Source organism: Paenibacillus sp. FSL R5-0490 (genome assembly GCF_001956215.1).
In the GTDB taxonomy this organism is placed as follows: domain Bacteria; phylum Bacillota; class Bacilli; order Bacillales; family Cytobacillaceae; genus Cytobacillus.
Genome location: NZ_MRTQ01000004.1, coordinates 115343 through 210280, shown reverse-complemented (window position 1 = coordinate 210280; position 94938 = coordinate 115343). Strand labels below are relative to the sequence as shown.

79 protein-coding genes, 1 pseudogene and 1 riboswitch (1 of these 81 running past the window's edge) are annotated in these 94938 nt (G+C 43.1%); of the genes and pseudogenes, 14 read left to right on the top strand and 66 right to left on the bottom strand.

What is annotated here, in order from left to right:
- Nucleotides 1-420: 420 nt before the first annotated feature.
- The 6 genes from BK139_RS05030 to BK139_RS05005 form a co-directional block, all read right to left on the bottom strand.
- Nucleotides 421-1488, bottom strand: a complete 1068-nt coding sequence (locus BK139_RS05030) for a M42 family metallopeptidase (protein ID WP_076257275.1) — start codon at nt 1486-1488, stop codon at nt 421-423.
- A gap of 58 nt (nt 1489-1546) precedes the next feature.
- On the bottom strand, nt 1547-3172 hold the full coding sequence (locus tag BK139_RS05025) for an ABC transporter substrate-binding protein (RefSeq protein ID WP_076257274.1): 1626 nt from the start codon (nt 3170-3172) through the stop codon (nt 1547-1549).
- A 271-nt stretch (nt 3173-3443) separates the two neighbouring features.
- Nucleotides 3444-4709, bottom strand: a complete 1266-nt coding sequence (locus BK139_RS05020) for a cytosine deaminase (protein WP_076257273.1) — start codon at nt 4707-4709, stop codon at nt 3444-3446.
- The gene (gene codB, locus BK139_RS05015; RefSeq protein WP_076257272.1) at nt 4699-5967 is read right to left on the bottom strand and encodes a cytosine permease; all 1269 of its coding nucleotides are present in this window, start codon (nt 5965-5967) and stop codon (nt 4699-4701) included. The genes BK139_RS05020 and codB overlap by 11 nt, the downstream gene beginning before the upstream one ends.
- A gap of 336 nt (nt 5968-6303) precedes the next feature.
- Nucleotides 6304-6660, bottom strand: coding sequence for a SpoIIAA family protein (locus BK139_RS05010; RefSeq protein WP_076257271.1), 357 nt, complete (start codon nt 6658-6660; stop codon nt 6304-6306).
- A gap of 290 nt (nt 6661-6950) precedes the next feature.
- Nucleotides 6951-7841 (bottom strand): acyl-ACP desaturase, encoded by an 891-nt coding sequence (locus BK139_RS05005; RefSeq protein ID WP_076257270.1) that lies wholly within the window; start codon nt 7839-7841, stop codon nt 6951-6953.
- Nucleotides 7842-8145: 304 nt separating this feature from the next.
- Between BK139_RS05005 and BK139_RS05000 the strand changes: the two genes are divergently transcribed.
- Nucleotides 8146-9180 (top strand): C40 family peptidase, encoded by a 1035-nt coding sequence (locus tag BK139_RS05000; protein WP_076257269.1) that lies wholly within the window; start codon nt 8146-8148, stop codon nt 9178-9180.
- A 49-nt stretch (nt 9181-9229) separates the two neighbouring features.
- Here the strand turns inward: BK139_RS05000 and BK139_RS04995 are convergent, their stop codons facing one another.
- The 17 genes from BK139_RS04995 to BK139_RS04915 form a co-directional block, all read right to left on the bottom strand.
- Nucleotides 9230-10933 carry a methyl-accepting chemotaxis protein gene (locus tag BK139_RS04995; protein WP_076257268.1) on the bottom strand — a complete coding sequence of 568 codons (1704 nt, stop codon included), beginning with the start codon at nt 10931-10933 and terminating at the stop codon, nt 9230-9232.
- 288 nt (nt 10934-11221) lie between these two features.
- Nucleotides 11222-12271, bottom strand: coding sequence for a LacI family DNA-binding transcriptional regulator (locus tag BK139_RS04990; protein WP_076257267.1), 1050 nt, complete (start codon nt 12269-12271; stop codon nt 11222-11224).
- Between the two features lie 36 nt (nt 12272-12307).
- Entirely contained in the window at nt 12308-14431 is a 2124-nt protein-coding gene (locus BK139_RS04985) for an ADP-ribosylglycohydrolase family protein (RefSeq protein ID WP_076257266.1), read from the bottom strand.
- 31 nt (nt 14432-14462) lie between these two features.
- Nucleotides 14463-15611, bottom strand: coding sequence for an ADP-ribosylglycohydrolase family protein (locus tag BK139_RS04980; RefSeq protein WP_076257265.1), 1149 nt, complete (start codon nt 15609-15611; stop codon nt 14463-14465).
- Nucleotides 15612-15650: 39 nt separating this feature from the next.
- The gene (locus tag BK139_RS04975; RefSeq protein WP_083675297.1) at nt 15651-16541 is read right to left on the bottom strand and encodes a carbohydrate ABC transporter permease; all 891 of its coding nucleotides are present in this window, start codon (nt 16539-16541) and stop codon (nt 15651-15653) included.
- A gap of 11 nt (nt 16542-16552) precedes the next feature.
- On the bottom strand, nt 16553-17452 hold the full coding sequence (locus BK139_RS04970) for an ABC transporter permease (protein WP_076257264.1): 900 nt from the start codon (nt 17450-17452) through the stop codon (nt 16553-16555).
- On the bottom strand, nt 17424-18350 hold the full coding sequence (gene rbsK / locus BK139_RS04965; RefSeq protein ID WP_076257263.1) for a ribokinase: 927 nt from the start codon (nt 18348-18350) through the stop codon (nt 17424-17426). The genes BK139_RS04970 and rbsK overlap by 29 nt, the downstream gene beginning before the upstream one ends.
- Nucleotides 18351-18360: 10 nt before the next feature.
- A complete protein-coding gene (locus tag BK139_RS04960) occupies nt 18361-18672 on the bottom strand; it encodes a DUF4387 domain-containing protein (protein WP_076257262.1) in 312 nt (103 codons plus the stop codon).
- Between the two features lie 12 nt (nt 18673-18684).
- Nucleotides 18685-20043, bottom strand: coding sequence for an acyclic terpene utilization AtuA family protein (locus BK139_RS04955; RefSeq protein ID WP_076257261.1), 1359 nt, complete (start codon nt 20041-20043; stop codon nt 18685-18687).
- A 276-nt stretch (nt 20044-20319) separates the two neighbouring features.
- Nucleotides 20320-21360, bottom strand: a complete 1041-nt coding sequence (locus BK139_RS04950; protein WP_076257260.1) for an ADP-ribosylglycohydrolase family protein — start codon at nt 21358-21360, stop codon at nt 20320-20322.
- Nucleotides 21360-22352: an ADP-ribosylglycohydrolase family protein gene (locus BK139_RS04945; RefSeq protein ID WP_076257259.1), complete on the bottom strand. Its 993-nt coding sequence runs from the start codon at nt 22350-22352 to the stop codon at nt 21360-21362. Before BK139_RS04945 ends, BK139_RS04950 begins: the two co-directional genes overlap by 1 nt.
- Before the next feature lie 64 nt (nt 22353-22416).
- On the bottom strand, nt 22417-23895 hold the full coding sequence (locus BK139_RS04940) for an extracellular solute-binding protein (RefSeq protein ID WP_076257258.1): 1479 nt from the start codon (nt 23893-23895) through the stop codon (nt 22417-22419).
- A 731-nt stretch (nt 23896-24626) separates the two neighbouring features.
- Complete coding sequence (locus tag BK139_RS04935; RefSeq protein ID WP_076257257.1) at nt 24627-25457, bottom strand: carbohydrate ABC transporter permease; 831 nt, start codon at nt 25455-25457, stop codon at nt 24627-24629.
- 12 nt (nt 25458-25469) lie between these two features.
- A complete protein-coding gene (locus tag BK139_RS04930; RefSeq protein ID WP_076257256.1) occupies nt 25470-26369 on the bottom strand; it encodes a carbohydrate ABC transporter permease in 900 nt (299 codons plus the stop codon).
- A 148-nt stretch (nt 26370-26517) separates the two neighbouring features.
- On the bottom strand, nt 26518-27771 hold the full coding sequence (locus tag BK139_RS04925; RefSeq protein ID WP_076257255.1) for an ABC transporter substrate-binding protein: 1254 nt from the start codon (nt 27769-27771) through the stop codon (nt 26518-26520).
- 47 nt (nt 27772-27818) lie between these two features.
- The gene (locus BK139_RS04920) at nt 27819-29936 is read right to left on the bottom strand and encodes an amylo-alpha-1,6-glucosidase (RefSeq protein WP_076257254.1); all 2118 of its coding nucleotides are present in this window, start codon (nt 29934-29936) and stop codon (nt 27819-27821) included.
- 147 nt (nt 29937-30083) lie between these two features.
- Nucleotides 30084-31100, bottom strand: a complete 1017-nt coding sequence (locus BK139_RS04915) for a LacI family DNA-binding transcriptional regulator (protein ID WP_076257252.1) — start codon at nt 31098-31100, stop codon at nt 30084-30086.
- A 231-nt stretch (nt 31101-31331) separates the two neighbouring features.
- Here BK139_RS04915 and BK139_RS04910 point away from each other — a divergent pair, with 231 nt between their 5' ends.
- The 4 genes and pseudogenes from BK139_RS04910 to BK139_RS04895 all read left to right on the top strand — a co-directional run bounded on the left by BK139_RS04910 (nt 31332) and on the right by BK139_RS04895 (nt 36268).
- Nucleotides 31332-32249 (top strand): DUF1672 family protein, encoded by a 918-nt coding sequence (locus BK139_RS04910; RefSeq protein WP_076257250.1) that lies wholly within the window; start codon nt 31332-31334, stop codon nt 32247-32249.
- Nucleotides 32250-32263: 14 nt separating this feature from the next.
- A pseudogene (locus tag BK139_RS04905) lies at nt 32264-32623 on the top strand (SA1320 family protein); the annotation flags it as partial.
- Nucleotides 32624-33263: 640 nt separating this feature from the next.
- On the top strand, nt 33264-34136 hold the full coding sequence (locus BK139_RS04900) for a DUF1672 family protein (protein ID WP_286147923.1): 873 nt from the start codon (nt 33264-33266) through the stop codon (nt 34134-34136).
- A gap of 14 nt (nt 34137-34150) precedes the next feature.
- On the top strand, nt 34151-36268 hold the full coding sequence (locus tag BK139_RS04895) for an SA1320 family protein (RefSeq protein WP_076257245.1): 2118 nt from the start codon (nt 34151-34153) through the stop codon (nt 36266-36268).
- Nucleotides 36269-36551: 283 nt separating this feature from the next.
- On the opposite strand, the gene BK139_RS04890 is transcribed toward BK139_RS04895, so the two are convergent.
- From BK139_RS04890 to BK139_RS04860, 7 genes are all read right to left on the bottom strand, one after another.
- Nucleotides 36552-37049, bottom strand: coding sequence for a hypothetical protein (locus tag BK139_RS04890; RefSeq protein ID WP_076257243.1), 498 nt, complete (start codon nt 37047-37049; stop codon nt 36552-36554).
- Between the two features lie 458 nt (nt 37050-37507).
- Nucleotides 37508-37849, bottom strand: a complete 342-nt coding sequence (locus BK139_RS04885) for a hypothetical protein (RefSeq protein WP_076257241.1) — start codon at nt 37847-37849, stop codon at nt 37508-37510.
- A gap of 376 nt (nt 37850-38225) precedes the next feature.
- Nucleotides 38226-40241 carry an ABC transporter ATP-binding protein gene (locus BK139_RS04880; protein ID WP_076257239.1) on the bottom strand — a complete coding sequence of 672 codons (2016 nt, stop codon included), beginning with the start codon at nt 40239-40241 and terminating at the stop codon, nt 38226-38228.
- A gap of 19 nt (nt 40242-40260) precedes the next feature.
- Nucleotides 40261-41289, bottom strand: a complete 1029-nt coding sequence (locus tag BK139_RS04875) for an asparaginase (RefSeq protein WP_076257237.1) — start codon at nt 41287-41289, stop codon at nt 40261-40263.
- Between the two features lie 32 nt (nt 41290-41321).
- Complete coding sequence (locus BK139_RS04870) at nt 41322-42266, bottom strand: ABC transporter permease (RefSeq protein ID WP_076257236.1); 945 nt, start codon at nt 42264-42266, stop codon at nt 41322-41324.
- A 5-nt stretch (nt 42267-42271) separates the two neighbouring features.
- A complete protein-coding gene (locus tag BK139_RS04865) occupies nt 42272-43207 on the bottom strand; it encodes an ABC transporter permease (protein WP_076257234.1) in 936 nt (311 codons plus the stop codon).
- A 158-nt stretch (nt 43208-43365) separates the two neighbouring features.
- A complete protein-coding gene (locus tag BK139_RS04860; RefSeq protein WP_076257233.1) occupies nt 43366-45027 on the bottom strand; it encodes a peptide ABC transporter substrate-binding protein in 1662 nt (553 codons plus the stop codon).
- Between the two features lie 256 nt (nt 45028-45283).
- Between BK139_RS04860 and pepV the strand changes: the two genes are divergently transcribed.
- Nucleotides 45284-46681 carry a dipeptidase PepV gene (pepV, locus tag BK139_RS04855; protein WP_076257231.1) on the top strand — a complete coding sequence of 466 codons (1398 nt, stop codon included), beginning with the start codon at nt 45284-45286 and terminating at the stop codon, nt 46679-46681.
- 21 nt (nt 46682-46702) lie between these two features.
- Here pepV and BK139_RS04850 read toward each other — a convergent pair whose 3' ends face one another.
- The 3 genes from BK139_RS04850 to BK139_RS04840 form a co-directional block, all read right to left on the bottom strand.
- Nucleotides 46703-48754: a sigma-54 interaction domain-containing protein gene (locus BK139_RS04850; protein WP_076257229.1), complete on the bottom strand. Its 2052-nt coding sequence runs from the start codon at nt 48752-48754 to the stop codon at nt 46703-46705.
- A 216-nt stretch (nt 48755-48970) separates the two neighbouring features.
- Entirely contained in the window at nt 48971-50950 is a 1980-nt protein-coding gene (locus tag BK139_RS04845; protein WP_076257227.1) for a bifunctional metallophosphatase/5'-nucleotidase, read from the bottom strand.
- 70 nt (nt 50951-51020) lie between these two features.
- Complete coding sequence (locus BK139_RS04840) at nt 51021-53801, bottom strand: DUF6359 domain-containing protein (protein ID WP_076257225.1); 2781 nt, start codon at nt 53799-53801, stop codon at nt 51021-51023.
- A 316-nt stretch (nt 53802-54117) separates the two neighbouring features.
- Here BK139_RS04840 and BK139_RS04835 point away from each other — a divergent pair, with 316 nt between their 5' ends.
- Nucleotides 54118-56238, top strand: coding sequence for an EAL domain-containing protein (locus tag BK139_RS04835; protein ID WP_076257223.1), 2121 nt, complete (start codon nt 54118-54120; stop codon nt 56236-56238).
- A 399-nt stretch (nt 56239-56637) separates the two neighbouring features.
- Here the strand turns inward: BK139_RS04835 and BK139_RS04830 are convergent, their stop codons facing one another.
- A complete protein-coding gene (locus tag BK139_RS04830; protein WP_175609061.1) occupies nt 56638-57942 on the bottom strand; it encodes a PD-(D/E)XK nuclease family protein in 1305 nt (434 codons plus the stop codon).
- Nucleotides 57943-58097: 155 nt separating this feature from the next.
- Between BK139_RS04830 and BK139_RS04825 the strand changes: the two genes are divergently transcribed.
- Nucleotides 58098-59021, top strand: coding sequence for a hypothetical protein (locus tag BK139_RS04825; RefSeq protein ID WP_076257221.1), 924 nt, complete (start codon nt 58098-58100; stop codon nt 59019-59021).
- A 126-nt stretch (nt 59022-59147) separates the two neighbouring features.
- On the opposite strand, the gene BK139_RS04820 is transcribed toward BK139_RS04825, so the two are convergent.
- From BK139_RS04820 to BK139_RS04730, 19 genes are all read right to left on the bottom strand, one after another.
- Nucleotides 59148-59849, bottom strand: coding sequence for a hypothetical protein (locus BK139_RS04820; protein WP_076257219.1), 702 nt, complete (start codon nt 59847-59849; stop codon nt 59148-59150).
- A gap of 204 nt (nt 59850-60053) precedes the next feature.
- Entirely contained in the window at nt 60054-60623 is a 570-nt protein-coding gene (locus tag BK139_RS04815) for a LysM peptidoglycan-binding domain-containing protein (RefSeq protein ID WP_076257218.1), read from the bottom strand.
- A gap of 200 nt (nt 60624-60823) precedes the next feature.
- On the bottom strand, nt 60824-61441 hold the full coding sequence (locus BK139_RS04810) for a cell wall hydrolase (protein WP_083675300.1): 618 nt from the start codon (nt 61439-61441) through the stop codon (nt 60824-60826).
- Nucleotides 61442-61627: 186 nt separating this feature from the next.
- Nucleotides 61628-63364 (bottom strand): methyl-accepting chemotaxis protein, encoded by a 1737-nt coding sequence (locus BK139_RS04805; protein ID WP_076257216.1) that lies wholly within the window; start codon nt 63362-63364, stop codon nt 61628-61630.
- A 121-nt stretch (nt 63365-63485) separates the two neighbouring features.
- Entirely contained in the window at nt 63486-64679 is a 1194-nt protein-coding gene (locus BK139_RS04800) for a phosphopentomutase (protein WP_076257214.1), read from the bottom strand.
- Between the two features lie 2 nt (nt 64680-64681).
- Nucleotides 64682-65842: a YhfX family PLP-dependent enzyme gene (locus BK139_RS04795; protein WP_076257212.1), complete on the bottom strand. Its 1161-nt coding sequence runs from the start codon at nt 65840-65842 to the stop codon at nt 64682-64684.
- A 27-nt stretch (nt 65843-65869) separates the two neighbouring features.
- A complete protein-coding gene (locus tag BK139_RS04790; protein ID WP_076257211.1) occupies nt 65870-67012 on the bottom strand; it encodes an aminotransferase class V-fold PLP-dependent enzyme in 1143 nt (380 codons plus the stop codon).
- Entirely contained in the window at nt 67012-67929 is a 918-nt protein-coding gene (locus BK139_RS04785) for a phosphotriesterase family protein (protein ID WP_076257209.1), read from the bottom strand. The genes BK139_RS04790 and BK139_RS04785 overlap by 1 nt, the downstream gene beginning before the upstream one ends.
- Before the next feature lie 28 nt (nt 67930-67957).
- Nucleotides 67958-69250, bottom strand: a complete 1293-nt coding sequence (locus BK139_RS04780) for a YhfT family protein (protein WP_071156322.1) — start codon at nt 69248-69250, stop codon at nt 67958-67960.
- Between the two features lie 27 nt (nt 69251-69277).
- Nucleotides 69278-69637 carry a DUF2620 domain-containing protein gene (locus BK139_RS04775; protein ID WP_061792828.1) on the bottom strand — a complete coding sequence of 120 codons (360 nt, stop codon included), beginning with the start codon at nt 69635-69637 and terminating at the stop codon, nt 69278-69280.
- Between the two features lies 1 nt (nt 69638).
- The gene (locus tag BK139_RS04770; protein ID WP_076257207.1) at nt 69639-70013 is read right to left on the bottom strand and encodes a PRD domain-containing protein; all 375 of its coding nucleotides are present in this window, start codon (nt 70011-70013) and stop codon (nt 69639-69641) included.
- Nucleotides 70014-70081: 68 nt separating this feature from the next.
- Nucleotides 70082-71014: a GntR family transcriptional regulator YhfZ gene (yhfZ, locus tag BK139_RS04765; RefSeq protein ID WP_076257205.1), complete on the bottom strand. Its 933-nt coding sequence runs from the start codon at nt 71012-71014 to the stop codon at nt 70082-70084.
- Between the two features lie 149 nt (nt 71015-71163).
- The gene (locus BK139_RS04760) at nt 71164-71625 is read right to left on the bottom strand and encodes a hypothetical protein (protein WP_083675295.1); all 462 of its coding nucleotides are present in this window, start codon (nt 71623-71625) and stop codon (nt 71164-71166) included.
- A gap of 38 nt (nt 71626-71663) precedes the next feature.
- Nucleotides 71664-72320 (bottom strand): hypothetical protein, encoded by a 657-nt coding sequence (locus BK139_RS04755; RefSeq protein ID WP_076257203.1) that lies wholly within the window; start codon nt 72318-72320, stop codon nt 71664-71666.
- Nucleotides 72321-72363: 43 nt separating this feature from the next.
- Nucleotides 72364-73170 carry a YwqG family protein gene (locus BK139_RS04750; protein WP_076257202.1) on the bottom strand — a complete coding sequence of 269 codons (807 nt, stop codon included), beginning with the start codon at nt 73168-73170 and terminating at the stop codon, nt 72364-72366.
- A 32-nt stretch (nt 73171-73202) separates the two neighbouring features.
- A complete protein-coding gene (locus BK139_RS04745) occupies nt 73203-73607 on the bottom strand; it encodes a hypothetical protein (RefSeq protein ID WP_076257200.1) in 405 nt (134 codons plus the stop codon).
- Nucleotides 73608-73649: 42 nt separating this feature from the next.
- The gene (locus BK139_RS04740; protein ID WP_083675293.1) at nt 73650-74012 is read right to left on the bottom strand and encodes a hypothetical protein; all 363 of its coding nucleotides are present in this window, start codon (nt 74010-74012) and stop codon (nt 73650-73652) included.
- Nucleotides 74013-74040: 28 nt separating this feature from the next.
- Entirely contained in the window at nt 74041-74367 is a 327-nt protein-coding gene (locus BK139_RS24535) for a hypothetical protein (protein WP_083675299.1), read from the bottom strand.
- Nucleotides 74368-75342: 975 nt separating this feature from the next.
- Nucleotides 75343-76272: a methyl-accepting chemotaxis protein gene (locus BK139_RS04730; RefSeq protein WP_076257194.1), complete on the bottom strand. Its 930-nt coding sequence runs from the start codon at nt 76270-76272 to the stop codon at nt 75343-75345.
- Between the two features lie 59 nt (nt 76273-76331).
- Nucleotides 76332-76416: riboswitch (cyclic di-GMP riboswitch) on the bottom strand.
- A gap of 165 nt (nt 76417-76581) precedes the next feature.
- Between BK139_RS04730 and BK139_RS04725 the strand changes: the two genes are divergently transcribed.
- Nucleotides 76582-78108 (top strand): alpha/beta hydrolase, encoded by a 1527-nt coding sequence (locus BK139_RS04725; protein WP_076257285.1) that lies wholly within the window; start codon nt 76582-76584, stop codon nt 78106-78108.
- 623 nt (nt 78109-78731) lie between these two features.
- Here BK139_RS04725 and BK139_RS04720 read toward each other — a convergent pair.
- The gene (locus BK139_RS04720) at nt 78732-79943 is read right to left on the bottom strand and encodes an MFS transporter (protein WP_076257284.1); all 1212 of its coding nucleotides are present in this window, start codon (nt 79941-79943) and stop codon (nt 78732-78734) included.
- A gap of 262 nt (nt 79944-80205) precedes the next feature.
- Between BK139_RS04720 and BK139_RS04715 the strand changes: the two genes are divergently transcribed.
- The gene (locus BK139_RS04715; protein ID WP_076257192.1) at nt 80206-81822 is read left to right on the top strand and encodes an SWIM zinc finger family protein; all 1617 of its coding nucleotides are present in this window, start codon (nt 80206-80208) and stop codon (nt 81820-81822) included.
- Complete coding sequence (locus tag BK139_RS04710) at nt 81815-84634, top strand: DEAD/DEAH box helicase (RefSeq protein WP_076257191.1); 2820 nt, start codon at nt 81815-81817, stop codon at nt 84632-84634. The genes BK139_RS04715 and BK139_RS04710 overlap by 8 nt, the downstream gene beginning before the upstream one ends.
- Nucleotides 84635-84641: 7 nt before the next feature.
- Here the strand turns inward: BK139_RS04710 and BK139_RS04705 are convergent, their stop codons facing one another.
- Nucleotides 84642-85028, bottom strand: a complete 387-nt coding sequence (locus BK139_RS04705) for a hypothetical protein (RefSeq protein WP_076257189.1) — start codon at nt 85026-85028, stop codon at nt 84642-84644.
- A 264-nt stretch (nt 85029-85292) separates the two neighbouring features.
- Here BK139_RS04705 and BK139_RS04700 point away from each other — a divergent pair, with 264 nt between their 5' ends.
- Nucleotides 85293-85634, top strand: coding sequence for a helix-turn-helix domain-containing protein (locus BK139_RS04700; RefSeq protein ID WP_076257187.1), 342 nt, complete (start codon nt 85293-85295; stop codon nt 85632-85634).
- A 146-nt stretch (nt 85635-85780) separates the two neighbouring features.
- Here the strand turns inward: BK139_RS04700 and BK139_RS04695 are convergent, their stop codons facing one another.
- Both BK139_RS04695 and ssb read right to left on the bottom strand, forming a co-directional pair.
- Nucleotides 85781-85972 (bottom strand): hypothetical protein, encoded by a 192-nt coding sequence (locus BK139_RS04695; protein ID WP_286147943.1) that lies wholly within the window; start codon nt 85970-85972, stop codon nt 85781-85783.
- A 5-nt stretch (nt 85973-85977) separates the two neighbouring features.
- Nucleotides 85978-86346 (bottom strand): single-stranded DNA-binding protein, encoded by a 369-nt coding sequence (gene ssb, locus BK139_RS04690; RefSeq protein ID WP_076257182.1) that lies wholly within the window; start codon nt 86344-86346, stop codon nt 85978-85980.
- A 266-nt stretch (nt 86347-86612) separates the two neighbouring features.
- Here ssb and BK139_RS04685 point away from each other — a divergent pair, with 266 nt between their 5' ends.
- Nucleotides 86613-87071: a YwpF-like family protein gene (locus BK139_RS04685; protein ID WP_076257180.1), complete on the top strand. Its 459-nt coding sequence runs from the start codon at nt 86613-86615 to the stop codon at nt 87069-87071.
- Between the two features lie 19 nt (nt 87072-87090).
- Here BK139_RS04685 and BK139_RS04680 read toward each other — a convergent pair whose 3' ends face one another.
- The 7 genes from BK139_RS04680 to spoIIID form a co-directional block, all read right to left on the bottom strand.
- A complete protein-coding gene (locus BK139_RS04680; protein ID WP_286147901.1) occupies nt 87091-87468 on the bottom strand; it encodes a hypothetical protein in 378 nt (125 codons plus the stop codon).
- Nucleotides 87469-87537: 69 nt separating this feature from the next.
- Nucleotides 87538-87966, bottom strand: a complete 429-nt coding sequence (gene fabZ / locus BK139_RS04675) for a 3-hydroxyacyl-ACP dehydratase FabZ (RefSeq protein WP_035327807.1) — start codon at nt 87964-87966, stop codon at nt 87538-87540.
- A 123-nt stretch (nt 87967-88089) separates the two neighbouring features.
- Nucleotides 88090-88359 (bottom strand): DNA-directed RNA polymerase subunit beta, encoded by a 270-nt coding sequence (locus tag BK139_RS04670; RefSeq protein WP_076257175.1) that lies wholly within the window; start codon nt 88357-88359, stop codon nt 88090-88092.
- 18 nt (nt 88360-88377) lie between these two features.
- A complete protein-coding gene (locus BK139_RS04665) occupies nt 88378-89205 on the bottom strand; it encodes a flagellar hook-basal body protein (protein WP_076257173.1) in 828 nt (275 codons plus the stop codon).
- 34 nt (nt 89206-89239) lie between these two features.
- Complete coding sequence (locus BK139_RS04660) at nt 89240-90079, bottom strand: flagellar hook-basal body protein (protein WP_076257170.1); 840 nt, start codon at nt 90077-90079, stop codon at nt 89240-89242.
- A gap of 198 nt (nt 90080-90277) precedes the next feature.
- On the bottom strand, nt 90278-91279 hold the full coding sequence (gene mreB / locus BK139_RS04655; RefSeq protein WP_061793486.1) for a rod shape-determining protein: 1002 nt from the start codon (nt 91277-91279) through the stop codon (nt 90278-90280).
- A gap of 538 nt (nt 91280-91817) precedes the next feature.
- Nucleotides 91818-92090: a sporulation transcriptional regulator SpoIIID gene (spoIIID, locus tag BK139_RS04650; protein WP_009332173.1), complete on the bottom strand. Its 273-nt coding sequence runs from the start codon at nt 92088-92090 to the stop codon at nt 91818-91820.
- A gap of 689 nt (nt 92091-92779) precedes the next feature.
- Between spoIIID and BK139_RS04645 the strand changes: the two genes are divergently transcribed.
- Entirely contained in the window at nt 92780-93412 is a 633-nt protein-coding gene (locus BK139_RS04645) for a LysM peptidoglycan-binding domain-containing protein (RefSeq protein WP_076257168.1), read from the top strand.
- Nucleotides 93413-93501: 89 nt separating this feature from the next.
- On the opposite strand, the gene BK139_RS04640 is transcribed toward BK139_RS04645, so the two are convergent.
- Both BK139_RS04640 and BK139_RS04635 read right to left on the bottom strand, forming a co-directional pair.
- The gene (locus BK139_RS04640; RefSeq protein WP_076257165.1) at nt 93502-94167 is read right to left on the bottom strand and encodes a 3'-5' exonuclease; all 666 of its coding nucleotides are present in this window, start codon (nt 94165-94167) and stop codon (nt 93502-93504) included.
- An 18-nt stretch (nt 94168-94185) separates the two neighbouring features.
- On the bottom strand, nt 94186-94938 hold the 3' portion of the coding sequence (locus tag BK139_RS04635; RefSeq protein ID WP_076257163.1) for a DUF294 nucleotidyltransferase-like domain-containing protein. The gene runs 1155 nt beyond the window's last position; 753 of the gene's 1908 nt are visible here — the last part of the coding sequence; its start codon lies beyond the right edge, outside the window — the gene reads right to left on this strand; its stop codon occupies nt 94186-94188.

Genomic DNA, 94938 nt, shown 5'->3' with positions numbered 1-94938 from the left:
CGCATACGCTGCCTGCTTTAATAGAAAAGGAAGATAGACTGATTCCAGTTACGGAGTTTGGCAGATGTGATGTGTGAGTGTGAACATTACTAATAGAAATGGGAATCCTGCAAATAGAGATGGAATTTTTGCAAATAGAGCAATCCAGCACGCATACACTGCCTGCTTTAATAGAAAAGGAAGATAGACTGATTCCAGTTACGGAGTTTGGCAGATGTGATGTGTGAGTGTGAACATTACTAATAGAAACGGGAATTCTGCAAATAGAGAAGTTCATTTTGCAAATAGACCGGTTGAATCTGCAAATAGAATAGCCAAATCTGCAAATAGAGAGTGGAATCTTGCAAATAGCCCATTTCGCACGGCTGCTGTCTACAAAAAAAAGACAGAGAGCATGCCCCCCTGTCTTCTTTGAAAAGATTATGTATCCAAAAACGTCTTCCCCTTCAGCTGATTCAATGTCACCACAAAGTCGTGCAGCAGCTTGTAGGAGTTTTCCATATCATCCAAGTCGACTACTTCAATCGGCGTATGTGTATAGCGGGACGGGATGGAGATAACCCCTGCTGTGACGCCTTTGTTTGTCATATGGATGGCACCTGCATCTGTTCCGATTCCCATGAAGACTTCATGCTGATATGGGATATCTCCTTCTGCCGCCACTTTTTCGAGGTGCTGAGTGACAAGCGGATGGGCAATCAGTGATTTATCAGCGATTTTGATGCAAGGGCCATTGCCAAGGATTCTTGTGCCTGTCATGAGCACGTCAAATGTGTCGCTGGTTGGTGTTGTATCCAGTGCCAGCGCAAAGTCAGGTTCTACCGCTGCAGATACAACGGACGCTCCTCTTAACCCAACTTCCTCCTGTACCGTAAAGGCACCGTAAATGTCACCATGCTGTGCCCCGCTTCCTCCAATGTTTTGGAGCAGACGAATCAATAGGGCGCAGCCTGCCCGGTCGTCCAAAGCTTTGCCGGTAACGCGGTTACTTCCTATTTTCTTGAATTCAGTGCCATAGCTGATGGGCTGTCCAATCTTGATTCCCATTTCCGCGGCTTCTTCTGCTGTACGGGCGCCGATATCAATATAAAGATCGCGGTGGCTGGAAATGCGCTTTGGATCATCCCATTTCACATAGTGGGCAGAAATGGTTCCAATCACTCCATCTACAGCGCCTTTTTCAGAACGGATCTTAACCGGCAGTGATAAAAGAATGCGGTCATCAAATCCGCCTAATTTCTCAAATCGAATTAAACCGTTATCCTCGATTTTTTTTACGATAAATCCAATTTCATCGGTGTGGGCTGCAATGACTAATGAAGGAAAATCCGGGTTATTTCCTTTCTTTTTCACAATCAGGTTCCCGACCGAATCGACGTGGTATTCATCCACATAATCCTTCACTTCATTTAAAATAAATCGCTGGACATCCTGTTCAAAACCGCTTGGACCTACGATATCGCATAACCCTTTTAATAATTCATACACAGTGAAACCCTCCCTTAAATATGCAAAGAGTCCCCCGCAAACGCAGGGGCTCTGGCTGTTAATTCGTCAAGTAAACCTTCGTAAAGTCATCATCTTCCATTGGGTGTGCAGTGAATCCCTGGACATAGGCCGCCATTGCGATTGGCGGTGTTGTATGTGCAAGAGTCACCCATGGGGCATCTTTGTGGAAGATTTCCTGAGCCTGCTGGTAAAGCTTTGCCCGTTCTTCCTGATCAAATGTTACACGGGCGTCCTGCAAAAGCTTCGTGAATTCTTCATTTTCATAGAACGCACGGTTGCTGGCAGGTTTCTCCGTATTCGTTGCACTCAGGTTCGGGAACAGGAAGTTATCGGGATCGGCCATAACGCCTGTCCAGCCGTATAAGCCCATTGGATGTTCCCCGTTTCCAGACTTTTGAAGGTACGTTGCCCATTCATAGGTTACAATTTCGGCTTCGATGCCAACTTTCTTCAGATCAGACTGGATGGCTTCTGCCACCTTCATCGGCTGCGGCATATACGGTCTTGGGTTGCTCATCGCCCAAAGCTGGGTCTTGAATCCATCTGGATAACCGGCTTCTGCCAATAGTTTTTTCGCCTCTTCCACATTGAATTTGTAGTCTTCAATGCTGTCATTATAGCCCCAAAGCACAGATGGGAATGGGTTTTTCGCCACTTCGGCATAGCCATTATAGAAAGCATCCACAATCGCCTGTTTATCAATGGCCATATTGACTGCCTGGCGGACTTTAACATCATCGAAAGGCGCCATTTGTGTATTCAAAACCATGTAGCCGATGTTAAAGCTTGGGCGCTTGACAAGACTTAAGTTTGAATCCGCTTCAATGGTCGTGGCATCATCGGGATTCAGCCCATCAATGATATCAACTTCACCCGCTTGAAGAGCAGTAAGACGTGAGGAATTCTCCGGAATGACGCGGAAAATCAGTTCATCCAGATATGGACCTTCTCCTGCATAATTTTCATTTTTCTTTAGGACGATTTTGTCATTGGTTTTCCAGCTGACAAATTCGAACGGGCCTGTTCCCACTGGATGCTGATAGAATTTGTCACCATGCTTTTCAATGGCCGCCGGACTTGCAATTCCAAACATAGGTATAGCCAAATAGCTGATAAAAGGAGCTGTCTTTTCCGTTAATTTAAACTCTACTGTTGATTCATCAACTGCTTTTACATACTCGATCTTGTGGTTCGGGTCTCCTTTAAAGCCCCCGTACAAGAAAGGGTAGTAAGGAAAATCCCCTTTATGGTAGGGATTTTCAGGATCCATCCACCGATCGAAGTTGAACACGACTGCATCTGCATTAAAATCCGTTCCATCCTGGAACTTGATGCCCTTTTTCAGGGTAATGGTCCATGTCAGTCCATCGTCAGAGACTTTGTGAGATTCCGCTAATCCCGGCTGGACTTCAAGATTTTCATCATATACAAACAGTGTTTCAAATATATTGCTTGTTACACGGATGGATTCGCCATCCGTTACATTGATGGGATCCAGCCCAATCGCATCAGCACCGCGGGCATAAATTAGGGAACCGCCCTCTTTTGGATCGCCGCTGCTGCCTCCGGATGCTTTTTCACCGCTGCCGGAACATGCTGAAAGCAGTAATGATAATGAAAGAATCAGTAAAATGCTTAAAACCAGTGAAGACTTGCCTTTCATTGTTTTTCCCCCTTGTGATTTTTATGTAGATGAAAGTAAGATAAAGTCTTATTTTTAGACTTTTCATACTTTTTAATAAAAATTAGTATATATTAGATTATCGAAATATTCTACTATATTTTTAGAGTCGAAATACTTATTTTTGAAAGCTTGTTTTACCAGCTTCTTTACCATTAGGGTTGTAAGCGATTACATTAAATTCTGGATTTTCTAATAATTTTCTGGATAACAAAAAAACTGACCCAGTCAGTCTGAGCCAGTCATCCTTCTATCATTTATGAAAATCTACATTCATTTTTTCTTCACCAAACACCACTGATGTCTGGCTAGGTTTTGTTTCAGCAATTATTTTTCCATTTCTAACTGAATACTTCACAGCCACCTGCCTCCTGATTGCTTCATACTCATTTTCCGCATCAAGAATAATCAGGTTGGCCGGCTTCCCTTCTTCAATTCCATATTTCTCTTCGATATTTAAAGTTTTGGCACTGTTATCTGTAATAAGATCAAACGAGTTAACAATTTGCTCATACCCCATCAGCTGTGACACATGGATGCCCATATGGAGCACCTGCAGCATATTGCCGGTGCCAAGCGGATACCATGGATCAAAGATGTCGTCATGGCCGAAGCTTACATTTAGCCCTGCTTCGAGCAGTTCTTTTACTCTTGTAATTCCCCTGCGCTTCGGATACGTATCAAAGCGCCCCTGCAGATGGATGTTTACGAGCGGGTTTGCGACGAAGTTAATGTTTGATAACTTTAACAGTCTGAATAGTTTGTAGGTATAAGCATCATTGTACGAGCCCATTGCCGTTGTATGGCTTGCCGTTACCCGGCTGCCCAATCCGCGTTCATAGGCTTCCGCAGCCACCACTTCCACAAAGCGTGACTGTTCATCATCGATTTCATCGCAGTGGATATCGACAAGGCGGTCATATTTTTCTGCAAGATCAAAGGCCGTTTTCATTGAAGCCACGCCGTACTCCCTTGTGAACTCGAAGTGAGGAATGCCTCCCACCACATCAGCCCCCATTTTCAGCGCTTCCTCCATGAGCTCGGCGCCGCTTGGATACGAATTGATCCCTTCCTGCGGGAAAGCTACCAGCTGTAGGTCCACATAGTCGGACATTTCTTCTTTTACTTCCAGCAGGGCTTTTAAGGCAGTCAGACTGGGGTCTGTTACATCCACATGGGTGCGGACATGCTGGATTCCCTGTGCAATTTGCCATTTCAATGCCGTTTTGGCCCTTGTTTTCACATCTTCATGTGTCAGGGTTTCTTTTCTTTGTGCCCATCTCTGGATGCCTTCGAATAAGGTGCCGCTCTGGTTCCACTCCGGCTCGCCTGCTGTCAATGTTGTGTCCAGGTGAATATGGGGTTCGATGAAGGGTGCCGAAACCAGGGATCCGGCAGCATCAAGGATTTCCTGGCCGGCAACCGCTTCCCCTTGTGATAAGCTATGAATCTTTCCATCTCGTATCGCTATATTCCATAAGCCTTCCCGGCCTCTTAGTTTCGCGTTTTTAATAATCACTTCTTAGTTCCCCTTCCCGAACTGTATTTCTGCCTTGTAATGAAGCAGCCAATTTTGATGCCAGGACAAATGTGATTGCTGATCCTAACAGCGAGTTGACTGGCGGGATTCCCGGCACGAAGTTTGCAGCGGCTACACCGGCTGCCCAGGCAAGGATGGCAATCCAGTTAACGGCCTTAAACTTCATATCTGCAAACTTTTTATACTCGCCGCGATTTACGATAAAGTAATCTGCTAAAATGATAGCTCCGATGGATGGCAGCGTTGATCCCAGAATCGTCAGGAATCCAACGAAGTTGTTGTACAGCCACATGGCCGCAATCGTTCCGACAATCCCGTTGAAGATGACAACCTTTCCTTTTCGGATTTTCAAAATGCTCGCAAATCCTAAACCTGATGCATATAGAGCGTTATCGTTCGTTGTCCAAATGTTTAAACCAAGAACCAGAATCGCCGGGAAAATCAGCTTCTGGATGAACATGACTTCTGAGATATCCGATTGCCCTGTTGCGATCGCACCGATTGCACCGAACAGGAACATGATCGAGTTTCCGATGAAGAAAGCGATGACAGTTGATACTACTGCTGAACGCTTTGTATTTGAGAAACGTGCGAAGTCAGGAGTCAGCGTGCCTGCACTGATAAATGAGCCGACGCAAATCGTTAAAGCCGCTGCCAGGCTAATGGCCTCTGTTGGCTGATATTGCATTAGCCCTTCCAGGCCGCCTGCTGTTTCAGTTGCTTTAAAAACGGAGAAGCTTCCAAGAATAGTGATTAAAGGTACTGCTATGAAGCTTAAGATTGCCAGTGCCTTCATACCGAAGAAGGCTGTGCCAGTCATCAGGAGACCTGCCACCGCAATCAGAAAATACGCATCAATTCCTGTTACTTTCTGAACCGGTAGCGCGAACATCGCTACCCCCACTCCGAACCAGCCAACCTGAGTGGCAGCAAGCAGGAAGGATGATAGGTAGGATCCTTTTTCACCAAAAGCATAGCGGGTGAGAAGGTGCGTTGATAGGCCGGTTTTCGCAGCGATATAGGCAAGTGCTCCTGTGTAAGCACCTAAAATCAAGTTGCCTGCCAGAACGATTCCGATAAATTGAATGAAGGTTAATCCTGTTCCAAGCGTTCCGCCTGACCACATGCTGGCCGAGAAGAAGGTCAGGCCGAGCATCACCACAAGCATTTTCCAAAATCCATTGCGGTGTCCCTGAGGTACCGCTTCTAACGAAAAATCCAAATCTACTTTTTTCATACCAATTCCTCCAATCGTTTTGTGAACTGGTACCGAAGGATCTTCGATAGTAAGTGGATGGAAAAAGAAAAAGGCTTCTCGCCGTTTTCCGACAAGAAGCCTTTTTCCTGCATGAAGAACCTTGGGCAGGATACACCTCACCCATTGGTCATCATACTTCCGCTGTCCTTGTCAGCCTCACGGGACTGATTTAAAGGTACCAGTATTTAATTGTCTACTATTATTTCAGAAAAGATTAGCAGTGTCAAGGTGGAATTTTCTAGGGGACTAGTGTAGCAGGTTGCGAACCTGTTGTCACTGCCCGATATCCTGCGATCGAAAATAGCTCTTATGAGGCTATTTCAATATCCACGACCAGGCTTCCTCAAGCTGATGGCCTTCAAAGTATTCAACCGTGATCCCCGGCAGGTAGTTCGTGACCTTTGAAACAGTGCCAATCCAGTCTTTGTCACTGACAACAGCGAATTTATTAAACTGCTTCCACCTTTTTATATCAAATTCCATTCCTTCCGTGGCACCCTGGAAAGTTGTTCCGTCTACATCCGTCATGATGGCGAGGATATTGAATTTCTGATCATCTTTAAAATTTTCTCTCACGTATTGATCCAATTTTTCAGCATCTTCCTTTGTTGCATTGCCATTGAATGCGAGGGCGATGGTAGATGGAGAGCGGGATTCTATGAATTGAAGCATAATGGTTACCTCCAAATGGTTTTATTGAGGTAAATTCCCGCTTAAGCGGGCTGCGAAACTAGCAGTGATGAGTTTTTTATTGGTAATGGAGTGTGCTATTTGCAGTTTTTGTGATTCTATTTGCAGAATGAAAAACCCTATTTGCATGTTTGCGATTCTATTTGCAGAATGAAGAACCCTATTTGCAAGTTCACAATTCTATTTGCAGATATCCAAATTCTATTTGCAGCGTTCACAATTAGCTTTTTTCCCAACAAAAATAGAACCAGCCAACGCGCCGGTTCTATAAATTATTTCTTGCTGTAAAATCGATCCCGGACCTTTTTGAGGCGGGCATGATAGTTTAAGATATCAAGTCTTGCTTTCTCTGCTTCAGGTGCTATCGGCCGCAGCTTTTCAACTTCCCAATAGTCGATAATGACATCTAGAACCTGATCAAAGTATTCAAGCGGACCGTAGTTGGCTTCTTTTGCGATGATAGCCATACGGTTTTCAAAATCAGGCATGACAGCACCCGGCATTTTAAAGTTCATGATGACGTTCGCGAGGTAGTAGCAATAGTTAGGTTCCAATTGCAGGTGATGCTTTATAACGTCTCTGTAAAAGGTATAATGCAGGGTCTCATCCTTGGCCAAACGCCTCAGCAAGGTGGACAAATCCTTATCATGCGGACCCGCTACCTTCGCTACATTATAGTAGAACACCATGGTGGCCAGCTCCTGCATGGAGGTATAGACCATTGTTTCAAATGGGGTATGGAAATCGGGATTCCAGCCGTTTTCCACTGTTTGCTTGTGAAGCTGGTGAAGCCTTCCCGGATGGACATTACGCGTGATTAAAAGATAGGTTTCAAGCAGGTTGGAGTGCTGATCCTCTTCCGCTGTCCAGGTATGCACAAATTCCTTAATAACACTCAATGACCCTTTAAAAGTCTGGTCCAGATAAGAGGTGAACCATGGGAGATTCACTTCTGTCAGGAGAGCTGTCTCTACAGCGGTAATGACAGACTCCGGAAGCGTCACCTGGCTTTCATCCCAAGGTACACGCCTGAAATCCTGTGCTTTATCCCATGGGAGAAATTCGTGATAGCCCCAATCTATTTTTTCAGCCCGCTTTTTGTGCTCCTCATACAATTCCCTTACCTTCGGCTCCAGACGAAAATCAAGATGATTTGTTAACAAGTGTAGACCTCCATCGCTATTTTATTGCTAACTATTATGACCTGTTACTAATTTAACTATATCACATTTGCACGTTAACTAACTAATAGGAAAATCGAATTTTCAGGAAATTAGTTCTTTAAACATGCAAATTTCCGCGTCCTTTCGACGCTAATCTCCAGCGGTTGACAGCATTCGTTTCGACATAGGTCGACAGTCATTGTTTTCTGAAAATTTATTGTATAAGAATGTAAAAATATAATTCTTTCGGACAATGATTGTGGTAAAATTATCTAAAATATGTCGACGGGAGAGGATCGGAAAAGTGAAAAAACAGATTGTCACACTAGCAGCCGCTGCTATGCTATCTTCAGGTTTTGCCGCTAAGGCTTCGGCTGATACACATGTGGTGAAAAAGGGGGACACTCTATATCAGTTGGCCGTAAAATACAAAACCACTGTGACAGAGCTTAAAACTATTAACAAATTAAGCTCAGATTCTCTTTATATTAATCAATCACTCCAAGTGCCCGGCACTGCAAAAAGCGTTCAATCTGTTAAACCGCCAGCTCCGGCTCCTGCCAGTCCAAGTGCAGCCAATACATATACAGTCAAATCAGGCGATTCTTTGTCTAAAATTGCTCTGAATCATAAAATCAATTTAAAAGATTTAATGAGCTGGAACCAGCTTACTCATCATATTATTCATCCTGGACAAGTATTAAAGGTGTCAAAAACGGCTTCAGGCAATAATGATAAAAAGCCTTCTGCTGCTCCGGCACCTCCCCCAGCCGCTGCTCCTTCTGGAAGTTCCGGAAATTACACAGTGGTTAAAGGTGATACACTAAGCCTGATTGCCAGCAGAAATAACATAACTGTTCAGCAGATAAAAGAATGGAACAAGCTTAGCTCGGACATGATTTTTATTGGACAAAAACTCACATTAGGCCAAAAGCCGGCAACAGAAAAACCGGCTGAAGAAGTGATAGAAGAAAGCAGTTCTGCATCTGCTGTTTTGGCTGAAGCCCAGAAATATATCGGTGTTCCGTACAAGTGGGCAGGGACTGCGCCAGATGGGTTTGACTGCAGCGGTTTTATTTATTATGTATTGAATAAAAGCGGCTCAAAGCTTGGAAGGTATTCAACAGACGGCTACTATAGCCGCTCGTATTATATTAGCCAGCCACAGCCAGGTGACTTAGTCTTTTTTGAAAATACATATAGACAGGGAATTTCACATATGGGCTTTTACATAGGAAATAACCAGTTCATCCATGCAAGCTCCAATGGCGTGGAGATTACTAGCCTCGAAAACTCTTATTATAAGAAACACTTCGATGGATTTAAGAGATTCTATTAGGCACCTGAAATGAAAAAACCGCCGGTGCAAACACACCGGCGGTTCCCTCTTATAGTTTGAATCGGGCAACAAGCTTATTAAGCTCTTCTGCCATTTGAGAAAGCTCCTCGGAACTCCGCGATACTTCCTCCATACTGCTGCTTGTCTGCTGGGATGAAGCGGATGTTTGTTCAATTCCTGCAGCTGCTTCTTCAGAAACAGACGCAATTTCCTCAATGGATGCACCCATTTGCTGACTTTTACCCGCCATGGTTTCCATTTTTTCTGTGATGGATTGAATGCTGTCCGCCATTTCTTTAATAGCAGTGCTGATTTCTGTAAAGGTCTCTCCAGTTGTTTTAATTTGGCTTGTGCCTTTCTCAACTTCCTGATAACCGCCCTGCAAGGATTCTGCGACATTGGCTGATTCAGTCTGGATACTGGAAACGATGCCCGTAATGTCTGTTACCGAAACAGTAACCTCTTCCGCCAGTTTCCTCACTTCATCTGCCACAACAGCAAACCCGCGACCCTGTTCACCCGCACGTGCTGCTTCTATCGCAGCATTCAATGCTAAGAGGTTGGTCTGATCGGCAATATCCTTAATGACGGATACGAGCTTCGAAATTTCCTGTGATTGGGCATCCAGGCTTTTCATCTTTCCCACACCATCCTGGACAATCTGATCAATAATGCCCATCTGCTGAATCGAGGCGTCCATTAACCTGCTGCCTTTTGCGGTCATATCTATGACCTTCCTGGAAGATTCAAACACAACTTCTCCACTTGAACTGGCTTCCTGCATGTTTTCGGTGAATGTCTCCATAAAAGCAGAGAGATTAGAAGTATGCGTCGCTTGTGCTTCAGATCCCGATGCGAGCTCCTGCATAGTAGAAGCAACCTGCTGGGACCCTGCCTTTACTTCCTCTGCTGACTGTGACAGCTCTTCACTCTGGCTGCTGACCGTCTGTGATACTTCGTAGACTTGCTGAATCGTTGTTCTCAGATTATGGCTCATAGTATTTACAGCCTCTGCCAGACGGCCAATCTCATCTTTTCCCCTGTATTGGATTTCCGGAACATCCAGTTCTCCTTTAGCGATGCGATTGGTTATACCCACAACTTCATTCAGATTACGCGATACCATCCGGCTGATGAAGAATGTGATTAGCGCCCCGAGGATAACGGCCGCCAGCATAGAAATAATAAGCGTATTAAAGGTTTTCATTTGGCTTTCCTTTGCAGCTTTAACTGCCTGCGCCCGCTCTTCATTCACCATTACCTGCAGTTCATCTAATAATTTAACGGTTTTAAGCTGGACTTCACTGGCCTCACCGGCGAATTGCTCACTTGCTTCCATGTCGCCCTTATCCATTGCAGGTACGAGTTTTCTATAGAAAAGATCGTTTAACTGTTTATCGTAAGCGACAATCTGATCAAAAATGGCCAGCTTCTCTTCCGTATCCATTTTCTTTCTGACTGTTGCTTCCAGCTCATTAAACTCTTCCCGCCGATCCTGGAATTCATCCATAAACTTTGTTTCAGGCTTGTATAAATACTCAAACACTCTCATTGCTTTCGCACGGGTAAGCGAGCCCATTTCAGCAATATGCACCGCCCGTTCTCCACGCCGCTCCAGGGCATTTACATTATCGCCAATATTCTTTACCAATCCTAATACAACAGCTGTTGCAATGCCGAAAAGGATAAATACGACCAGCAGGGTGCCCCCGTATTTCCATCCGATCTTAATGTTTCTATGTTTGTTCATCATGCTGGCTCCCCTTTTTAATTCTTTACACTATGCACAATTTAATTATCGGCAATAAGTCGAATTAATCTAGGTATTTTTTCTTATTAAATTAATTTCTTCAAACTCATGACTCAAATTAAAACCTGACTGGTTAGTCAGCAAGGTAAAGGTAAATAAGTTTAAATTATTTTCGGAATGATAAACAAAAAATCGCTATGGACTTGCCAAGGCTGGCTCAGTTCATAGCGATCTTTCATTTTTATAAAAAGAACCGTTTTTACTCTAAAAACATTACATTCCCTATCGGATTTACCTATATTTCCCAAACCCAAGTGTGGAGGGTCTTGTAACTAGACGAATGTCCAGAGAAGGCTCATCAGGGAATGATTTATCATCCTCTAACCCCTCAATTTTACGAATAAGTTTGTTAGTGGATACTACCCCGATATCATAGATGGGCTGTTCAATTGTACTAATTTCCGGTTCTACCATTTCGGTTAGCTTGATTCCGTCAAAGCCGATTATGGCGACTTCCTTTGGAACCTGGTAGCCCATTAGTTTAAGTGCTTTGAGACAGCCAATCGCCATTAAATCATTGCCCAGGAATATTCCATCGACATCCTTATGCTCGTTCATAAGGATTTGAGTCAGCAGCTTGCCGCTTTCCAATGTAAAGTCCCCTTCGTATACGATGACCGAATCCTCTGGAGAAGCTATTCCATTCCTCATTGCTCTGTCCGTGACAGTCTCCACATATCCCCGCTTCCGTTCAGACGATGGAGGGAACGACCCCGGCCCGCTGATATGGGCAATCTTTTTGCAGCCGACTTCAATCAAATGGTCAACAGCCAGCTTGGCACCTTTATAGTTATCTAATCCTATCGAGTCAAAGGTGTTATTTTCCGCTGCCCGGTCAATTCTTACAAACGGTATTTTTAATTTTTCAATAGCCTTTACGACTTTTTCGCTCATTTCAAACGATGCCAAGATAAAACCATCAACATATCGGTTTTGAAGCTGCTTCCAAAAATGATTATCGTCCATATCCCCGGCTTGGGTATTTACTAAGATGATGCTGTAGCCTTTCGATTTTGCCACTTCTTCAATTGCCACCACAAGCTCCGGAAAAAATGGGTTTGTGATATCAGGGATAATCAGAGCAATCGTCCGAGTTTTCTTTTTCGCTAACCCTCTCGCGATTTCATTTGGATGATAGTTTAGGCGCTCCATCACTTCACGAATTTTCATCTCCGCTTTTTGACTGATATATCCATTATTATTCAAATACCTGGACACGGTCGCTACGGAAACGCCTGCCTCTCTTGCAACATCTCGAATCGTTGTTTGTTTCTCTCTCACGAAAATTCTCCTTTGAAAGGATTTTTCTGTCTTAAACTATTCGTTCGTTTCTTTAACGTGGAAACGATGGAATTTTGCTTCCCCTTTTTCAAGCAGGCCAAATCCAATCATTCCATATGCATTTTCCAAGCCTTCATAAGCCAGGACTTGCTCGCCATTGATTTCGACCTGTACGGCATTTCCCTTGCTGACAGCTTTAATATCATAAATAGTTTCATGATTCCATTCATATGGAACTGTTCTTATACGCTTGAAACCAAAGTTATTTTCTATTAATGAGACTTGATTGCTGCCGTCAAAACCTGCCCAATAATAACGTTCGGATCCAATTGCTCTAAATATAATCCCATGGCTTGTGCCAGAAACAGGCTGAAAGCTTATTTCCAGTTCAAGGTCACGGCCGTAATAGTTCCCTGTAAAGGAAGAAGCATCTTCCTCACCTGCAGCAGCCATCATAAAACCATTTTCCAGTGTCCATTCACCACGGTGGTGAGCAAAAGGTGTTACACATTTGAATTCCACGGCTTGTTTGGCAAAATCGATGGAGTAGTCTGCATTTCCAAGGATTCGAAACTCACCGATGTAAAACTTTCCAAATGAACGATTATCTGAAGGGGAAGGACTTTCAACAATAAAGCCAACCTCGTCAATCAATGCACCATCAGTCTCCGGAATCACAAATTCAATATCAAGCCATTCCTGATGGCATAATGTGATGCGGTCCAACTTCATGTCTTCCTTTGAAAAACTATTGCGGACGTAAGGAGTCAAATAAACATCTGCCCCGCCTTGCCATTTATCCATAAAAACTTTTGCAGAAACCTTTTGTCCGCTGTATGCAGTAGGCGCAAAAGTCGGCTTATATTTTTCATCATTAAATTCTTCACGGCGATAGAATGGCTTATAAAATATTTTACTGAAATCGCCTTCTATAAATCTGTCAAAAAGAACAGACAATGAACCTCGGTGTTCCTCAGTTCCTATTTCACTGCATGGGCCCAATAACGTCTTAAAAGCATTATTCGTCTTAAAGCCATGTGTTGATCCCGGCAAGGTAAAATCAAAGTAAACTTCACCGTTTCGAACACTCTCCAATAATCGCTGAGGTGCTTCCTGCCCATTCACTTGATAGCCAAGAACGGCAAGTTCCTTACAGAAGGTCGGGATATCCAGCACATTCAAGTAGCCAGACACGCTGGATGTCGCGATCATATCGTTGATTGGCTTACGATAATGACCTGGAATTCCATCAAGACCGGCGAAAACTCCTGCGATGGTTCCAACATTTCCTGCATTGCAATCCGTATCCCAGCTGCACATAGTAGCGATTTCAACTGTCCGGGCCAAATCCCCTTTTCCATACATGAGAGCCAGGGCACATACTCCGGCATTCGGGATGATATGGCATACTCCAGTGTACTTATCATAACCCCACTCTTTTTCTAAATACTGACGGCACTTCCGGAAATCCTCTTCCTCAGGGTGCTTTTGATAAAAATCGATCACAGCTTTAACGACAGCATAGTACGTGGAATCTTTTGGAATTACGGACAGTCCTGCTTTGATAATATCATCCATACTTTTAGCTGAAAAGGCTTTCGAAATACACGCCGCCATAAAACGCGCGCCGTATAATCCATTCTTATCATGAGATACACTTGCCGCTAACTCTGCATAATCTGCTGCCTTTTGAATATTATTCGGGAACAGCAATCCCCATGTATCAATAAAAATCTGCCCGCCAATTTGTTCAGCCATAATGATGCCGTTGACTTCTGCCGAACCAGACTGTGGTGCAGGGATGCCTTTTTTCAGATTCAGATAAGCCGTATGTTCCGTGCTGATCTGATCTCCACCCCACCAAAACATACCGATTCCTTCACGCGAATAGTTTAACCATGCTCTTGCAACATCCTGGGGTGTCAGATCCCTTCCGCGAGCATCGTCAATTAATGCCCGGATAAAATAAACCGGACCATTTGCGTCATCGTCAGCAGAGAAGGTTTTATAATCCTTCACATATCCCCTGATATCACCATGGAGTTCCTGTATTTTCTCATATGACCATTCATTTGGCTCCAGTGGTGCACCAAGCCGAATTCCTACGTTCATTCCTAAGAAACCGGCATACACCTTTTCTAAATAGTTTTCAGGTAACATATTCTCAACTCCTGGTCCCCAAAAGTTCTTTTTAAAGAATGTTCTTTCTTTTTTCATTAAGCTGCAGGTCTTGCTCAATAATCAGCTTGGCAGTCTCTGAAAAATGGTCAGCTGTCTGGATTAAATTTATTTTGTTCGTTTCTTGCAAAAGCTCAACATCCTCAGAACGAATAACACTGTCTCCATACATCGCACCTAAAATAACACCGGCCATTACCCCGATGGAATCTGTATCACGGCCAGAATTGATGCCATCTAAAATGGATCCGTAATAATCTCCATCGTTTAACATAATAAACGCCAGCGCCATCGGCAGCTCTTCAATGGAGAAAAGCCTGCTTGGTGTATAGTGATTGGAGGGAACACCAACTTTCTCCATTTTACGGTGTACATCGTCTTTCATTGGCGAGTATTTTCCAATCACATTTTGGAATGTAGAAATAACCGTATCCATATCTGCCTTTTCCGAACGTAATTTCCTGGCAGCTTCAGTTAAATCACGTATTGCATTCTTTGTTCCATCCTTAGCAAAATAAAGGGCTGTCTCGACAATTTCTTCCACTGTCACATTTTCTTCAAACGCCTTTGCCACACAGGCTGCCAGTACACCTGCCGCTTCCAGACCGTAGCTGCTCTGATGCCCCATGGCGAACAAAATTGCTTCATCATAAGCAGCCTTCGGATTTCCGGCATTTACAATCCCAACAGGTGCAATATACATCGCAGCCCCACAGTTGATCATATTGCCAATACCGCCTTCACGCGGCTCACAATTTGCTAATACATGACGCATAAAAATATATTTTTCCGGGTAGAATAGGCGATCAATAATAAGCGCCTCTCTGCCAAACTCAGGGATATATGTTTTTCTAAAAGCAATTTCCTTCACATATTCGTTTCCCATGTCATAAGCATCTAAATGCCTTTTTTCTTTGTTATAGACGTTGATGAGAGCAACAGTCATAAGAGTATCGTCTGTAACTGTACCGTTGCCTCTTCTCCTGCCTAAATTCAAGTCTGCGGGGTAATCTTCCTTGTACCATTTGGTACGGAGTGACTCAACCCTCTTATACATTTTTTTAATATTTTCATAGCTTAATTTTTCAACAGGTGCTCCCATTGCATCACCCAGTGCCGTGGATATAACAACACCTCTGACTCGTTCTTTAAAAGTAACCATACGAAGAACCCCTTTTTTTGTATTCTTTAAATTTCATATTCAATCTTTGACTCCACCTTCAAAAGCACCCTTCGCATAATACTTTAGAATCAGCGGATAAATCAGCAGTAAAGGTACAACCGAGATAATAATCGTTCCTGCCTGCAGGGAGGCAAAATCAAGGGTTGCTATTTGATCATAGGATAGGAAGTTTTGCGCTCCCAGCAGGGAGGTGTTATCACGTTCTACTACAAATTGCCGGAGTACAAGCTGCAGCGGCCATTTACCAGTGTCCGTTAAGTAGATCGTAGCCCGGAAGTATTCATTCCAGTGATAAACTCCATAAAACAGACCCATTGTTGCCAAAGCCGGCTTGGATAACGGCAGCATAATTTTTGTAAAAATACGGAAGTGTCCGGCTCCATCCATACGGGCTGCTTCCAGGATGCTTTCAGGAACATCCTCAAAAAACCTCATCATGATAAACAAGTAAAAGATATTAATAGTTTTATAAAGGATGAGGGACGCATACGTATCCAGCAATCCCAGATTTTTCACCAGTAAATATTCAGGAATTAATCCTGGTTCGAAAACCATAATTACAATTAAGAAAATCATTACAAAATTCCGGCCAGGAAATTTCGTTCTTGCCAGCACATATGCAGTCATAGCTGTAAGCAATAGATTCACGGCCGTACCCACAATAGTTATGAATAATGTATTAAAAATACTCTTTATAATCAGAGGGTTTGATAACAGAATTTTATAGTTAATGAGTGAAAACCCTTCAGGTATTATTCCCAGACCGCTTAGCTTATGGACCTTGAGAGGATCTGATAACGACATTGCCAGTAAGTGAAGAAGCGGAACTAGCACTGTCAGTGAAATTAAAATCAAAATGCTGTAAATTATAATGGTTGAAATACTCAGTTTTTTAAATTTATTCATCATCGTCCCACCTCCTACCAAACACCTTTACCGGTAAAGCGTTTTGAGATAAAGTGTGTACTTAAAATTAAGATAACCCCAATTACACCTTTGAAAAGGCTTGCTGCCGTGGCATATGCATATTGACCGTTTAAGAGACCGATTCGATATACATAAGTGTCTAAAATGTCGATTACGCTGATGACAGAAGTGTTCATCATATTAAAGACCTGGTCAAAACCGGCATTCATGAAAAATCCCAGATTTAAAATAAAGACTGTCATGATTGTTGAAGTTAAAGACGGCAGCGTGATGTACCTCATTTGCTGTAATTTGGATGCTCCGTCAATTGTAGCCGCTTCATAAAGTGAAGGGCTTATCTTTAGAATGGCTGCCAAGTAAATAATAGAATCCCATCCCGCACTGCGCCATATTTCCTGGAACACCAGTACCCAGCGTATATGGTCCTTGCTTGTCATGAAATCAAGTGAAGGCATATTGAAAAAGCTGCGAATCACGTTGACTCCGCCATCTTCGGGATTCAGCAATGCAATCCAGATTCCCGCAATAACGACCCATGATAAAAAGTGAGGAAGATAAACAATGGACTGTACATATTTCCTAAACTTCCCAACTCTTACTTCATTGATCAATAATGATAAAATTATCGGTATTGGAAAGAAGAATACAATTTTCATCACGCTAATAATGATGGTATTTCTTAATACATCCATAAAGGCTGGGGAGCTAAATAGCACCTTAAAGTGCTTCCATCCGACCCAAACATTATCACCGATAATCCGGTAATCCTGAAATGCCAGCTTCATTCCGATTAATGGAACGACGTGGAAGATCGAAAAATAAAGGAGGGCTGGAAAAAGCATAAGATAGAGGACCCAGCTTGATTTAATTTGCTTCAGTATGCCCTTTTTCATCTTTATACTCCTTTTCCTCTACAAATTGGGTCACTTCGTTTCGCTTGGGCATTCCCGTTTGAGCACCCTTTTTAGTGACCGATAAACCAGCGGCTATGTTTCCAAAACGTATACTGTCTTCAAGGCAGTTCCCCTCTGCAATGGCAACAGCGAAAGCTCCAGAAAAGGTATCTCCAGCTCCAGTTGTATCAACCGGGATCACCTCAATGGAAGGAACTAATTTAATCTCTGTTCCATCAAAGAAACGAACTCCCTCCGAACCGCACGTAATGATTAATTTATTTGGATGCTTTTTAAGCAGCTCTTCCATTGAATCATTTGTGTTAAACACCAATTGGTATTCGTGTTCATTTGGTGTGACATAGGTCACCTTGTTAATCAGCTCTTGACTGAGTGTTTGTGCCGGCGCCGGGTTGATAATAATCGTTTTTCCGTGTTCATAAAGGAGAGGAACCAGATACTCAATCATGTCTAAAGGTGTCTCGAGCTGGAATACAATGACATCGTATTTCAGCAGCTCTGATGCAGCATTTTTTACATAGTCAACATTAGTACGCGAATTTGCACCAGGTACTACAATGATGCGATTCTCACTTTGACAAAGCTCAATAAATGCTGCTCCTGTAGGCAATCCTTTTATGGATTGGAGATTTACAAGATTGATATTTTCCTTTTCCAGCTTCTTGATAATAAGATCACTATTCTCATCATCACCTACCGATCCGAATAAGGACACGTCACCTCCAAGTCGGGCAGCTGCCACAGCTTGATTGGCTCCTTTACCGCCAATGGAAAGAAAGAAATTCTCACCCAGGACGGTTTCTCCTAATTTAGGCAGTACCTCGCTTTCAATAAAATAATCCATATTGATACTTCCAACAACGGCTATTCTCTGCATGTTCATCATCCTAATCAATCAGTATATTCATTAACGGTGCATGCTGTTGTGCCCCATATACATCCCGGTCCCCAATTGTCCCTGAGGAGATATCTCTTAAAATCGTAATCTTTATTCCAAGTGCCTGATCATAGAAAACGAGATGGTCAATCTGGTCTTTTGAGAGGTTATATAACTCACAAATGGTTTGTTCATTGATTTCCCCTGAATTCTTGACTCGCTCATAGACTTCCTTGGAATCAAATAAAATATCGAATGTCAGCTCAAATGGTCCTGCATTTTTACTTCGTAATACCTTAGCCAGTTCATATAAAGCAGCCATGTTTTCATCTCCTTACAAATACTCAATGACAAATGGACTTTCAGTGATTTCCATTAGGTGATAGAGAGAAAACTCATACACAGGTCCAAACTCCACATCACTTGGTGCAAATGGAAAGGCTAAATTTCCAGCTGTTGATTTCCGATTTTCATATCCATAATGAAGAAATGTCGATCTTACACTCGAGCAAATACTGTTTGCAAGTTCCTGTGTTATGGCCACCACTTCAAACATGACACCAATCTCATGCCCCTGGAATGGTGCGGATTCTTTTGAACCGAGCACTCCATTTTTTCCATAATTATAGAAGTTGATAGAATAATCTTCTTCTGGGATGTCCTCGTAATAATCCCTTACCTGCTCTCTGACAAGCTCCTCAATCTCTTCGATATTCCCTACTAAGATCGGGTCACGGACACCTGCGATGACAAAGGTTCTATAGGCAACCTTTCGCGCACCTTCCAGCTTGATGTAATAATGATCATTTTTTTGCAGCTTACTATTCTTAACCTCAACAACTCCGTCACTCACTTGTGTAAACTCACATTGACTAAGGTCAAGGATGATGCCTGGTCCATGCAAAATGTATGGATGTTCTTTTTCGTAGAAAGTATGTGCACTCACACTAATCGGCGAACATTTGCGAATTGGATTCAAGGATTGGACGGTGAAGGAATCTTCCTTTAATGTTCCAACGATACAATCCTTTGTTGTGCCTGGTTCAGCACACAGCGCCCCGCATTCCAGTATTTTGCCAAGATGGTAGGAGAGGCCAGGATCTTTGCCTCGGTAAATTCCAACTGCCGCAAATGGCGATGGATCATATGCCCTTCCACAGACAACAATATTTGCTCCGTTTTCGAGAGCCTCCAAAATAGGCTCGTGCCCCATCTGCGCAACAATGTTGTTTGTTTCTCGAATGACTTCAGCTGTTAGAGATGGAATATTTGGCGTTAGTGGGTTAATTCGCCCCTCCTGGTTTGCTTTTATAATTTCTTCCTGTGTAAAATCTGCCCAAATCACGGCAATTTTAGCTGTTAAGCTGCGTTCTGCCAGGATTTCATTAATAATATCCAGCGTCCATTCAATATGCGGCCTGGCACCGGCTCCGCCAGCAGATCCTATAACAATGGGAATGTCCCGCGGCACACCATTTTTAATGATGATATCCAAATCCTTTTTGGTTGCCCGGCGGCTTACAATCGCTACACCTGCTCCAAGCTTATGCGGACCTGCATCTGTCGACCCTGCATCCACTACAATTCCATGAATTTCTTGATTGTTCTCAAAGGCCCTGTTAAAAGACTCTTCCGGAAATCCATATCCTAATATCCCGCACGGAGAAACAATACGTATATCACTGCTAGTCATGTTTTAACCTCTTTTAACTGGATTTTGTCTGTTTTCTATTTAATAATCATTTTTGTGTAACCGGTTACACATTTTGTCAAAAAAATAAGACATGTAACCGGTTACATACTATATATTCATATGTTACCGTCTTTCCTTGTTCCCTGTCAACCAATTATTCTACCAATGTGGTTTATCTCTCAATGGCAGCTCTTATTAAAGATAAGGGAGCACGATCACTCTTTTCTCTCATCTTAGAGTTAATCGTGCATCTATCTATATACTCATTTTTAAACGTTAAACATTTTCAAGGCTGGCCAATTTGGCAGCAATATCTTTAAGTCTGGTCCCCTGTAAACTGGGAATACAAATTCCTTTTATTTCATCTAATGCTTCCTTCCACGTTTCGGGGACTGCATTTGCTCCCTGTAAAGCTCCTGATAGAGCACCTGCCATTGCAGGCATGCTATCGGACTGTTTCGGCAGTAATGAGGCCAGCTGAATACCTTTTTGCAGATCTCCTTCTGTACTTAGGAAAATGGCATAGGCCACTGCAAGTGTTTCAGGTGCAATATTTGCATAGTTATAGACTGCATTGACTACTCGCTTTTGCCATATCGGTATCGCTGCAAATCCGTCCCCATTGGTTTCCTCCAGCACATTTAAGGCAATCTCGATTTTTCTGCGAATCCAGGTATTTTCCGGCACATATTTTAATCCTTCTTCCACTATTTCCTGCGGTGAAGCACCTGATAGGGCTACAGCTATACTGGCAGCCATTGCCTGAGCTGCATAGACACCATCTTCAGCATTTGTGATAGAAGCCATTTTTTGTGCTGTGCTTGCAGCTTTTTCAGGCTGGTTTTTATATATAAGACCGATTGGAACCGCACGTGAAACTGAGCCATCATCATAGTGATGTGGATTGTCATTGCCGGATGCCGGTGGAAGGATTCCTTTTTTGATGTTTTCAATAGAAGCTCTCTCACTTACACCGCTCCAAATTTCCTGCTCCGGTTCTACTATATATTGCATCCAGCCATGAAGTAATTTTTCTTCCGTAATTTCATTCCCGCAATCCAAAATCATTTGGGCCGCGATGATCGCAAATTCTGTATCATCTGTTCCGCAGAAATCTAAAATTCCCTCGCTCATGGCATGTGTGAAAGGCAATGAGATTTTATTAATCCGATGCCGGTCCGTAATTTGGCTAAAGCTCCATAAACGATTTCTCCTCTTAGGCGGAAGTACGAGCGCTCTATGATACATCGCAGCAAAGCCTGCCGAATCACCCATTGCCATCCCGAGAAGAGAACCGTAAATCTTATCATAAGACATTACTCTTTTCCTCCTATTAATACGTTTGTTAAATCTCTGGCAATATCACGGACATCTATCCCTTTCATAGCCAAAACACAACGTCCCCGAATAATATTAATCCGGTCCTGCCAATCCTTTGGCACAGCGTCAGCACCATGCAATGCTCCTGCCATTGCACCATTCATAGCCGCAATCGTATCAGAATCTCTTCCAATATTGACTCCGCCAAGTACAGCAGGAATGTACTCACCCTTTGCTGCAGCAAACACACCATAAGCGAGCGGAATAGCTTCCGGTCCCATATCGGCCCATGGATAGTAGAAAATGGAGATCTTGTTGTAGAGCTCTTCCATAGCATCTTGAACATTCGTATACTTCGTGCCAATTTCTACAGCCTCGTCAATTTTCCGATATGTCCAGGAATCCCTTGGTATGTGGTTCATCCCTGTTTCAATTACTTTTTGCCAATCGTCTCCCGTCATAGCATAAGCAACACTTGCGGCTACAGCTTGACCACAATATACCCCATCACGATCGTGGCTGACTCTTGCTTCAATTTCAGCCAGCCTGGCCGCTTCCTTCGGATTGCCTGCACAATAGATCCCAATCGGAGAAATTCTCATGGCTACTCCGTCGCTCCACATTTGGTGATTATCGACACCTGTGACAGGAGCAGCAAGCCCTTTTCGAAGATTGAAGATGGCCTCAACTTCACTAAAGCCGCCGCCTTTAAAGCCGCCTTCCTGAGAAACAAGATAGTTAGTCCATTCTCTTGTCATATCCTCATAGTTTAATTTGTTTCCATATTTCAAGATAATTTTTGCTGTCAGCATTGTATATTCGGTATCATCTGTTCCCACCGGATCGTCATTGACAAAGTCATTGATCCAGCCATATCTTTCTCGTATCTCTTCCAAAGCCAGGCCTTCTGTTGGAGCTCCCAATGCATCACCCACTGATAATCCTATTAAACAGCCATATACCCGCTTATACCATTGTTCGAAATCCAAATGAGATCCCCCTATGCAAAAGTTTGCTAAAAAAGTGGAGAACAGAGTCTCCACTTTTTTAGTATTATCTTAAATTTTTATTTGCAAGTTCTGTAATCTGTTCTCCGCCAGCTTCGTTCCACTCTTTAACGAATTTTTCGAAGTCAGAGATTGGACGCTTGCCCGTAATGATGTCCGTTGTAAATTCCATATACAGGTTTTGCATAGCATCCCAGTTAGCAACATATTCTTCCGGGATTATGAAGCTATTGTCTTCTTCATAAAACTCTTCTGCTGATTGAAGTGACTTTTCTGCAGATTCACTTAATAATGGTGTCGATTCATCCACTGGAGTAGCTGGTGTATAATCAACCGGCTCCCAGAATCTAGCAAACCATTCACTGTAATATTTATCAGTAAGCTGCAGCTTTCCATCCACTTCGTTATAATGCTCGCCTTCGAACCCGAATCGGTCGATCATTTGTCCTTCAGGACTCGCCATATAATCCAGTATCTTAAACACAAGATCCTTATTCTCAGAATTAGCAGAGATTGCAATACCTCTTGATTCTTTTGTAACATCCGTAGCACCAAAACCTTGATATTCACCCTTTGCTGGCGGCAGCATGACCAGTGAAGCTTCTTCTCCGCTCACTTGAACCATTTTGCCTTCATAAATATCGATTACTTTACCAGCTGTACCAGGGATGATCGCAGCATCCCCATCAAAGAATGCTTTTTCTTTCGTATCCCATTGCTTTGTTAAGTATTGAGGATCCAAAAGACCTTCTTTATATAACTTATTATAGAATTCAAGCTTTTCTTTTTGCTGCTTTGAAACTCTTGCGTATTCGTAAGAGCCGTCCTCTTTTTGCAGCCAAGTCTTATTGATTCCGAAAGCCATATCAAACATATAATCGATTTCTGCAATGTCGCCGGCAACTGTAATGGCATATTTAGGTTTATCGCCGCCAGGCTGTTTTTCAACTAATTCTTTGAAAAATGAATAGTAAGTATCCACAGTTGGATTTTCCATTAGTGCTTTAGACGTTTCCATTTGGTTAAACCAGTCTCCTCTGATGACAGGAACTTTAGGAGCAAGAGGTTTAATCCAGAGTAAGTAAGGATAATTTGCAAGTCTTTTTTCGTTAAAAGGCTGAATGATATCCTTTAGATATTTTGAATCCTTGATGTAAGGTCTTAAATCCTCTAATAATCCTTGTTCAGCAATGGCTTGATCTCCGCCTTGGAAATAAATCATATCAGGAATCTCGCCGCTATTGAGAAGCAGGTTTAACTTCTCTGCATAATTGCCTTGCGGGAGGTCGACTAATTCAAAATTCACTTTAATATTTTCATCTTCAAGGAGCCCTTTTTCTATCGCATCATAATATTTTTCTGATACAGGGTTAGAACTGTTATCATCTTTCATTACAATACGGATTGTTGTGGCTCCCCCTTTATCTTTCTTATCTCCCTGACCTGCTTCTTCTTTGTTCGTACAAGCTGCCAGTAAACCCAGAACCAAAATAAGGCTTAGTATGGCAATTAAAGATTTTCTCATCACTTTTCCCCCTAGAAAGTTTTTTTCATATTCTAATTGAATCGATGAATGATTGCTCCCCCCCTTGCCATTCATCATATTAGGAGTTTAATAGGATAATATTAACCAGAATTACAATTGTATGTAACCGGTTACACAATTAACTAAAAAAAGTTATTCCTAACAATCTGCAATCAGAAGATGTTGCTAGGATGCGATAACCAGCTTTATATCCTCTTATGTAACCGGTTACATATTTTATTCCCTTTTAGGATAATTGAAAGTGGTTCTAAAGTCAACTACTAAAAATTCAAATTACTTTGTAAATTCTTTTGTATGGAATCAGCGTTAAATTTCTGCACAGCAGCTTAACTTTTAATTGAAATGAAGTTTTTTTCATATTTAAGAACTTCCCTTTTCCCGAAAATTAAAGTCCCCCATAACCCAGAAGATACTCTGGTGTTTTGGGGGAACCTTACTGAAAGTCAATTATTTTCGATTCGCTCGAGCTCAGCCAAATCATCAAGTTACGTTCGGTATTTTCAACCATCTCGACACTTCTTAGGCGGTGACAATCTCTTGAGAGGAGAGTTTATTTTAGATAAGATTGCAGGACTGATTTTCGCGTTCATTGAGCACTCTTGCATATGTGCTTCAATGGGACGTTTGATTGAAATCATCTTTAACTTTCATCTCTTCATTGAAACTACTTTCATGTAAAAGAGAGCCCCTGCCTGAAGCTCTCTCCAATATCACTTCCCGCCCGTAAACGAAATTCCCTTAATAAAGTAGCGATTAAAGAAGGCATACAATAGCAGGACTGGCAGCGTAAAGACCATGGAAGCTGCCATAATGTAGTTCCAGTAGCTGACAAATTGGCCTTTAAACGTATTCAGCCCTAATGGGAGAGTGTACATTTCTGTATCTGTCATGACGATCAGAGGTCTCATGAAGTCATTCCAGAAGCCCATAAAGACAAAGATTGCCTGGGCAGCCAGAGCCGGTTTGGCCAGAGGCATCACTACCTTGAAAAAGATCCCAAAGCGGCTGAGCCCATCAAGCTGTGCAGCTTCCTCCAATTCTTTTGGAAAATTGATAAAGAATTGTCTCATCATGAAGATAAAGGTGGCGTTAATCATCGCCGGCACGATCATTCCCTGATAAGAGTTCAGCCAGCCTAATTCCTTTAGGATTAAATAGTTTGGAATCATGGTCACCTGTGAAGGTATCATTAAGACGGCCAGTATAATGATAAACAGGGCCTTTTTACCGGGAAATGCAAGTCTAGCAAGGGCATAGCCTGCCATTGAGTTAAAAATGATATTTAGTAATGTCCCTATTACCGCGATGATAAGGGAGTTTAAAAGCCATCTGGGAAACAGATCCTGTTCAACAAATATTTGCTGATAGTTCGCTAGTGTGAAGTTTTTCGGAATGAAGTTCATGGTCCCGCTAATAATTTCTTCTAATGTCTTAAATGAGGATGACAGGGCCCATAAGAACGGAACAAGTGTGGTGACAGCATATAGAACAAGAATGACGTAAAGAAGACGCTTGCTGAATGATTTTTTCCTGGAATTCATGTCCGTTCCCCCTTAATAAAGTGATTCTTCCTTCGAAAATTTACGCTGGATCAGCGTTGCAACTAGAATAATAATAGCCAGAGCAAATGCAAGTGCAGCCGCATATCCCATCGTTCCGAGTGACTTAAATGCATATTGATAGATCAGTAGAACGACTGTCAGAGTTGAATTGTTTGGTCCCCCAGATCCGCCGGAGAAGATATATGACTGATCAAACAGCTGGAATGTTCCAATTAGCCCCATGATGACAACAAACGAGGTAACCGGCCGCAGGAAAGGAACCGTCACATAGAAGAATTTCTGAAAGGCATTGGCCCCATCAAGCTCAGCTGCTTCATATAAGGAATCCGGAATATCCTGAAGAGCTGCTAGATAAATAACCATAAAGAATGGCGCCGTCGCCCAGATATTCATCAGCATGATTGCGTTCAATGCAATATCAGGGTCGCCTAAAAAGTTATACCCAGGAAGTCCGATCATTTCCAGAAGGTTATTGATCAGCCCTTCTTTGTTATACATCCACATGAAAATTAACGTTAAAACGGCAGAGGAGGTTAACGTCGGCAAAAAGTAAACAATGCGAAAGAACTTCTCTCCTTTTAAACCGGCATTTAATGTTGCTGCTAATATCAGTGCTAAAGCCGTCTGACATGGAACCACAATCAGCACATATTTCGCGGTATTTTTTAAGGCGATAAGGGCCCTATTGTCTTCCATAATCCTGGCGAAATTTTCAAACGCCACAAATTCAAAACTCGTTTGGCCAAGAAGCTGAACCTTATTAAATGAAAGGAAAATAGCATAAAGAATAGGCCCAATGATAAATAGGGCTAACACAAGCAGTGTCGGAAACATAAACAAATATCCTTGACCGGCATCTCTTAATTTTTTCTTAGAAGATCGTTTGTTCATGAGTATTCCTACCTTCTATCTGTTTGGATAATACTTTCCCTGAAGGGCGGTACGGCACCGCCCTGAAAAGAAAGACTGAAGGGCATCATATTATGAATGTACCTGACACCTTAAAGCGGGCCAGGTACTGTTCATGTTTTTATCCGCCTTATTGAATTTCACTATTTGCTTGTTCCTGTGCTTCCTTCAATGCGTCAGATAGCGGACGATCCCCAAGGAATGCAGCAATGAATTGGTTGTTAAAGTTATTCATGATAATCGGAAGGTTGGCACCCTCTTGCCATACAGTGGCATAAGAAGCTCCAGCTACAAGCGCACCTCTTAACGGATCTTCATCATAGCCTAATTTTTCTGCAACCGATTTGCGTGTAGGAAGAGCGAAGCCTTTAGAAGTCCATGTTTCCATTCCTTCTTTGCCAGTCAGGTAGGAAATTAGCTTCCATGAAGCTTCCTTCTTCTCAGATGCTGCATTCATGACATAACCAACCGTATAAGCCATGGTCCCCTTTTCGCCATTAACGGCAGGAAGTTCAGCTGTACCGTACTCCACATCAGGGAAAGTATCCTCTAAGAATGGAATCGCCCAGTTACCCTCAATGACCATTGCCGCTTTCTGCTGGCCGAACATTTCTCCGCCCCAGTTTGCGCCTACTTCTGATGCCTGGGCAGAGGTTTTGTCTTCAAGATGCTGATCAACGATTGGCTTTAGTGCCTCTACTATCTCCGGAGAAGCGAAATTCGCTTTATCTTCCTTCACCACATCACCGCCGGAAGCCTGGGCAATATGATAAAGCCGGGCAAGCTCAGGCGCAACACCAAATCCGTATACACCTTCCTTTGTAAGGGCTTTGGACACTTCGCGCAGCTCATCCCATGTTTTTGGGACTTCTACACCTGCTTCTTCAAACATTTTTTTATTATAGAAAAGAGCTAGAGTAGAGTAATCCTTTGGAAAACCGTACGTCTTCCCATCCACCTGGAAAGCTTCAAGCATAGGCTTCTCAAAATCTTCAGTATCAAAGTCCTCTGTGACATACTCGTCTAGAGGCTCGACGACACCCGTTTCAATCAATGCCGGCGCTTCAAGTGCATCCAAATAGAACACGTCCGGACCTTCTCCGCCAATCAGGCGAGTTTTTAGGACATCCATATACTGCTCTGAAATCACTTCATGCTTAACATCAATGTTTGGAAATTTCTCTTCGAAGTCGGCAATTGTCTGTTTCAGCAGTTTTTGCTCAGATGGGTTGCCGCCCCATCCCGCAAGCGTTACTTCAACCTTTTCTCCTTCAGATCCGCCAGAGCCTTCCGAGTTCGTTTCATCTGACCCGCTGCACCCGGCAAGAAGGGACCCCACTAACATTGTCGTCATACCTAATCCAGCCAACCATTTTTTCTTCATCCTTCATAACCCCTCTCATTTTCCATTGATTTTTTTATGTTAAAAAATTATTGAGTTACCTTCATAGGTTTGACGATTTCAAAGCCGGTTGTATTTTCTAAGATGGCTGTCTGTATTTCTTCTCCCTGTCTGCTGACAGAAACGGAAAGGGTCCCTTCACCAATTTTGATGTTAGTGACTGTCAATGTATTCATTTCATCAAGCAGCATTGGGCTCAGCTGAATTTCCTTTTTCAGGCTGTCCGGGAAGAGGCCCAGAAGTGATTGAACAAATACAAGCGGCGTACCTGCTGCCCAAGCCTGCGGTGAACACGCAACCGGATATTTAACTGCTTTGCCGATTTCCGCACCATATCCGCAGAACAGTTCAGGAAGACGATCGTACTCAAAATACTGGGAAGCCTGTATAAGGCCTGTCATTACTTTTTTAGCATCTGCTGAAAAACCCAGCTTGCTCATTCCCAATAAAATCATGCTGTTATCATGAGGCCAGATACTGCCATCATGGTAGCTCATCGGATTATATCCTGCTTCTCCTTCACCCATTGTGCGAATGCCAAATCCTGAAAACATTTTCTCACCCGTCAGCATGCTGCTTACTTTTTCTGCACGCTTCTCTGCGAGCATTTCAGAATACAGAACATGCCCCGGGTTGGATGTAATAGTTCCAACCTGTTTTTTTCTGCCATCAAGAGCGATCGCATAAAACTCCTGATCCTCCATCCAGAACTCGTTTTCAAATGCTTCTTGCAGCTTTTCAGCCTGAGCCTTCAGCTCTGAAGCTGCCTCTTTGTTTCCAAGCTTGTTATAAATGGAGGCAATCCCCTGTTTTGCCTGATAAACATATCCCTGCACCTCGGAAAGTGCTATTGGTGTTTCAGCATAATCACCATTTCGATGAACAATGGAATCCCCGGAATCTTTCCAGCCTTGATTCGCAATTCCCTTGGATGATTCCTGATGGTATTCCACAAACAAATCGCCATCCCGATCTCCATATTGATCAATCCACTCCAGCGCACGCTTCACGTTTTCCTCGAGCTGGCGGAATGTCTCCAAATCTCCTGTCCATTTCACATACTCTGTTAATAGAACTAGGAATAGCGGGGTGGCATCAATCGTTCCATAGTAAGGGGTGAATGGAATCTGGTTTGTATTCGCAAGCTCCCCATAACGGATTTCATGCATAATTTTCCCCGGCTGTTCATCTCTCCAGGGGTCGACTTTGGTTCCTTGCTGACTTGCCATTGTAAACAAAGTTCCTTTTGCCACATCCGGCTGGAAGGCAATCATCTGAAGTGCGGCAATCAGACTGTCCCTTCCAAACGGAACGCCGAACCATGGCAGTCCTGCTACCGGAAAATTGCCGTATCCCGTGTCGGTTAAAAGCACCCGCAAGTCTGATAAACCTCGATCAACAAGCCTTTGCAGCGGCTGATAATCTGTTTCAACTGAAGCAAGCTCTGAAGACCAGCTCTGATAGGACGATTTGAGTTTTTGAAGAGCTACATTTACAGGTAAAAGATCTGTTCTCGTTTCTGCATTTTCCAGCGGAATAACCATAAAGGTAACCGATTTGGATTCCTGGTGCCGAAGGGAAAGAGTAAATGTAATCTCGCCTCCTTCTTTTACTTCTTTAGGTAGAAGAGGAGTATCCCATTGAATACGGGTCTCTCTCTTAATATCATCTGCACCATCATAATGGAATGTTAGAGAATTTTTATCAGCTGTCTGGCCTGTTCTTTTTCCTACATCACCTGTCTGAAAACCGCGGACGATAAACATATCATGAAAATCCGCATCGGCTTCTATATTTAAATCAAATGTCACCGGTTTTGGAAAATAGTTCTTCGCCGTAACTGTTTCATATAACACGTCATCATAGATAAATCGCTTTCTCTCAATCTCAATGGATTCTCTCCAAAGAATTAATTCTCCATCTTTTTCCTGGTGTGGATTTGTTGATAGGATTGCGGACATATAGTTTTCAGATCCATCCGAGTGGAGAAGAATCGGTTTTTCATTGTTGATCCGTACATTAAACTTACTGAGAAATCGAGTATCATTCTTGTACAAACCTAAGCCGTAGCTGTGATTGGCAGTGATATCTCCCTGTTCATCTGTTAATAGAAATAGATTGTTCTCTTTTATCACTCTGTAATTCATTTTGCTCCTCCTGCACGTTCAGTTATCATAGTTGTTCAACTTCCGAAACGTTTCGGATTTCATTTAAAAAAATATTACCAAAACGTTTCGGATTTACTCTAAAGTAAAAGCTGGCTATCCTTGCTATTCAGCTCGGGCGACCAACATTTATTTTTTCGCTTCTGCTGTACTCTCTCGTTCCATAAGCTCTGTTTTCATAACAAGACGGTGTGTTTCTGTCTCATGTTGAAGCAGTCCAAGCAGCAATCTCGCTGCTTCATATCCCAGACCGAACTTATTCTGTGCAATCGTTGTCAGCTTCGGACTAACATATGAGGCTAACAAAATATCATCGTACCCTATAATAGAAAGATCCTCCGGAACATGACGATTAAGCTCTTTCGCTGCTGCCATTGCTCCAATTGCCATTAAGTCACTTGCACAAAATAATGCCGTGATTTCAGGATGATTGCGCAGCAGTTGCAATGCTGCTTCCTTCCCTTTCTCTTCTGTAAATTTACCATCGGCAACGTATTCCGGATGGAAGGCAAGGCCTGCTTTATCGAGAGCTTTTTGATATCCCTGCAATCTTTCACGGCTGACAAAGGCAAATTCATGGCCATTAATCATGCCAATCTTCTCATGGCCGAGATGAATAAGATGCTTCACCGCTTTTTCTGCCCCCAGCACATTATCTGTCGTTACATGGCTGACATGATCAGATTCAAGCGGGATATCGATCAATACACAAGGAATATCGCTCTCTGCCACTTCCTTTAAATAAGGATCATCTGTGCGAATGCCCTGAATTATAACACCATCCACTCTTCGCTCACGGCATAGCTGAGTATACGTCTTTTCCCGCTGTTTGGAAGAATTGGTATTAAACAAGATAAGATCATAATTGGATCCCGAAACATACTCATTAACACCGGCAAGAACCTCAACCATAAAATTATCCTTCACACTTTCCTTCGTAAAACCTGACACCAGCAGTCCAATAGTTTGTGATCTTTTCATTACTAAGCTTCTGGCAAGCGAATTAGGGCTGTAATTCAATTCCTTCGCTACCTGGGCAATCTTCTTTCGGGTAATTTCACTCACATCCGAGTATCCATTTAACGCCCTTGAAACAGTCGTAACAGATACTCCTGCCTTTTTTGCAATATCTTTAATTGTAGTCACTCAGACAACTCCCAAAACGTTTCGGTTTTTCTTTAACTTGACTATACAACATGCAGAAAACGATTACAACAATTTTTATAAAATTCTAAACTGTCTTTCTAGAACCCCCCGACCTTTTTCTTATTTTTTACCTAAAAGTGTAATTTTTCACGTTTGAGCTGTAAAAATATAACTCTATCCGCTAGAATAAGGGATATATTTTTAACGGTCTTTTAGGAGGACATGTAAATAATGAAAAGAAAAACAAAAATCTTACTCTGCAGTGTTGGAATTTCATTGCTGCTTGGAGGGTGTTCTGACGAAAGTGAAAACACAAAAGAAATACAGGCTGCCCCTTCTGAAGAAACTAAAATTAGCGTTCAGGATTATACTGGTGAAGGCTATGCATTACCATACGGAAAAGTGACAGATGAAATTGCGGATAAAAACCTTGCTCGGATAGAGAAAGCTGCCATCAGCTTTTTCAACGAGAAATATAAGACCGATGTAACTGTGCATAATGTGGTCGGTGCTAAGGATGGGGCTACTGTGTTTGTTGAATCAAAAGGTGAGCCGCATTTCTACACTTATGCTGTAGTGCCAATAGATGAAATATCAGAAAAAGTGGATATTAGCAATATTCAGGCTGATGAATATCAGGTTCAAAACGCCATCCAAGGCGGGTTATATCATATGATTTTTAAAGAAGAGTTTGGTCAGCTTGACCATTACCTCCATTCACTTTCTGAAAAGGGGCAAATCGCCGGGAAAACTGAAGAGGCCCTGCAAAATGTGGGCGGACATGGCTTTATGACACCTTATTACTTTATTTCAACAGCTTCTGAGGATGCAGCCATTAAGCCTGTGTATGACCTATATTTACAAAATCCTGAGGAAAGCATTAATAACTTAAAAGATGCCTACGATGAAAGCTTATTCGATAAAGAAAACTTTCAGATTAATATCCAGTTATTCATGAAGGATAAACAAGCAGAACCTAGTAAAGAGGTATTTAATCAAGTTACAAAAGATCTCGAAGAAATGAATAACATTCCTAAAGGGACATATAGCTTCTATTTAAACGATAACTTAATTCATGCAGAAACATCTGAAGGTGCTAAAGACAATTCCTTGAAGCGAGCTTTTCCAGATTATATTATTAAAGAGTAGAAGCAGGTGAATACATGACTACAATTAAGGGTTCACCCAATATTAATAAAGACGTATCAATTAATAATGACAAAGATTTGGTTGAATTGGCAGGGTACCATGCATACACTTACCCTTTAGTGGAATCTAGAATCGAAGTAAATGGCAAGGCTTATAAAGTTATTAATACACATTATCAAGACCCGACCGGTTTAGATGCAATGACGGTTGTTAATGTGGAAACAAAAGAAATATCCATCATTTATGTCGGTACAGATGCTAAAGCAAAATATGGAAATGAGGACATCATTACAGATGCGCAGCTATTAAGTGACCTGACCCCAGAACAAATTACAGCTGCACGAGAATATTACAATCAGATGAATGAAAGGTATTAGGATATTGGCGGCGTCAAGAATGTTGCAGGAAATTCCCACGGAGGCGGCATTGATAGTCTATTTGCAACCTCTTTGTTCTATTTGCAGGTTTTCAGCGGCTATTTGCAAATCAATTATTCTATTTGTAAATCCCCGCAACTATTTGCAGATTCCATAATTCTATTTGCATGTCCCCTTCTCTTTACTATACAAAAGTTCAATCAAACGTTTGATTAGATTTTTTCGGCCACCTTTTTTCCAAGCTTACCTCCAACAACTCTTTAAACATTCCACCTGGTGGCAGCATCTGGCATTTCCAGGATTCGTTCTTTCATAATTGTTCAAGCTTGCAAGAGGAAGCTTAATTTCATCCACAAACTTTACTCGCTCTTTTTTATGTTCTTACCTTGAGAAACAGTTTGAGCAAAATAATTTTAGTACAATACTCCCTACCCCCTCTCTAACTATTTACCTATTTTTACCTAAAAAGTGTAATTTTCCACGTTAAAACTGTAAAAATATAACTTCATCGGCTAAAATAGGGGGTATACTCTGAATGGCATATTCCTTTAGGGAGGACATTTAACTAATGCGCAAAAAAACAAAAATATTACTATGCAGTGTTGGAATATCATTAATGCTTGGAGGATGTTCTGGTATGAATAGCACGAATAACAATCAGGAAATTAAAGAAGCGAAAGAAACACAAACTTCTGCTTCAAATGATACGTTCATCAGTGTTCAGGAGTATACAGGGGAAGGTTACTTCCTTGCTAACGGTAAGGAAACAGATGAAATTGCTGAACAATATCGGGACCAAATTGAGAAAGCTGCACAAAAGTATTTTCAAGAAAAGTATCAAATAGAGGTAAAAGCACATAACGTTGTAGGGGCACGTGATGGCGCGACAGTTTTTCTGGAATCTGAAGGAGAACCCCATTTTTATACCTATGCTGTTGTCCCGATTGATGTAAAAGAAAAGAAAGTGTTGGCAGATCAAATTTGGGCAGACGAGAATGAAGTGCAAAATGCCATTAAAGGCGGACTCTACCAAATGATTTTTAAAGAAGAATTTCAAGAACTTGATCATTACCTAGAAACGCTTACAGCAGAAGGAAAAGTGACAGGAAAAACAAAAGAAGCCCTCGAAAACACAGGGGGAAACGGCTATATGACTCCTTATTACTTTGTCGTCGTATCTAAAAATGAGGAAGCCATTAAACCTGTATACGATTTATACCTTAACAATCATAACGAAAGCATCGAAAGTCTAAGAAACGCCTATGATGCAAGTAAATTTTCAGCTGACAATCTCACAATTAGCATTCAATTGTATATGCAGGATAAGAAGGCGGAACCAAATGAAGAACTATTTAACCGGGTAACAAAAGATTTGCAAGGAATGAATAATATTCCGAAAGGTTCTTATGGCTTTTACCTTAATGACAACTTAATTCATAGAGAAACAGCAAAAGGTATCAAAGATAATTCCCTCCGGAGAGGCTTTCCGGATTATATTATAAAAGAATAAAAGTAGGTGTATACATGAATAAAATAGCTGGTAATCCCTCTATAAATAAATACCCGACATTCAATAATAGTGATAAGGATTTAGTTGAACTGGCAGGGTACCATGCTTATACACATCCAGACATTGATGATGCTATTTACGTAAATGATAGTGAATATGTAGTTGCTGATATACTTTATGATGATCCAACCGGTTTGGATGCTTTAACAATCAGCAATAAGGATACCAAAGAGATATCTATCATTTATGTAGGTACAGATGCGGGCGCTAAATATGGTCAACAGGACATTATCACAGATGTTCAACTGCTAAGTGACCTGACTCCAGCACAAATTACAGCGGCTAGAGAATACTACAATCAAATGAATGAAACGTACAAGGATATTGGTGGCGTTAAGTATATTGCAGGAAATTCACTCGGAGGCGGCCTAGTCGGTGCCGTCGCTATTGAAAATCCAGCGGTTAAGGCCGTAACACTGAACCCTGCCCTCCTTCCTGATGGAATGATGGACCCTGATAAAACGTATGACAACATCACAAACTACTTCAGCAGCTACGATGTGCTGACTCAGACTTTAATCGCATTGGATCTGCATGGCAGGATTCCAGGAAAACAGTATGAAATCTTCAATGGGATTCCAGAATTCTCAAAGCTTGCTACAAACCATACAGGCTATCTGAGGAATGAAGATGGCACTCAGTTTTATGTTATCGGAGAAGTCGGCAAGCCAGGCTATGGCAAAATCTATGTAGATGCAGATGCCCATATCGTATCCAGCATCTGGACGGGATTACCGCTGTATGGCGGGCACTCAGATCGCATCGAGATTAACAAGGAGAATCTGGATCTTCTTGCTTCCTCCCTGCAAAGCCATGTGATGGATAGACTGAACCTTGCTCACGAGTACTTGGGTAATTCGGTTGCCATAGTAGACGATGAAGCCAGCCGTTATTATGAACGGCTCAGCCGCCTGCAAAAGATTTTCGAAGAGATGTTTGAAAACCTGATCAGTGAGCCTCTGTTTATGGGAATTACCTCCATCAGCAATCGTTTAACGGCCGAAATTGATCATTTGGTATCTTTGTTAAATGTGGCGGAAAGTCATGCTAAATCCCTGAACTATATACTGAATTCCCCGCCTGCTGAGCTGCTTGAACATATTTTCCGGACGAACGTCAATGTGGAAGGCATCTTTAATGAAATCCGCGGCTTTTTATATGATTTGAAAGCAGATGTTCAGGACCTTTCCAAAAGCCTTATCCGAATCATCTCCAATAAAATTCCGGAGCTGTTTGAGGGAGGAAAGGAACTCTGGTATGATGCTGTAGTCAGTGAGTTAAAAGCCCATTATGGGATCGTGAACAATAACAGGGATAAGCTTCTTTCGCATATCGGGGAATATCAGAAACAAGTTCAGGATGTTGCCTCGAACTTTCATGACCGGGACCATTCCCTTGGACAGTCGATTAGAAGCAAATCCACCCATCCCAATTCTATATCCGTGCAGGGAACGAACACATATAAGCTGGAAGATTCCCCTTATATGGAGCTGAGGATGAAGATTAAGGAATTCCAGATGGATACGTCTTATTCTGCTTTCACTGCATCAACCCAGGCACTTCTCATGCCTATATTGCATAAGGGCTGGGTGATTACCCTGAACATTGAAAATGCACTTGAACTCCTGTCGAGCACTATCAAAGGCGCAACCAAATTCGCCTTGGACTACACCATCCCCGGCAAGCTATTCGGCCTGTTTTCGGACTTTGACGATAAAATCCGAAACAGCGTCAATAACGCGCTGGAGCCTTTGGATGAGTTTGCCGGCACGATTGAAGGCATCAGAAAAGGTTTAGACCGATTAATGGCGGAGTACCCTACTCTATTAGAGAATTTCAGGCCTTATGTCGAAACAGCCATATTCAATAACAGCGGCTACTATAATGTCCACCTCTATAACCTTGCATCCATTGCTATTTTAAGAGAAATGGAAATGCTGTTTGATGATGTGGTTTATCAGCTTGGGAATCACAAAGCTGAAGCGATTGAGGCATTGTGTGAGGTTTCGAAAAAAGTGAAGGGTAATATGGGGATATTGTATGAACAGGTGGATCGCGGGACGATAAATTAACAGGATTTAAAAAACCGGGCTGAGTGGCAGCTCGGTTTTCCTTTTATATAGGAATCAATTTGCGGTATTTGATAGTCTATTTGCAGAATTTAATTGTCTATTTGCAGAATTTAATTGTCTATTTGCAATTTTATTGATCTATTTGCAGGTTTCAGGCGGCTATTTGCAATTTGATTGATCTATTTGCAGGTTTAATAACTCTATTTGCAAGTTCACCATACAGCCCAAAGCTGCTCTTTATGCAGCCGCTGCTAAGTGTCCCCTACAAAAACTTTGGATTGGATTATTCTGCCCTCTCAAGATACTCCTCTAACAGCTCTCTAAAAAGCTCATTCAATTCCTTATTTTTCTGCTCCTTCAGCCATTCCACCTGGTTAATGGGCAGGTTTAATTTAAGTGTGATTTTTTCATTCGGCATCTCCACTTTTCGAATCTCTTCCAGGGTAATGCCCGCTTCAATATCGGGAAAATCCGGAGCATCCTCTCTTATTCTTAAGAGCCCTTCATATGACTCTTCCGAATCTATTTCGCAAAATAAGCTCAGCCGGGGCAGCTTCCCTGGCACAGCCTTTAGAAACATAAAGGAGCTTATCTGCCTGCCGTCCTCCAACTCAACTTCTGTGATCAGACTGTCCCTGCCCTGATATTTTCTTAGAGTAACTTCGCTAACAATCATGTCTACTTCCAGTGTACTTCCGGATGACGATTCAAAAATATAGATGGCACTGTTAAACACATATATTTCTTCTCCATCAAGATTTATAAACTTTATAGCAGACATCCTTGTTCCTCCCATATTCCATAAAAGCTGCATCACTATGGCATTGGCTTGGCATAATTTAATAAAGAGCACATCTGCTGAGTCTAATCTCCACATTTGCTTCAATAGGATCAGCATTCAATGTAAATCTATAAATATAATGTAACATACGAATGCACAGCCCACTATATATACGTTCCCCTTAAATGTTATAAAATTCGGAGCAAGGCTTTGCTAAAGAAAATTCAGGAGAAGTTCAGAGAAACCAGGAGAGGGCTCTCTTCCTGAAGTTAATTTCAAACAAAGAAAAACACTCTAGATGCTGGCATCTACAGTGCTTTACCTTATGTTTGAAATTGTTTGTGGGGTGTTTAGCAAAGAAGCTATAAAAGAGCTATAACCAAAGAAGAGAAAAAAAGGGGAAAATAAAGACTTTGGTGTGTAACTAATCTTTTTAAATTACACATTGAATTTTTATTTCAAAGAAGCTGTCTTTTAATATTGCCAATATCTCTTTCATTTCTAGCGGTTTTCTCCCATATAAAATCCTGGTCTCTTTCAAGGATTTTAAAGTGCTCTAAGATCTCTTGATGGCGCTGATCACTTTTGGTTTCCAGCTTCTGCAGATCTTTTTTCATCTCATGCTGTTCGATCTTCATCTCTTGCTGTTCTATTTTCATTTCTAGTTGTTCTATTTTCATCTCTTGCTGGTCTTTTTTCATTTCCTGCTGGTCTTTTTTCATTTCCTGCATATCAGATTGAAGACTGCCAACCATTTTTATTAATTGGGCAAGCATACTTTCCATTTTTGCTTCGTTCATTATTCACACCTCCTCTTTTATAGTATATAACAAATTTCCTAAGATAAATGTGACAATTTCAGGTGAACATGGGGACGGTTCAACCGTCCTCATGCTTTCCGGCTTACTAGGAAGAATAACTCATACTATGCAAGAGGTTCATTCATCATTTCACCGCTTGTTCAAAATTCTATAGATCCTTGCTTCATAAGGCCGCATAACCAGCAACTCTGCCGAATCTCCTTCTGGAATTTGAGCATAATTGCCAAGCAGAAGTTCTTTCCCGGTACCCTGTGCAATCTCTCATAATTTCCCACTTGGTTTAAAAGAGTATTGAACCCCAATACAACAGAAAAATGCCGGCCACGCAGGCCCGGCATTTTATATATCATTCAAGTTAGAACAAATGGCAAGCCACCCAATGGTTCGGCTTAGCTTCTTTCCATACTGGAACAGTGCTGGCGCACATTTCTGCGGCATGCGGGCAGCGAGTCCGAAAGCGGCATCCGCTTGGAGGATTACTTGGACTTGGCAGGTCTCCTTCCAGGACAATACGCTCTCTTGTTTTCTCCCTGTCAGGATCCGGAACGGGAACAGCTGACAGCAGTGCCTGGGTATAAGGATGAAGGGGTTCATCATATAAATCATCCGATGATGCCAGTTCAACCAGATTTCCAAGATACATCACACCTACCCGGTCACTGATATGCTTGACCATGGATAAGTCATGCGCGATAAACAAATACGTCAGCCCCCGTTCTCGCTGGAGTTTTTTCAGCAGGTTGACCACTTGGGCCTGAATCGAGACGTCCAATGCACTAATTGGTTCATCCGCAATAATAAATTCCGGTTCAACCGCAAGTGCCCTGGCAATCCCGATTCGCTGACGCTGTCCGCCGGAAAATTCATGCGGATAGCGATTGGCATGGTCCTTGTTCAGACCAACTGTTTCGAGCAGTTCATATACCTTCTGTCTTCTCTCTTCCTTACTTGATGCCAGCCCGTGGATATCAATTCCTTCAGCGATAATATCCGCAACTGTTTTTCGCGGATTAAGGGACGCATATGGATCCTGAAAGATCATCTGGACTTTGCGGTTAAACTCAAGTAATTCTTTCGGACTCTTCTTGCCATGCACCTTTTCGTTTTGAAAAAGCACTTCCCCGCCTGTAGCTTCATAGAGACGCATAAGTGTTCTTCCCGCTGTTGATTTTCCGCAGCCGGATTCACCAACCAATCCAAGCGTCTCACCCTTATAAACCGTAAAGGATAAATTATCTACTGCTTTTAAAACCTCACTTTTCCCTGTATGAAAGTACTTCTTAAGGTTTTTGATTTCAACTAACGGCTCCTGGACTGCTTCCTTAACATCCGGAGCCTTTTGCACAGGTTTTGCTGCAGCTATACGCTTTTTATTTATAACAGCTGGTTTTTCGACCTTGGGCGCTTTCCCATGAAGCAGCCATGTAGCCGCATAATGTGTATCAGACAGCTTAAACATTGGCGGTTCCCGCAAGTAGTCTACCTTAAGTGCAAACTCATTTCTTTCTGCAAAAGCATCTCCTTTTGGCGGGTTCAGAAGGTCAGGAGGAGTCCCGGGAATTGCCACAAGTTCATCTCTTGTTTCCATATTCGGCATAGAGCCAAGAAGCCCCCAAGTATAAGGGTGCTGAGGTTTGTAAAAGACTTCCTCTACAGTCCCGGTCTCCACAATTTTGCCCGCATACATGACCGCCACCCTGTCCGCAATATTTGCAACTACTCCCAGGTCATGCGTGATGATAATGATGGATGTACCCATCTTTCTCTGAATATCTTTCATCAGATCTAAAATTTGCGCCTGTATGGTCACATCCAGAGCTGTTGTGGGTTCATCTGCAATCAGCACTTTCGGATTGCAGGCTAAAGCGATCGCGATCACGACGCGCTGTCTCATACCGCCTGAGAATTGGTGAGGATACTGCTTGATCCGGACTTCCGCATTCGGAATCCCTACCAGCTTTAATAGATCAATAGCCTTCTGAGCAGATTGCTTTTTATCGATTTTCTGATGAGTCATGAGACTCTCAATGATCTGGTTCCCAATTGTCATCGTCGGGTTCAGGGCAGTCATTGGATCCTGAAAGATCATGGATATTTCGGAACCTCTGACTTTTTGCATTTCTTTTTCTGAGTAATGAACCAGGTTTTTTCCTTCAAAAAGGATTTCCCCATCATCAATTTTGGCTGAGCTGCTCGGCAGAAGCTTCATAATCGTTTTAGAGGTGACCGACTTTCCTGACCCGGATTCCCCTACAATCGCCAGGGTTTCTCCCTTTTTCAAAAATAAATTAACCCCTCTTACAGCCTGTACCTTGCCTGCATATGTACTAAAGGAAACATGGAGATTTTTTAATTCAAGCAATTTTTCCACATCGTCTCACTCCTTTACCTTAGCTTCCTGTCAGTATTCGTTCTCCTGCTGCCAATTGAAAGTTGGCTTCTATATGTCCAATCCGATCTTTTCTGGCATTTAATACCGGCGCATTCACATATTCGGACAACTGCTGATAAATATGCTCATCCCCGATGCCGAGCTGCTTCAATACTTCCATTGTGGCTACACTCACGGCACGGGCACTTCCGTCCTCTACCTTAATCGCGATTCCAAGGCCAGTTTCCACATCTCCCAGACATTGAACCCCTTCTGCTCCGGCTTTTGCAGCAATTCGTCCATTAAAAGCTTTCATCAAGTCTGTATCAAATCGATCTGTTCCGCCGACCATTTCAGGGTGCTTCGTCATGGCTTTCCGTATTCTTTCAAGCGCACGCGGGCGCTCCCCCTCACTCCAGGCAAAAGGCTGAGCCAGCCTGGCAAAGCCCATCGCTGCATGTTTCAGCGGAAGCCTGTGAACGGGTACACCGCAGCCATCCACACTTATTTCGATCTGATCTTTCGGATAGCCGCAAACCTCTTCAATCACATCCAAAATCCGCTGCTGATGCGGGTGCGTTACTTCCCGGTAACTGTCAACATCCTCACCCATATGGACAACGGCTGTCAGCATCCCGGAATGCTTTCCTGAGCAATTGCTGAAAACAGGCGTGAGCTCCCCGCCGCTGCGGATAAGCTCGTTGTAGCTTTCCATATCCCGCGGAATATGGGTGCCGCATTGCAGCGCTTCTTCCTCCAAATGGGTTCTTCCCAAAATACTCATGACACGTCTTCTGTGAAAATGCTCCCCGCTATGGGACGCACAAATAAGGGAAAGGTCTGCTTCTTCATATTGATATTGGTCAGCCGCACCTGTTTCCACAACGGCCACAGCCTGAAATGGCTTCATGGATGACCTTGGAAAAGTCAGCCTCCCCGGGTCACCGTATGAATAGAGAACCTCACCCTTTCCATTCACAACGGCCACATGGATATTATGCGTGCTTTCCATGAACGTTCCACGGTAAACCACTATTGGATTTTCCATATTATCCTCTCCAAATCTAGTATTCTTGAAGTCTATTTCCGCATTTTCGGATCGAGCGCATCCCGCAGGCCGTCAGCTAAAATATTAAAGCTAACCATAATGCCCACAATCACAATCGCAGGATAAAGCAGCAGATAGAAGTGATTTCGCATCCCTTTAAATCCATCATTAATCAGTACTCCTAATGATGCCAGCGGCTCCTGCAGACCAAGTCCGATAAAGCTTAGGAACGCCTCTGTAAAAATAGCCGATGGAATAGTGAACATCATATTGATGACAATCAATCCCATCACATTCGGAATCAAGTGGTGAAGAATAAGCCGTTTATTCGTCGAGCCAAGCGATCTGGCTGCCAGTACAAATTCCTGTTCCTTTAGTTTGAAAATTTGCGCCCGGACAAGCCTCGCCATATTTACCCAGCCTGTAATAACCATCGCAACCGTAATGGTAAAAATCCCTGGTTTCATCAGCATGATTAATAGAATAATAATGATCAGATTCGGAATCCCTACGAGGATTTCGATCACACGCTGCATGGCGTTATCCACTTTTCCGCCAAGCATAGCGGAAATGGCACCATATGTGACCCCAATCAGGAGATCAAGAAATGCCGCAAGCACAGCAATATATAAAGAAATTCGCGTTCCTTCCCAAATCCTTGTCCACTGGTCACGGCCAAACTTATCCGTACCAAGCCAGTGCTCTCCGCTTGGGGGCTGATAAGCGACAGAATAGTCTGTTTCATAATATTTATAACCGTTCATATAAGGGCCAAAGATCGCAAGCAGAAGAATAATAGATAAAACGACCAGACTAATAACCGCACCTTTATTTTTTTTCAGCCTCATCCAGCTGTCTTTGAAGGCTGATAAGGGCGGACGGTTTATTTTTTCACTGTCCTCCGCTCGTCTGCCTGCTATTTCAAATAAATCATCAGATAATTCCTCTTCGTTCAAAAGCGGTTCAGCATTTTTCATATCACTCACTCCTTTGCCCCGCTAATGCGAATTCTCGGATCAATAACGCCATACATGAGATCGATGACAAGCATCGTCAGGACAAAAAATGCGCTATAAAAAAGCGTCAGCCCCATTATGGTTGTATAATCGTTTACTTTTATTGAATCTACAAAGAGACTGCCGATGCCCGGAACCCCAAAAATATTTTCGATAACTAATGACCCCGTCAATAAGCTGACAACAATAGGCCCTAGAATCGTAATAACCGGGATTAAAGCATTGCGAATTGCATGCTTATAGATGACTTTGAACTGGCTTAACCCTTTTGCCCTTGCTGTCAGCATATAGTCCTGCTGAAGGACCTCCAGCATTTCATTTCTCGTAAAACGGGCTATTAAGGCAATGACAATAAGAGACAATGACAATGTCGGCATGATAGAACTTGAGTAGGACTCCCAAAATGCCACCGGCAGAAGGCCCATTTTTAAGCCAACATAATATTGTAAAAGAGCGGCAAATACAAAGTTAGGAACCGATACACCCAATACAGCAACAAGCATCGTGGAAAAATCCCACATCGTATTGTGTTTAAAGGCTGCGATAATCCCCAGAACAATCCCAACAGTAAATCCAAGCAAAACAGCCTGGAAACCAAGCAGGACAGATGGGCCGACACGGCTGGCGATCAGATCACTGACATCTTGTCCTTTAAAATAAAAGGAATCACCCATTTCCCCTTGGACCAGATTTTTTAAATAAAGGATGTATTGCTCATGCAAGGGTTTATCCAATCCATATTTCGCGTAAAACTCCATTCTTTGCTCTTCCGATAAACTGGAAAGCCTTTCTTCATCAAAAGGTGAACCTGGAAGCTGCTTCATTAAGAAGAAAGTAGCCGTGGCAATTATGTATAAAGTTATAAGAATATTAATGACCCGAAAAAAAAGATACTTTTTCAATTTTCACACCTCCACTAGTTGCGGGGTTTATTCAATAAGAAAATGCACAAAGCTCCCGCCTGCCGGCTTATGATCCCGAACCGATGGCGCCTGGAGCTGGACAGTTACGGGGTTTAAAAAACAGGGAGAGAAACTCCTTCTCTCCCCGCTCACCCTTCTTATTGAACAGTTGCCCATTTTAAATCTGGTGAAGCTCCATATGGATGAGTGACCAAACCTTTTAGGTAAGGCTTTTGCAGGAATGATAAACCATCGTAGTATAACGGCCCAAGTGCTCCATCTTCAAGAATCAGCTTTTCAGCTTCAAGTAGTTTTTCAATACGGGACTGATCATCAGCATCTTCAGCTGCCGAATTAACTAATTCTTTATATTTCTCGTTTACATAATTTCCGCGGAAGAAAGGATTGGATGGATTTGCCCATAGATTCAAATACGTCATGGAATCATTGTAATCTGCCCCCCAGCGGTTAACAGCCATTTGATAATCGTCCGCTCTCATCGAGTCAAGACGGGCGCTGTAAGGCTGTGTGTCCAGACTGATATCAATGCCTAAATTCTTTTTATATTCACTTTGAAGGAATGTTCCTGTATCCTTCGCAACGGTGTCATCAGAAATAAGTAATTCAATTTCAGGTGTTTTCCCCAGCTCTTCTACACCCTTTGCCCAAAGCTCTTTCGCCTTTTCAACGTCAGGTTTAATAACATCTCCCTGAAGCTCGCGGAAGGATTTCCCATCAACTCCGGCCATGTCTGTAGCAATCAGTCCATAAGCAGGCTCCGATCCGTTATTTAAGATCACGCTTGTCAGGACATCAGGGTCATAACCCAATTGCAGCGCTTTACGGATGTTTTCATTCTGAAACGGCTCTTTTCCAAGGTTAAATTGGATAAAATAAGTTCTGAATTCTGTTTCAGTATTAAATTCGGGGCTATCTTTATAGCTGTCTACATCTGCTGAAGACAGGTATACTTTATCAAGCTCGCCTGCTTCATACAGGTTAAGGGCAGTGCTTTGCTCCTTAATGACTTTCATATTGACTTTTTCAAGCGCTACAGTTTCTTTATCCCAGTATTCTGGATTCTTTTCCATGGATACTCCCTTTGCCTGGTCATAATCAGTCAGGACAAACGGACCGTTATACAGAATTGCATCATGTGTTAATGCAAACTTGTCACCTTGCTCTGAAACAAATTTTTCATTAAGCGGGAAATACGTCACGAAAGCTGTAAGACCAAGGAAGAATGGTGTCGGCTGAACAAGCTCGACTACAAGTGTCTTGTCATCCTTCACTTCAATAGCAACAGCATCTGCTTCAGCTTCACCTGCCGCAAACTCTGCTCCGCCTTTAATATAATCTGTCAGAATGCTTGCATACGCACCTGCAGTATCAGGGTGCATGGAGCGCAGCCATGAATATTTGAAATCATTGGCTGTAACCGGATCTCCGTTGCTCCACTTAATGCCTTCTCTTAATGTAAATGTATAGGTCAGCCCATCCTCAGACTTTTCATAGCTCTCGGCCATAGCTGGCTGAGGTTCATTGTTTTCATCTAGGCGATACAGACCTTCCATTACATTATTTAAAACAGCAAATGAAATTGCATCTGTTGTTTTAACTTGGTTCAAATCGGGAATGTCATTATCCAAGCTTAGGTTAAGAACATTCTCACTTTTTCCTTCTGCCTGCTCTGCTTGCTTGTCTCCTTCTTCATTCTTTGCTGGTTCTGTTGAAGATTTGCCGCTGAAATTACAGCCGGCCAATAGTACCATAAGTCCAATCAGCAGGATAGAAATCTTTTTTCTCCATGCAGCATTCATTTTTTATACCCCCTAGAAATTTATAAATATTAATTATGCAAGTAGTGTGCCAACTTTATAAATCCTCATTTTTATTGTCATTATTTGAAATAATCTGTCAATTAAATGTTTAATTGGTTACCCAGTTTGAATGATTAATAGGGATTATAACCTAATTGGGTAACCACTTTTCTATATCAATGCTGATTTTCCATAACAATCGTTTTGGTATATTACTTGCATATTAGGAAGGTATGAATTTAGGGAGGAGAAATAAATGGATTGGAAACAGGAAGTTTTTAATAGAAAAGAAGAATTAATAGAGGAATTATCCCAGCTGCTTTCTATAAAGAGTGTAAAAGATCTATCTGACCAGTCAGAAGAGGCACCTATGGGGAGCGGCATTAAGGAAGCACTGGATTTTATGCTTCAGACGGCAGAGAGGGATGGGTTTAGAACAAAAAATATTGATGGTTATGCCGGGTTTGCTGAATGGGGACCTGAAGAAGCAACAGATTATATTGCGATTCTCTGTCATCTGGACGTGGTTCCTGCCACCGGAGAGTGGGAATCCGATCCCTTTTCTCCTGAAATCAGAAACGGAAAGCTATATGCCCGGGGAGCAATAGATGACAAAGGCCCCACTATGGCTGCCTATTATGCTCTTAAAATCATCAAAGAAAGCGGTTTACCCTTAAAGCATAAAATAAGAATTATTTTCGGCACGGATGAAGAAAGCGGCATGTCCTGCATGAAAAGATATATGCAAATGGAGCCAGAAGCATTAACAGGCTTTGCTCCTGATGCAGAATTTCCAATTATCCACGCTGAGAAAGGGCAGATCAATGCGATCCTCAAGCTTAAAGAAAAGCCAGGTGAGCAGCATGGCCCAATTACTTTAAGAAGCTTTTATGCCGGTGAAAAAGGGAATATGGTACCTGACAAAGCAATGGCACTTGTAAACGGGACTGGATTGGAAACTCTTAAAGAAACGTTCATCGCATTTGGCAAACAGGAGGACCTTGAAACAGAAGCTGAATTGGCAAATGATACACTCTCACTTGCCTTAACTGGAAAATCTGCCCATGGGATGGACCCTTTTGAAGGAATCAATGCAGCTGCCAAGCTGGCCCACTTTTTAGCAGGGAAAGTCCAGCACCCATTCGTAACATTTGTTTCTGAATGCCTCGCTGATGATCACTATGGGAAAAGATTAGGAATCTCATTTTCCGATGAGATCACCGGACCGCTCACCGTAAATCCGGGGATTTTCCGCTTCACACAAAATCTGGAAGGCATGGTTGCTCTTAATGTCCGCTGCCCCGTTGATACACCGTACTTAAGAACCATCGAAAAACTAAGCGAAACGACTCTAAAATACGGCTTTGAAGTAGAGGAAATCAGAGAGAAAAAGCCACACCATGTACCAAATGACAGTCCTGTTATCAAAATTCTGCAGAAAGCCTATGAACAAGAAACGGGTGAACAGGCCGAACTTCTGACAACCGGCGGCGCCACATATGCCCGTTTCATAAACAGCGGGGTAGCCTTCGGCGCCGTTTTTCCAGGAAAGGAAAACACCGCACATCAGAAAGATGAATACATTGAGCTTGATGATTTATGCAGTGCAGCCGCCATTTACGCGAGGGCGATCTATGATTTAGCTAATCATTAAAGGCAAAAAAAGCAAGTGTAGCTAACACTTGCTTTTTTCATGCGCTAAGAACATTTTCCCTTTTTCAGTAATGCTGCTGCCCGTTCTTCCTTTTTCTACTACAATCAGGTCATACTCATTCAAAAGCTTCTGCCGGTATCGGAGCTGCTGATCTGTCAGCATGACGCCATTTTGCAGCAAATGAGCGGCCATTGCCGAGCGGCCGGCCGACGTTACTTTCTCATTGTTCAGAAAATCGAGAAGCATCCGAACTTCATGAAGAAAGCCTCTCTCCTGAAATATTTTATAGAGAGAATGAAGGTCGTTCCAGCTCTCATCCTCAGTTAAGGAAGCTGATTGCCAGAATGGCAGTTCCTCTTTGCAGACATAATCTTCACTGATGTGAGCGGCATATTCGACTACGTTTCGCAGCTCTCTTATATTCCCCGGCCAATGGTATTCTTCACAGCACTTCAGGGCCCCTTCTGAAAAGACAAATGATTCTCTTCCCAGCTTTTCCTGGAATTCTTTAATAAAAATATTGATTAATAGAGAAATATCCCGTTTCCTTTCCCTTAGTGGAAGAAGTCTTAAGGGCAGGACGTTCAGCCGAAAATAAAGATCTTCCCTGAACATGCCTTCCTCTATTAGCTGATGCAAATCTTTATTTGTAGCGGCAATCACCCGGACATCAAGCGGAATCATCCGGTCTCCTCCCACCCTCATAATCTGTCTTTCCTGAAGGACTCTTAAAAGTCTGTTTTGAATGACAGCTGAGGCATCACCAATTTCATCCAGAAAAATACTTCCCTTATGCGCCTGTTCAAACATACCGATATGCCCGTTTTTCCTTGCCCCTGTAAATGCACCCGGCTCGTAGCCAAACAGCTCACTTTCCATCAGACTCTCAGAAATTGCAGCAAAGTTTACGCCGATAAACGGCTGATAGGTCCTTGCTGATGCATTATGAATCGCTTGTGCCAGAACCTCTTTTCCTGTTCCTGTTTCTCCAAGGACCAGAATGGTTGAGTCACTTTTAGCAAGCCGCCGGGCAATTTTAATCATCTCAAGGACGGACGCACTCCGCGTTTTAATATCGTCAAAGGTATGCCGCGCAACCAGGTTTCTCTGCTTCGCTTTTGAACGATAGTCATACTCAATCTTTTGATAGTCCTCCACTTTTCTGAATACAATCAGGGTCGAGTACACCTGTTCATCAAGAATAATCCGTCTCTTTCGCATGTAAAAGGCGACATGCTCTATTTCCACAAAAGTCTCCTGTCCAACGGCCATACTCATCATTGCTTCATAGTAAGAAGGAGCCAGGCTATGGATCGTATGTTTGTCGGCAGACAGACTGAGAAGCTCTGCCGCTTTCAAATTGAAATGTTCGATTTCATTAAAATTATTATAAACCAGCACAGCATCGTCCATATTCTGAACAATACTGTCCAGGCTTTTCTGCAAAATCCTGGTTCGCAGAATTTCTCCGCTTAAATCTTTTGTCAGATCGACTAATGACTGCATATACCGGGCTGACAAGTGCGATGTAGGCGAAAAGGGGGAAATTTGAAAATGATGATATATTTCTACTAATGTTGAAATATCGATTTGGCGGCTCCCAATATTAATAATCTTATCAATATGCTTTGGGACCAGCTGCGGCTCCCCGGCTGTAATGGCAATTGAAATCTCTGGACGAGGAGTTTCCTGAGAAAAATAAGGAAAAAAATCCAAATCAATCCCTGCTTCCTTCAATATACCTGTCGTATCTTCCGCCGATTGCTTCAAGTCACTCACCAAATATACTTGAGTGCCTTTTGGAATATCAAGAAGCTCTCTAATTCTCCCATAATTAATAGTTCTTCTTGTAATGATTGTCGGCATATCTTCACTCAAATAGGGTTTTACCATGGTATAAACAATCTTGCTGGATACGACCACAAGAGAATACTTCATCATAAAGGAGTAATCAAGCTCATCAACTGTCCTCCCTTCGATCTCAACATACTCTTGCAGGCCAATTTCATTTAACTGTTCCACGAGTGCCCTCAAAGTATTTTTAGTATAGGTAACGATCAGAATCTTCTTCATAGCTGTCCCTCCTCTGGCAAAATACTAATTTACTAGTAAATTCCATTTCTCTTATTTTAGCGTACATGAAGGACGGCTGATTATCCAGAAGGGAATAAAATTTGTTCAAGGGTTGATTTGTCTTTATGGTCAATCAAAGAATGTATTAGGAAACAAAAAGAACAGGACTCTGCAAAGGTAGTTTGCTAAGTCCTGTTCTTCTCTTAACTAGCTATTTTATTTGAAACTAAGCTTATTAATATTCTCCGCTCCTCGAAGCTCCACTAAATCACTTTTCTCAATAATGACTTCTTTCACTTCTGCACCGCTAAAGTCTACGATGATCGGCTCCTTCTTAGGTGTTACACGGACACTCACATTTTTAAGGCCATCACCCTGCAGTACAGCAGAATTTTTGAGCCAGATGCCATTTTTGATTTCTGCGGATTTTTCTACATTAATAAAGGAAACTTTGTTCACTACCAATTTCTTCTTTTTATCATCAGTAAGATTATATTCCTTTTCAAAATCCAGCTCTGTTACTGGAGGAAGGCTGTCAACGTCTATGATACGCCCTTCCACCGCCGGTTTGATGGTGCCCAGGCTGGATAGGTGATCTGCGAAGTTTTCCCAATCAGAAAGTCCAAGATCTGTTACTCTGCCCTCCTGGTAAGCTTTTGCGAAGACTGTATATCCATCTCCGCCTTTAGCTGTAAAAGCATTCGTAGCGATTGTGTAGGTTTGATTGTCCTGGATTTCAGTGTAAGTGCCCTGTTCACTTTTATATTCAATCGAAACAATTCGCTCACCGGCAGGTTTAGTCGAATCGAATTTTACTTTTGCACCGGACACGTGCAGGAAGCCGCCATTTTCTGCAGGATATTGTCCTACGCTGATTTCAAAGGCCTCTTTCAATTCAGCTCCCTTTAACTCCATTGTTGCTAATGTGTTGCCAAATGGAAGAACCGTGATTACTTCGCCAACAGTGATTGGCCCTGCGTCAATGCCCGCACGAATGCCTCCTCCATTTTGGAGTGCCATGATGACATTGCTGTTATATTGATTTGCTTTTGCCAGCATGCCGTCTGTAATCAAGTTGCCCAGGGCGGTTTCATTTTTCCGTACACTTGGCTCTGTGCTGTCTCCGCTAGTACGCGGATTCTCAAGTGCAGCCAGCGTTTCTGCTCCGATTTCCGTGTTCTTTAATTCTTCTATCTGTGAAGAGTACTTTTCAAGCAGCACTGCTGCCTCAGGGTCCTCTGCTTTATCTGCTATTTTAATAAGCTCTCCACCATGCCCGACTACTTTTCCTGCCTCGTCAAATTGTACATCAAGGGTTCCGAGGTAATTATTGTACTGGCCGACTTGAACAATAACTGTAGGATCCTTTGCCGCTCCTGTTTCGTCAGCTGCCGCAACTACTGGCTCATTTAATTGCGTATGGCTGTGTCCGCCCACAATCACATCAATTCCATCTACTTGAGCAGCCAGGTTTAAGTCATTATCCACATTTGGGTTATCATCATAGCCGATATGAGTTACTGCCACGATTTTATTAATACCCATGCCTTCGAAAGCTTTTACTGCTTTTTCTGCTTCTTCAAGATAATCCTCGAATGTTACCTTACCCGGACTGGAAATGCTGGCTGTTTCAGCTGTAGTCAAACCAAAAAATCCAACTTTTTCTCCATTAACTTCTTTAATGATGCCATTATATATTTTTCCATCAGCAGGTTCGCTCGATATAACATCACTGAACAATCCCTGCAGGCTGGCATCTTGAGAAAAGTTCACGTTTGAACTGACGAATGGGAATTGTGCTCCTTTTACAAAGTCAGCCAGTGCTTTATGTCCTTCCGCACTTGAACCCAAATCGAACTCATGATTACCGAAAGTCATAATGTCATAGCCCATGAGATTCATAAATTCAAGGTCAGCCTGTCCAAGGAATTTATTAAAATATAAAGTTCCGGAAAAAACATCTCCTGCATCAACTAGCAGGGCATCCGGCTTTGCTTCTCTTACTTCCTTTACCGCCGTCACTTTCTTTGCGGCGCTGTCCATATTTGCGTGTGTGTCATTGGTATGCATTAACGAAAGTGTGAAATCTGAAGCTGAAGTCTCATTTGCTGAAACTAAACCTGCCGGAACGGCTGCAGAGATGGTTAATGCTGCTGATAAGGCTACTGTAGATAATACTTTAATAGGTAATTTCATAAAAAATGCTCCTTTCAATTTTTACTCAAAGGGGTTGAAAACCGGAGCTGTTGCACTCCGGCTTCAATTGTTATGCCGCTCCTTCTTCCTCATAAGGAGATTCCATTACTTCTCCATCCGAATCTTTGAAAATGATATGAGACGGATCTGCCTTTTTCCCAAGTGTCCACTTCTGCACATTTTCAGCACCGCGGATTTCCACGACTTTGTCACTTTCGATCATGACTTCTTGAATTTCTGATCCTGTTAGATCCACAACTGCCCCTTTGTTAGCGGAGCTGATGACCACTTTCGTGTTTTTAAGGCCTTTGCCTTTGACAGCTGCTGATTTTTTCAGCCATAGGCCATGCGTGAGACTAGAATTTTTTTTCATTACGACCAATGCATTATGCTGCCCAACAACAAATTTCTTCGCGTGATAGTTTACGAGCTTGAAGACAATGTCATACTGTGGTTCTTCTGGTTTAGCTTCCGGCTTTAAGCTTGTCTGGATCATAACCGGGTCATGGTCACTCGCACGGCCATGCTCTTCCATGAAGCCCGAGTTAATATGAAGAATATCGACTTCTGTTTTCTCCGCCAGATTGTTGGATACTAAAATGTGATCCAGCACCTGTGCATTTCCCTGGTACGTATAGGTGTATCGCTCTTCTGCCGGAACTTTTTCAATCATATTAGTCAGTTCTTCGCCCTTTAGAGCCTGTAAAGGATTGGAGAACTCAAAATCGTTAAAGTCGCCAAGCAGGACGACATTGGCATCAGGGTCTTCTGCTTTTACATTCTTTACAAAACCGTTCACAACGTTAGCGATTTTCATGCGCTGGATTTCACTATTTAAGACTGGCGGCTGCTCTTTTCCGAATAACGGAAGATCTCCGCCTTTCGAGTTAAAATGGTTAGCTACAACAATGACGCTTTCGCCCTGAAATTCGAACTGGGCTGCCAATGCTTTGCGGCTATCTTCAAAAGCTTCGTTTGTTGGGTCAATACGCCCTGGGTTTAGCGTCAGTTTGCCGTTTTCGAAATCAACTGCATCTGTCGCAGAGCCTTTTTCACCTTGGGTTAAAGTTACCCGTTCAGCGTTATAAAGGAAGCCGACACGGATGTTCCCTCCCGGCTGGCCGCCATCCTGTTTATCTTCCGGTGCGATATCTGTGTAAGTGTAGGCTGGTCCGCCAAGCTCTTTAATTTTTTCAATCAGCAAGGCCGCACTTTGATCTGCTGCTGTTGTGCCGCTATCTGCTGGTCCGTCATTGTCCTGTACTTCTGTCAGGCCAATGATATCCGGCTGCTTCATTTTATCTGTGATTGCTTCTGCTAATCTCGTAACCTTTTCCGCATCTGTTTTGGTTGAGAAGTTTTCAACATTATAGGAAGCAATGGTCAATTTGTCTTCTTCTGATGTAATGCTGGTTTCTTCTCTTACTGCAGAGCCTTCAACAAATTCAGGCAATGCGTCTGCATCACTTAATACTTTATAGTTACTGAAGCCGTAGCTGACAACACCCTGGATGCTGCCTTTGAAGCTGTCGCCCATTTTGGCAACAAAATCTTCATTGTTAATATCAAGGGTGATTCTCTCAGGGTTAAAATCGTTTTCTGAAATGCGCAGGCCGCCTGCCGTTGTGTTCGTATCCACATCTCCAGGAACAACTACAAGCTCGCCGTATTTCTGCGGGGCAACTACTTTAGCGTTGTCCACTTGAACCAGCATGCCTTCCAGGCTTTCGTAAAAATCGATTCCATCCTGTTCTGGATCAAATTCTTTTAATTCATCATTATCAATGATTTCAGTCGGAAGGTTTTCTTTGTTAATAACCACCGGAGCAGGAAGTTCCTGACCGGAAGCAATGTTCTCAATCGATGCTGCATTAATTTCTGTTACAGGAAGGTCTGTTTTCAGCTTGTCTGAATAGCCATCAAGCACCCACTCTTTAACCTGGCCTGAAACGGATACCACATCACCTGCGGATACACCGTGACCCTTCTTATAAACGAGGATTCCTTCAGATGTATTTTCATCATCATCCGGCTGCTGATCCTGCATGTAGAAATTGCTGCTGTCCACTACCTTGGTGACAATTCCTTCAACATCTGAAACCTGCTGGTTCGCATATTGGGAATAGTGGCCTGCACCTTGAATATCATGAATGCGCAAATCTTCCAGCCCAATCATGTACTGAAATACAGACACTTTGCTGTCTGTTAAACCGTCTTTGACCGCTATCGCTTTAATCGTTGTCTCTTCATTAATAATGATGTGATCGGAATATACTGTGCTTTCAGCAGTCGGTTCTGTTCCATCAACTGTATAATGGATTACAGCACCTTCAGTGGAAGTCGATAGTTCTACTGCTGTTCCAGCTTTAACAGGGCCCGCCTCAGGGGAAGCTGTAACAGCCGAAACCTGTGGTGTGCCAGTATCTTCTGCAAATGTGTATGCTGTTGGGCTTTTTAAACCCGGTACGGTAAAGTATGCTTCAAGAGAGCCTGTAATCTGGACCTTTTTTCCGAGGTGACCCGGGTTGTCCTTTAAATTCAGCTCTGTCCTGATAGAATTATTCGGCAATTGAACCGGCAGTATTTTACTGGGGTCTGTTTCACTTGGGGAGTCGGCAATGGCCAGATTTGTATTTACTGAAAATGGGCCAGTATGGGTATATTTCGGCCCATTTTCGGTCGTTCCAACAATATATCCTTCAACCGTTGCTGTTCCGTTATTATCCGCAATCGCTTCTGCCACAGACTTCACTTCTTCTGCATTCGCTGCGGCAAAGGGACTGAATAGACTAAGAATTAAAGCAAAAGTACTGATAAAGCTGATTAACTTTATGCGCTGCTTTTCTATCATGCGATCCTCTCCTATTTCCTTATTTTAAAGCGTTTACACACACTACCACTCTAGTAAATCACTCTTCTTTTTGGCATACAATCTGATATTTGTAAAAATTGAGTAAATAGGTAAAAATGAGAAAATAATCATACTGTATAATAAGGTATATAGACCTTAAAGCTATCGGAACACCATTCTATTAGACCTATTCACTATAAACTTTGCTCAGGAATCCTTATCTTTAAGAAAAAGGAAAACAAAAATTGAAAATAATGGGTATTAATAGTATCCTTTTACTATAAATAATGGGAAATATGAATTAAGGAGATAATATATGGAAATCCGAAAGAGGAAAAGTTCGCGTTTCTTTCCTTTGGTTCCTTCAAAAGATCCGGGCCAAACTCAGCAAGATCACTTAGGATCGTTTAAAGCCATGTATCATGATTATCCAGACGCAGCTTTTTTTATAGATAAAGAGGGAAGTATACTTTATGGCAATGAAGCTTCCCAGGTCTTGTTCGGCCATACGGAAGATAAGGAAGAGCACTTTACCAGGTACTTTATTCATAAGGACAGAGGCTCCGCTAAAATGCTTTTCCGGCAGGCCATTATTGAAGGAAAAGCACAGCTGGGAACTTACTTTGGCATTCAAGCTGGTAAAATCGTGGAGATTCTATCCATTTTTTCACCTTTTTATTCTAAAGGGATTATTGCGGGAGCCAGTCTTATTCTTCATGTTCCTGAACAGCAGACTGCTTTAAAAAAATTCCAGTATGAAGAAATCCATCGCAAACTGTCAGAGGTGGAAGATCGGAAAAACATGATATTAGAAAGCATTGACGCGGGGATATGGGCTTATGATGTAAAAGCAAAGAGATTCATGATCTGTTCTGAAGGCAACAGGAAGATAACAGGCAGAGATCCTGTTGACTTTTTAACAAGTAAAGTGATTTGGAAGGACATCGTATACAAGGATGACTTGGAAAAGTATGAACAGACCCAGTCACTGCTGTCAGAAGGAAAACAGATTCGCCATGAATACCGCATCTGCCGTCCAGATGGTTCTATAAGGTGGGTAAGTGATCAAACGATTCCAACGCTGGATGATGATCAGAACCTCATACGGCTCAATGGAATCATAACAGATATTACTGAACATAAGCTTCTGCTGCAAAAGGTTCAGCATATCAGCTATCATGATTCTCTGACCAATCTTCCAAAAAGAAGACTGCTGGAAAATAGACTTGAGACATTGATACAGGCTCAGCATGAGAAATTTGCGGTTTTATATTTGGACCTTGACCGCTTTAAATATATTAATGATATTCTCGGACATACGCTTGCGGATGAGGTGCTCCTCCAAGTCGCGCTCCGGCTGAGGGCTTTTCAGGAAAAAGGCTGCTTTGTATCGCGAATGAGCGGGGATGAGTTTGTGATTATCCATCATCCGGTTCATTCAAGAGAGGAAGCGATTCAGAGTGCTGAGGAAATATGCAGTACACTGAGTGAACCAATTCATATTGATGCGTACGAGCTTCCGCTTCAGGCATCAATTGGAATCAGCATGTTCCCGGAAGACGGGGACTCCCATATTGACTTGATTAAAAATGCACATGCAGCTCTCCACCGCGGCAGAGAAAAGGGCGGCCGCAGCATTGAAGTTTATACCAAAAATATTAATGTTAAAACGGAAAAGGTATTTTTAATTGAAAGCGGCCTGCAAAAAGCTTTAAAGAACGAAGAATTCATTCTGCATTACCAGCCTAAGGTGGATATTGAAAGCAGCAGGATTGTCGGCGCCGAAGCCCTCATCCGCTGGCAGCATCCGGAATTGGGGCTGCTGTCGCCAGGAGAATTTATTTCTGTAGCTGAAAAAACGGGATTAATCCTCGATATCGGCGACTGGGTCATTAAACAGGCATGCGTCCAGCTGAAATTATGGATGAATAAAGGCCTTCCCATTGTACCGATATCCATAAATATATCTCCGCAGCGGTTCTTGAAATATGACTTGGTCAACTATATCACACGCACTCTGGATATTTTTCAGATCCCGCCCGCCCTGCTTGAATTGGAAATCACCGAAACACATTTTCTTTATAATGAAGAAAAAGTGAGTTCTATCATTCAGGAGCTGAGAAATCTCGGGATCCGGATTGCACTCGATGACTTTGGAACAGGATTTTCGTCTTTAACACATATAAAAGACTTCCAGATTGATACTCTTAAAATAGATCGATCTTTTATAAAAGAGATTGAAACAAATAAAAACCATGCCATCCTTGTCGAATCCCTTATTTTCTTATCAGAACGGCTGGGGATCGACGTCATTGCAGAGGGAGTCGAAACACAAAATCAGCTCGAATTCCTTAAGCGAACGCAATGCCAGTATGTACAGGGTTATGTATTCAGCAAGCCGCTGCCTGTTGATGAATTTGTTTGTTTACTGGAGTAGTTCTGGCCCATTCCGGGATAGGGATGGGCTTTTTTTTTTGGATTGGCGCGGGGAGAGGGGTTCTATTTGCAGATTTGCTGGAGCTATTTGTGAATTGATGGGTTCTATTTGCAGGATTTCGTCGCCTATTTGCAGGATTTTGGTTCTATTTGCAAGTTTGCTGTTCTATTTGCAGATATCTCATTTCTATTTGCAGAGTTCACAATTAAGTAAACTAGCAACCTTCCCACGCAGGAAGATTCTCTCCCTCGCACGGGGAGAAGGATTCTATTTGCTAATTGCTGGAGCTATTTGCAAATTTTCTGTTCTATTTGCAAGTCTCCTCCTGCTATTGGCAGCGTTCACAAAATACAAAAAAAGAGAATCTTCACCAGGAAGATTCCCCCAAACACGGACAGGTTAATATCTCTTTAATAGGTCAATGGTTCGTTTCATATCAACAGTGCCGTCACTATTCAATTGAATATAGTCCAGACGCTGCGCAATTGTCATAACCTTCCCGATCCGCGTTCTTGCTGGCTTTTGCAGATTAAGGCCAGATTTGTCTGATTCCAGAAGAATCGCATTCATGGCTTCTTTTCGAACGCTGCGCTTATCTTCGCCTTCGTCAGGGCTAATTTTTACGCAAAGGCGCTCCTGTTCAAGCTGCAGGAAATACGGTTTGTTGACTGCAGAAGCCCACCAGAATGCCCAAAACCCGCCAGCCGGATTTGAAACATATCCCCAATCTCCGTTAATTTCTTTTTGCAGTTCCTGATAGAATCCCTGCCAGGCATAATGGTCCCATTCGGCTAAAGCCTTTGTTTTAAAAGACGCCACACTTTCTTCTATCTTTTGCAGATGGGTCAGATAATCAAGAAATAGCGGATGCTGCACACCATTTTCCTTCCCCTCCTGCAAAATCTCAAGCATCATAGTTCGTTTGAAGGGCTTATAGCCTGCCTTATCAATGGATCTATAATGGCTTTGGTCAGCAATTTTATAATAGATCGGCAATTGGATGAGATCAGGATTTTCTCTCTCAACCGACTTTCGGTATCGATAGAGCTGATCTGAGTGGTTTTTCGTAAATGTTTTATCCTCTATTAAAATAGCGTATGTATCATTTACGATCGTCAAAATGTCGAGAGATTTAAACTGGCGTTTGATCTCTATCGAATCAATCACCGGAGCTGGCAGCCCGTGCAAATTAAAAATTGCTGCCAAAAACTGATTGGCAGCTTCATATAACGAACTGTCCAGTGATCGATATGCCGATTCACTCCAGGCCATAAGCCAGCATAAAAAAGCATCCTGTGAAAGCTCACTGGTGGCATAATCAAATATATTCGGCACATCCTTAAACACTGCCCGGCTGTCACGAGCATTTTCAAGCAGCATCTCTACATCGTGATTTCCCATATAATCCTCCCAATATCCTCTTCCAAGGATAGATTGATAGTGCATCGGCGGCCAAATGACAGACTCTCCGATATCTAAAATTCTGCCTTGTTCATTTGGGTAAAGCAATAAAAGCCGATCGTCCCCCTGCTGTGCAATAACTGCGGGTATGTCTTCAATCCGCTTCACATACCCGCACTTCCCGCGGCACACATATGCGGGAAATCCATCAAGAATCACTCCGCCATCTTCTGTATCCTCCAGGCTTTCCCATGCATCTTCTATAACCGCACTTCCGCAGCGCGGGCAATCCTTTGTCTTCACATTCATCTCCCCTTTTTCTTCTAAACGAATGAGCAGCGGAAAAAGAGCAAAAAATTTTCATCCTTATTAAAATGTATTATTTACCATTTACTATAGTATAATATCTTCAGGTAATTATGACTATATTTGTATTTTAATAGAGGAGCATCCAGACTATGGGAAAATTTGTTTTATTATTTTTATCATTTCTTGCTATTGTAGCCGGCTGTGAAAGCAAGCCGGCAGCCGACCCTGCAAAAGAGATATCGGCAAATAATGAAAAGAGCCCAGCAAGCGCTCAGCAATCAGCAGAGAATCCCCAGCAGGAAGAGGAAGAAACAGAGGAAGCTTTCGACTGGACTGGAGAGTGGGTATTCCTGAGCGATGATAACCTTGGAAGCCTTAAGATTGAAAAAGTGGACGAAGAAACCATCCGCTATCATCTTGGCGGCTCTGTCATTAATTCAGTAAATGGGAGTTCCTACGCAAACGTGATGGAGGGCACGGGCATGATCAGCGGAAATACCATTACGTATACGAATGAACTCTCAGAAGACTGCGGCGGTAAGATGGAGCGAAACGGAAACATCATTACTATTACAGCAGCAAACGGTGCCTGCCATACGCCGCAGGTCTACTTGGATGGGAATTATATTAAGGCCGATAGCCTGAAAGAGCAGCCTCTGTTAGAGATTAAGAATGGTCAATTTTTAGTGCGGGGCATTTCAATGTGGGACACGCCATCGACTGTAAAAGAGATGCATGGAAACCCTGCATATGAAGGTCCGGATGAAGAAGGTTTTTATGAATGGATTCAGAATTATGAAGATAAGAAGCTGTTTATCTCTTACAGCAACAATCAGCCAGACTCTGTCCACACAGAAGCACCTGCTGATGTTTTCCTCCCTGAAGCGGAGAAGCTATCAGGGGAGCGATATACAAGTGAAGACGCAAATTATATCTACCTTCCCGAAAAAGAACAGCTGCTAATTTACCAGACTAAAGCCGAAGACCCTTCTGTCATTACCTTATTCACAGCCTATGCAGACGGTAATTTCCATGCAGGCGTGGAAAATGGCTGGATAGTGAAAGAAGAGTAAAAAAAGGGGCTGACATTCCGTTCTCGATTATGACAAATGGCAGCCTCCATAAGCCTATTAATGATAAAACAAAAGCCCTTCCAGACGGAGGGGCTTTTAGCTGCTTTATATCAACATCATAATAAATTAATTCATATATCTTTTTGCTAAGTTAATGGCTGTTTGATTTTCAAAAAACTTTCCCGCAAACCTCCAAAGAAGCTGCTGAATGAATGGAATTATTAACATCGCAGCTAAAAAACGAATAAAATATAAAAGGACTAATAGAACTACTGCGAACACACTAACCAGGACGCTTTTATTCCCTGCAAACAAATCAGCCACAGACTCTGTCCATGCATACAAAACAGGAGACACCGCAGGATAACTTGCTGCAAAAGCAAACAATACATTTATGCCCCATATGTTTCGATATTTTTTCTTCTTCTTATCATAGTGCTCATGCTCTGGTTTACAACCAGCCATTTCTTTTTTTACATGAGGCATGATGAATGTAATGCCAAACAATATAATAAGTACCGGTACCAGCAAAGTTTGCATCAGCGGAATTAATGCATCAAAAAGGCGATGCAGAATAACAGGGATAAGTACAAATGCAATTATAATTTTTATTGATACAGGGGTAGGTGCGACATTGACAGGGTAACTTGCATCGTCGTCATCATCTATATCCCAATCGTTATCCAATGCGCTTCCAGGCTGGATTACCAAGCCTGCTTCATTAATGCTGGAGGATGGAATATTGGTGCCATAGGAATCCTTTACTGGTTTATGAGGATCCTTCACCTTTCCATTGGAATGTACATTTTCATACCCATTATAATTCATTGTTCATAGTCTCCTGACTTTGATCCAAATTTGCAAATATAATTTATATTAACAGATCGACTTGTTTAATGGTATATAAATATTACATTTTATCCAATATTAGTATATACATAGTTAAAAATACCCCAATACACTCTAGACAGATAGATGGCATTTTACCAAAATAAAAAAAAGAACCTCCACCAGGAAGATTCTCTCACTCTATTATTTATATACTTTTATCGTTATTGTCTTGCTGCCCCACTGGAGTGCACGCTGTTTATTTGGAATAAAGACGTCTATTTTATTTCCTCTTACCGCAGAGCCTTTGTCACCTGCAATGGCTTCTCCATAACCAGGAACAAATACTTTAGATCCCAGAGGAATGATTTTTGGATCGACTGAAATAACCTTGGCGTTCGGGTTCTTTTTCAGATTGATTCCTGTATAGGTTATGCCGCTGCAGCCCTTGCAGCTGGCAGTATAGGCAGTTGCATTCACTTTAATTTCTTTATAAGCTTTCGTTGATGATGCAGCCTTTACAGCTGTCTTTTTAGGTGCTGCAGCTTTTGCTGAAGCTCCGGTAACCTTTAAAACTTGCTTAGGTTTGATTTTATCTGAAGTTAATTTATTCCATGATTTAATTTGCTGTACTGTTACGCTATATTTTTTAGAGATGGCCCAAAGCGTATCTCCTTGTTTCACAGTATGTGTATTTCCGGCGGCTGAAGTGACATTGGAAAATCCAAACGATAGAAAAACAGCTGTTACTAAATAGATTACTAATTTCTTCATGATATCTCCTTTATGTCCCTTGATAGGAACATATTAACACCGTTAGATAACAGATAGATTTCAGTAAAACTCTTTTTTTGTTACAAATTAAATGGATTTTAATAGTTTTGTAATATAAATTACCAGACTTTCATTCGAATTTTCCATCAGAACCAAATATGGCACCTTTTCCTGCTTGTACAGGTAAGGTGCCCCATGTTTTAATAGGCAAAATTGTGATTGCCGATTTGTTTAATGACTGTTCTAGTAAATATCCATTGATCTGCAGCTGTATAAGGATTGTAATAATAGACGGCGCCACCGGTGGGATCCCATCCATCAAAGGCATCTCTTACCGCCTGATAAGCTGTGGTATCAGGCTGCAGCCAGTACTGGCCGTCATTCACAGCTGTAATGGCATTCTTTTGGAAAATGACATTGGAGAGAGTATTAGGAAACTCATTTGACTCCATGCGATTGAGAATGACAGCGGCAACTGCTACCTGGCCTTCATAGCTTTCTCCGCGCGCTTCCCCATAAACCACATGGGCCAGCATGTCTACATTCCTAAGCATTTCTGCTGTGTTAACTCCTACAATGCCATCAGCTGCTAAACCGAAATCATATTGAAAGTTTCTAACGGCGTTCTCTGTTACCATTCCATAATACCCTGTATGGTCTGTGTTAAAATAACCAAGCTTTTGTAATGCTGATTGAATATATGTAACCTCCGGGCCTGCTGAGCCATTCTTTAAAACTGCAGCATCTGCCTTCGGCTGGCTGAAACTCAGCACAAATACCATTGCGGCTGCTGCCGCAATCCACTTTATGTAATTCACTTGGACACTCCTCTTTATGTTTTTTTTAAACAATTGCCCTCCTTTTATTAAAGTCATATGTTCACCTTTGCTTGTTTCCCTATAGGATTAGTTAAAAAACTCGATCAAATGGTTTAATTTTCCGGATAGGACCAAGGGATAGGTGTAGAAAAGAAAAGCCGCTCTCTATAGAGAACGGCTCCCAATTTATAATTTAAACTTCTCCACCGACTGTTCCAGCTGTTTAGAAAGACTGCTAAGCTGAAGAGTCAGCTCTGAAATCTTTTCTACCGCATTCTCCTGCTGGTCTGTTGAGGCAGCGACCTGGCGGGAAACTTGTGCAGTGTCTTTAGATAGACCGGCAAATTCATCAATGGATGCAGAAATCTCTTCCGATCCGGCTGAGAGCTCTTCTGTTACAGCAGAAACCTCCTGGATTTCCCCGGTAACCCCTTCAACCGCATGCAGAATCTGGTTGAATTTCTCGCCGGCGCTATTAACCAGAACAGTGCCTTCTTCCACTTTTCCTGAGCTCGCATGCATATTTCCGACTGCCTGTTCAATAGACGATCTAAAGTGATTTAACTTTTCGGCAATTTGTCCAGCTGATGCTTTTGAACCTTCTGCCAGCTTTTTAACCTCCTGGGATACCACCGCGAAGCCTTTGCCATGTTCGCCTGCCCTTGCTGCTTCAATGGCTGCATTTAATGCAAGCAGATTGGTTTGCTCCGCTATACCGGATATCAGGTTCACGATATCTTCAATTTCAATAGCCTGCGTACCCAGCTCTTCTATAAATTGAGATGAGTCATTTACAGTCTTTTTAATCTCATTAATCTGCCGGATGATGGATTGAACCTCATCAAATCCTTCTTTTACCTGCTGTGTAACTGTATTGGATTGTTCGCTCACATCTGTCGAAGCTTCTGCAATACGCTGAATGCCTATAGCCATTTCTTCGATTGCTTTGGCAGATTCCTCGCTTCTGATCAGCTGTGTATCAGTAGCCCCTGCCACTTCCTGAATCCCTCTGACAATCAGGCTGCTGGCCTGACTGATTTCTTCCACCTTGTTTTCTATTTTCCCTGAAGAAACCAGGAGTGCTTCTGAAGATAATTTTATGTCTTTAACCATCTCCTTCGTAGACTGTGTCATTTTTTTGAAAGACTCTGTCACATGTCTAATTTCGTCATTTCCTTTTATTTTAATCGAACTTGCCTTCTCTTCTGCTCCGCGAAGATCGCCATCAGCCATTAATTGAGCGGCCGAACTGATGCTTTGCAGCGGGTGCAGTCTTCTTTTGACGAACCAGGCCAGAATGGTCACCACGGCAAGGATTAACAGTATATTTATCACCAGGTTCATCGGCAGCACTTCCAGGAGTACTTGATCTGAAATGCTGTTAACATTCTCTGCATTGATGTCTACACCCAGAATCCCGATTACTTTGCCATCGTTTTTAATTGGCACAAAAGCTGAAAGATAATCGCCATATTCCGGATCATGAACGATTGGTGAGCTTGAGGATTTTCCATCCAGGACAGGAGAAATATCTTTATATGTTGTAGCCGTTGTCGGTGTTTTAATGTCTGCAGCAATATCGGAGTCCTTCGGCAGGCCATCAACCATTATAAAGAGTTCTTTCTTCTCGGAATCAGCCATTAGAGTATAAACGTAAAACGCACCCGTTTTCTCCCGAAAATCATTCAGCTGTTCCCGAAGGTCCCAGTAAGCCTCAGACTGATCGGGATTCTTCAAAAAATCCTCATACTTCTCTGTTTCCATTTTTGAGGAAATATTGTCTGCAATTCTTAAACTAAAATTTTCAATAGAGGACTCTACTGAATTTTTCGTGCTTAAGTAGAGCATAGCAATATTGCCGAGTAAAACAATTGCCATGCCAAGAGCCATAACCAATGCTATTCTAGTGCTGAGCTTTTTCATATATTTCACTCCATTAGTAAATATTTCATATATGGATTATATCTTTTTACCCGGTTAAATATTACTAGAAAAATCAGGAAATACAAAAAAATACTGAAACCATCTGGCTCCAGCATCTCTCCTAATCTATCATTATCTCCAAAAAACTCTCGCCTTCCTCAGTGGCTGGCAGTCCAAAAAATTCGCTGAATGTCGCCCCAACGTCTGCCATCGAATTGCGTTTTCCGAGGTTAACCGGTTTTACCCGTTTCCCTGCAGCGAGTATTGGAACGTATTCTCTCGTATGGTTGGAATGGCCGATGGTCGGGTCGTTGCCATGGTCGGCCATGATCATGATCAGGTCGTCCTCTTCCATCTTGGGAAGGAATTCCGCGAGCCACTGATCGGTTGTATTGAGCAGACTCGCATACCATTCTGTATCTTCCGCATGGCCTGCCAAATCGGTCTCCTGTACATTTACCAGAAATGCCGCATCCTCTTTTTCTTCTAAATAAGCACTCTCCAAAGCTTGTAATACTTTTTCAGTATCGACAATTGGTTCTGCAGGTCCTTCACCATGCAGAACATCTGCCGTTTTGCCAATCCGGTGGACTTTGAGTCCATGCCGGGCAGCGATCATCGGAAATTGTCCGTCTATGTTTACACCGTAGCCCATGTGATAGACTTCATAGCCTTTTCCGTACACCTTGGCCTTCGGGGCATCCACTCCCCACTGGCCTGAATTTTTTTCATGAACAACTGACAGGATATGTTCAATGGTTGTATAGGGTCCTCCAAACGCAATGACCCGGCTGGTGTCGACATTCTGGCGGACAATTTTCCCGACTTCCTTTAATTCCTGGAAAGGCATTCTATTAAAATCAGCGGTTAAATTGATGATGTTTCCCAGTGAGGACTCAAGATTATCTCCGATGACACAGGCACCGTTTACTAATAGCACCGGCCGGTCTTTCCAGGGGTATTCAATCCCATAGCCCGCTTCTGTTAATGCCTTACCCAGGTCTCGATGAATATCTTTCATTAGCCTTTTATTTGAGCGCTTCGGGCAGCTTCCGGCAATTTCCTGATGTCCGAGGTACGTATCTGCCCCGTGATGGGCCAGTGCCGAGAAGCCGTAAGCATTGGCAGGGGCTGCCTTCCCATCCACAAGTGCCCCCAGCCCAAGGTTATATAGAGTTGGGATTTTTAAAAAATCAGCCGATTCCCGGATATGCTTATAGGTATTGGCTCTGCAGTCAGAAGGGCTGAACTCTCCGCAATCCTCCATTGCGCCTATGCCAAAGCTGTCAATTACCAGCAGAATTGCTTTTGCCATCCTTACCACTTCCTCTCAAAGTGTACCAGTTCCGGCTTTCCGCTTTGAATTCCTTTTACCAGGGCAATATGGGCCCTTGTGACGAACACCTGGGTGCGGAAAGAGAAAACAGCTGTATCTCCTTCAGAAACCTGAAAGCCGTCCGGTTTCTCAATCGCACCATAGTAATCAATCGCTTCAGGAGCCGGTTCAATTGCTTTTACATACTGCTTCAATATGTCTTTTTCATCGCTTCCGACCAGGCACCCGGTTAAATGGGAGCGGCCGTAGTAGCCCCCGCCGATGACATAATAATGCTCCTGATCCTGGTGGGACACTTCCGTTACATATACAATGGCAGGTTTCTCGGGGAGATCCCGGTACGCATGCAGCGGGGTCGTTCCGGTAAGGGCATGTCCCGGTTCTCCATGTGTTACACCCTGTTCTGCCAGGAACGGTATGGTTTCACAGCTGGTCGCACTTGGACCGTTTACCTGTTTGACAGTAATGCCCTTTTTCTCCAGAATGTCTTTTGCTTTTAAAAGGGTTGTAAAGTTAGGAGTCGGTTCCATGCTTTTCTTATCTTCAGAGAGCTGAAAGTTCGGGAAGGTTGTGACGCCTGCTACGTTAATCCCGGGAAGCCCGGCCAGTTCGGGAAGTTCTTCATCCAGCTTTTCCAATCGAAAGCCGCCCTGCTGTCCGGGATAAATCATATCCCCTTCTGCATACACCCTTAGAAGTACATCCTGCACCGTTCCTGAGTGAACAGCCGCTTCAGAAAGCTGTCTGGCACGTGCAAGGGAAAATAGGGTAATGACCTCAGGATTCCATGACAGCACTTCCTGCCACTGATTTTTTCCCGGCTGCACCAGGTGGCCGACATTTCCTATTTCAACGCCGCCTTCTGCCAGTGTTTTGGCTTCATCGAATTCAACAGCAACCGCCTTTTCAATGCCGTGCTCTGCAATAAACTGGCCTATAAACGGAAGCCTTCCAAGCTGCTTGCTCATGAAATAAAGCGTAAAGTCATGGTTTTTTGCCGTTTTTGCCAGAGCTGCTACATTTTCTCCGAGTATATCGAGGTCAATTACGTACGTATTCGGGGGTATTTGCCCGCTTTGATGCAAGGTGACACCCGATTGAATAAGCTTAGGATTTCTGCGCTTTGTTACATCTAAAAACATGGAAGTTTCCCCCTTTATTTACGGGTATCAACGATGCTGCACTTCTTTTGCAAGAGGTATCACTTTTTCGAGAATGCCGATGATTGTGCCAGCCCCTGATTTCATCGGATTGATGCGCAGTCCATATTCCTTCAGCTCTGGCTGTGCTTCCAAAAAGCTTCCGGAAACGCGGTAAATCATCGGAATGATTTCATATTTTGATTCTGCCCCAACCGGATGAGTGGCCGCCCCATACTCGTCACTGATGCTGATCACGCTTTGGGCGATCGGATCTTCAAGCTCTACAATGACGTTTTTGGATTGGGCATTCGTCATGTAGGCGGCGCGTATCCCGCTCACAGCGCCTTCATTCAGACGGCGGCAGAGCTCTTCCACCTGCTCGTTCTGAATAGCCAGCGATACAGGTGCGAAGGTCATCATTCTTAACAGCTCCATGGCTTCATAGCCCTGAACCTGGCCTCCGCCCGAATAGTTATAGTGATGCACCCGTTCGATGGCGTCTTTTTTGCCGGCAATGACTGCAATTCCTTCCGGCCCGAGAAGCTTAAATCCGGAAAAGGTTGAGTAATCCGCTCCTAATTCCACGCCAATTCCCTTTGTCTTCAATGCGCAATAATTGTCATCCACGACGATAGGAAGATCCGGGCGTTCTTCCTTCACTGCTTTGATGACTTCGGCCAATTGGTAATGATCTGCAGGCTGCTGGCGGGCATGCTGAATATAGAAAACTTTAGGACTTTGATTAGTTCTGATGGCCGTTCTGATTTCCTCAAGATGGTTGTAATCTGCCTGGACTGTTTTGATGCCTAAGATTCTTAACGTTTCCTTTGTCGTCGTATAAACAGGGGCCGTGTGAATGAACATCTCATCTCCAGGAGACAGAAGCATGCTTAGAATATTGCGGATCGCGCCTGTTCCTGCTCCCCTGACAAGGGCACAGTCTTCTGTTTCAAAGAAATCAGCCAGAACTCTTTCCACAAGATACGTCTGTTCCGGACGCTTATATATTGGGGAAACTCCAAGGTCTCCCATCGACAGAAATTGCCTGCCCTTGAAATGGCGGCTCATTCTGTCAACCAGTTTGAATTGTTTTTCCTGTGCTTCCTGTATGGATAAGCTTGGCAAAACTGAATTTGCGTACTTTAATTGGGCTCGGTTGTATGTGGACACTATGATCGCTCCCTTATTGAAAAAGCTCTGGATGGATTAACGGTCAAAAATTGATGAAGGATGCTTTCCGGCACTCCGGATTTCTTCAATTTTGGAATAAACATCTCAAGCACAAGACCGTAGCCCGGGCCTCCGTTCTTCTTCCAATGCGATTTGCGGGTCAAATCAGCTGACAGAAGAATTTGCTTTTCATATCCGCGGTTTATAAAATCAAGAAGAAAATCAGCTCTTTCTTCATCGGGACGGTAATTATTTTTTCCGATCGTATCAAACGCGATATAGGCTCCTGTTTCCAAAACAGCGAGAACTTCGTCTTTATTCGGGTTGAGGTCCTGATGGCCGATAATGATCTGATCAGCCGGCAGGCCATGCTTCGTCAGCAGCTGCACCTGCTCAAGCCCGAGTGTTCCGAGCGTTGTATGAGTGGTCACCGGAAGGCCGGTTTCGGTGCCGGCCATGGCGGCACCAATTAACAGCTCACGTTCGATCGGCTTCATTTCATTTTTGCTTGTGCCCACTTCCCCGATGACACCCGGAAGTATGCCCGTATCAGCAATCCCTTCCTTGGCTTCTTTTATAAAATGCTGTGCAAACTGCTCCGCTTTCCAGCCGTCTGCAAAATCCGGGATATAAGGATCTTTATAAAAGCCTGTGCATGTAATAAGGTGAACCCCTGTTGCCTCGCTCAGCCTTTTTAGCACAAGAGCATCCCGGCCCATACCGTCATTTGTCACTTCCACCATTGACCTTCCGCCGAGACGATAGAAATCCTCCAGTTCCTCACGCATGCCCTGTTCATCATCCAGAATCGTATCCGGATCTTTTTTCACTCTCGAAAGATCAATGGAGAGATGCTCGTGAGCCGAGCAAATCCCCAATTCTTCCGGAGCAATTTTTCCAAGTACGGTTTGTATCATGGCTGTCCGCTCCGTTCTCTTTGTTTTTTTACTGAGGTATGTTCATGATGCCTAGTGCTACCAGGATATTAGCTATGATTCCGACTGCAATGGCACCCACAGGGCCGACCGCAATGCGGACAATCGGGCGTCCTGCCGCTTCATTCAGCAAATAGAATCCGGCAATAAAGAAGAATCCAAACCCTGGTGCAATCGCATTGGCAGCGTTCGCTCCGCCGATTAATAGTGCTACTTCCAGAAGCTTGGTCATCGCACTGCGGATATTTTCTCCGGAATTACGGACACCGGGATATTTATCAAGGAATCTCGCAATTGAGCTTAATAGCATAACTTCTATGAAAATAATAATGACACCGCCGATTAAGGCTACCCAAACATTCGGGGAGAAAAATCCGACGACGAAGATGAGTGTAAATCCGACCGGGCTGTATACACCTGTTGCGATCGCTGTACTGGCGACAAGCGGTATAAAGCCGAGCGCACGGGCAGCCGCTGCAATTCCGGCATCTGTTGCTTTACCCTCTGCTAATAAATTCAGAGAAATTGGGTCTCCTGCCATGATCCATAGATTCGTAGCAGCTGCAATAAGACCGCCAATAATCATAAAGAACACAACATTTTTTCTGATTTTAGCCACTTTATCACTGAATACAGCAGCAAGATCGATGGAGGAGCCTTCTTCAGCTTTTTCCTTCATGGCAAAAACAAGCAGAAAGATCATCCCTGTAATAAGGGCCATTCCTTCCTGGTTCAGTGTTACTGTTGTGCCTGAAATCGTGAGAACTCCGCTTTCATTCAGCCAGACAGCGAGCTGACGGATCAATGCAGAAACGATAAATGTTATGACCCCTTTTTTAACGCTGAATTGCATGGCAACCGCAAGTGCCGGGAATGCCATAAAGGTAACGACGACCGGTGTTCCGACCGCTCCCATTGCTTCAAGGAAATTAAGCGGCAGATAATCGAATAGCTTCACAAAGCCTTCGAGCCCGATTAACAGCCCTGCTCCATAAGCACCGCCAATTACTGCCGCAAGCGGTGTTCCCCATTTATTCTTCGGCGTCAGCAAACCGATAATATCTGTTCCCAGCAGGATACTGTGAACGAGGATGATACTCGCCGAGAGTGTAAAAGGTATTCCAAATCCGATTACAAGTCCGAAACTCATCGCAAAGGCAGTAAAGGCCAGGTCCCTTCTCGTCATCCGCCCTTCCACATGTTCGGAGACAATTGGACGGAGCCCATCATTGAAAACCGCAATATTCATATTGGCCAAAACAGCAGCAACGGCACCGATCAGGATAATTAATGTCATTTCCATTTCTTTCTCCCCCTCAATTAAAATGGATTAGCTTTTATTCTTTAAAGCTTTGATAATCATAGGCACTGCGGCTTCTTTGTGGTCAGCTGTAAAACCGAATGCTTTCTTCCCTTCGCTGACAGCGGTTACAATTTTCTCCTCAACAGGCTTCTTTCCCGGCATGGAAACCGTCTCGCAATTTGGCTTGCCGAGAAGGGCAATCGCCATGGCTAAAGCACCGCCGCCTCCTGTGTGGCAGGCCCCTACATAATAATCTGCCTGTCCCGTCTTAACAGCCATCGCTGCTTCCAGATCTGATTTGACCATCGTCGTTATGCTGCTGTCAATCTCTTTTATTAAGCTCTCAATCTCTTTTTTATCCACCTGTCCGCCAACTACAATTTTCATCTTAATTTCCTCCTTTGTTGATTTGCAGTACATTTGTGTAATGTATAAGCAGAAAATCGATTTCCTCTTGGGGGAGCTGATTCTTCCATTGCTGCTGTACAAAATCGATTTCCTTTATTGCTGTGGAAGCTTCCGGTGACTGTTTGACTTCATCCAGCAGGGCAGGATGAGGAGCCTCAACCTGTTCGCCATTTTCAATTCTCGTCAGAGCTGTCGGCAAATGGGTGAAAAGCATTTCCGCCCCTTCAATGGCTTCTCTTTGCAAACGCGACTGTAAATGCATAAAAGCCAATGTCGTTATATCCGCGGCTTTGGTGCTGACAACAGACGAGCTTAATAGGATATCCATTCTTTCTTTGAGTTGGTTTATATCCATCGTTTTAACCCCTCCAAAATACAGTATTTAGTATATTAATGCTGCTAAGAAACTAGAACTTCAGTTTCTTAATAGTGCGGATATTTTTTTCCTTCCTCTACCAGCCTTTGGATCTCTTCCACTTTATTAAACTGGAGGAGCTGGATTTGCTCCCTGATATTGGTTCTTTCACTTTCAATGACAATGGCTGCTCTGGTTGCTTTTACAGCCAGTTCCTTTGCTCTCTTTGATTTAAAATCAGAGGAGGCAAACGTTTTTAGTGCTCTCGCTTCATCTGCATTCCAGACCGCCGCATCAATAGTGCCGTTTTTCAGCATATTGAAAAGCTGCATATAGTCCACCTTTATCAATTCAACCTTGTGCTCTTCACATTCAAGCAGGGTGATATTGGCCTGGTCAGCAGATGAATAGTCAATTCCAATTTTCATGCCATCTGTAATCTCGCTGTTTTTGCTATCTGAAAAAAAGACTTTATGGGACGTTACATAGGTCTCCGGTCCAAGAGTATGGAGTATTTCCAGCCCATCAAACTCCTGTACGGCCTCTTCTGCCGCCAGCTGGGACATGATCGCAAAATCGTAGCGCCGGGTTTTTAATGATTCGACCCGCCTTCGGGCTCCTCTCATATAAGCGAGGCCAGACTTCTTGTTAATCTCTTCAAACCCCTCGACAATGCCAGTCGCCAATCCCTCATACTTGCGGGAATAAGGCAGCGGCATTACGCCCATCACCTGCCCGATGCCGGCAATCTCATACAGCAGGTTGATGTCCCTCTTTTTCAGAAACGTCCCCAGATGCCCTCTCGATTCAAGCGAGATGGCATGCAGATCCTCCAGCACCCTTAATGCCCCCTGCACAGTCCCGCGGCCAAGAGAAAGCTTGTCTGTAAAATCACTTACCCGGGGGATTCTCTCTCCCTCCGAAAACTGAATAAGCTCCTTCGCAATAAACTTGGCAGCCAGCCCATTCTTTGAATATAAACTTTCCCAAATACGGCTCATATTGTATTACCTCTTTACTTTGATCAATATACGAAAAACTGTATATTATGAGTGTAGCGTTTTTATTTAAGTAATTCAAGCTAAAGTTTTCTCATTTGTTTGTTTATTTAGTCTATAAAATATTCTTTTTTTTATTTCTGCTTATGTGACTAAGGTGTCCAATAAGCAATACGGTTACCCGGAACAGCTGCAATTAACCATTCCTCCCCGCCTTGACGGCAGCCATCGCCAGCCTGCCAGCACTCATACATTTCATGAGATCCGTTCACAGATAATATTTTTCCTGATTGAAAAGCTAAATACAAATGCGGCATATTTTCACCTAACCAAATATCCACAACTTCCTCATTTAAAAGACTATCTAGAGACATAGTATTCTCTTTAATTGTTATTGTCTTTTCATGAAAGTTCACCGCCTGGTCAAAAACTGTCCATTTAGGATCCTCAATATGAAGCCAGGGTTGGGATTGATTGGGCGGAAGTTTCAAAGAGAAATAGAGATAGAAAGAATCTGGCCCATCAGATTTTATTCTGATGACCATTCCTTTTACAAAGATCTGCTTTAAAGCTGCTTCAGCAAATTCCTTATCTTTTTTATCCAAAGAAACCATTTTTCTTCCCCTAAACCAGTTCACATTCCATCCCCTTCCTATAATGTAATGACCCCAACCCACTGACTTGTTTTTGAAGCTAGTTGAAAGGTCCAGTTATCCACCCACTCCGGTTTCCCTAAAAATCTTCTATAAACGACATGGCTTGGCACCTCTTCAACAAGAACTTCTTCCTTAACCATCAGGCCGCTTTTATGATAAATTTTGGCCATCAGTTTAAATGAAGCAACCGTATGGACTCCGACTACATAGGCAGTGTGTTCTTTATCCGGGCTCTTTTTGGGAGTGCCTTTTAATAAAAACTCTACCGAATACTTGTGTTCTTTAATTTTTTCAAGAGCATCCTTAACCGGAGTATAATTCCAGCTCTTTTCTCGAAAAACAGGAGAAATAAACTCATTGAATACTCTGCAATACTCAATATATTTTTCTTCTGGATCACTTAAATCCAAAAATTCCTTTGGGTTATATGGGATCTTGATGGTTAAACCATTCTCGATTGTATAGGAGTCAACGATGGTTTCATTTATTCCTGCCAAACAGTAAACCATCAAAGATTCCACTTCATCGGTTAATACTCCATGCAAGTAACGGCTTACTATCAGTGAAAAAACATTCGTCTGGAGATTAAAGCCTACTTCATTCTTTTTTTGTCTATTGGTTGCATCGTGAAGAATAATCTCTTTTAATTCCACCTAAATCCCCCCTCAACCTAACTTGATTGAAAGAACTCAATATCTAACAGCAATCCCAATTATAAAGGACATTGGTGAAATTCCTGCTTTTTAAATCTTCTTCTTTTATAAAGAAGTTGGCAACACCGCTGTCCCCGAACATTAAGTCAATATCATCGTCCGTATCCGCTTGGAATAGTAAAATGGTATATTCTCCTGTTGGGTCATTTTTTTCTCTCGGATCCTGCTGGGTGAAGTAAGGATAACCGCCTATTTTATGGCCCTCTGCACCTAACTCCTCAAAGTAGAGCTCATGTAAATCCTCATAGTCCGGATGATCGATGGATTCGAATAAGTCAATATTGACCATGTCCTCAAAACGGAAGTCATCAGCAGGTACAGGAGCGATCTTAAGCTGGAAACTCATCTTAGCTTCCTGGACTATCGGATCATATTCATTACTTAAATCAGGTATATATGAAAAGTCAGTCACCAGGTCTGCTTCATCTTTTACGATATTTGGATGATAAATAACCCGGAAGTTTCTTTGAGCAGTCGGGTTATCAAAATCAAGCCCATACATATCATCAACCGGTGAGAGATAGAATTGAAGAATCCCGCCTTCAGGCATCAGCTCAATGCGGGGAACTTCTTCGAAATTTATCTGTGCAAATAGATTCATATAATTCCCCTGCTCATCCTTTGGGTAATCGCTCAACTTTGGAAGGTAGGGATGTCCTCCGAACTTGCTTTCAAAAAGGGTGGTCTCCCCTCTTTCTGCTTGGATGCTGACAAACGGTTTTGCTGTTTTTTCTAATTCGGTCCGATATTTTTCAAATTCCTTCGGCAGCTTTAAAGATAAGTTAGTCATATTGTTTATCCTCCTGATTCTATTCCATCCAATTAATTAGTCACTTCTGTTAAAATTTCATCCATATATTCCTTTAATTCTATTCTTATTTCTTCCGGCGATTCATCCAGGAGCTCTCCGGCCACTTTGGAACCAGGGAATTTACTTAAGACTGGCATGCCTAAAAGTATGCGTTCGCATTCCCAAATTTTAATAATCTTTAAGTCTATGAGGTCACCGTTCTTGTCAGTAAATCCTACTGAAATGGAGGAACTGTATCCAGGCTGAAAGACATCACTGCCCTCTTGGTCAAAGGCAGATTCGAGTTTGAGGCCTTTCTTTGTAAAAGCAGTTTTATGCTCTTTTTGGAGTCTTTCAGCCTGTTCTTTGAGTTTCTGTTCAATGTCTTCAATCTTCGTTTTTAACTGCGGGGTAAAGTCTTTATCTTGAATTCTCATACCATCAGCTACTCTCATTATTCTTTAGAAACGCGGGTCAACTCATCGATACTGCTCTTTAAAAATCAGCTTAAACTTGGGCCTTAACGTTATTTCTATAATGTTTTCATATAAATCTGATTCACCATGAAACAATCGAATGATCGCATATTCCTTTTCATCCGCGGCAATTTCTATTTTCCTTACAGAGAGCAGCTTCATATAGGAAAGAACTTCATTAGAGTTTTTTTCTTTTACATCTATTATAAATTCATCGTAAAAAGGAGATAGCCTGACCTCCATCACTTCATTTTCATTTTCTAAAATAAAGGATGAAGTGTCATAATAAAAATTCTCCGTCTCATCTTTTCTCCCCGGCAATGATTCAAACACCGATATTAGGTCAGCTTCTTCTGGGATCTCCATGATTAAACCCTCCTATTACAAATAGCTATTACCATTCCCTCCATTCCTCTGTGATGTCCCCGTCAAACTCCAAACCCGCTATTCCTGCAGCTTCCATAATGTAGTCACAGAGCTCTTCTCTTTCAAGTGTCTCGATAAAGTAATCATACTTTTCATTTAGCTTGTTCAGCTTTAGAGTCACTTGTTTTACGTATTTTTTGATGTCTTTTTCCGACAATCCGCTATCTTGTGTCAGATTTTTCAAAAACGAATCAAGAGCCTTATTGGCAGCTCTGATATTTTCTTTCGTGAACAGATCATCACCATCTGCCAGTCTCTTTTCCCACTCTATTGTAGGCTGAATCAAATCCCCAATTTTCTTATCCTTTTCCGGATCCCTATTCTTAATTTTCTGCTTGGTGTAATGCACTTCCTCAATATTTTCACACACAGAGAGATCGCCATCTTGTACATGCGTATCAGGAAAAATAAAAGCCTTCAGCTTAGGCAGATTTTCAGCAAAGCGAATCGAAGGTATATCTCCACAATTAATCAGCTTTAATTGTTCCAAATGCATCAATTCACCAATAGACGAAAAATCTTCAACCCCCTTGCAGCTCTCAAACTCCACATCAATCAGCGGAGCCTTCACTTTGCGAAGCGCACTAACATCTTTTAAACTCCTAAGATAATTCAACTGAAGCATTTGCAGGCTCATTATCTCTTGGATTCCTTCAAGTGTGACAATATTTGATTGTGTTAAAATAAGCTCTTTTAAGCTTTTTAACCCACTAAATTCAGTGAGATTCCTGGCTTTCGGCTTATAGCTCCACAGCTGGGCTCTGGTTAGCTTACTCAATTCATTCAGTCCCGCCGTTTTACGCGGCAGTTGCCCGTATACTTCTTGCAGATTCTTAAGCTCTCCTATTTTAAAAACATTTTTAGTGGTTGTTTCATTTATCGATAGGATTCTTAGGTTCTTTAAGCTATAGATGCCGCTCAGGTCTTTTATAAAAGAATTCAAAACATCCAAATGTTCAATACCCGGGCATTCATTCAAAAAACAAACATCGGGAAAATCAAAATCTGACACACCCACATGTTTAATGTTATGTTTATTGATATATTCCACACTCTCATTTATAGCGGCCGGATCTTCAAAGATTACCTTCTCTCCGGTTTCATCACTGCGGATATAGACATTCCCTTCAAAATAAAATGGCATATGGATACCTCTTTTTCATTTAACTTGCTGCATACTATAGAATTTCTCCGCCGCCATCCATTTTTCCTATCAACAAAAAAAGAGCTGCTATAAAAGCCGCCCCATCCTAACGTTTTATACGTTGTCCTATAAAATACTCTTAAATCCCCTCGCCTGCTCATCCAGCTTTCTTGCTGCTTCCCCGATATCTTTAAATGCGGATACCGCCTGTTCATTAAGAACCTGATTTTCAGAGATGCCGGACTGTGATTGCAGGGTGGCGTCACTGATTTTGTTGATTTCACTTGATATTCCTTCAATATGGGCGTTGACTTCCTGAATGGAGTCCTGCACCCGGTTTGCGAGCTTCCGCACTTCTCCGGCAACGACGTTGAAGCCTCTGCCATGCTCGCCTGCACGCGCGGCTTCTATGGCTGCATTTAAGGCGAGCAGGTTGGTTTGCGCCGCTATTTCCCGGATCGTTTTTACGATGCTGCCGATGGATTGTGCCTGTGATTTGAGAGAATGGAGGATTTCCAGGTTTCCTTTGGATTCATGAACAAGCTTGCCTATTGCCTGAGCAGCCTCTTCACTTCTCTCAATTCCAGCTTTTGCTTTTTCACTAAGGGCTTCTGACATTTCCTGAAGCTGGTATGCCACCTGTGCTGTATTCGTTTCCCGCTCCGTTATATCAGTAGCAATCTTCACGACACCGGCGACCTTGCCATCACTCCCGAAAACGGGTGTGTATGTTGCTTCGAGCCAAATGAGGTCTCCTTGTTTGGTCACACGCTGGATTTTTTCCTGAAAGCTTTTGCCATTGCGCAGATTTCTCCAAAGCTCCTGATATCCCCTACTGGCCGCAAACTCAGGGGTACAAAATTGCTTATGCAGCATATTTGGCATCTCTTCTGCCCGATATTTCACGGTTTTGGCAAAATTCTCATTTGCCCAGAGCACTTTCCCGTTCCCATCAAATTCAATCATCGCCAGAGAATTTTCAATTGCAGCCAAAACAGCTTCTTTTTCAAGAACCTGTGTGCTTTTAACATGATTAGGCTGATACGTTGTAAGCATGCTCTTCCTCTTTTCAAAAAAGTTTGTCAGAACATATCCTTACAAGCAAGTGATTCCTTGTAAGTGCTGGCCGGTTGCGCTACTAGCTCGAATTCATTCAAGCGCCCAAATTTCCCTTGAATTCTCATTGCTTCCAACTTGTTCTACTATATGTCTATAGTACTAGTATCGGTTTGGCATCACAATTTTGAATGCTCTGCTCTTCTTTATGCTGAAAATTCAAATAATTAATCATTAAGGCCCATGATTCCCATAATTAGTAAAAGTAGAATAGAACTGTAAGAGATGATGAGGAAGGGATGGATTTATCTGAAAAGTAAACTGATTGCGTTATCTTTGGCCTCTGCTTTAAGTTTTTTACTTTTTCCGGAAAGTAGTTTTGCGGAGAAAACAGCTGTGGAAAACCAGGCGATCATACCTGGTGCGCACACGGTAACAGAACAATACTTTGACGGCTCCGGCAACAACTGGCTCACTACTAAGAATCCCCTGCAATATCAGCAGGCAACCCTTTACGGCAATATTGGCCTGGCTCCTTATCTATGGGGAAATGCAGCGGAAGGAACCGGATGGCACCAAATGTACAAGCCTGCTTCTGTAACAGGAACTCAGATAAATGGTATTTTTGAAGATGCCCAGTTTGTCATCAGGGTTCCGGACCACTGGAATGGCCGGCTGGTAGTTTCGGGAATACCCGCGACAAGAAATGAAACGTCGACCGATCTGCTTTTCAGCGATTATGTACTGGAAAAAGGATATGCTTTTGCAGCGATCGATAAAGGCACCCAGGGCGAGGCTGATCCAGCTGATCCATTGGCAAAAGTAAAGAATGCGCTAGCCGGTGAGGATGATAGTGTCGCGGAATGGCATCAGCGGTTCCGCCAGGTTACGAAAGCCGCACAGCAGTACTTAGCCAGCTCACATACGGATGGGCTGATCGATCCGGCAGACTCTTCTGATCCTGCGAGTGATTTAGTATCCGCACAGCATAAGATTCCTACATATGCAATGGGAATTTCCAATGGCGGCTACGTCGTGCGCTATGCTCTTGAAAATGACGATCCGGAGAAAACCGGCGAACCCCGTCTTTTTGATGGAGGAGTCGACTGGGAAGGCGTATTATGGACGGAGAAAAAAGAAAATTTAATCAGTTCCCTGACCACTGTTGTGAATCATGCGGAGGAAGCTTTGTATGGAAGCGGCAAAGAACAGCAAAAAGCGGTTAAAGAGCTATACAAAGCAGGCTTGCCAAAAGGGTCTGAAAAACTGTGGGCTTACCATGATCAGGTATACTGGTTTGTCTCGCTGAATATCTATCGGGACCATTTCGATCCGGAAGCACCCGGCCGGACGGAATGGAGCAATTACCTGAACTTCGTTAATGGCGTGAGAGACCGATCTTATGATCCTATTTTTGAAGATTATAAGTATGTGACCCGGCCGAAGGAAGTGAAGGAAAATATTAAGGCGGTGGCCAATACCGGAGATATTGATGTGCCGCTGATCTCCTTCACGGGGTCACTGGACTCGCTGATATTCCCGGAAATCCATGCCAAGGGATATGAGAAGCTGGTTAAGAAAGCCGGAAAGCAGGATTTGCACCGTATGTACACGATCGAGAACGGCAACCATGTTGACAGCCTGGTCTGGAACCCGGGCACCGATCCGGATCAGGAACTACAGCCACTGCTGCCTTATGCTCATCAATCATTTGACCTGCTAGTTGACTGGGTGGAAAACGGTGAAGCGGCCCCTGCGAGCAAAACGGTTGATGCACCGGCGAACCCTGTTAAGGTCGTTGATTTGAAAACAGGGCATGAACGGGATCCTCGTTAGGGTGGTTATTCGAAGCGGGGATGAGTTCTGAAATTGAGATAAATTTTTTCGCACAGAAAAAGTCTTATCCGCACAGAAATTGAGGCTATCCGCACATAACGTTATATATGAATGCATCTAGTTGCAGTTTTAGATAAAATATCATCTAAATATGCTGCCCCAGTCATTTTAGATTGGGGCTTTTAAGAGTTTTTTGGTTAATAAGCAGTTTTTTCTTGCTTCGGGTTAGTGCCGGAGGCCAAATTAGACCGCTCTCGGCGAAGGCTGCCCCCGGGTTCGGACTGTAACTGGCGCTTTCCTGCATTTTGTGTCCGAAGTTACACCGGCTTCTGACTCTAACTGACTCTCTCCTGCTTTTTGTGTCCGAAGTTACACCGGCTTCTGACTCTAACTGACCCTTTCCCGCTTTTTGTGTCCGAAGTTACACCAGCTTCTGACTCTAACTGACTCTCTCCTGCTTTCTGTGTCCGAAGTTACCCCAACTTCTGACTCTAACTGACCCTCTCCTGCTTTCTGTGTCCGAAGTTACACCGGCTTCTGACTCTAACTGACTCTCTCCTGCTTTTTGTGTCCGAAGTTACCCAAGATTAATCCCGGCTCGTCCCTTCATATACACCATCATATCAGCGATGAACCTTCCGGCTTCCCGCCATCAGCCACACCACCACCGGGAGCAGTCCAAAGGAAACCACGGTAATCCCCGTCCAGCCTCCGGTCTGCCATACCAGACCGGCAAGCGTCCCACCGGTTGCGACTCCAAGGTAATAGCTTACGAGATAGATGCTCGAGGCACCGGCTTTGTGATGGGCAGCGCGCTCATTTACAATAGCCGCCATTAGTGAATGCGCCACAAAAAACCCCAGGCAGGTCAGGCATAGACCTATTACAATTACCGACAAGGAGTGCATATTGGTAAGCAAGGTCCCTCCTATTAAAATGACGGTTCCAACCGAAACCAGTGTGGTTTGTCTGAAATAAGAGGATAGTCTTCCGCCCAGAATGGAGCCAGCTATACCAAAGCTGTACGCCAGGTAGGTAAAAGAAATATTTTTTACAGAGAGATTAAAAGGTTCCTGTTCGAGATAAAAAGGCAGGTATGTCCATACTCCTGTAAACGAGAACTGGAGGAGGATCCCCATTGCAAACGCAGGGAAAAGCTTCGTATTTTTCAGATGTGAGCCCATGCCTGACAAGTCTTTTTGTACAGATCTTTTACTGGGACTAAAATAATGAGATTTTGGCAGAGTTATAAAATAAATGATGAATAGCAAAATGGAACATCCAAATAGAAAGTAAACAGAAGTCTGCCAGCTGGCCATATCTGCAATGTATCCAACGAAGATGCGGCCGGCCATTCCGCCAATGGCATTGACTGCAATATACATGGTGATGCCGAGGCTGATGCTCCTGGGATCCAGCTCCTCTCCTAAATAGGCGATGGCTGCTGCAGGCAGTCCCGCTATACAAAAGCCCTGCAGGAAGCGCAGTACCAGAAAGGTTTCAAAATTAGGCGCAATCGGCAATAGCACCAGCGGAATCATGGTGCAGACAAGTGTGAAATTCATAATGGAAACCCGCCCGATTCGATCAGACAGAAATCCGAAGAATAACAATCCGAAAATCATGGAAACTACAGCAGCAGACAGTGATAAACCGGCTGCCGCAGATGTGATGTCAAATGAATCTGCCAGCAGCGGCATAATCGGCTGCACAAAGTATAAATTAGCGAATACTAAAATGGAGGCACTCGTCATCGCAATCATAATTTTTTTGAAGCCTGCATCCTGCAGCGAATATTTAGTTGATTCCTCTTGTCGAGCTTGTACGGCAGTCATTTTTTCACCCTGTTCCATTAAAGCGTTAAATTCATCATACCATTTCCTTTCACAGGAATCGAAAATTTTTCCCGCTCGATCCCCATTAAGAACTTCTCTCAACTTTTTTTTGAAACAGCACGCACCTTCATTCCAGCTGTCCTAAATGTTATAATAAAGGAATGGACTTTACAGGGCCGATTAATCCCTTTTACGGGAGCCTTGTTCTAAATAGATTCGACAAAATTCGGGTGGTGCCTGTCACCAATAAGGAGGTATGAACATGATTCCGGAGCGGTTTTTGGAGCCTTTGGAGTTTGCCGCGAATGAGCTGAAGGGGCTGCTGCGGGCTGAGAATGAGGAGGATGCGCGCCTGGTGCAGAAAGGGCTGATGCTTTTTCGGCAGGGGCTTGTGTATCAGCTGCGCTTTGAAGGTGATAAGGTGTTGGCGACCGTACAGGATGTGACTCCCGCAAAGGTAGAACTGGATCTTGAGTTCATTCATTTGAGTGAGTGTTCATGTCCGGCCGAAGGTTTTTGCCGCCATCAGACTGCGGTCTTTCTGCAGCTTCTTTCTAAAGCCAGAAGTGTGTCCATGTGGATTGAAGAATGGCGGAAGCCGATCAAGGAAAAGCAGACCGCCAAGAATTGGGGGCTTCAAAAAGCGAAGGATCTTTTGAAATCCTCCGGCCAGATGAAGGCGGATTATGATCGCTGGGTTGCTTCATTCGACGAAAGCTTTACCGAGCTAATGGAAAAACAGGGAGAACCCCGTCCTTATGTCCTGCCTGAGCTTTTCCATGTGTATCTGCGCCGCATGAAAGCCGGAGCACCGGTAGAGCAGGAATGGAAGCTTCTCTACCTTCTGATCGGCTATGTTTTTTCTTTTAAAAAGCTGATGGTGCTGAGCAGTAAGTACGGCCATGGCGAGGAATTGATTGACCGCTATTATCGCCACCTCTATCAGTCCCTGATGGAGGATTCCGTGGAGATCATGAATAAATTGTCGGTGCACTCCCTCCCCTTCGCGTTCGATCAATTTATCGAAAAGCTGAAGGATGATTCTGCCGGACTGATCACCGGTTCTTTTGGGATGGAGTATGAACGAACTCATTTATACCGGCTGCTATGGACGCATTTTTTCAAAAAGAAGGAATGGCGTGAAGCAGAGATCGAAAGGCTGGAATCCTTCGTCAAAGAAGAGGCAAACATGCCGTCAGTGGCAGGTTATGTGCATCTTCAGATTCTTGAACGCAATGATGAAAAGGCACTCAGTCTTTTAAATGTGCCGAATGAATTAATGACACCTTATATGCTTTACTGGCTCGATTACTTTTCAGCCAACAAGGACTGGAATCGGATGGGCCCGTATGCAGAAGCATTTATCCATAAATCACGTGATTATCTGAAAGAAATTGATGACTATTACGCCTGCATGGATTTTACCCGGATGTCCGTCAAGGCGATTTCTCCTTATTGCCTGGAGAACAGCAAAATGGATTTGTACGAGAAAGCCTTGATGGAGACGCTTCCTTACAGCTACAGTGACTATGAATATTTGCTTTTTGAAAAAGGAGAATTTATAAAGTGGGCGGACCTGCAGGCGTTTATCGGCTTTGATCTTGATTCTCTTGGCAAGGACCGGATCAGGGAAATCAGCAAAAAGGAGCCCTCCATCCTCCTCCCGCTTTATCATCAGTCCATCACTGGCCATATTAATATGAAAAACAGAGATCATTACCGCGAGGCCGTCCGGAAGATGAAAAAGCTTCGGACGCTGTACAACAAGCTGAAACGCCAGGAGGACTGGCAGCTTTTTCTTGAATTGCTGCTCGAAAAAACGAAACGTCTCCGCGCCTTTCAGGAAGAATGCAAAAGGGGTAAGCTAATCGATGCTTAAAACGAGATTTCTTCATGTGAAAGTGAAACCAATAAACAATGACCGCTACCTGATTTTTGCGGTTAATGAAGAGGGACGCCTGCTTTCTCCGAAGGAATGGCAGCCTCTCCTTTTTAACCATCACAGGGAAAGCTTTTTCGGAACCATGCTTGATGCTGCAGAGGCAGACGGCATTAAAGGGATCTCTGTAAGCGGATGGCAGATTGTCACCCTGTTTGCGGCAGAGCAATTCAACCGCTTGATTGATTGGAGCTGGGATGAAACGGCCGAGATTCTGCTGGCCTCCTCTCATGCTCTTTATGATTCGATCGTGGACCAGGAATGGATGCCGGATTTTGCAGCCTGGGAACAAGGTACATTCCGCTGGGCACTGCCGGAAAGTGTGATCGCCGAATTCGGCACAAACTTTTGGGAGCAGACAGTAGAAGACTCTCCAGTCAGGGAATTTATAGGGGATTTATTTCACCGCTCCCTTGATGGCTTTATGAATCAAAACCAGGAAGCGAAAGCTCAGTTCGGTGAAAAGCTAGAAGCATTGCGGAGTGAGCATCTCTCACCACGCGACCTTGCAGCTTATTTTGACGAAGAAAGCTGGCAGGAATGGATCGGAGTCAAAGCAAATGAAGCTCCTTTCTCGATCGGACTTAAGCTGGAAGAGCCCGGGGATATCGATACCAGCTGGGATTTGACGATCTTTCTGCGCGATAAAAAGAATCCTGATGTGTTTACCGATTACAAGGACTATTCGAATTATCCGCACGAATGGCATGCTTATGAAGATTCAATTGAAAAAGAGATCCAGCGCTGGCTGGAGCTTTTCCCATGGCTTGAAGGCAAGCCCGGCGAGATTTCGACTATGCTGACGGAAGATGAAGCCTGGACTTTTCTGACAGAGGCAAGCGAAACCATGCTGGCACTTGGCGTGGAAATTCTGCTTCCATCCTGGTGGCAGGCAATGAAGAACGCAAGCCTCAAGGTAAAAGCAAAAGTGAAAGGAACCGGCAGCCACCGCCCTTCGTTTGTCGGGCTTCAGTCCATGCTTGATTATGATTGGCGCTTCAGCATGAATGGCGTCGACTTAACAGAGGAAGAATTCCGGGGCATGGTAGAGGAAAAAAGACGGCTCGTATACGTTCGCGGCCGCTGGATTAAGCTGGACCCCCACTTCGTCCGCCATATCCAGGATTTAATGAAGAAAGCGGAAAAAGAAGGTTTGCATGTCCGCGATTTGATTGAGCAGGAGCTTATGGCTGACGGAAGCCCGCAGGAAGATGATCTGGATAATCCTAAAACATTTGCCCGGATTCAGATCGAGCTTAACCGCCAATGGAAACAGATGGTGAAGCAGCTCCGCGATATTAAAAACCTTCCGCTTGAAGAGGTCCCGGCAAGCTTCAAAGGTGATCTCCGCCCATACCAGAAGCTTGGGATGAGCTGGCTGCTGTTTTTGCGCCGATATGGATTCGGCGCCATTTTGGCAGATGATATGGGACTTGGAAAAACGATACAGCTGATCTCCTATCTTTTAAAAGTAAAAAAGGATGAAGACAGCGGCCCATCTCTCATCGTCTGCCCTACATCAGTCCTCGGCAACTGGCAAAAGGAAATCGAGCGCTTTGCTCCTGGCATGAGCGTATATCTCCACTACGGATCCAACCGCCTGAAGGGAGAAAGCTTTTCTGAAAAAGTAATGGAGTTTGATATTGTGCTGACCTCCTACGGACTAACCCATATGGATCTGGAGGATTTTGAAGCAATCGAGTGGAGCTCCATTTCGATTGATGAAGCCCAAAATATTAAAAATGCCCAGACAAAACAATCGAGGGCTGTCCGGAAGTTAAAGGGCAAGCACCATATTGCCCTCACCGGCACGCCGATGGAAAACCGCTTGACCGAACTCTGGTCCATTTTTGACTTTACGAACCACGGCTATCTCGGCAGTCTCGGACAGTTCCAGAAGCGCTATGTTCTGCCGATTGAAAAGGATGACGACAAAAACAAAGTTAAGCAGCTGCAGGCCTATATCCGCCCCTTCCTGCTCCGCCGCACGAAGAAGGATGAAGATGTGGCCCTGAACCTGCCTGATAAGCTTGAGCAGAAGGAGTATTGTCCGCTGACTGCTGAACAGGCTTCCCTATATGAGCAGCTTGTCCAGGATACATTCGCACAGATCGAAAAGCTTTCCGGGTTTGAGCGTAAAGGCCTGATTCTGCAGTTATTAAGCCGCTTAAAGCAACTGTGCAACCATCCGGCCCTTTATTTAAAAGAAGAGAAGCCTAAGCATGTCCTTGAGCGTTCTGTAAAGCTTGAAAAATTAAGCGAACTCGTCGGCGCTGTTCATGAACAGGGCGAAAGCTGCCTGATTTTTACCCAATATATCGAAATGGGGAATATGATCGCCCGCCTGCTGAAAAAACAATTCGGATTCGACGTGCCGTTTTTAAACGGAAGCGTGCCGAAGCAGGAACGGGATTCTATGATCAGCCGTTTTCAAAATCATGAATTCCCGGTATTCCTGCTGTCGCTTAAAGCCGGCGGAACCGGTTTGAATCTGACGGCAGCAAACCATGTTATCCATTATGACCGCTGGTGGAATCCTGCCGTGGAAAATCAGGCAACTGACCGCGCCTACCGGATTGGGCAAAATCGCTTTGTTCATGTGCATAAAATGATTGCCACCGGCACACTCGAGGAAAAAATAGATGCTATGCTTGAAAAAAAGCAGTCCCTTAATGACCAGATCATTACAAGCGAGAACTGGATTACCGAGCTTTCAACAGATGAGCTGCGGGACCTGGTTCACCTGACATAAAATTGATTCAGTCTTCAAGTCCTTGATATGCATAAAGGCTTGAAGGCTGTTCTTTAATTTTTGCATATTCCGGCTTATTAGGTTTTTGCGTCAGAAACGTGACTTTGCTGCCTTCTTTTATAATAAAACAGGATAGCTGCTGGTATGTAGGTTTCTTGTCCCCGGAGTTAATTGCCACTTGGCTTAATAAGAAGTTAAACTTGTAGTGAAGAGTTCGTTCCGTATCGTTGAACATAAGTGAAGTATGGCTTCTAAGAGGAATTCTTTGATAGGATTTATTATTCTGGAGCTTAATCAGCTGAAGCGCATCAAAGAAGCTTGGCTGATGATCGGTATTTAGACTTTTATTTTCTGTCTGAAAATACAGGTACCCGGTTTCATCTCCTTTTTCCACTAAATCAAACCTCCTTTTTATTATTTTCAAAAAATATATTCGACATATTCTGTGAATATCCTCCCTGGTTCTTAATGCCTATTCAGCAGTATTTATTATTTGTGAATATTAATCACATTCATTAGTGTGACCACCGTTCACAAACAGCCTTTTTACACATTATTCCCGCTAAGTTAAAAGAAAGAAAGCAAATGGCGGTGAAAAGGATGTCTTTACCTGAAATACTGAGAAAGTTAAGAACGGATCGAAAGTGGACTCAGGATTTTGCGGCAGAAAATGCTGAAAGTGGATCGCTCAACCATCAGCAAATACGAGACAGGCAAGGTCACCCCCACTTACCAAACCCTCGTACAAATGGCAGAAGTATATAAAGTGGACAAGACCTTATTGACTGATGAATTGGCGAGCCAGTCCTCCTACACAGCAGACAAGTCCGTTTTAAAAGAAAACCCGGATGATAAGGACATGGAGATGATCCGGGAGATCATCAGCCATTATCCGGACCTGAAAAAAGCCCTCCTGGATATATACACCTTTAACGAAAAGAAAAAGGCTCTTGCTGTGAGAGTGATCAAGAACAACATTCAGGCATTGAAGGAATTTTAGGTCATTCGACAAAATTCGAGCGGTCCCTGTCACCATAAAAATAACCCGGCACAAGTGTACCGGGTTCCAATTTGGGGAAGTTTTGAGGATAAGATTGATTTTCTATAGTGAAGGAATATGTGTGGACAGCTGGTTGGGGGATGCCGTCAATTCATGATGGAGAAGCGTTTAGGTGTTTGCTGCTCTTGTGGATGGCTGTTTTGCATGACCGTTTCACGGATGAGCGATTCAAGCTGGAGTACCCGTTTGTTCAGATCATCGACTCTGTGGTTTGATTTTCCGAGCATTTTGATGAGGCTTTCGAGCATATATTCCATTGCCTTTTCTCTTTCGGACACTTCATTCAAAACGGAAGCTCCTCCTTGGTTACAGTCACTGGAATGTCCTCTGTCTTCTTCCGTTCAAGAAAGCGGACGGATTCAGCAACCACCTCTGTTACATAAATGCGCTTCTTTTCCTGATTATCATAATGCCTTGTCTGGATCCGCCCGGTTACTCCAATCAGGGTTCCTTTCCGGCAATACTGAGATGTATTTTCAGCCGTTTTCTTCCATAAGGTGCACTGCACAAAGTCTGCATCGATTTCCCCCTGCTGGTTCCGGTACTGGCGATTAACTGCCAGTGTCACATTTGTTACCGGAATTCCCTCCTGTGTCCTTTTCAGCTCAGGGTCCTTTGTCAGCCTTCCCACCAGGGTCACTTGATTGATCATGGTTTTCATCTCCTCTCTTTGATAGCCTTATCATAGCCGGAACCTCCCCAAAATGTAAAAAAGCGAAAATGTGTTTTTCACAGTGCTTTTTCGGTAAAAATACCCATAAAATTTAATTTTCCGTCCCTTTTCCGCAAAAAACTGCCTCGAAAATACGATTTTCAGCATTAATAAAAAGAAAATTCGACAAACTGTCAAATTCGCTTTCAGTTTGGGCTGTGTTATAATTTTTTATAGACAACTTATTTTAGAGATGGAGGTTAGCCATGAAAACATTTAAACTTGTTTCTCTGCAATTGGTGGAAGAAAATGGCCTGATTGATATTGAACTGGATGATGGATTGATTATTAATAAAGAAGATGAGAAGAGCAACTGGCTTCTGGAGGCATTTATTGATAAATCCTATCTTGAGTACTTCAAAAAGCGCGCTGATGATGAGGACGAGCTGACCATCCAAGTTGTTATAACCAAAAAAGAAAACGATCCAGCCGCATTCCAAACTAAAATTACCTCTATCAGCGAACTGGAAAACCATATCAGCATCCTTTTTGAGGGATCACTCAAAAGAACGAAAAATGATTACGCCGAATTGCTGCTCCAGGACCTCTTGGCCAAGGGCTACATCGGCGACAATCTTCTAGACGAATTCAAGGTTAAGATGCAAAGCAAGCCCCGCCTGGCCACTGCTAAAAAGGAAAATAAAGAAACTCCCGCTCAGTCATGACGGGAGTTTTTCTTACCTATTACTTATCTTTATTATCCTCATCCTGCATATCGAGATTATCTTCTACAGCGTCTTCGCCCGGCTCGTTGTTGTCTTCCATCATGTCGCCGTCGTCATCTGTGTTGATGTCGTTGTCATCTGTGTTTTCATTCAGATCATTCGTCATATCGCCGTTGTCACCGTTCATATCGCCATCATTTACATCACCATTATTATCCTCAGTGATTGTATCATCTTCCGGCGGCGGCTCCTGGTTGTCAGTAGCACAGCCTGCAAGTAGCATGGCGGAAAGAGCAGTTCCTCCGATAAGTGTTAAAAGCTTTTTATTCATCGTAAAAGCTCCTTTCAATAGATGTATTGTTGACCTGCTGCATTGGTCTTCCTTTATATTTCCCAAAAACCGAAACAACTTGCATCTTTTTTTACAGAAAAAATCCCGCACATTGTGTACGGGATTGTCTTAGCTTTATCTTTCAATCGCAAACATAATTTCTGCTTCCATCGCCACTTCGCCATCAACGGTCGCTCGGGCTTTGCCTTTTCCGATTCCTCTGCGGACGGAGAGCAATTCGACCTCCATGATGAGTGTATCGCCCGGCCGCACCTGGCGTTTCCAGCGGCATTTCTCCACACCCGCAAAAAAGGCAAGTTTACCTTTATATTCATCCAGTGACAGCAGCGCCACAGCACCTGTCTGCGCACAGGCTTCAAGCGTGAGGCATCCCGGGAATACATTGTAATTAGGGAAATGTCCATTAAATACTTCCTCGTTGGCACTTACATTCTTTTTGCCGACGGCTCTTTTTCCAGGCTCAAGCTCTTCAATGGAATCCACGAACAGGAATGGATATCGGTGAGGGATGATTTCTTTGATTTCTTCTACATTTAATTTCATATGTATCGCTCCCATGCATTATTTAGTACCAGATACTAATAGCTTATATTTATTTTACTAAAAAATTGATTATACGCAAAGTGCCAACAAAAAAAGAAGGGTTTTCCGCCCTCCTTTTCATTTCTATTCTTTTTCCACCAGTTCAATTATATGCATCCAGGTGGACTTTGAAAAAATATCCTTCATTTCGCCGCCGCCAATGACACCATACCCGACCGCGGCTCCTGCCGTAACGCTCAGGAAAATTAAAAGCACGACAATAATAATCCGAAGCCAGATCGGAATGAGACGAATGCGAACCCGCCCTTTACGCGGTGACTCATCTTTGCTGCGTTCATTTTTCAGTTGTTCACGCGTCTTGACTGCTTCTTGATTACTGTTGTTTACTGACATTTTATTTCCCCTTTTTATCTAACGTATTCCATTGACCAGCCCCATCATTTGATCAGCCATGGAGACGGATCTGGACTGAAACTGATAAGCCCGCTGGAGGTTGATCAATTCTGTCATTTCCTTGGACAAATCCACATTGGACTGTTCAAGGGAACCCTGGGCCATTCCAATCTGTCCGCGGAGTGCACCGTTCAGCTCTGTAAAAATCCCCTCGCCATCTATTCCATCTGGCAGGCCAAGAAGATTATCACCTTTTTGCTCCAGGAATTGAGGCTTGTTGATCAGGACCACTCCAAGATTGAATTCCTGGATGGCACCATTGGCTGCTTCCGCCAAAAAGCTCCCTGTATCGGTCACTTTAAAATTTTTAGCCTGTCCATTTATTATAATCGAATTATTATTTTCATCAAGAACCGGCAGTCCGTCAGCTGTCACAAGCATGGTCTCATTATCCGAAACCGGTGTTAAATAAAAAGCGCCCGCTCTGGTAAAACGCACTGCTGCTCCGTCTTCCGTCTGCTCCAGCACACGGAAATACTGGCCTTCCTTTGTGAAAGCAAAGTCGAGCGGCCGGTCTGTTCTCTTTAAAGAACCCTGCTGCATGACGATTTGGGACTGCGCCAGCTTTGCGCCCACGCCCTGCCTGATGCCTGCCGGAGTCAGTCTTCCTGCCTCAGCAGCCAGATTCCGCTGATTATTAAACTGCTGAAAAAGCAAATCAGTGAAATTGGCTTCCCGTCTTTTAAAGCCCGCTGTATCAATGTTGGCCACATTATGGCTGACAATATCCATCTGTTTCTGCAGCTGGGCCAGGGTATTTGTTGCCGTGATCATCGTACGATTCATTGTTTTTCCCCCTTAGCGGGTCTGCGGCAGGTCATTACCCGATCCGCCCGATTTCATTTGCGGCTTTCTCCATACTGCGGTCATATGCCTGGAGAACCTTTTGGTTGGCTTCAAAAGAGCGATAGGCTGCCATCATATCCGTCATTGTACGGGATGCATCCACATTGGAACGCTCCAGATAGCCCTGCTGAAGCTTGAATTGGACATTCTGTGCATTATAGGCATTTTCAAGGATGCTCTCTTCTGTCGCTGCAAAAAGTCCGTCGCCTTCTTTTCTCAGACTTTCGGGATTTTGGGAAAAAGTGATGCCTAGTCTGGCTGTTTCACCCGCTTCACCGGTAATCACACCATCTTCACTTACTGTAAAACGGTCACTGGAGAGCTGAATCCGCTCACCCGCATCATCTAAAATATATAATCCGCCTGCTGTCGTCAAATAGCCCCCGGCATCGATGGTGAAATTCCCATTCCTCGTATAGCGCGGTTCGCCGTCGTTTCCAGCTGCGTTATAAAAAACAGTCCCTCTTAAGCCTGTTTCCGGATTAACCGGCAAATTAAGATCCAGCAATGCCAGGTCAGTACCGAGGCCTGTTTCCTTCATATCTCCCTGCATGAAGGACGGTAGCGTCTCCTGCATATAAACCCCCGTAGTCAGTCTCCCGACTTCATTATTATAAGGAAGGTTTAGTCCATTTTCAGTCGGCACGGTCTGCTGGCCCATTCGCTTGAGCAGCATCTCCGGAAAAGCCCTCAGGCTCGTCTGATCTGCTTTAAAGCCGGGTGTATTGGCATTCGCCATATTATTTGTCAGTACTTCCGTTCTCCGCTGCTGTGCAAGCATTCCGGAAGCAGCTGTGTAGAAACCTCTAAACATCTGTTTCACCTCTATTTATTCCGAACAATCTATTCTAGCTCTATTATAAAAAACTTTCCGACAATAAACATTAAAAATTTGAAGAATGAAGTCAGATTTTGAAAAAGTGCTGTACCTTCTTTTCATCGGCTGAAATGGAAAAAAGTTTACTTTCAGCTGACCCAAAAAGAAAAACCCGCCAAATTGGCAGGTCCGTTGTTATACAAGCTTCTTCTTCGGAAGCTTATCAATATTATCAAGCATGATGCCAGTTCCAACAGCTACGCAATCCATCGGGTTTTCGGCAATTAAGACAGGAACTTTCAGCTCTTCCGCCAAAAGCTGGTCGATTCCGTGAAGAAGTGCGCCGCCTCCTGTTAAAATTACCCCGCGGTCAATGATGTCTGCAGACAATTCAGGAGGTGTGCGTTCCAGCACGCTTTTAGCAGCCTGGACGATGACATCAACGGATTCTGCCAAAGCACCCTGAACTTCCTCGGAACGAACTGTAATGGTTCTTGGAAGACCGGAAACCATATCGCGGCCGCGGATTTCCATTTCTTCGTTTTTGCCGCCAGGGAACACAGTCCCAATCGTTACTTTAATGTTTTCAGCTGTTCTTTCACCGATTAAAAGCTTGTACTCTTTTTTGATGTATTGAAGAATTTCGTTGTCAAATTTATCTCCGGCCATTTTTATGGATGAAGACGTCACAATGTCACCCATTGATAAAACCGCGACATCCGTTGTTCCGCCGCCGATATCGACAACCATGTTGCCGCTCGGCTGGAAGATGTCCATGCCTGCTCCGATGGCCGCAACTTTTGGCTCTTCTTCGAGGTAAATCTTTTTGCCGCCGCTTTTTTCAGCCGCTTCCCTGATCGCTTTCTGTTCAACACCTGTCACATTTGTCGGGCAGCAGATCAGAATGCGCGGCTTCGATAAGAAGCCTTTAACATTCAGTTTGTTGATAAAATGCTTCAGCATCGCTTCTGTTACATCAAAGTCGGCAATAACCCCATCTTTTAGCGGCCGGATTGCCACGATGTTCCCCGGCGTACGGCCGACCATGCGGCGTGCTTCTTCTCCTACGGCCAGCACCTTGTTTGTATTTCGGTCAATCGCCACTACCGATGGTTCATTCAGCACAATACCTCGGCCTTTAACGTGGATTAGCACGTTGGCTGTTCCTAAATCAATCCCAATATCCCTAGCAAACATTTCTTTTTTTCCTCCTTGCAACATGGCCAGCTTCTGTCCGCACCTTTGAAGGCTCTCTCTATTTAGGCATTCTTAAAGCGAACTTCGCTTATTAATTTTTCAGTTAGATGATCAAATCATTATTCGCAACAGCAGTTAAGGCCACGCAAAAAAATCAGTTCTTTAATAAAAGAAATGATTTTGCCTGGCGTCTCTTTAGGAGTCCTAGTCTTTACGAACCAAGTTCTATCCTAATTTTATATTTTATCACATTCCTTGTGAAAGCAGTAACATTTTGACAGAATTTGTGAGACTTTTTGCGGGTTTTTGTCGAAATGGGGAAAAGGATGCAGGCGACTTGAAAAGGGGCTTAAATCCATAGAGCAAAGCCAAGGTTTCAGGCTATGGAAACAGCTTATGAGCTTTTAACCCCCGGAGCCGCAATTGAGGTTCATGTACAGCTTTGAAAATTAGCCGTGACACTTTTTAAATGGCAGTCTTTAGCCTTTGACGCCCTTATCGGCGCCATTCATTTCATTTCATTTCATTTCATTTCATTTCATTTAACTGGCTCTTCTTCCATTTCTTCTTTTTTATACTTCATTTTAGTGGCTTCACCGCCGCGCAAATGGCGGATCGATTTATGATAATCCAGGATTTCCTTTACTTCGTTTGCCAGTTCAGGATTGATTTCAGGCAGTCTTTCCGTCAAGTCTTTATGGACTGTACTTTTGGATACGCCAAACTCCTTCGCGATTACGCGAACCGTTTTTTTCGTCTCCACGATATACTTTCCAATCTTGATAGTTCTCTCTTTGATGTAATCGTGCACACCACTCGCCCTCCCCAATTTGGATGTGAGAAGTGTGAAATGAGACTCGCTTTCTGTCTGGATTTTAACTGTATTCCGCATGGATTGCTGATTAATTGAAGTTAATCATACATGCGCCTGAAATGCTTGCTTTCAGTTTGCGATAATTAAACATGTCCTCAACATATTCATTAGTTTAGTAAAACGATCCCTCACCTCATACATTCTCTTTGTAAGGTTTGTAACAGTTTATTAGCTTGGTTGAGGGAATATGCACGAAAAATGCAATAAGGACAAGGTTTTGTTTAAATTTTTTGAAAATAGGACATCTGGAAGTCAAAAAAAGAAATGTTTTCAAAAAATCCTTTAGGGTATTTGAAAAATAAGCAGTCTAAAGACCAGTGACAACTTTCCTAATTTCAATTGTTCCATGGATAAGATTCAGGACTTTCCCCGCATATTCGACAAAATTCTTCATTCCCTGTTAATTCATTTCGATGTCGCAAACTATTTCATTTACATCAGATAATTGCATATATCTAGCAATTATAGGGCGCATTGAACTATATGGATTTTTGGAAACAAGGGAAAAGAGCCAGGAACTCCTCCCTATTGTGAAGCGCATATTTACACCGTACTATTTTTGGGGGAAACAATTCATTTAACTGGTTATGACACCACAATATTCCAAAGGATAGGATGACTATAGAATGCAAACACGCAAGGAAAGAATTCAAAATAATAAAAGAAAGAAGATGAAAGCAAGAGGTATGACGGCAGCCAGCACCGTTTTTGCGGCAGTAATCGCATCAGCCGGTTTCAGCGCTTCAGCAAAAGAAACTCATGCATTAACAGGATTCTATAAAGTGAAGCAAGGAGATACCTTATACAAAATCTCAAGAGTACATGATATGACTGTTAAAGAATTAAAAGCGGTTAACAACCTTAAGGCTGACACGATCCAGCCCGGCCAAAAATTGGAGGTTCGGATTGAACGACATATAGAAGATTCCATTAAGACAGCCGTTTACACCGTGGTGCCGGGCGATACACTTTGGGGAATCGCAAAGCGCTACCGTATGAGTGTCAATGAACTGAAAACATTGAACAAGTTAAAAAGAGATATGGTCCTCATCAATCAGAAATTGACCATTCAAGGTGATATTACCAAAACAAAGGCAGTCATCACAGGTGCTGCTGACAATTTTACAGTGGAATTTAAAAACGGGGATGATTATTTCACACTAAAGGTACCGTATGGGACAGCAACGTCTTATCAAAAAATGTCAGGAAGTGAAATCCTTGTGGTTTACAAGGACGATGCTCTGATCAATATTCAATAATGGGATGGAAAGCCGGATTCAGCCGGCTTTTCCTCGTTAACCACATCACCCACCCGCTCATCAACATTCCAACCACGTATGCCTGACGCTTAATAATGCAGTGATCTCATTTGACTGTCAGTTGCTTTAATCAACTCTCCCCAGGTTTTATGGCCCCTCTGCTGAAATTGATAAAGCAGCTCAACAAATAGATAAGCGGTCGTCAAAGCATCCCCAGCGGCACGATGCCGGTCATAAATGCGGGTGCCGAATGCCATGGCATACCTCTCAAGGTCGCGCATATCGCAGGACGGAGCGATAAAACCAATCAGATCCAGCGTATCAATGGTCAGGAAACTTTTTAACGAAAGCTTTTCGCGTTTACATTCACTTTTAATAGCCAAGGCATCGAAGCTAACATAATGCCCAATCAGGCATACCGCCTCCCTTGATTCGACATACTCAAAAAAGCTCTGAATAGCTTCCCAGGCCTGCGGGGCATCTTTTACCAGCTCATCGGTAATAGAGGTGAGTTCTTTTATTTCCCGAGAAATTTGTCGTTTTGGGTTAACATATGTCTGAAAAAGGTCCTTTTCCTGCACTTGAAATCCTTTTACCGGGACGGCGCCTATTTCAATGATTCGGTCTGCCGCAGAAACTTGAAATCCAGTGGTTTCCGTATCGAAGACTATAAAATTCAGATCTTCAAGGGGAGTGGATAATGGAATACTCTCATATTTTAACGAACATGACACATTTTTTCTGAGAAAAAACATACCAGCCTCCTTTTAAAGCTATAATGAGAATCTTGCCATTGCCTGGCTCTGCAGCTCCTTAAATGTCTTTAAGCTTAGAATCAATTCTTCTTTTTCTCGGGTAGACATTCTGGAAAATGAGACAACGGAAGATGGGGCGGCACCGTTTTGTTCCTGCTGCCAGCGCTGGGTGACATACAACGTAAGTATAGTGCTTACAGATCCTCTCAAATCGTGTGCAAACTCCTTTGAGAATACCTGCATTTCCTGCAGAAAATCTATTTTTTCAAGCGGTGTGCCTGATAGTTTCCCATGCATTAGGGAGAGTATCTGCAGGCTATGATGATAGGGAAATAAAACTTCTTTTTTCATATCCATGCTTTTGCGCTGCAGCTTAAATAAGGACCGGAGCGGCCGATCCAGCGTGGGAATGGTATGTTCCCTTTCAAGCTGTGCCAGACGGTATAAAAAAATTCTGGATCTTTTCATTTGCTCCTGAGCCATTGCTTCAAATTTTGCATGCAGCCCTTCACTCCCCGCAATGAACCGATAGGAGAAAAAGTTTTGCGCTAACAATAAATTGTCATTAGTGGATTGAAGCATCCAGGTTCGCAGCCGCTCCTCCCATACCGCAAGCGACCCCCGCCATTTCTCCTCACTGCTCATCATGAGACCTTTGCACCGTGCGTAACCTGCACTCTCCATGTTAGAAGTGATCCTTTTCCCAAGCTCTTCAAAAAAATCGTCAGCTTTCTCCGATTGGCTTTCATAAACCAGGAAATGATCCTGATC

What these genes read in the sequence shown, in the direction of transcription:
- BK139_RS05025 (WP_076257274.1), bottom strand. Translation starts at nt 3,172, where the DNA reads ATGAAAGGCAAGTCTTCACTGGTTTTAAGCATTTTACTGATTCTTTCA.
- codB (WP_076257272.1), bottom strand. Translation starts at nt 5,967, where the DNA reads ATGAAAAAAGTAGATTTGGATTTTTCGTTAGAAGCGGTACCTCAGGGA.
- BK139_RS05010 (WP_076257271.1), bottom strand. Translation starts at nt 6,660, where the DNA reads ATGCTTCAATTCATAGAATCCCGCTCTCCATCTACCATCGCCCTCGCA.
- BK139_RS04995 (WP_076257268.1), bottom strand. Translation starts at nt 10,933, where the DNA reads ATGATGAACAAACATAGAAACATTAAGATCGGATGGAAATACGGGGGC.
- BK139_RS04985 (WP_076257266.1), bottom strand. Translation starts at nt 14,431, where the DNA reads ATGTTACCTGAAAACTATTTAGAAAAGGTGTATGCCGGTTTCTTAGGA.
- BK139_RS04980 (WP_076257265.1), bottom strand. Translation starts at nt 15,611, where the DNA reads ATGGTTACTTTTAAAGAACGAGTCAGAGGTGTTGTTATATCCACGGCA.
- BK139_RS04975 (WP_083675297.1), bottom strand. Translation starts at nt 16,541, where the DNA reads ATGATGAATAAATTTAAAAAACTGAGTATTTCAACCATTATAATTTAC.
- BK139_RS04970 (WP_076257264.1), bottom strand. Translation starts at nt 17,452, where the DNA reads ATGAAAAAGGGCATACTGAAGCAAATTAAATCAAGCTGGGTCCTCTAT.
- rbsK (WP_076257263.1), bottom strand. Translation starts at nt 18,350, where the DNA reads ATGCAGAGAATAGCCGTTGTTGGAAGTATCAATATGGATTATTTTATT.
- BK139_RS04960 (WP_076257262.1), bottom strand. Translation starts at nt 18,672, where the DNA reads ATGGCTGCTTTATATGAACTGGCTAAGGTATTACGAAGTAAAAATGCA.
- BK139_RS04955 (WP_076257261.1), bottom strand. Translation starts at nt 20,043, where the DNA reads ATGACTAGCAGTGATATACGTATTGTTTCTCCGTGCGGGATATTAGGA.
- BK139_RS04950 (WP_076257260.1), bottom strand. Translation starts at nt 21,360, where the DNA reads ATGTCTTATGATAAGATTTACGGTTCTCTTCTCGGGATGGCAATGGGT.
- BK139_RS04940 (WP_076257258.1), bottom strand. Translation starts at nt 23,895, where the DNA reads ATGAGAAAATCTTTAATTGCCATACTAAGCCTTATTTTGGTTCTGGGT.
- BK139_RS04935 (WP_076257257.1), bottom strand. Translation starts at nt 25,457, where the DNA reads ATGAATTCCAGGAAAAAATCATTCAGCAAGCGTCTTCTTTACGTCATT.
- BK139_RS04930 (WP_076257256.1), bottom strand. Translation starts at nt 26,369, where the DNA reads ATGAACAAACGATCTTCTAAGAAAAAATTAAGAGATGCCGGTCAAGGA.
- BK139_RS04925 (WP_076257255.1), bottom strand. Translation starts at nt 27,771, where the DNA reads ATGAAGAAAAAATGGTTGGCTGGATTAGGTATGACGACAATGTTAGTG.
- BK139_RS04920 (WP_076257254.1), bottom strand. Translation starts at nt 29,936, where the DNA reads ATGAATTACAGAGTGATAAAAGAGAACAATCTATTTCTATTAACAGAT.
- BK139_RS04910 (WP_076257250.1), top strand. Translation starts at nt 31,332, where the DNA reads ATGAAAAGAAAAACAAAAATCTTACTCTGCAGTGTTGGAATTTCATTG.
- BK139_RS04900 (WP_286147923.1), top strand. Translation starts at nt 33,264, where the DNA reads ATGAATAGCACGAATAACAATCAGGAAATTAAAGAAGCGAAAGAAACA.
- BK139_RS04895 (WP_076257245.1), top strand. Translation starts at nt 34,151, where the DNA reads ATGAATAAAATAGCTGGTAATCCCTCTATAAATAAATACCCGACATTC.
- BK139_RS04890 (WP_076257243.1), bottom strand. Translation starts at nt 37,049, where the DNA reads ATGTCTGCTATAAAGTTTATAAATCTTGATGGAGAAGAAATATATGTG.
- BK139_RS04885 (WP_076257241.1), bottom strand. Translation starts at nt 37,849, where the DNA reads ATGAACGAAGCAAAAATGGAAAGTATGCTTGCCCAATTAATAAAAATG.
- BK139_RS04875 (WP_076257237.1), bottom strand. Translation starts at nt 41,289, where the DNA reads ATGGAAAATCCAATAGTGGTTTACCGTGGAACGTTCATGGAAAGCACG.
- BK139_RS04870 (WP_076257236.1), bottom strand. Translation starts at nt 42,266, where the DNA reads ATGAAAAATGCTGAACCGCTTTTGAACGAAGAGGAATTATCTGATGAT.
- BK139_RS04860 (WP_076257233.1), bottom strand. Translation starts at nt 45,027, where the DNA reads ATGAATGCTGCATGGAGAAAAAAGATTTCTATCCTGCTGATTGGACTT.
- pepV (WP_076257231.1), top strand. Translation starts at nt 45,284, where the DNA reads ATGGATTGGAAACAGGAAGTTTTTAATAGAAAAGAAGAATTAATAGAG.
- BK139_RS04850 (WP_076257229.1), bottom strand. Translation starts at nt 48,754, where the DNA reads ATGAAGAAGATTCTGATCGTTACCTATACTAAAAATACTTTGAGGGCA.
- BK139_RS04845 (WP_076257227.1), bottom strand. Translation starts at nt 50,950, where the DNA reads ATGAAATTACCTATTAAAGTATTATCTACAGTAGCCTTATCAGCAGCA.
- BK139_RS04840 (WP_076257225.1), bottom strand. Translation starts at nt 53,801, where the DNA reads ATGATAGAAAAGCAGCGCATAAAGTTAATCAGCTTTATCAGTACTTTT.
- BK139_RS04835 (WP_076257223.1), top strand. Translation starts at nt 54,118, where the DNA reads ATGGAAATCCGAAAGAGGAAAAGTTCGCGTTTCTTTCCTTTGGTTCCT.
- BK139_RS04825 (WP_076257221.1), top strand. Translation starts at nt 58,098, where the DNA reads ATGGGAAAATTTGTTTTATTATTTTTATCATTTCTTGCTATTGTAGCC.
- BK139_RS04820 (WP_076257219.1), bottom strand. Translation starts at nt 59,849, where the DNA reads ATGAATTATAATGGGTATGAAAATGTACATTCCAATGGAAAGGTGAAG.
- BK139_RS04815 (WP_076257218.1), bottom strand. Translation starts at nt 60,623, where the DNA reads ATGAAGAAATTAGTAATCTATTTAGTAACAGCTGTTTTTCTATCGTTT.
- BK139_RS04805 (WP_076257216.1), bottom strand. Translation starts at nt 63,364, where the DNA reads ATGAAAAAGCTCAGCACTAGAATAGCATTGGTTATGGCTCTTGGCATG.
- BK139_RS04800 (WP_076257214.1), bottom strand. Translation starts at nt 64,679, where the DNA reads ATGGCAAAAGCAATTCTGCTGGTAATTGACAGCTTTGGCATAGGCGCA.
- BK139_RS04795 (WP_076257212.1), bottom strand. Translation starts at nt 65,842, where the DNA reads ATGTTTTTAGATGTAACAAAGCGCAGAAATCCTAAGCTTATTCAATCG.
- BK139_RS04785 (WP_076257209.1), bottom strand. Translation starts at nt 67,929, where the DNA reads ATGATACAAACCGTACTTGGAAAAATTGCTCCGGAAGAATTGGGGATT.
- BK139_RS04780 (WP_071156322.1), bottom strand. Translation starts at nt 69,250, where the DNA reads ATGGAAATGACATTAATTATCCTGATCGGTGCCGTTGCTGCTGTTTTG.
- BK139_RS04775 (WP_061792828.1), bottom strand. Translation starts at nt 69,637, where the DNA reads ATGAAAATTGTAGTTGGCGGACAGGTGGATAAAAAAGAGATTGAGAGC.
- BK139_RS04770 (WP_076257207.1), bottom strand. Translation starts at nt 70,013, where the DNA reads ATGGATATAAACCAACTCAAAGAAAGAATGGATATCCTATTAAGCTCG.
- yhfZ (WP_076257205.1), bottom strand. Translation starts at nt 71,014, where the DNA reads ATGAGCCGTATTTGGGAAAGTTTATATTCAAAGAATGGGCTGGCTGCC.
- BK139_RS04760 (WP_083675295.1), bottom strand. Translation starts at nt 71,625, where the DNA reads ATGGTTTCTTTGGATAAAAAAGATAAGGAATTTGCTGAAGCAGCTTTA.
- BK139_RS04750 (WP_076257202.1), bottom strand. Translation starts at nt 73,170, where the DNA reads ATGACTAACTTATCTTTAAAGCTGCCGAAGGAATTTGAAAAATATCGG.
- BK139_RS04745 (WP_076257200.1), bottom strand. Translation starts at nt 73,607, where the DNA reads ATGAGAATTCAAGATAAAGACTTTACCCCGCAGTTAAAAACGAAGATT.
- BK139_RS04740 (WP_083675293.1), bottom strand. Translation starts at nt 74,012, where the DNA reads ATGGAGATCCCAGAAGAAGCTGACCTAATATCGGTGTTTGAATCATTG.
- BK139_RS04730 (WP_076257194.1), bottom strand. Translation starts at nt 76,272, where the DNA reads ATGCTTACAACGTATCAGCCTAATCATGTTAAAAGCACACAGGTTCTT.
- BK139_RS04720 (WP_076257284.1), bottom strand. Translation starts at nt 79,943, where the DNA reads ATGACTGCCGTACAAGCTCGACAAGAGGAATCAACTAAATATTCGCTG.
- BK139_RS04715 (WP_076257192.1), top strand. Translation starts at nt 80,206, where the DNA reads ATGATTCCGGAGCGGTTTTTGGAGCCTTTGGAGTTTGCCGCGAATGAG.
- BK139_RS04710 (WP_076257191.1), top strand. Translation starts at nt 81,815, where the DNA reads ATGCTTAAAACGAGATTTCTTCATGTGAAAGTGAAACCAATAAACAAT.
- ssb (WP_076257182.1), bottom strand. Translation starts at nt 86,346, where the DNA reads ATGATCAATCAAGTGACCCTGGTGGGAAGGCTGACAAAGGACCCTGAG.
- BK139_RS04685 (WP_076257180.1), top strand. Translation starts at nt 86,613, where the DNA reads ATGAAAACATTTAAACTTGTTTCTCTGCAATTGGTGGAAGAAAATGGC.
- fabZ (WP_035327807.1), bottom strand. Translation starts at nt 87,966, where the DNA reads ATGAAATTAAATGTAGAAGAAATCAAAGAAATCATCCCTCACCGATAT.
- BK139_RS04670 (WP_076257175.1), bottom strand. Translation starts at nt 88,359, where the DNA reads ATGTCAGTAAACAACAGTAATCAAGAAGCAGTCAAGACGCGTGAACAA.
- BK139_RS04665 (WP_076257173.1), bottom strand. Translation starts at nt 89,205, where the DNA reads ATGAATCGTACGATGATCACGGCAACAAATACCCTGGCCCAGCTGCAG.
- BK139_RS04660 (WP_076257170.1), bottom strand. Translation starts at nt 90,079, where the DNA reads ATGTTTAGAGGTTTCTACACAGCTGCTTCCGGAATGCTTGCACAGCAG.
- mreB (WP_061793486.1), bottom strand. Translation starts at nt 91,279, where the DNA reads ATGTTTGCTAGGGATATTGGGATTGATTTAGGAACAGCCAACGTGCTA.
- BK139_RS04645 (WP_076257168.1), top strand. Translation starts at nt 92,780, where the DNA reads ATGCAAACACGCAAGGAAAGAATTCAAAATAATAAAAGAAAGAAGATG.
- BK139_RS04640 (WP_076257165.1), bottom strand. Translation starts at nt 94,167, where the DNA reads ATGTTTTTTCTCAGAAAAAATGTGTCATGTTCGTTAAAATATGAGAGT.